Origin of the sequence: Streptomyces sp. NPDC053474 (genome assembly GCF_044544845.1) — a bacterium.
GTDB lineage: Bacteria > Actinomycetota > Actinomycetes > Streptomycetales > Streptomycetaceae > Streptomyces.
This window is the reverse complement of the sequence record NZ_JBITXV010000013.1, coordinates 57,672-169,517: the sequence shown is the minus strand read 5'-3', so window position 1 is coordinate 169,517 and position 111,846 is coordinate 57,672. Positions and strand designations below refer to the sequence as shown.

General features: G+C 73.7%; 99 protein-coding genes and 2 pseudogenes (2 of these 101 running past the window's edge). 48 read left to right on the top strand and 53 right to left on the bottom strand.

Annotated features, from left to right (window positions below; translation table 11 throughout):
• On the bottom strand, positions 1-12,047 hold the 5' portion of the coding sequence (locus tag ACIG3E_RS29245; protein WP_399622441.1) for an SDR family NAD(P)-dependent oxidoreductase. Its footprint begins 1,984 nt before the window's first position; only the first 12,047 of its 14,031 coding nucleotides appear in the window; its start codon is at positions 12,045-12,047; its stop codon lies beyond the left edge, outside the window.
• A gap of 457 nt (positions 12,048-12,504) precedes the next feature.
• Here ACIG3E_RS29245 and ACIG3E_RS29240 point away from each other — a divergent pair, with 457 nt between their 5' ends.
• Both ACIG3E_RS29240 and ACIG3E_RS29235 read left to right on the top strand, forming a co-directional pair.
• Positions 12,505-13,260, top strand: coding sequence for a thioesterase II family protein (locus tag ACIG3E_RS29240; RefSeq protein WP_399622566.1), 756 nt, complete (start codon positions 12,505-12,507; stop codon positions 13,258-13,260).
• 112 nt (positions 13,261-13,372) lie between these two features.
• Entirely contained in the window at positions 13,373-14,755 is a 1,383-nt protein-coding gene (locus tag ACIG3E_RS29235; protein ID WP_399622440.1) for an amidase, read from the top strand.
• Positions 14,756-14,766: 11 nt separating this feature from the next.
• Here ACIG3E_RS29235 and ACIG3E_RS29230 read toward each other — a convergent pair whose 3' ends face one another.
• The 8 genes from ACIG3E_RS29230 to ACIG3E_RS29195 form a co-directional block, all read right to left on the bottom strand.
• Positions 14,767-16,011, bottom strand: coding sequence for a glycosyltransferase (locus ACIG3E_RS29230; RefSeq protein WP_399622564.1), 1,245 nt, complete (start codon positions 16,009-16,011; stop codon positions 14,767-14,769).
• A gap of 141 nt (positions 16,012-16,152) precedes the next feature.
• The gene (locus tag ACIG3E_RS29225; RefSeq protein ID WP_399622439.1) at positions 16,153-17,121 is read right to left on the bottom strand and encodes a glycoside hydrolase family 19 protein; all 969 of its coding nucleotides are present in this window, start codon (positions 17,119-17,121) and stop codon (positions 16,153-16,155) included.
• Between the two features lie 108 nt (positions 17,122-17,229).
• Positions 17,230-17,883 carry an isochorismatase family protein gene (locus ACIG3E_RS29220; RefSeq protein ID WP_399622437.1) on the bottom strand — a complete coding sequence of 218 codons (654 nt, stop codon included), beginning with the start codon at positions 17,881-17,883 and terminating at the stop codon, positions 17,230-17,232.
• Between the two features lie 65 nt (positions 17,884-17,948).
• Positions 17,949-19,607, bottom strand: coding sequence for a (2,3-dihydroxybenzoyl)adenylate synthase (locus tag ACIG3E_RS29215; protein WP_399622436.1), 1,659 nt, complete (start codon positions 19,605-19,607; stop codon positions 17,949-17,951).
• On the bottom strand, positions 19,604-20,806 hold the full coding sequence (gene dhbC, locus ACIG3E_RS29210; protein ID WP_399622562.1) for an isochorismate synthase DhbC: 1,203 nt from the start codon (positions 20,804-20,806) through the stop codon (positions 19,604-19,606). Before dhbC ends, ACIG3E_RS29215 begins: the two co-directional genes overlap by 4 nt.
• 162 nt (positions 20,807-20,968) lie before the next feature.
• Complete coding sequence (locus ACIG3E_RS29205) at positions 20,969-21,790, bottom strand: 2,3-dihydro-2,3-dihydroxybenzoate dehydrogenase (RefSeq protein WP_399622434.1); 822 nt, start codon at positions 21,788-21,790, stop codon at positions 20,969-20,971.
• Positions 21,791-21,983: 193 nt separating this feature from the next.
• Positions 21,984-23,234: a hypothetical protein gene (locus ACIG3E_RS29200; RefSeq protein ID WP_399622432.1), complete on the bottom strand. Its 1,251-nt coding sequence runs from the start codon at positions 23,232-23,234 to the stop codon at positions 21,984-21,986.
• A 230-nt stretch (positions 23,235-23,464) separates the two neighbouring features.
• Positions 23,465-24,361 (bottom strand): NAD(P)H-binding protein, encoded by an 897-nt coding sequence (locus ACIG3E_RS29195; RefSeq protein WP_399622430.1) that lies wholly within the window; start codon positions 24,359-24,361, stop codon positions 23,465-23,467.
• Between the two features lie 69 nt (positions 24,362-24,430).
• Between ACIG3E_RS29195 and ACIG3E_RS29190 the strand changes: the two genes are divergently transcribed.
• The 3 genes from ACIG3E_RS29190 to ACIG3E_RS29180 are packed head-to-tail and all read left to right on the top strand — an operon-like array spanning position 24,431 to position 29,516.
• On the top strand, positions 24,431-25,408 hold the full coding sequence (locus tag ACIG3E_RS29190; RefSeq protein ID WP_399622428.1) for a LysR family transcriptional regulator: 978 nt from the start codon (positions 24,431-24,433) through the stop codon (positions 25,406-25,408).
• Positions 25,405-26,280, top strand: a complete 876-nt coding sequence (locus ACIG3E_RS29185) for a fructosamine kinase family protein (protein WP_399622426.1) — start codon at positions 25,405-25,407, stop codon at positions 26,278-26,280. The genes ACIG3E_RS29190 and ACIG3E_RS29185 overlap by 4 nt, the downstream gene beginning before the upstream one ends.
• Before the next feature lie 44 nt (positions 26,281-26,324).
• On the top strand, positions 26,325-29,516 hold the full coding sequence (locus ACIG3E_RS29180; protein ID WP_399622425.1) for a BTAD domain-containing putative transcriptional regulator: 3,192 nt from the start codon (positions 26,325-26,327) through the stop codon (positions 29,514-29,516).
• Here the strand turns inward: ACIG3E_RS29180 and ACIG3E_RS29175 are convergent.
• From ACIG3E_RS29175 to bla, 4 genes are all read right to left on the bottom strand, one after another.
• A complete protein-coding gene (locus ACIG3E_RS29175; protein ID WP_399622423.1) occupies positions 29,500-30,261 on the bottom strand; it encodes an ABC transporter permease in 762 nt (253 codons plus the stop codon). The genes ACIG3E_RS29180 and ACIG3E_RS29175 overlap by 17 nt on opposite strands.
• Positions 30,258-31,196, bottom strand: coding sequence for an ATP-binding cassette domain-containing protein (locus tag ACIG3E_RS29170; RefSeq protein ID WP_399622421.1), 939 nt, complete (start codon positions 31,194-31,196; stop codon positions 30,258-30,260). The genes ACIG3E_RS29175 and ACIG3E_RS29170 overlap by 4 nt, the downstream gene beginning before the upstream one ends.
• Positions 31,197-31,312: 116 nt before the next feature.
• The gene (locus tag ACIG3E_RS29165; protein WP_399622420.1) at positions 31,313-32,959 is read right to left on the bottom strand and encodes a penicillin-binding transpeptidase domain-containing protein; all 1,647 of its coding nucleotides are present in this window, start codon (positions 32,957-32,959) and stop codon (positions 31,313-31,315) included.
• A gap of 20 nt (positions 32,960-32,979) precedes the next feature.
• Positions 32,980-33,942, bottom strand: a complete 963-nt coding sequence (gene bla / locus ACIG3E_RS29160; RefSeq protein ID WP_399622419.1) for a class A beta-lactamase — start codon at positions 33,940-33,942, stop codon at positions 32,980-32,982.
• 164 nt (positions 33,943-34,106) lie between these two features.
• Here bla and ACIG3E_RS29155 point away from each other — a divergent pair, with 164 nt between their 5' ends.
• The 4 genes from ACIG3E_RS29155 to ACIG3E_RS29140 all read left to right on the top strand — a co-directional run bounded on the left by ACIG3E_RS29155 (position 34,107) and on the right by ACIG3E_RS29140 (position 39,607).
• The gene (locus tag ACIG3E_RS29155; RefSeq protein WP_399622417.1) at positions 34,107-35,093 is read left to right on the top strand and encodes a LysR family transcriptional regulator; all 987 of its coding nucleotides are present in this window, start codon (positions 34,107-34,109) and stop codon (positions 35,091-35,093) included.
• Complete coding sequence (locus ACIG3E_RS29150) at positions 35,090-35,992, top strand: serine hydrolase (protein WP_399622415.1); 903 nt, start codon at positions 35,090-35,092, stop codon at positions 35,990-35,992. Before ACIG3E_RS29155 ends, ACIG3E_RS29150 begins: the two co-directional genes overlap by 4 nt.
• A gap of 292 nt (positions 35,993-36,284) precedes the next feature.
• The gene (locus ACIG3E_RS29145) at positions 36,285-38,585 is read left to right on the top strand and encodes a LuxR C-terminal-related transcriptional regulator (protein WP_399622413.1); all 2,301 of its coding nucleotides are present in this window, start codon (positions 36,285-36,287) and stop codon (positions 38,583-38,585) included.
• Positions 38,586-39,079: 494 nt separating this feature from the next.
• On the top strand, positions 39,080-39,607 hold the full coding sequence (locus ACIG3E_RS29140) for a DUF1062 domain-containing protein (RefSeq protein ID WP_399622560.1): 528 nt from the start codon (positions 39,080-39,082) through the stop codon (positions 39,605-39,607).
• 82 nt (positions 39,608-39,689) lie between these two features.
• Here the strand turns inward: ACIG3E_RS29140 and ACIG3E_RS29135 are convergent, their stop codons facing one another.
• Together ACIG3E_RS29135 and ACIG3E_RS29130 are read right to left on the bottom strand one after the other, a co-directional pair.
• Positions 39,690-40,421 (bottom strand): SDR family NAD(P)-dependent oxidoreductase, encoded by a 732-nt coding sequence (locus tag ACIG3E_RS29135; protein WP_399622412.1) that lies wholly within the window; start codon positions 40,419-40,421, stop codon positions 39,690-39,692.
• Between the two features lie 127 nt (positions 40,422-40,548).
• Positions 40,549-41,325: an oxidoreductase gene (locus ACIG3E_RS29130; protein ID WP_399622410.1), complete on the bottom strand. Its 777-nt coding sequence runs from the start codon at positions 41,323-41,325 to the stop codon at positions 40,549-40,551.
• A gap of 357 nt (positions 41,326-41,682) precedes the next feature.
• Here ACIG3E_RS29130 and ACIG3E_RS29125 point away from each other — a divergent pair, with 357 nt between their 5' ends.
• Entirely contained in the window at positions 41,683-42,348 is a 666-nt protein-coding gene (locus ACIG3E_RS29125; RefSeq protein ID WP_399622408.1) for a TetR/AcrR family transcriptional regulator, read from the top strand.
• A gap of 7 nt (positions 42,349-42,355) precedes the next feature.
• On the opposite strand, the gene ACIG3E_RS29120 is transcribed toward ACIG3E_RS29125, so the two are convergent.
• From ACIG3E_RS29120 to ACIG3E_RS29100, 5 genes are all read right to left on the bottom strand, one after another.
• Positions 42,356-43,240 carry an aminoglycoside phosphotransferase family protein gene (locus ACIG3E_RS29120; RefSeq protein ID WP_399622406.1) on the bottom strand — a complete coding sequence of 295 codons (885 nt, stop codon included), beginning with the start codon at positions 43,238-43,240 and terminating at the stop codon, positions 42,356-42,358.
• 116 nt (positions 43,241-43,356) lie between these two features.
• Positions 43,357-44,502, bottom strand: a complete 1,146-nt coding sequence (locus ACIG3E_RS29115; protein WP_399622404.1) for an RNA polymerase sigma factor — start codon at positions 44,500-44,502, stop codon at positions 43,357-43,359.
• A complete protein-coding gene (locus ACIG3E_RS29110; protein WP_399622403.1) occupies positions 44,499-44,906 on the bottom strand; it encodes a YciI family protein in 408 nt (135 codons plus the stop codon). Before ACIG3E_RS29110 ends, ACIG3E_RS29115 begins: the two co-directional genes overlap by 4 nt.
• Positions 44,907-45,028: 122 nt before the next feature.
• Positions 45,029-45,874, bottom strand: coding sequence for an alpha/beta fold hydrolase (locus ACIG3E_RS29105; protein WP_399622401.1), 846 nt, complete (start codon positions 45,872-45,874; stop codon positions 45,029-45,031).
• Positions 45,871-46,467 carry a TetR/AcrR family transcriptional regulator gene (locus tag ACIG3E_RS29100; protein WP_399622399.1) on the bottom strand — a complete coding sequence of 199 codons (597 nt, stop codon included), beginning with the start codon at positions 46,465-46,467 and terminating at the stop codon, positions 45,871-45,873. Before ACIG3E_RS29100 ends, ACIG3E_RS29105 begins: the two co-directional genes overlap by 4 nt.
• Positions 46,468-46,824: 357 nt before the next feature.
• Here ACIG3E_RS29100 and ACIG3E_RS29095 point away from each other — a divergent pair, with 357 nt between their 5' ends.
• Entirely contained in the window at positions 46,825-48,867 is a 2,043-nt protein-coding gene (locus tag ACIG3E_RS29095) for an alkyl/aryl-sulfatase (protein ID WP_399622397.1), read from the top strand.
• Here the strand turns inward: ACIG3E_RS29095 and ACIG3E_RS29090 are convergent.
• Together ACIG3E_RS29090 and ACIG3E_RS29085 are read right to left on the bottom strand one after the other, a co-directional pair.
• The gene (locus ACIG3E_RS29090; protein ID WP_399622396.1) at positions 48,825-49,652 is read right to left on the bottom strand and encodes a hypothetical protein; all 828 of its coding nucleotides are present in this window, start codon (positions 49,650-49,652) and stop codon (positions 48,825-48,827) included. The two genes, ACIG3E_RS29095 and ACIG3E_RS29090, sit on opposite strands and share 43 nt — an antisense overlap.
• Positions 49,653-49,674: 22 nt before the next feature.
• Positions 49,675-50,505, bottom strand: coding sequence for a hypothetical protein (locus tag ACIG3E_RS29085; protein WP_399622394.1), 831 nt, complete (start codon positions 50,503-50,505; stop codon positions 49,675-49,677).
• Between the two features lie 192 nt (positions 50,506-50,697).
• Between ACIG3E_RS29085 and ACIG3E_RS29080 the strand changes: the two genes are divergently transcribed.
• Positions 50,698-51,723, top strand: coding sequence for a zinc-dependent alcohol dehydrogenase family protein (locus tag ACIG3E_RS29080; RefSeq protein WP_399622393.1), 1,026 nt, complete (start codon positions 50,698-50,700; stop codon positions 51,721-51,723).
• A gap of 44 nt (positions 51,724-51,767) precedes the next feature.
• Here the strand turns inward: ACIG3E_RS29080 and ACIG3E_RS29075 are convergent, their stop codons facing one another.
• On the bottom strand, positions 51,768-52,649 hold the full coding sequence (locus ACIG3E_RS29075) for a helix-turn-helix domain-containing protein (protein WP_399622392.1): 882 nt from the start codon (positions 52,647-52,649) through the stop codon (positions 51,768-51,770).
• Between the two features lie 158 nt (positions 52,650-52,807).
• Here ACIG3E_RS29075 and ACIG3E_RS29070 point away from each other — a divergent pair, with 158 nt between their 5' ends.
• Together ACIG3E_RS29070 and ACIG3E_RS29065 are read left to right on the top strand one after the other, a co-directional pair.
• Positions 52,808-54,037 carry a hypothetical protein gene (locus ACIG3E_RS29070; RefSeq protein ID WP_399622390.1) on the top strand — a complete coding sequence of 410 codons (1,230 nt, stop codon included), beginning with the start codon at positions 52,808-52,810 and terminating at the stop codon, positions 54,035-54,037.
• Between the two features lie 133 nt (positions 54,038-54,170).
• Positions 54,171-54,449, top strand: a pseudogene (locus ACIG3E_RS29065) (hypothetical protein); the annotation flags it as partial.
• 288 nt (positions 54,450-54,737) lie between these two features.
• On the opposite strand, the gene ACIG3E_RS29060 reads toward ACIG3E_RS29065, so the two are convergent.
• Positions 54,738-55,133: a GNAT family N-acetyltransferase gene (locus ACIG3E_RS29060; protein ID WP_399622389.1), complete on the bottom strand. Its 396-nt coding sequence runs from the start codon at positions 55,131-55,133 to the stop codon at positions 54,738-54,740.
• Between the two features lie 99 nt (positions 55,134-55,232).
• Here ACIG3E_RS29060 and ACIG3E_RS29055 point away from each other — a divergent pair, with 99 nt between their 5' ends.
• The gene (locus tag ACIG3E_RS29055; RefSeq protein WP_399622387.1) at positions 55,233-56,165 is read left to right on the top strand and encodes a GNAT family N-acetyltransferase; all 933 of its coding nucleotides are present in this window, start codon (positions 55,233-55,235) and stop codon (positions 56,163-56,165) included.
• Here ACIG3E_RS29055 and ACIG3E_RS29050 read toward each other — a convergent pair.
• The 5 genes from ACIG3E_RS29050 to ACIG3E_RS29030 form a co-directional block, all read right to left on the bottom strand.
• Complete coding sequence (locus ACIG3E_RS29050; protein ID WP_399622385.1) at positions 56,158-56,913, bottom strand: helix-turn-helix domain-containing protein; 756 nt, start codon at positions 56,911-56,913, stop codon at positions 56,158-56,160. The genes ACIG3E_RS29055 and ACIG3E_RS29050 overlap by 8 nt on opposite strands.
• 32 nt (positions 56,914-56,945) lie before the next feature.
• Positions 56,946-57,164 carry a hypothetical protein gene (locus tag ACIG3E_RS29045; protein WP_399622384.1) on the bottom strand — a complete coding sequence of 73 codons (219 nt, stop codon included), beginning with the start codon at positions 57,162-57,164 and terminating at the stop codon, positions 56,946-56,948.
• Between the two features lie 324 nt (positions 57,165-57,488).
• Positions 57,489-58,256, bottom strand: a complete 768-nt coding sequence (locus tag ACIG3E_RS29040; protein WP_399622382.1) for a sigma-70 family RNA polymerase sigma factor — start codon at positions 58,254-58,256, stop codon at positions 57,489-57,491.
• A complete protein-coding gene (locus ACIG3E_RS29035; protein WP_399622380.1) occupies positions 58,253-58,813 on the bottom strand; it encodes an RNA polymerase sigma factor in 561 nt (186 codons plus the stop codon). The genes ACIG3E_RS29040 and ACIG3E_RS29035 overlap by 4 nt, the downstream gene beginning before the upstream one ends.
• Positions 58,814-59,032, bottom strand: coding sequence for a hypothetical protein (locus ACIG3E_RS29030; protein ID WP_399622378.1), 219 nt, complete (start codon positions 59,030-59,032; stop codon positions 58,814-58,816).
• Positions 59,033-59,234: 202 nt separating this feature from the next.
• On the opposite strand from ACIG3E_RS29030, the gene ACIG3E_RS29025 reads away from it, so the two are divergent.
• The 3 genes from ACIG3E_RS29025 to ACIG3E_RS29015 all read left to right on the top strand — a co-directional run bounded on the left by ACIG3E_RS29025 (position 59,235) and on the right by ACIG3E_RS29015 (position 61,663).
• Positions 59,235-59,849 carry a dihydrofolate reductase family protein gene (locus tag ACIG3E_RS29025; protein WP_399622376.1) on the top strand — a complete coding sequence of 205 codons (615 nt, stop codon included), beginning with the start codon at positions 59,235-59,237 and terminating at the stop codon, positions 59,847-59,849.
• Positions 59,850-59,948: 99 nt separating this feature from the next.
• Positions 59,949-60,185: a hypothetical protein gene (locus ACIG3E_RS29020; RefSeq protein WP_366795019.1), complete on the top strand. Its 237-nt coding sequence runs from the start codon at positions 59,949-59,951 to the stop codon at positions 60,183-60,185.
• A 209-nt stretch (positions 60,186-60,394) separates the two neighbouring features.
• Complete coding sequence (locus ACIG3E_RS29015) at positions 60,395-61,663, top strand: serine hydrolase domain-containing protein (RefSeq protein WP_399622374.1); 1,269 nt, start codon at positions 60,395-60,397, stop codon at positions 61,661-61,663.
• Positions 61,664-61,722: 59 nt separating this feature from the next.
• On the opposite strand, the gene ACIG3E_RS29010 is transcribed toward ACIG3E_RS29015, so the two are convergent.
• From ACIG3E_RS29010 to cseB, 4 genes are all read right to left on the bottom strand, one after another.
• Positions 61,723-64,272: an ABC transporter permease gene (locus ACIG3E_RS29010; protein ID WP_399622373.1), complete on the bottom strand. Its 2,550-nt coding sequence runs from the start codon at positions 64,270-64,272 to the stop codon at positions 61,723-61,725.
• Between the two features lie 73 nt (positions 64,273-64,345).
• On the bottom strand, positions 64,346-65,137 hold the full coding sequence (locus ACIG3E_RS29005) for an ABC transporter ATP-binding protein (protein ID WP_399622370.1): 792 nt from the start codon (positions 65,135-65,137) through the stop codon (positions 64,346-64,348).
• A gap of 130 nt (positions 65,138-65,267) precedes the next feature.
• On the bottom strand, positions 65,268-66,539 hold the full coding sequence (locus ACIG3E_RS29000) for an ATP-binding protein (protein WP_399622369.1): 1,272 nt from the start codon (positions 66,537-66,539) through the stop codon (positions 65,268-65,270).
• Between the two features lie 4 nt (positions 66,540-66,543).
• A complete protein-coding gene (cseB, locus tag ACIG3E_RS28995; RefSeq protein WP_399622368.1) occupies positions 66,544-67,251 on the bottom strand; it encodes a two-component system response regulator CseB in 708 nt (235 codons plus the stop codon).
• A 286-nt stretch (positions 67,252-67,537) separates the two neighbouring features.
• Between cseB and ACIG3E_RS28990 the strand changes: the two genes are divergently transcribed.
• From ACIG3E_RS28990 to ACIG3E_RS28980, 3 genes are all read left to right on the top strand, one after another.
• A complete protein-coding gene (locus tag ACIG3E_RS28990) occupies positions 67,538-68,452 on the top strand; it encodes a sigma-70 family RNA polymerase sigma factor (protein ID WP_399622366.1) in 915 nt (304 codons plus the stop codon).
• 114 nt (positions 68,453-68,566) lie between these two features.
• A complete protein-coding gene (locus ACIG3E_RS28985; RefSeq protein ID WP_399622364.1) occupies positions 68,567-69,040 on the top strand; it encodes a carboxymuconolactone decarboxylase family protein in 474 nt (157 codons plus the stop codon).
• A 181-nt stretch (positions 69,041-69,221) separates the two neighbouring features.
• The gene (locus ACIG3E_RS28980) at positions 69,222-69,629 is read left to right on the top strand and encodes a RidA family protein (RefSeq protein ID WP_399622363.1); all 408 of its coding nucleotides are present in this window, start codon (positions 69,222-69,224) and stop codon (positions 69,627-69,629) included.
• Between the two features lie 56 nt (positions 69,630-69,685).
• On the opposite strand, the gene ACIG3E_RS28975 is transcribed toward ACIG3E_RS28980, so the two are convergent.
• Positions 69,686-69,949 (bottom strand): hypothetical protein, encoded by a 264-nt coding sequence (locus ACIG3E_RS28975; RefSeq protein WP_399622361.1) that lies wholly within the window; start codon positions 69,947-69,949, stop codon positions 69,686-69,688.
• 72 nt (positions 69,950-70,021) lie between these two features.
• Positions 70,022-70,204 (bottom strand): hypothetical protein, encoded by a 183-nt coding sequence (locus ACIG3E_RS28970; protein WP_399622360.1) that lies wholly within the window; start codon positions 70,202-70,204, stop codon positions 70,022-70,024.
• Positions 70,205-70,648: 444 nt separating this feature from the next.
• Here ACIG3E_RS28970 and ACIG3E_RS28965 point away from each other — a divergent pair, with 444 nt between their 5' ends.
• The gene (locus ACIG3E_RS28965) at positions 70,649-70,924 is read left to right on the top strand and encodes a hypothetical protein (protein WP_399622359.1); all 276 of its coding nucleotides are present in this window, start codon (positions 70,649-70,651) and stop codon (positions 70,922-70,924) included.
• Between the two features lie 16 nt (positions 70,925-70,940).
• Here the strand turns inward: ACIG3E_RS28965 and ACIG3E_RS28960 are convergent, their stop codons facing one another.
• The 6 genes from ACIG3E_RS28960 to ACIG3E_RS28935 form a co-directional block, all read right to left on the bottom strand.
• Positions 70,941-72,164 carry a winged helix DNA-binding domain-containing protein gene (locus ACIG3E_RS28960; protein ID WP_399622358.1) on the bottom strand — a complete coding sequence of 408 codons (1,224 nt, stop codon included), beginning with the start codon at positions 72,162-72,164 and terminating at the stop codon, positions 70,941-70,943.
• A 27-nt stretch (positions 72,165-72,191) separates the two neighbouring features.
• Entirely contained in the window at positions 72,192-72,356 is a 165-nt protein-coding gene (locus ACIG3E_RS28955; protein WP_399622357.1) for a VOC family protein, read from the bottom strand.
• Between the two features lie 35 nt (positions 72,357-72,391).
• A complete protein-coding gene (locus ACIG3E_RS28950; RefSeq protein ID WP_399622355.1) occupies positions 72,392-73,111 on the bottom strand; it encodes an NADPH-dependent F420 reductase in 720 nt (239 codons plus the stop codon).
• 272 nt (positions 73,112-73,383) lie between these two features.
• Complete coding sequence (locus ACIG3E_RS28945; RefSeq protein ID WP_399622354.1) at positions 73,384-78,912, bottom strand: sacsin N-terminal ATP-binding-like domain-containing protein; 5,529 nt, start codon at positions 78,910-78,912, stop codon at positions 73,384-73,386.
• A gap of 103 nt (positions 78,913-79,015) precedes the next feature.
• Positions 79,016-79,528, bottom strand: a complete 513-nt coding sequence (locus ACIG3E_RS28940; RefSeq protein ID WP_399622558.1) for a DUF1707 domain-containing protein — start codon at positions 79,526-79,528, stop codon at positions 79,016-79,018.
• 178 nt (positions 79,529-79,706) lie between these two features.
• The gene (locus ACIG3E_RS28935) at positions 79,707-80,108 is read right to left on the bottom strand and encodes a MarR family transcriptional regulator (RefSeq protein WP_399622556.1); all 402 of its coding nucleotides are present in this window, start codon (positions 80,106-80,108) and stop codon (positions 79,707-79,709) included.
• 232 nt (positions 80,109-80,340) lie between these two features.
• Between ACIG3E_RS28935 and ACIG3E_RS28930 the strand changes: the two genes are divergently transcribed.
• From ACIG3E_RS28930 to ACIG3E_RS28905, 6 genes are all read left to right on the top strand, one after another.
• Positions 80,341-80,724 (top strand): hypothetical protein, encoded by a 384-nt coding sequence (locus ACIG3E_RS28930; RefSeq protein ID WP_399622353.1) that lies wholly within the window; start codon positions 80,341-80,343, stop codon positions 80,722-80,724.
• Positions 80,725-80,797: 73 nt separating this feature from the next.
• A complete protein-coding gene (locus tag ACIG3E_RS28925; protein ID WP_399622351.1) occupies positions 80,798-81,634 on the top strand; it encodes an alpha/beta fold hydrolase in 837 nt (278 codons plus the stop codon).
• Between the two features lie 47 nt (positions 81,635-81,681).
• Positions 81,682-82,152, top strand: coding sequence for a GNAT family N-acetyltransferase (locus tag ACIG3E_RS28920; protein WP_399622349.1), 471 nt, complete (start codon positions 81,682-81,684; stop codon positions 82,150-82,152).
• A gap of 106 nt (positions 82,153-82,258) precedes the next feature.
• Positions 82,259-82,945: a GAF and ANTAR domain-containing protein gene (locus ACIG3E_RS28915; protein ID WP_399622348.1), complete on the top strand. Its 687-nt coding sequence runs from the start codon at positions 82,259-82,261 to the stop codon at positions 82,943-82,945.
• A 483-nt stretch (positions 82,946-83,428) separates the two neighbouring features.
• The gene (locus tag ACIG3E_RS28910) at positions 83,429-83,959 is read left to right on the top strand and encodes a MarR family winged helix-turn-helix transcriptional regulator (protein ID WP_399622346.1); all 531 of its coding nucleotides are present in this window, start codon (positions 83,429-83,431) and stop codon (positions 83,957-83,959) included.
• Entirely contained in the window at positions 83,956-84,414 is a 459-nt protein-coding gene (locus ACIG3E_RS28905; protein ID WP_399622344.1) for a MarR family transcriptional regulator, read from the top strand. The genes ACIG3E_RS28910 and ACIG3E_RS28905 overlap by 4 nt, the downstream gene beginning before the upstream one ends.
• A 73-nt stretch (positions 84,415-84,487) precedes the next feature.
• On the opposite strand, the gene ACIG3E_RS28900 is transcribed toward ACIG3E_RS28905, so the two are convergent.
• A complete protein-coding gene (locus tag ACIG3E_RS28900) occupies positions 84,488-84,910 on the bottom strand; it encodes a DUF6299 family protein (RefSeq protein ID WP_399622342.1) in 423 nt (140 codons plus the stop codon).
• Positions 84,911-85,202: 292 nt separating this feature from the next.
• Between ACIG3E_RS28900 and ACIG3E_RS28895 the strand changes: the two genes are divergently transcribed.
• The 4 genes from ACIG3E_RS28895 (at position 85,203) to ACIG3E_RS28880 (ending at position 88,205) form a co-directional block, all read left to right on the top strand.
• On the top strand, positions 85,203-85,856 hold the full coding sequence (locus ACIG3E_RS28895; RefSeq protein WP_399622555.1) for a DNA alkylation repair protein: 654 nt from the start codon (positions 85,203-85,205) through the stop codon (positions 85,854-85,856).
• A 130-nt stretch (positions 85,857-85,986) separates the two neighbouring features.
• Positions 85,987-86,310: a hypothetical protein gene (locus tag ACIG3E_RS28890; RefSeq protein ID WP_399622340.1), complete on the top strand. Its 324-nt coding sequence runs from the start codon at positions 85,987-85,989 to the stop codon at positions 86,308-86,310.
• Positions 86,311-86,567: 257 nt separating this feature from the next.
• Positions 86,568-86,867 carry a hypothetical protein gene (locus ACIG3E_RS28885; RefSeq protein ID WP_399622338.1) on the top strand — a complete coding sequence of 100 codons (300 nt, stop codon included), beginning with the start codon at positions 86,568-86,570 and terminating at the stop codon, positions 86,865-86,867.
• 639 nt (positions 86,868-87,506) lie between these two features.
• Positions 87,507-88,205 (top strand): LuxR C-terminal-related transcriptional regulator, encoded by a 699-nt coding sequence (locus ACIG3E_RS28880; protein WP_399622336.1) that lies wholly within the window; start codon positions 87,507-87,509, stop codon positions 88,203-88,205.
• Here the strand turns inward: ACIG3E_RS28880 and ACIG3E_RS28875 are convergent.
• Positions 88,172-88,840 carry a TetR/AcrR family transcriptional regulator gene (locus tag ACIG3E_RS28875; protein WP_399622335.1) on the bottom strand — a complete coding sequence of 223 codons (669 nt, stop codon included), beginning with the start codon at positions 88,838-88,840 and terminating at the stop codon, positions 88,172-88,174. The two genes, ACIG3E_RS28880 and ACIG3E_RS28875, sit on opposite strands and share 34 nt — an antisense overlap.
• A 24-nt stretch (positions 88,841-88,864) precedes the next feature.
• On the opposite strand from ACIG3E_RS28875, the gene ACIG3E_RS28870 reads away from it, so the two are divergent.
• The 7 genes from ACIG3E_RS28870 to ACIG3E_RS28840 all read left to right on the top strand — a co-directional run bounded on the left by ACIG3E_RS28870 (position 88,865) and on the right by ACIG3E_RS28840 (position 94,887).
• The gene (locus tag ACIG3E_RS28870; RefSeq protein WP_399622333.1) at positions 88,865-89,278 is read left to right on the top strand and encodes a PaaI family thioesterase; all 414 of its coding nucleotides are present in this window, start codon (positions 88,865-88,867) and stop codon (positions 89,276-89,278) included.
• A 179-nt stretch (positions 89,279-89,457) separates the two neighbouring features.
• The gene (locus ACIG3E_RS28865; protein WP_399622331.1) at positions 89,458-90,195 is read left to right on the top strand and encodes a Phenylacetic acid catabolic protein; all 738 of its coding nucleotides are present in this window, start codon (positions 89,458-89,460) and stop codon (positions 90,193-90,195) included.
• Between the two features lie 75 nt (positions 90,196-90,270).
• Positions 90,271-91,065, top strand: a complete 795-nt coding sequence (locus ACIG3E_RS28860; RefSeq protein ID WP_399622329.1) for a hypothetical protein — start codon at positions 90,271-90,273, stop codon at positions 91,063-91,065.
• An 83-nt stretch (positions 91,066-91,148) separates the two neighbouring features.
• Positions 91,149-92,225, top strand: a complete 1,077-nt coding sequence (locus tag ACIG3E_RS28855; RefSeq protein ID WP_399622327.1) for a Leu/Phe/Val dehydrogenase — start codon at positions 91,149-91,151, stop codon at positions 92,223-92,225.
• A gap of 76 nt (positions 92,226-92,301) precedes the next feature.
• On the top strand, positions 92,302-92,907 hold the full coding sequence (locus ACIG3E_RS28850) for a nitroreductase (RefSeq protein WP_399622326.1): 606 nt from the start codon (positions 92,302-92,304) through the stop codon (positions 92,905-92,907).
• Positions 92,908-92,985: 78 nt separating this feature from the next.
• Complete coding sequence (locus ACIG3E_RS28845; protein ID WP_399622325.1) at positions 92,986-93,552, top strand: DUF4291 domain-containing protein; 567 nt, start codon at positions 92,986-92,988, stop codon at positions 93,550-93,552.
• Positions 93,553-93,642: 90 nt separating this feature from the next.
• Complete coding sequence (locus tag ACIG3E_RS28840; protein WP_399622323.1) at positions 93,643-94,887, top strand: styrene monooxygenase/indole monooxygenase family protein; 1,245 nt, start codon at positions 93,643-93,645, stop codon at positions 94,885-94,887.
• Here ACIG3E_RS28840 and ACIG3E_RS28835 read toward each other — a convergent pair.
• The gene (locus ACIG3E_RS28835) at positions 94,863-95,771 is read right to left on the bottom strand and encodes a helix-turn-helix transcriptional regulator (protein WP_399622322.1); all 909 of its coding nucleotides are present in this window, start codon (positions 95,769-95,771) and stop codon (positions 94,863-94,865) included. The genes ACIG3E_RS28840 and ACIG3E_RS28835 overlap by 25 nt on opposite strands.
• A gap of 98 nt (positions 95,772-95,869) precedes the next feature.
• On the opposite strand from ACIG3E_RS28835, the gene ACIG3E_RS28830 reads away from it, so the two are divergent.
• Together ACIG3E_RS28830 and ACIG3E_RS28825 are read left to right on the top strand one after the other, a co-directional pair.
• Entirely contained in the window at positions 95,870-96,670 is an 801-nt protein-coding gene (locus tag ACIG3E_RS28830; RefSeq protein WP_399622320.1) for an NAD(P)H-dependent oxidoreductase, read from the top strand.
• Between the two features lie 169 nt (positions 96,671-96,839).
• A complete protein-coding gene (locus ACIG3E_RS28825) occupies positions 96,840-98,012 on the top strand; it encodes a serine hydrolase domain-containing protein (RefSeq protein ID WP_399622318.1) in 1,173 nt (390 codons plus the stop codon).
• A gap of 151 nt (positions 98,013-98,163) precedes the next feature.
• Here ACIG3E_RS28825 and ACIG3E_RS28820 read toward each other — a convergent pair whose 3' ends face one another.
• The 3 genes from ACIG3E_RS28820 to ACIG3E_RS28810 all read right to left on the bottom strand — a co-directional run bounded on the left by ACIG3E_RS28820 (position 98,164) and on the right by ACIG3E_RS28810 (position 101,440).
• Positions 98,164-99,087, bottom strand: a complete 924-nt coding sequence (locus ACIG3E_RS28820; RefSeq protein WP_399622316.1) for an endo-beta-N-acetylglucosaminidase H — start codon at positions 99,085-99,087, stop codon at positions 98,164-98,166.
• A gap of 243 nt (positions 99,088-99,330) precedes the next feature.
• Positions 99,331-100,509, bottom strand: a complete 1,179-nt coding sequence (locus ACIG3E_RS28815; protein WP_399622315.1) for an acyl-CoA dehydrogenase family protein — start codon at positions 100,507-100,509, stop codon at positions 99,331-99,333.
• A 169-nt stretch (positions 100,510-100,678) separates the two neighbouring features.
• Complete coding sequence (locus ACIG3E_RS28810) at positions 100,679-101,440, bottom strand: MerR family transcriptional regulator (RefSeq protein ID WP_399622314.1); 762 nt, start codon at positions 101,438-101,440, stop codon at positions 100,679-100,681.
• A 183-nt stretch (positions 101,441-101,623) separates the two neighbouring features.
• Here ACIG3E_RS28810 and ACIG3E_RS28805 point away from each other — a divergent pair, with 183 nt between their 5' ends.
• Both ACIG3E_RS28805 and ACIG3E_RS28800 read left to right on the top strand, forming a co-directional pair.
• On the top strand, positions 101,624-102,427 hold the full coding sequence (locus ACIG3E_RS28805) for an SDR family oxidoreductase (RefSeq protein ID WP_399622312.1): 804 nt from the start codon (positions 101,624-101,626) through the stop codon (positions 102,425-102,427).
• Between the two features lie 294 nt (positions 102,428-102,721).
• Positions 102,722-103,456 (top strand): dienelactone hydrolase family protein, encoded by a 735-nt coding sequence (locus ACIG3E_RS28800; RefSeq protein WP_399622310.1) that lies wholly within the window; start codon positions 102,722-102,724, stop codon positions 103,454-103,456.
• A gap of 17 nt (positions 103,457-103,473) precedes the next feature.
• On the opposite strand, the gene ACIG3E_RS28795 is transcribed toward ACIG3E_RS28800, so the two are convergent.
• Both ACIG3E_RS28795 and ACIG3E_RS28790 read right to left on the bottom strand, forming a co-directional pair.
• Positions 103,474-104,025: a type 1 glutamine amidotransferase domain-containing protein gene (locus ACIG3E_RS28795; protein ID WP_399622308.1), complete on the bottom strand. Its 552-nt coding sequence runs from the start codon at positions 104,023-104,025 to the stop codon at positions 103,474-103,476.
• Positions 104,026-104,131: 106 nt separating this feature from the next.
• Positions 104,132-104,692 carry a Dps family protein gene (locus ACIG3E_RS28790; protein ID WP_399622306.1) on the bottom strand — a complete coding sequence of 187 codons (561 nt, stop codon included), beginning with the start codon at positions 104,690-104,692 and terminating at the stop codon, positions 104,132-104,134.
• Between the two features lie 248 nt (positions 104,693-104,940).
• Between ACIG3E_RS28790 and ACIG3E_RS28785 the strand changes: the two genes are divergently transcribed.
• From ACIG3E_RS28785 to ACIG3E_RS28775, 3 genes and pseudogenes are all read left to right on the top strand, one after another.
• Entirely contained in the window at positions 104,941-105,279 is a 339-nt protein-coding gene (locus ACIG3E_RS28785; protein WP_399622305.1) for a DUF5133 domain-containing protein, read from the top strand.
• A 207-nt stretch (positions 105,280-105,486) separates the two neighbouring features.
• On the top strand, positions 105,487-105,657 hold the full coding sequence (locus tag ACIG3E_RS28780; RefSeq protein WP_138957917.1) for a hydrophobic protein: 171 nt from the start codon (positions 105,487-105,489) through the stop codon (positions 105,655-105,657).
• Between the two features lie 298 nt (positions 105,658-105,955).
• Positions 105,956-106,414: pseudogene (locus ACIG3E_RS28775) on the top strand (SRPBCC family protein); the annotation flags it as partial.
• Between the two features lie 249 nt (positions 106,415-106,663).
• Here ACIG3E_RS28775 and ACIG3E_RS28770 read toward each other — a convergent pair.
• Both ACIG3E_RS28770 and ACIG3E_RS28765 read right to left on the bottom strand, forming a co-directional pair.
• The gene (locus ACIG3E_RS28770; RefSeq protein WP_399622304.1) at positions 106,664-107,284 is read right to left on the bottom strand and encodes a hypothetical protein; all 621 of its coding nucleotides are present in this window, start codon (positions 107,282-107,284) and stop codon (positions 106,664-106,666) included.
• A gap of 165 nt (positions 107,285-107,449) precedes the next feature.
• Positions 107,450-107,839 carry a VOC family protein gene (locus tag ACIG3E_RS28765; protein ID WP_399622303.1) on the bottom strand — a complete coding sequence of 130 codons (390 nt, stop codon included), beginning with the start codon at positions 107,837-107,839 and terminating at the stop codon, positions 107,450-107,452.
• A 218-nt stretch (positions 107,840-108,057) separates the two neighbouring features.
• Here ACIG3E_RS28765 and ACIG3E_RS28760 point away from each other — a divergent pair, with 218 nt between their 5' ends.
• On the top strand, positions 108,058-108,954 hold the full coding sequence (locus tag ACIG3E_RS28760; protein ID WP_399622301.1) for a LysR family transcriptional regulator: 897 nt from the start codon (positions 108,058-108,060) through the stop codon (positions 108,952-108,954).
• Positions 108,955-108,974: 20 nt separating this feature from the next.
• Here ACIG3E_RS28760 and ACIG3E_RS28755 read toward each other — a convergent pair whose 3' ends face one another.
• The gene (locus tag ACIG3E_RS28755; RefSeq protein ID WP_399622300.1) at positions 108,975-109,577 is read right to left on the bottom strand and encodes a TetR/AcrR family transcriptional regulator; all 603 of its coding nucleotides are present in this window, start codon (positions 109,575-109,577) and stop codon (positions 108,975-108,977) included.
• 127 nt (positions 109,578-109,704) lie between these two features.
• Between ACIG3E_RS28755 and ACIG3E_RS28750 the strand changes: the two genes are divergently transcribed.
• Entirely contained in the window at positions 109,705-111,174 is a 1,470-nt protein-coding gene (locus ACIG3E_RS28750) for an amidase (RefSeq protein ID WP_399622299.1), read from the top strand.
• Here ACIG3E_RS28750 and ACIG3E_RS28745 read toward each other — a convergent pair.
• Positions 111,155-111,846, bottom strand: partial view of an MBL fold metallo-hydrolase gene (locus ACIG3E_RS28745; RefSeq protein ID WP_399622298.1) — the 3' portion only. The gene runs 178 nt beyond the window's last position; 692 of the gene's 870 nt are visible here — the last part of the coding sequence; its start codon lies off the right edge, out of view; it ends in the stop codon at positions 111,155-111,157. The two genes, ACIG3E_RS28750 and ACIG3E_RS28745, sit on opposite strands and share 20 nt — an antisense overlap.

Sequence of the window (111,846 nt, the reverse complement as noted above, 5' to 3'; positions counted from 1 at the left end):
GTCCTCCGCCGTCCGCCGTCCTGGTCCCCGGAGAGGCCCGCGGGCGTGTATCCGGCGTCCTCGACGGCCTCCCAGCACACTTCGAGGAACAGCCGCTCCTGCGGGTCGAGCCGGGCCGCCTCGGCGTCGGATATCTGGAAGAACTCCGCGTCGAAGCAGTCGGGGTCGTCCAGGAAGCCGCCCAGGTGGGACACCGGCCGCCCCGAGGGGGTGCGCTCGCCGTCGAAGGTGTCGCGCGGCCAGCGGTCCTCGGGCACCTCGCCGACGCAGTCGCGCCCGGCCTTGAGGTTCTCCCAGAACTCGGCGATGCCGCGCGCCTTCGGGTACCGGCCGCCGATGCCGACGATGGCGATGTCCCGCGTCCCGCTGCGGTCGGGCACGGCGGGGACCGGGGCGGGGGCGGCGGAAGGCATGGCCGCCACGGGCCCGACCGGCTGGTGGTGGCGCGCGAGATACCCGGCCAGGGCCGTCACCGTGGCGTGCTCGAACAGCAGCGTCGGCGCGAGCCGCGTGCCGAGCCGCTCCCCGAGCTCCGCCGCGACCCGCAGCAGCGTCGCGGAGTCCAGGCCCAGCGCGTAGTAGCTCGCGCCCGTGTCGATCCGGTCCGCGGGCACGCCGAGCCGATCGGCGACGACCGACCGTACGAGGGTCTGCATGGCGTCGGCCGCCGGTGCGCCCACGGGCACGGCCGTGACCGTGGGCTCGGCTGCCGCGACGGCCACCGGCGCCGCTTCCCGCGCGGGGTCGATGTGTCCCGCGTCGCGCACGGCCTTCGTGGTCAGGCCCGTCAGCTCGGCCAGCTTGCGCCCGTGGTCGTCGAAGAACTCCATCCCGAAGGTGAGGAGTTCGTCCCCGCGTGTGATCGTGTCCCGCCGCACGCGGGTGTGGCAGGCGCGGCCCAGCGGGCCCGTGGCCCGGAACGAGGCGTAGTGCAGGGGCAGGAAGAGCCGCGGCTCGCCGCCCAGGGCGACGGCGCTGGCCGCCACCGCGCTCCCGTCAATAAGTACCGGCTGGAACGAACGTTCTATCCAGTCGTGAAGTAGGAAGTCCTCGTCGACCGCCACGCTCACCCAGATGCCGTCGGGCGTGGTGCGCACGGAGCCGACGGCCTTCATCGCGCCCGAGTGGACGAGTTCCTGGGACCGGAAGCTCCGGTAGATCTCGCTGAGGTCGCGCGCGTCCTCGCCGGGGGCGCGCAGCGCGTCGAGGACGTCGGCGGGAACCTCCGCGTCGAAGGCGGTGGGGACGTCCGTCAGGTGGACATCGGCGGTCACGTACGGGGCCGGGGCCTCGCCCTCGCGCCGTGCGGCGTCGGTGACGGTGATCCGCCAGGCGTCGGCGGCCGTGGCGCGGGCCTCCACGCGCAGGTCCACGGCGGCGCCCTCGTCCACGGCGAGCGGCCGGTAGATCGACAGGTCGCGCAGGACGAGCCGGGCGGGCGACGCGTCGGGCGCCAGGTCCGCGCAGCAGCCGTACAGGAGGTCGATCCAGGCGAGGCCGGGCAGCAACCGCCGTCCGTAGACGCGGTGTCCGTCGACGACGGCGTCACGGGCGTCGACGCGCCGCGTCCACACCCGCGCGTCGGTGACGGATGCGCCGGTGCGGACGTCGCGGCGGTCGAGTTCCGGGAGCGCCAGGGGGCGCCGTCGCTCCTCACCGGGGCGCGGGGCTGCCGGGCGGCCCAGGATGACGTGCCCGTTCGTGCCGCCGTCGGCGAAGCTGCTGACCGCCGCGTACGCCAGGTCCACCGGCTCGGCGCGCCGGGGCAGGCGGAGCACGTCGGGGTCGATCGTGAAGTGCTCCATGGGCTGCTCGCCCGACAGGAACGGCACCGTCCGCTGGTGGTGCACCATCAGCGCCACCTTGATGAACGCGGCGATGCCCTCGGCGCACAGCGGGTGCCCGATGTTGGGCTTCATCGACCCGACGTGCAGCGGCGCGGTGCGCTCCGCGCCGTACACCTCGTGGATGGCCTTGAGCTCCAGGAGGTCGGTGAGTTCGGAACCGGAGCCGTTGACGTCGAGGTGGCCCACCTGGTGCGGGGGGCAGCCCGCCTGGCGCAGGGCTTCGCGCATCACCTGCTTCTGGGCGGTGAGGTTGGGCGTGGCGGGCCCGGCGGTGCGGCCGTCGTTGTTGACGGCGAGGCCCTCGACGACGGCGTACACGGTGTCGCCGTCGCGCTCGGCGGCGGCCAGCGGCTTGAGCAGGACGACGCCCGCGCCCTCGCCGAGGACGACGCCGCCCGCACGGCGGTCGAAGATGTGGAACGCGCCGTCCTCGCGCAGCAGTCCGCGGCGCCGGAACAGCTCGTGCGCCTCGGGGTCGGCGAGCAGGCTGACGCCCGCGACCAGGGCCAGGTCGACGGAGCCCGCGGCCAGCGCGTCGGTGGCGACCTTCATCGCGGTCAGGGCGGACGAGCAGGCGGTGTCCATCACCATGGCCGGGCCGTGCCAGTCGAAGAACTGGGAGACGTTGGCCGCCAGGTAGTTCTGGCCCACCGTCATGATGGGGTTGCGGGCGCCGTCCACCAGCGTGCCGTCGGGGCGCTGTCCGCTGCGGGCGCCCACGTACACGCCGGTGCGCGAGCCCTCCAGGTCGGCCGCCCGGTAACCGGCGTGGTGCACGGCCTTGAGGCTCTCCTCCAGAAGGACGAGCGCCTGCGGGTCCATGGCGCGGACGTCCTCGTCGTGCAGCATGAAGTGCCCGGCGTCGAAGCCGTAGACGTCGTCGATGAGCCCGGCGCGGAAGCCGGTCGGCAGCCCCCAGCGCTCGGCGGGCACCTCGCGCACGGCGCGGCGGCCCTCGGACAGCAGCTCCCAGTAGGCGTCGAGACCGGGTGCGCCGGGCAGTCGGCAGGCCATGCCGACCACGGCGACCCTGCGGTCACCGGCACGAGCGGTGTCCTCATCCGTGTCCTCATCCGTGGCGCGCGCCTCGGCAGGGGCGGGCACGGCGGCGGACGGCGTCGGCTCCGGCTCGGCGCCGAACCGCGCGGCGACCTCCGTCGGATAGGTGTCGAGCAGCCAGGTCACGAGCTCGCTCAGGGTCGGGTACTCCAGGAGGACCGACGGGTCGAGCGGCACGTCCAGGCGCTGGCGGATCCGCTGGAGGATCTGCGCGAGCAGGATCGAGTCGGCGCCGTAGTCGGCGTACGAGGTGTCCGGGTCCAACTGGCCGGACTTGAGGCCGAGTTCCCCGCTGAAGGTGTCGCTGAGGAAGGCGGTGAGCCGCGCCCCGAGGGACTCACCCGCGGCGGGGTCCTGCCGAACCTCGACGGTACGGGCGCGGGGCGCTGGGGCGGCCGGGGCCGTCGGGCGCGCGTCCAGCAGGGCGGCCGCGTCGAAGCGGGCGGCGTCGACCCGGACCGGCATGACCACGGGGCCGCGCGGCGCGGTGAGGATCTCGTCGAGGAAGGCGAGGCCCTCGGCGTTGGTGATGCTGAGCAGGCCCGTGTCGGTGTACGCCTTGTTGGTGACCTCGCCGAAGCCGGTCTCCCGCCAGCTCGGCCACTGCACGCTGGTGACGGGCAGGTCGTGGGCGCGTGCGTGGGCGAGGTAGTCCATGAAGGCGTTGCCCATGGCGTAGTCGCTCTGCCCGGCGCCGAGGGTCGGCAGGGCGGCCGAGACCGAGGAGAAGAGGACGGCGAAGCGCAGGGCGCGCGGGTCGAGGGCCGCGAGCAGGTTCACGGTGCCGTCGATCTTGGGTGAGACGACGCGGGCGACGTCGGCCACGGGTTTGCGGACGAACGCCGGGTTACTCGTGTCCACGAGCCCCGCCGCGTGCAGCACGCCCGCGATCGGCCCGAGCGTGGACCCGATGGTGGCGACGGCTGCCGCGACCGCGTCCGCGTCGTCCAGCGGCAGCGCGAGCACCCGCACCTCGACGCCCTGGGCCTCCAGGGCGGCGACGGCGTCGGTCTTCGCCCGGACAGCGGGCGGGCAGGCCTCCGGGTCCGTCCACAGGTGGCGCGGCGGCAGGGCCTCACGGCCCGTCAGGACGAGCCGTCGTACGCCGTGGCGGGCGACGAAGTGCCGCGCGCACAGCAGCCCGATGCCCCGGGTGCCGCCGGTCACGAGCAGGACCTCGTCGGGAGCGAAGGCGGGCGGGGTGCGCCGGGCCCCGGCGGGTGTCGGGGACGCGGCGAGCACGGGCGCGAGCCGGGTGCCGTCGCGGTGGCAGACCTCGGGCGCGCGCCCGTCGTCGAGGAGCTCCCGGTGGACGACGGCCGCGAGGGCGGCGGCGTCGCGCACGGCGGGGTCGAGGTCCACGTGGCGGGAGGTGAGGCTTCGGTACTCGCTCTGGAGCAGCCGGTAGAGCGCGGCGCGGGCGGCGCCCGCGAGCGGGACGCGGCGCGAGGCGCCGGGCGCGGCCGGATGGACGCTCTCCAGGCCCTGGGTCACGAACAGCAGCCGGATGTCGCGCGACGCCTTCGCGTCGAGGACGCGCCGCAGCAGCGTGAGCGTACGCCCGGAGGGGCTGTCCTTGGTGATGCGATCGATGTCGTCGCCAGTCCCGGTCAGGTCGATGAGGGCGGCGCACGCGGCGGCTCGCCGGTCGACGAGGCCGTCCGCGTCAGGAGCCGTCACGTCCACCAGCACGGCGCCGTCGAGCAGTTCGGCGATCCGCTCGGCGAGGTGCCGGGTGGCGGGGTCGTGCAGGACGAGGGCGCCGGACGGACCGGGGAGACCGGGTGTGGACGGGGCGGGGCGCCACCGCTTGGTGAGGAAGAGCCGCGTACCGGACGACTCGTCGGAAGGGGTGGGGGCGGCGGGCGGCTCCCCGGCAGTCGCGGGAGAGGCGGGCGCGGCCTGCGGTACCCAGTGCCGGTCGCGGGCGAACGGGTACGTGGGCGCGCTGATGCGCCGCGGTGTGACGGCCGCGGCGGCGTGCAGGGCCTGCCAGTCGGGCGCGGCGCCGCGGGCCCACAGCTCCAGGAGTTCGGCCGCCTTGCCGCGCCGCGCCAGGGAGGCGACGGTCTCGGCGAGTTCCTCGGTGGGGACGATGGCCAGGGCCTTCCGGTCGCGCTTGGCGTTGCCGCGGCAGACGCCGTCGACGGCGGTGTCACCGGCCAGGTGGCGCTCCAGCTTCTCGGCGAGCGCGGCGAAGGAGTCGGCGACGACGCCGAGGCGCTCGTCCATGGCTTCGCGTCCGGTCTGGAGGGTGTACGCGAGGTCCGCGGGGGTCACGTCGGCGAGGTGGGCGGTGTCCTTCGCGAAGCGCAGCACCCGCTCGGCGTAGGCGCGCAGCCGGTCCTCGTCCTTCGCCGAGAGCGGGAAGAGCTGCGGGCCGTGCGCGGCGGGGGCGGGGCGGCGGTCGGTGTGCTCGGCCACGATGAGATGCGCGTTCGCGCCCCCGGCGCCGAAGGAGGAGACACCGGCGATCCGCGGCTGCGGGCGCCCGTCGACGACGGGGCGTTCCCAGTCGCGCAGCTCCTGATTGACGACGAACGGCGTACGGGAGAAGTCGATGTGGGGGTTGAGCGTGGCGGAGTGCAGCGACGGGGCGATCTGGCCGTGCTGGAGCTGGAGCAGGACCTTGGTGAGCCCGGCGATGCCCGCGGCGCTCTCGCAGTGGCCGATGTTGGACTTCGCCGAGCCGAGGTAGCAGGGGCCCGCGGCGCCCGCGCCGTCCGGGGACGCGGCGGTGAATGCCTGGCTGAGGCCGGTGATCTCGATGGGGTCGCCGAGCTTGGTGCCGGTGCCGTGCGCCTCGACGTAGCTGATGGCCCTCGGGTCGATGCCGGACTCGCTCAACGCGTCCTGGATCGCGGCCTGTTGGGCGCGCGGGTTGGGCACGGTGTAGCCGTTGGTGCGCCCGCCGTGGGACACGCCGCTGCCCTTGATGACGCCGTAGACGTGGTCGCCGTCGCGCTCGGCGTCGCGCAGGGGCTTGAGCAGGACGACGCCGACGCCCTCGCCGGGTATGTAGCCGTCGCCGCCGACGCCGAAGCTCTCGCAGTGGCCCTGGCTGGAGATGAACTGGCCGGTGCTCAGGCCGAGGTACTTGTTCGGGTGCACGGTCACGTTGACGCCGCCCGCGAAGGCGAGCCCGGTGCGGCCCCGGCGCAGATCGCGGCAGGCCAGCTCGACGGCGGTGAGCGAGCTCGAGCACATGGTGTCGACGGTCATGCTGGGGCCGTGCACGTTCAGCACGAAGGAGACGCGGTTCGCGACGCTGGCGTAGCTGCTGCCGAGGGCGTGGGGGTTGCCGCGGCCCGCGCCGCCGTCCGGGAACAGCAGCTGGTACTGCCCCCACATCACGCCCGCGTACACGCCGACCCGTCCGGCGGCGCCGTCACCGGTGGCGCGGCCGAGGCGCTCGCGGGTGTAGCCCGCGTCCTCCATCGCCGTCCAGGCGTGTTCGAGGAACAGCCGCTCCTGCGGGTCCAGATAGTCGGCCTCGTGGGGCGCGATGTTGAAGAACAGCGGGTCGAAGCGGTCCACCTCGCCGATGAAGCCGCCCCACTTGCTGTAGTGGCGGCCGGGCACGGTGCGGTCCTGCTCGTAGTACTCGCGCCAGTCCCAGCGGTCCTCGGGGACCTCGACGACGCAGTCCCGTCCGGCGCGCAGGTTCTCCCAGAACTCGCGTACGTCCCGCGCTTCGGGATAGCGGCCCGACAGGCCGATGACGGCGATGTCCAGGGCGGAGTCCTCCCCGGCGGGGGCGGCGTGGCGCGCCTCGGGCGTGGGGGCTTCTTGGGTGACCGTCGCGCGCGCCACGGTGTCGGGCCGCCGCTCCGCCCGCTCGGGGGCGTCCGCGAACATCGCCTCCAGGACGGGCCGGTGCGCGCCGAGGAAGTAGCCGCCGAGCTCGGCGAGCGTGTGGTACTCGAACAGCAGCGTCTTGGGCAGTGAGCCGAACGTCGTCTCCAGGCCCGCCGTCAGCTCGGTCGCCAGGATCGAGTCCATGCCGTACGAGCCCAGGGGCTCGGCGTCGTCGAGCTCGTCCGGCGGCAGCTGGGTGAGGCGGCAGAGCTCCGCCCTGAGGAACTCCACCGTGCGGGCGCGCAGGGCCCGTTCGTCGGGTGCGGAGGCGGGGGCGGACCGCCCTGCGTCAGGGGCGGCCTCGGGGGCGGGCGCCGCGTCCAGGAGGGCCCGCTCGCCCGCCGCGCGGTCTCCGGCCCAGACGACGACGTGGGGCTCGGCGCTGTCCAGGGCGCGGTGGAAGGCGTCGATCCCGGCGTCCGTGGCCAGCGGCAGGAAGCCGCCGCGCAGCCACAGGGCCCGGCGCGTGTCCTCGTCCGCGCCCATGCCTCCGCCGTGCCACAGCGGCCAGGCGACGGACAGGGTGCGGCCCTTGCGCTCGCCGGTGGCGACGCGAGTGCCGCGGTGGTGGGCGAACGCGTCGAGGAAGGCGTTGGCCACGGCGTAGTCGCCCTGGCCCACGTTGCCGGTGGCGCCCATGACTGAGGAGAACAGCGCGAAGAAGTCCAGGTCGAGGCCCTTGGTGGCCTCGTCGACGGCGCGGCATCCGGCGAGCTTGGGGGCGAGCACGCGGCGGAACTCCGCGTCGGTCTTGCGCTGGAGGAAGGCGTCGTGCAGGACTCCGGCGGCGTGCAGGACGCCGTGCAGCGCCTTGTGGCGCCGCGTCAGCTTGCGGACGAGGCGCTCGGTGGCGCGCCCGTCGGTGACGTCGAGGACGTGGTACTCGGGGCAGGCGCCCTCGGTGCGCAGCGCCGCGAGCTCCGCCTCGACCGCGGGGCCCAGCGGGGACCTGCCGGTCAGGCACAGGACGGCTCCTGGGGCGCGGCGGGCGATGTCCCTGGCGAAGATCCGGCCGAGGCCGCCCGCGCCGCCGGTGATGAGGTACACGCCGCCGGGCCGCCACTGCACGGGCGGCGCCCCGGTCGTGGCCGTCTCGTCCAGGGGCTCCCAGGCGAGCACCTCGCGGGTGCCGTCGCCGCGGTGGATCCGCTGGTCGCCGGGGTGGCGGCTCTCCGTCTCCAGGGTCTCGGCGAGGTCTGCCGCCGTCGCGTCGGCGGGCACGGCGAGGACTTGGCCGAGGAGGGCGGGGTGCTCCAGGCGGGCCGTGCGCAGGAGGCCGGACAGGGCCTGGTGAAGCGCCTGTTCGCCCTCGGCGTGGGTCAGGACCTGGAGGAGCACGGAGCCCGTCGGCTTGCCGATGAGCAGGCCTCGTATCGCACGGAGCAATTCGACGGCGTGCTCGGCGACGGAGTCCGCCACCGGGCGGTCGGCGGCCCGCTCGGGCGGCTCCAGAAACGTCACTTCGGGGGCGAGCGCGCGCAGTTCGCCGAGCTGGGCGTCGAAGCCGCAGGCGAGCACGAGCCGCGCCGTGTAGGCGGGGGCTTCGGGGCGGTCGGGGGTGTCGGCCGCGCGCCACACCGGGCGGAACAGCGTCACGTCGTGCGTGGCCCCCGGCTCGGCGGCGGGCTCCGTGGTCTGGCGCATGGAGTAGCCGCGCAGCCGCGCGAAGATCCTTCCGTGGGTGTCGCAGAGGTCGAGGTCCCAGCGCCGCACCTGGCGCGAGGCGGTGGGCACCGCGCGGACCCAGGCGTAGGCGGTGCGCGGCGTCGGCCCGTGGACGTCGATCCGGTCGAGGGCGAAGGGCAGCGCGAGGCCGCTCCGTTCGGCCGCGTGGGCGTCCGGCGCGAAGGCCGCCTGGAGCGCGCCGTCGAGCAGGCTGGGGTGGAGTACGTAGGCGTCGAGGGTGCTCGCCACCTCGTCGGGCACGGTGAGCGCGGCGAGGACCTCGCCGTCGCCGAGGCGCAGCTCGCGCACGGCCCGGTGCGCGGGGCCGTAGTCGAGGCCCGTGGCGCGCAGCGTGGCGTAGAAGTCGTCGACGTCGAGCGTGGCGGCGTCGGTGCGCGACGTCAGCGCGTCGAGGTCGAGGGGCTCGGGCGGGGCCGTCCGTACCCGCGAGGCCACTCCACGCGCGTGGACGACGTCGGCGGCGCGGATCTCGAAGGCGACCGGGGCGCTCTCGGGGGTCGAACCCCCGCCGGTGGTCGGGCTGTTGGCGCCCGCCGTCACCACCGTGTGGACCGTCCGCGTCCCGTCGCGTACGGCGAGGGGGCGCGACCACACCACGTTCTCCAGGCGGAGCACCTCGGCCGGGCCCAAGTCCCCGCTGTCGGCGGCGGGCAGCGTGCGGCTCGCGGCCTCGCGCCCCATCTCCAGGGAGGCGACGCCGGGCAGCACGGGATCGCCCGCGACCCGGTGGTCGCGCAGGAAGAAGTCCTCGGCGGTGAAGGCGGAGGCGAAGGAGGCGAGGGCGTCGGTGTCCTGGAGCGCGTGCTGGAGCAGGGGGTGCCGGGGCGCGGCCGGGGCGGTGGACCGGTCCGCGGTGGAGGGCGCCGGTGACGCGGGGCGGTCCGCCGCGGCGCGCGGCCGGTCGGCGGCGGGCTCGTCGGCGGGCTCGTCGCCGAGCCAGTAGTGGTCGCGGTCGAAGGCGTGCGTGGGCAGCGGGACGCGGCGCGGCCGGGCCCGGCCCGCGTGGCACGCCTCCCAGTCGACGCGGGCGCCGCGCACCCACGCGGCCAGGATGTCCTCGGCCGCCGCGCCGGGGGCGGCGGTGGGCACGGCGTCCCGCTCGGCGCGGCCGCGCAGCACGGCGGGCGAGGCGTCGGCGCCCGCCACGAAGTCTTCGAGGAGCGCGCCGAGGGAGGCGACGCTCGTCACCGCGAGGCCGAGGCGCTCGGGCAGCTCCGCGCGGCCCACCTGCGTGGTGTACGCGATGTCCGTCAGGTCGGCGTCGGCCGGGCGCTCCCGCCGCAGGTGGTCGAGCAGACGCCGGGCCTGGCGCAGCAGTTGGGGCGTGCTGCGGGCGGACAGGACGACCATCGCGGGCTCTGGGGCGCCGCCCTGGCCGTCGGTCGCGTGCGGCGCGGCCCCGGCGCGCGGGAACTCCTCGACGACGACGTGGGCGTTGCTGCCGCCCGAGCCGAAGCTGCTGATCCCGGCGCGGCGGACGGGGCGCCCGTCGAGGTCCCAGTCGGAGAGACGGGTCACGACGGAGAACGGCGAGGCGTCGAGGTCGATGTGCGGGTTGGGGCGCTCGTAGTGCAGCGTGGCGGGCAGCTGCCGGTGCTGGAGGGCGAGGACCGTCTTGAGCAGTCCGGTGATGCCCGCGGCGGCTTCCAGGTGGCCCAGGTTGGTCTTCACCGAGCCGAGCGCGCAGGGCGCGTCGCTCCCGGCGAACGCCTTGGTGAGCCCCTGGACTTCGATGGGGTCGCCGAGGGCGGTGCCGGTGCCGTGCGCCTCCACATAGCCGATGTCGCGCGCGGCGAGGCCCGCGTCGGCGAGGGCGGCTTCGACGAGGCTCGCCTGGAGGGCGGCGCTGGGCACGGTCAGGCCGCCCGCCTGGCCGCCGTGGTTGGTGGCGCTGCCCTTGATGACGGCGTGCACCGGGTCGCCGTCGGCGAGCGCGGCGGCGAGCGGCTTCAGGAGCAGGGCGACGCCGCCCTCGGAGCGCACATAGCCGTTGGCGGACGCGTCGAAGGTCTTGCACTGTCCGTCGGGCGACAGCATGCCCGCCTGGTGGTAGGCGACGCTGTTGGCCGGGTGGGCCAGTACGTTGACGCCGGCGACCAGGGCGGTGTCGCACTCCCCCGCGCGCAGCGCGCGCAGGGCCGTGTGCACGGCGACGAGGGAGCTGGAGCAGGCCGTGTCGAGCTGGACGCTGGGGCCGCGCAGGTCGAAGAAGTACGAGACGCGGTTGGCGATGACGGCCATGGAGGTCGCAAGTCCGCTGTGGGCGCGCACGGGCAGGCCGCGGGTGTCCATGACGCGCTGGTAGTCCGAGCCGCTGGCGCCGACGAAGACGCCCGTCCGGGTGCCCGCGACGCCGCTCGGCGCGTATCCGGCGTCCTCCAGGCAGGCCCAGGCCAGCTCCAGCGTCCAGCGCTGCTGCGGGTCCATGTGCCGTGCCTCGTACGGGGTGACGCGGAACAGGGCCGCCTCGAAGGCCCCGGCGTCGGTGACGAAGCCGCCCCGGTCGATGCCGGGGTGGGTGTCGGGCCCGGTGCCGTCGGGCCACTGCCAGCGCCCTTCGGGCAGGGTGCCGATCGCGCTGGTGCCGGAGGCGAGCAGCTCCCACAGTCCGGCGCGGTCCTCGATGCCGCCGGGCAGCCTGCACGCGGTTCCGATGATCGCGACGTCACGGGAGGCGGCCGCGGGCGGTGTGGCCGCGGGGGACGGTGAGGCGTCCGGTGTGTGGCCTGTTTCTCCCTCCCTGAGATCTTCCAGATAGGAAATGATCAAGGCGCCGGTGTTGTGCTCGAAGAAGAAGAGGGGGGCGAGCGAAATTCCGTATCGGGACTCGATCTTTTCCTGAAGATCCAGAAGCCCCGCCGAGTCGAATCCCAGCTCGAAGAGAGGGCTTTCTAGCGGATGCTCGATTCCCTCGTAGTCAACGCCGAGTATAACGTCGAAGAACTCCCGTATTTCTACGGCGAGTTGCCCGCCCGGCGGAATGGGGGCCGCCGTGGACTTCTCTCCTTCGCTTTGGAGAATTCGCACTCGTTCCTGACGGACCGACAGGTCGTAGACGACGAGTACGCCGTTTCCCTCGTTGACCAGATCCCCCGGCCGATATCCCGGGACGAGCGCGCGGATCTCGGCGCCGTGCAGCTGGTGCATGCGCAGGACGGTGTCGAGGCAGCGGCCCTGCGCGTTCGTCGCGCGGAGGTACGCGGCGAGGTCCGGCTCCGGGTGCCTGCCGAAGTCCCGGCAGCGGGTGACACCGACCGCCGTCCGGATGGACTCCTCCTCTTCGGCGCAGGTCAGCAGGTGTTCCAGGAGCATGTCGCCGAAACGGAAGCTGTGCTTCGAAGGGTCGACGTTCAGCGAGAGGACCTGGGCGACCGGGCCCTCGGGCCGGTGCAGACGGTCGGCGGTGTCGAAGGTCGCCGCGAACACGTCGTCCGGACTGCCGATGCGCTGAGAGTAGATGACCGCGTGCACCGCGCCGTCGGACTCGACGACGAACTGACCGACGGGATGGGAGAAAAGGCGTCGGCGGATGACTTCTTCAGAGACCCGCAGCGGCTCGGCCCAGCACAGCTCCTCAAGTTCGAGAAGTCGGGGCATGTCGGAGAGGCGAGCATGACGAATGACATCGTTGCGCTGCTGAACCATGTGTACGTACGCCCCGTCCCCCGTGCCCGGCGTTTCCTAATCGTCGAGCAGTCGTCCTACTCGCCTACTCACTGACGACTGTCACGCAACACTGCGTCACGAATGGGCCGACCGTCAAGCACCAATTTCCTGGCCCGTACCCGCCGTCGCGAGTTCCGTCTGTCCGGAATTCATGGTGGACCGAGGATCGAGGGGGTACGAGCTGCGGGGACGGAGTCACGGGCCGGTCATCGCAGTGGCTCGAAATATACCTCAGTGCACCCGGACCCCCTCCGGTGTCACGTCGGGGGCGCGGGGAGCTTAAGGTAGCCCTCGCCCGCGCACCACTCCCGCGCGAGCACCACCAGCGGGACCGGGTACCACCCGGCTGACCTGCACCACCGGCACGAAGCGGAGAAGAGGCACCGTGGTGGCATCGACCGGCAGCGCCTGGGTCCGGCGGTTCCATCCGGCCCCGGAGGCGGGCGCCCGCCTCGTCTGCTTCCCGCACGCGGGCGGCTCGGCGACGTACTACTTCCCGCTCTCCGCCGCGCTCAGCGGGGCGGCGGACGTGCTGGCCGTGCAGTATCCCGGTCGGCAGGACCGCCTCAAGGAACCGTGCATCACGGACATATCAACCCTGGCTGACCGTCTGGCCGATGAGCTCGGGCCCTGGGCGGACCGGCCGCTGACGTTCTTCGGGCACAGCATGGGCGCCACGCTCGCCTTCGAGGTGGCCCGGCGCCTGGAAGAAAGCGGTGTCATCCTGCGCGGCCTCTTCGCGTCCGGGCGCCGGGCGCCGTCGCGCCACCGCGATGAGCGGGTGCACCTGCGCGACGACCAGGGGCTCGTCGAGGAGCTGCGACGGCTGAGCGGCACCGACGCGGAGCTGCTCGCCGACGAGGCGGTCCTGCGGATGGTCCTGCCCGCCATGCGCGGCGACTACCGCGCCATCGAGACCTACCGCTACCGGCCGGGGCCGCCCCTGAACTGCCCGGTCGTCGCGCTGACCGGCGACAGCGACCCGCTGGTCGACGTCGCCGAGGCCAGGGCCTGGGCCCAGCACACCGTGGCGCCGTTCCGGCTGCGCGTCCTCCCCGGCGGGCACTTCTTCCTGGGCGAGCACACCGAGGCCGTCGCCCGCGAGCTCACCGACCACCTCGCGGCCCCGGCCCCGGGCCGCTGAGGCTTCCGCGTACGCGAGCGCAGTACGCGAGCGCACACGACACAGACGACCAAGCGGGCAGAGCAAGGAGCTGGGAGCGCTGGAGCTCGACGAGTACGCGTCCTTCGACGCGGTGGGCCTCCGTGAGCTGATCCGGACGCGCGAGGTGAGCGCGGCCGAGGTCGAGGCCTGCGCGCGGCGCGCCCTGGAACAGGCCGACGGCGAGCTCAACGCGCTGACGCAGCCGCTGTTCGACCCGTCCCTCGCCCATGAGCCCGAAGGCCCCTTCGGCGGGGTGCCGTTCGTCATCAAGGACAGCGGGCCCTTCGCGCAGGGCGTGCCGTTCACCATCGGCAGCCGCTCCATCCAGGGCGCGTACGCCGTGGTCGACCACGATCTGATGGCCCGGTTCCGCGCCGCGGGCCTGGTGGCGCTCGGGCAGAGCACCGCGCCCGAGTTCGGCCTGAGCTTCGCCACCGAGTCGGTGCGCTACGGCCCGACGCGCAACCCCTGGAACCCCCGGCGCGGCGTGGGCGGTTCGAGCGGCGGGGCGGCCGCCCTGGTCGCGGCGGGCGCCGTGCCGTTGGCGCACGCGAACGACGCGGGCGGGTCCATTCGCGTCCCGGCCTCCTCGTGCGGCCTCGTCGGGCTCAAGCCCGGCCTGGGGCGCACGCCGTGCGGGCCGACCAGCGGTGAGATCGCCTTCGGGCAGCTGGTGGAGTTCGCGGTCACGCGCACCGTGCGGGACACCGCCCATCTCCTCGACGCCGTCTGCGCGCCCGCCGTCGGCGACAAGTACCAGGCGCCGCCGCCGACGCGGCCGTACGCCGAGGCGATCCGCACCGACCCGGGGCGCCTGCGGATCGCCCTGACCACCGTGCCGTGGACGGGCGGCACCGTCGATCCCCAGGTCGCCGACGCGGCGGTCACCGCGGGCCAGGTCCTGGAGTGGATCGGCCACGTGGTGACCGAGGCCGGTCCCGACGTCGACGGCGGCACCGTCGTCGAGGCGGCGATGCTGACGGTGGTCACCACAGGCGGCGCGGTGCTGCGCGGCGCGCCGCGCAGGCCCGACCCGGCGAAGCTGGAGGCGGTGTCGCGGCGCGTGCTCGCCGAGACCGAGGACTTCACGCTGCTCGACGTGATGGCCGCGACCGAGGCGCAGAACCAGGTGACGCGCTCGATCGGCCGCTTCTTCCAGGAGCACGACCTGCTCCTGACACCCACCCTCGGTCGGCTGCCCGCGCCGCACGGGACCCTCGACTACGACCACGAGGGGCACTCGGCGCGCTCGTGGCTGCACCGCCTGTTCACGTACGGGCCGTTCACCGCCACGTTCAACGTGTCGGGCAACCCGGCGATCAGCCTTCCGCTCGGCCAGAGCCGCGAGGGCCTGCCCATCGGCGTGCAGCTGGTGGCCGCGCACGGCCGCGAGGACCTGCTGCTCCAGGTGGCGGCGCAGCTGGAGCAGGCCGTTCCGTGGCGGGAGCGCACCCCGCAGTTCTCGGTCGGCTGAGCGGGCGGGCGCTACGACAGGCACGCGCCGCTCTCGACGCGCCGCAACAGGGCCTGTACGGGAGCGACGGCGTCCTCGGTGGCGAGGTGGTCCGCCACCAGCTGGGCACGCTCCCGGTGGCGGGGGTCGCCCGTCGCCCGGATGAGGGCGTGGGTGAGGCGCTCGCTGCTCAGTCGGCGCAGGGGCAGCGGGTACGGGGCCGCGCCCAGGGCGGTGAGGCGGTCGGCCCAGAACATCTCGTCGAACTGGATGGGGACGGGCACGGCCGGGACGCCCGCGCGCAGGCCCGCGGCGGTGGTGCCCGCGCCGCAGTGGTGCACGACGGCGGCGGTGCGCGGGAAGAGCAGACGGTGCGGGACGTCGTCGATGGTGAGCATGTCGTCACCGTCGGCGGACAGGCCCGCCCAGCCGCGCTGGATCACGCCGCGCAGGCCCGCCGCGCGCAGGGCGCCGACGACCTGGCCGCAGAGGCGGGCGGGGTCGGGGACGGTGGCGCTGCCGAGCCCGACGTAGACCGGGGCGGCGCCCGCGGCCAGGAAGTCCTCCACCTCGGCGGGCAGTCGGTCCTGGAGGTCGTGCGGCCACCAGTAGCCGACGACGTCCAGGCCGGGGCGCCAGTCCGCGGGCCGGGGCACGACCCGGGGGCTGAAGCCGTACAGGACCGGCCAGCCCCGCTGTTCGCGGGCGCGGCGTGCGGCCGCGACGCCGAGCGGCGCAAGCCCCAGCCGACGACGTGCCTCGCGGGCGGCCTGGGTGAAGATCTGCTCGATGAGGGCGGTGACCGCGTGCCCGGCCACGCGGTTGCCCACCGGGCCGAGCGAGCGCATGGTGGCCAGCGGGGGCGCGAACGCGCGGGTGGCGTGCATGGGCTGGAGGTTGACGCCGACGCTCGGCAGCTTCAGGCCCTCGGCGACGGCGCAGCCGAGGGGGGCCACCACACCGCCCAGGACCAGGACGTCGCTGGCCTGCGCCACCTCGATGAGGCTGTCGGTGAACTGGCCCACGACGGCCCTGCCCATCGCCATGGCCCGCAGCAGCTTGCCCGCGCCGGTGCCGCTGCGGTGCAGGCCCTGGCCGCGCTCGGAGTGCAGCTCCGCCCGCGGGTCGACGGGCAGCGGGTGGAAGCGGACGCCGGAGCCCCGCACCAGGGGCTCGAACAGGGCGTGCGTCACCAAGGTCACGTCGTGTCCGGCCCGGACGAGTCCGGCGCCGAGTCCGGTGAACGGGGCGACGTCGCCCCGTGAGCCCGCTGTCATCATCGCAACTCGCACGGCGGACAGTATGGGTGCACGGCGGCCCGTTCCCCAGGCGAACGCGCGCAGAACGACGGAAAGACGCGGGCGCGCGCCCGAGCCGCCGCGCCCCCTGGAGGCGAGGCCCGGCGGCTCGGCTGGATGTCAGCAGCTCAGCTTGTCCCCGGGGGTGGTGCCGAGGATCTGGACGAACTCCTTGTAGCGGTTGACGCGGCTCTGCACCTGGGCGGGGTTGCCGCCGTTGCACTCCAGGGTGCCGTTGATGCTGCGGATCGACTCGCCGAAGCCGTGGCCGTCGACGATCGCCTGGTGGCCCGTCACGGTGCCCGGGCCCTTCTGGGTGTTCCAGTACCACAGGCCGGTCTGCCAGGCGACGGCCGGATCGCGCTCGACGAGCCACGGGTTGTGCAGCAGGTCGATGCCGAGCGCGTCGCCCGCGGCCTTGTAGTTGAAGTTCCAGCTGAGCTGGATGGGGCCGCGGCCGTAGTAGGCGTCGTTGCCCGCGGGGCAGCCGTAGGGCTGGCTCTTGTCGCAGTAGTGCGGGTAGTTGGCCTGGTTCTGCTCGACGACGTGGACGAGCCCGCCGGTCTCGTGGCTGACGTTGGCGAGGAAGGCCGCGGCCTCGCGCTTGCGCACGGTGTCGCTGCCGGTCTTGGTGAACTCGGGGTAGGCCTTCAGCGCGTCGACCAGGCCCTGGTAGGTGTAGAAGGGCTTCCGGTTCGGGAACATCCGGTCGAACTGGGCCTGGCTCACGACGAAGCCGCTCGGGTCGGGGTTCCCGCCTCCGGTGCCGCACTCCCCCTTGTCCACCCAGACTCCCCACTCTCCGGTGGTGCCGGGGGTCTCGCCCTTGGTCCACCACTTGGCCTGCCAGTTGCGCTGCCCGTGCGACACGGTGGAGCCGTTCGTATAGACGGCGCCGGAGTCCCAGGCGCCCGCGCAGGCGGGTGCCGCCGCCGGGGCGGCGGCCGCCGACGACGCGGGCATCAGGGTGGCCAGGAGGGCCGCGACGCCGGTGGCGGCCGACGCCGCGAGCAACGGCCGCAGCCGCCGGGCGCGTTCGCGGGCCCGGGCGGCGACGCCTCTGTTCGGCTTGCGCTCGTTCAATCTCATCACTCCTCGATGCGGCAGCGAGCCACGCTGGGGGGGTCGAGACGGACTGGGGCGCAGTCAACCCGGCTTGGTCTATACCAGTCAAGGTGCAGACCAGTGGGAATTCTTTTAACTCCCCTTGGGGAAGCCTTGGTTCGCGGCCAGGACCTCGTCGGTGGTGGTGACCACGGCGCAGCGGCCCGCGGCCCAGCGCAGGGCCATCGCGTGGTCGTCGGCGGAGAAGTCGGCCACGGCGTCGGCCACCACGAAGGCCTGGATGTCGCGCATCCAGGCGTCGCACGCTGTCATCAGGACGCCGATGTGGGCGTAGACGCCGACGATCACCAACTGGTCGCGGCCCTGGGCACGGAGGTCGTCGGCCAGGGACGTACGGACGAACCCGCTGTACTTCCACTTCGTGAGGACTTGGTCGCCGGGGCCCGGGGCGACGGGCCCGGCGATGGCGGCGGCCCACGGGTCGTCGGGCAGGCCCGGGCCCCAGAAGTCCTGCTGGAGGCCGCGTTCGGCGGGGGTCTGGCCGCCGGGCTGCGCGGTGTAGACGACGGGCACGCCGAGCGCGGCCGCGCGCTCCTTCAAGGCGCCCACGTTGCGCAGCAGTTCGGGGACCGGTGCGGCCTCGGTGTCGTACGCGGACAGGAAGTAGTTCTGCAGGTCGTGCACGAGGAGCACGGCGCGGGCCGGGTCGACCGTCCAGTCGACGCGGTTGGCGGGCAGGTCCGCCGCGGTGGGCAGGGGATAGGGGGTGATGCGGGGCAGGGCCATGGTGCGGTGCGTTCCGTCCGGGTGGGGTGCGAATCGGTGGGTCGGGTACGAAGGGGCGGGCCCCGTCAGGGCGCGGCGGGCCGTTCGGCGGCGGCCGCCCTGAGGTCCTTCTTGGAGATCTTGCCGACGCCGGTGTGCGGGAAGGCGGTCACGAACTCGACGCGGTCGGGGACCTTGTACGCGGCGAGGCCCCGCTCGCGCACGAAGCGCTTCACGGCGACGGGCTTGAGCGGCTCGGCTCCGGGGCGCAGGATCACATAGGCGCAGGTGCGCTCGCCGAGGTAGGGGTCGGGTTCGCCGACGACGTTGGCGTCGTGGACGGCGGGGTGGGCCAGGAGGTGGTTCTCGACCTCCTCGGCCGCGATCTTCTCACCGCCGCGGTTGATCTGGTCCTTGGCGCGGCCCTCGACGACGAGGTGGCCGGTGTCGGTGAGGCGGACGATGTCCCCGGTGCGGTAGAAGCCGTCGGCGGTGAAGGAGCGGGCGTTGTGCTCGGGGGCGTTCCAGTAGCCGCGGATGGTGTACGGGCCGCGGGTCAGGAGGTGTCCGGTGGAGCCGGGCGGCAGGTCGTTGTCCTCGTCGTCGACGACGCGTATCTCGTCGTCCGGGGAGATCGGCCTGCCCTGGGTGGTGACGATCACCTCCTCGGGGTCGTCGAGGCGGGTGTAGTTGACCAGGCCCTCGGCCATGCCGAAGACCTGTTGGAGCGTGCAGCCGAGAGCCGGGCGGACGCGCCGGGCGGCTTCCTCGCTGAACTTGGCGCCGCCCACGAGGAGGACGTCGAGGCTGCTCAGGTCGTGGGCGGTGGTGGCGGCCGCCTGGGTCCACAGCAGGGCGAGCGGCGGCACGAGTCCGGTGAGGGTGACGCCTTCGGCCGCGACGAGCGCGAAGGCGGTCTCGGGGTCGGGGCGCGGGCTGAGGACGACACGGGCTCCGGCGTACAGCGCGCCGAGCGTTCCGGGCGAGGACAGCGGGAAGTTGTGGGCGGCGGGGAGCACGCACAGATAGACGCTGTGCTCGTCGACGCCGCACAGGTCGTTGGAGCCGCGCAGGGAGTAGAGGTAGTCGTCGTGGGTGCGCGGGATCAGCTTGGGCACGCCGGTGCTGCCGCCGGACAGCTGGAGGAAGGCCAGGTCCCGCGGCGCGGGCCCGGTGAGGTCCACGGGGCCGCCGGTGTCGGCGCGTACGTCGTCCAGGGCGGTGAACTCCCCCGGCTCGCCCTGGGCGACCCACACGTGCCGCAGCGTCGGCACCTCGGCGCGGACGGTCGCGGCGAGCGCGCGGTAGTCGTAGCCCCCGTGTTCGGCGGCGATGACGTAGGCGGCGGCCTCGGTGAAGCGGCAGAAGTAGGCGATCTCCGTCTCGCGGTGCGCGGGCAGCGCGAACACCGGAAGGGCGCCGATCCGGAAGAGGGCGAAGACCACCTCGAAGAACTCGGCGATGTTGGGGAGCTGGACGACGACGCGGTCGCCGGGCGCGATGCCGCGGGCGAGCATTCCGGCGGCGAGCCGGTCGGCGCGCGCGTCGAGCTCGCCGTACGTCCAGCGGCGGTCGGTGGCGGGGTCGACGATCGCGGTCCGGTCCGGGTGGGCCGCGGCGCGCTCGCGCAGCATGCCGCCGAAGGTCTCGCCGCGCCACCAGCCCGCCGCGCGGTAGCGGGCGGCGAACTCCTCGGGCCAGGTGGGCGCCAGGGACCGGGCGGTCAGGGGCGTCTCGGTGCTCACAGCTCGGCCCCCACGGCGGCGAGGAACGTACGGAACTTCGCGGCGGTCTCCGCGGTCTCGGCCTCCGGCTCGGACGCGGCGACGACGCCCGCGCCCGCGTACAGGCGCAGGGAGGTGCGCTCGGCCTCCGCGCAGCGGATGGTGACGACCCACTCGCCGTCGCCCGAGGCGTCGCCCCAGCCGACCATGCCGGTGAAGAACCCGCGGTCGAAGGGCTCGCTGTCGCGGATGACCTCGCGGGCGGTGGCGGTCGGCGTGCCGCACACGGCCGGGGTGGGGTGCAGGGCGCAGGCGAGGTGGAGCGCGGAGGTCTCCGGCCTGGCGAGGGTGGCGGTGACGGTGGTCGACAGGTGCCACATGGCGGCGGTGCGGATCAGGGTGGGCGCGGCCGGGACCGTCAGGTCCGCGCAGTACGGGGCGAGCGCCTGGTGGACGGCGTCGACGACGACGGCGTGCTCGTGCAGGTCCTTCGCGGACCGCAGCAGGGCCGCCGCGCGGCGCACGTCCTCCGCCAGGTCGGCGCTGCGCGGTACGGACCCGGCGAGCGGGTTGGCGACGACCTGGCGGCCGCGCCGGGACACCAGGAGTTCGGGGCTGGCGCCGATGAGGGTGCGCTCGGGCCCGGTGGGCAGGGCGAAGGCGTAGCCGCTGGGGTCGCGGCGGGCCAGGCGCTGGAGCATCGCGGCGACGTCGACCGGCTCCGCGCTGTCGAGGGCGTCGAGTTCGAGGGTGCGGGCGAGCACGACCTTGCTGAACTCGCCGCGCCACATGCGGTCGACGGCGGCGGCGACGGCCTTGCCGTAGTGCTCGGGCGCGGGCACCTGCCGGATGCGCCAGTCGGCGGCGGCCGGGGCCTGGGCGGGCAGGGCGATGAGCGGGTCGGCGGCCAGCGGCGGCGCGCTGTGCAGGACGGCGGGCACGGCGAGCGCGGCCGGGGCGTCCTGGTCGAAGGGCACGGCGCCGATGACGACCGGGGCGTCGACGCCCGCCTCCCGGGCGGCGGCCAGGGTGTGCGCGACGCGCGCGGCCAACGGTCTTGTGTCGTGCGGCACTTCGCTGTGGACGCCCTGTCCGAGCAGGGTGCGGGTGGGGGTGCCGAGGAAGCGGGCGCCCGGCGCGTAGGCGGCGAGGAGCGCGGTGGCGGCCCCCACGGCGGGGTGGTCCGGGTCGGCCTCCACCGCCCGGCGGGCCTGGTCCAGTGCCCCGGTGGGGGTGATCGGGGCCGGGGCATGGGGGGCGACATCGGGTGCCGTCGACACGAGGGTCTCCGTTTCTCTCACGGTCCGTGGGTGTGCGGGCGTACGGACGCGATGGGTGTGCGGGTGCGGGTGCGGCGCGGGGGTGGTGCGGGCGGTGGGGCGTCAGCGGAGGGTGGCGCCGCCGTCGACGTAGAGCTCCTGCATCGTGATGTGGCGGGCCCGGTCGGAGGCGAGGAAGACGACGGCGTCCGCGATGTCCCGGGGCTCGGCGATGCGGCCGAGCGGGATGCCGGTGCGGTAGGTGGCGGGGTCGCCGTCGATGACCCGTCGGGGGGCGCTCTCGTCGGTCCACAGGGCGCGTTGCATGGCGGTGTCGGTCGAGCCGGGGGCGACGACGTTGCACCGCACGCCGCTGCGGGCGAGCTCCAGGCCGAGGCACTTGGTGTACATGGCGGCCGCGGCCTTGGACGCCGCGTAGGCGGCCATGCCGGTGCGGGGCACCCCGGCGGCGTTGGAGCCGACGGTGACGACGCTGCCCCGGCCGCGCGCGGCCATGCGGGGCGTGACGGCGCGTGCGGTGTGCAGGACGCCGCTGGTGTTCACGGCGAAGGTGTCCGCCCAGTCGGCGTCGGTGAGTTCGGCGGCGGGCCCGGGGCGGAGGATTCCGGCCACGTTCACGAGGATGTCGACCGGGCCGTGCGCGCGCTCGGTGTCGGCGGCCACGGCCTCGACGGACGCGGCGTCGGTGACGTCCATGACCTGGGCGGTGATGGCGCCCGCGCCCCCGTCCCGCCGGGCCGGGTCGGCGGCCCAGGCGGCGGCGAGTTCCTTGAGGCCGTCGGCGTCGCGGTCGGTGGCCACCACGTGGGCGCCCTCGGCAGCCAGCGCCTCGGCGACCGCCGCGCCGATGCCCTGTCCCGCCCCGGTGACCAGGGCGGTTCTGTCGGCGAGCGCGGCGCGGGCGCCGGGTATGTGGTCAGGCATGGGCGACTCCCCCCGTATCGGTTAGGTAAGGCTAACCTAATACAGTCGCAATGATCATCCAAGGCCCACACCTTCGGGGAACTTCTTTGGTAGGGCTGACCTCACTCACGACGGGCGCCACGCGAGGGCCTCCCCCTGGCTACCGCCGAAGGGCCCCTGCTCCGGGGGAAGTTCAGCGACGCGGCGCCCCCGCTCACACGCTGGCCAGCCTGGGGTAGCGGCACGTGAACGCCTCGGGTCCCGGCTCCGCGCCGCCTGCCTCGACGAGCAGGGCCAGATGGCCGCGGGCGGCGTGCGGGGCGAAGTCCGGGCCCGCGTCGCGGTAGGCGGCCCAGGCGGCGGCGAACTCCTCGGCCGTGCCGATGACAATGTCCGCCAGATACGCCTCGCCGCCCTCCGGCGACAGCGGCTCGGCGCCGAGGCGGGCGACCGTCATCGCCCTCGTCCGCTCCAGGAGCGGGGCGAAGAAGTCGACGTACTCCTTGGCGCGGTGGGCGTCCGGAGCGACGACGTGGACACCGCCGCCCCGGTAGACCCCGGGCCCGGCGCCCCGTGAACCGAGCGCGTACAGATGGCTCACCAGGAACAGCGCGGTCAGCTTGGCCCGGCCGCGCAGCCCGCGCACCGGCCTCTCGTCGCCCTCGCACAGGGCCAACGCGGCCGCGACGACGGCGTCCTCGGGCGGCCGGGACAGGCTGATCAGACCGTAGGCGAGGGCGAAGGAACTGCGGCGCACGTCCGCGGAGAAGTCGTCGGCCGTGAGCGCCTGGGCGGACCGGGAGAAGCGGAGGGCGGTGAGCCGCGCCGGGCCGAGCGCCACCCGGCGCCCGCCGAGCAGCGTGAGCAGCGCGTCGAGCGGGAACGGCCGACCCACGTCGAGCAGCGTCGTCACGGCGACCAGGACCTCCCCCGACTCCCGCGCCGCGGCGGCGACGTCGGCGCCGATCGGGACGTCGTGCCAGGCGTGGGCGACGCCGCCGTCGCGCCGCACGTCGACGGAGATCCGGTCCCCGTCGATCGCGGCGGACAGGGCCGGGACCGCGGGCGGCCTCCTCGACGGGAAGTCCAGGGCGAGGCCCAGCGACACGAAGGGGTCCAGCGTGGCCACGCGCCAGCCGCCGTCCCGCGTCCGGCGCAGCAGCGCGCACTCGTACGACGGGTTCACCAGGAAGGTCGGCACACCGCCCGGGGGCAGCAGGGTGCAGCTCGCCCGCCAGGACAGGAGCGGCCGCTCGGCGGGCGTGCCGAACGGCCGGTCCTGCCAGGCGGGGCGGCGGCAGCGCGGATGGTGCAGCGCGGCGGCGGCGACCGCGTCCTGTGCCGCCACCTCGAGGGCGGCCGCCGTCCACCGCCCGAGCGGGCGGCCGCAGCTCTGGCAGTCGACCGGCCACAGCTGCGCCTTGAGCTCGGCGATGACGGCCGGGCCGAGGCTGCCCTTCGTCACCGCGTCGGTCCGTAACCGGGAAACCGCCATCGCTCCGCCCGCCCATCTCGACGTCGTCGGTCGGCGCACGCGGGCGACGGAGCCGTGCGGCGGACGCCTGTCCCCCTCCGGCGGGCGTCCGCCATCGGGCTTTCGTTCCTCGTCCGGGTACGCCGTGGCAGTGTCCTGCGCGGGATTCGGGAGGGGTCCCGTACGCGGCGGCGCGCGCGGGCCCCGTCGGCGGGCGGGCCTCAGACGGCCATCGCCGGGCGCAGCACCAGCTCGCACCAGGCGCGGAAGGTCGTCGGGCTCGCGGTCGCCGGAGTCCGGGGCACGCCGTCGTCGAGGCCCTCCTCCTTGGCGCGCTTCATCTCGATCAGGCCCTGGACGAACGCGTCGCCGAGGCCGTGGCCCGTGAGTTCGGCGGCGAGGCCGTCGTACGACCGGTGTTCATAGCGGACCGGTCGGCCGAGGGTCTCGGACATGACGCGGGCCATGTCGTTCGGCGAGAGGTCCTCCGGGCCGAGGACCGGCACCTCTCCGGTGCCCGACCAGGACCGGTCGAGCAGCAGGCGGGCGGCGGCCGCCGCGATGTCCCGCGTGCTGGCCGAGGGGGCTTTGCGGTCGGCGGCGGAGGTGTCGCTGAACACCCCCTTGTCCCGCAGGGAGCCCACCTCGCCCAGGAGGTTCTCCATGAACGACGGGCAGGCGAGCGCCCGGTAGGCCACGCCCGTGCTCGCGATGAGGTCGTCCATGGCCAGCGACGCCGTGACCAGTCCGGCGCGCCCGGCCAGGGGCGTGCCCCTGCCGAGCGCCGAGACGCCGACCACGTGCCGCACGCCGTGGGCCGTGAACGCCCGCGCGGCGGCACGGGTGAACCCGGTGAACGCGGACTCCAGGGTCGGCGTCGCGGGGTTCGGCGGGACGATCCACAGCACCGCGTCCGCACCGGTGAAGGCCCGGTCGACGACCTCGGGGTCGCGGTGCGAGCCGGGCACGACGTCGACGCGTGCGCGCAGCGGCCCGGAGAGCTTGGCGGGGTCCCGTACGACGACGCGGAGTTCCTCGCCGTGCGCCGGAGCCTCGTCGAGGAGGGTGTGCAGGACCTGGTTGCCGATGTCCCCCGTCGGGGCGGTGATGACGATCATGCGTCGAGTCTGGGGCGCGGCCCAACACGCCGTCCAATACCTTCTGTTGACGATTGATACGCTCAGGGTATGGATCTTGACTTGCGCAAGCTCCGCTACTTCGTCGCCGTGGCGGACCACCGGCACTTCGGCCGGGCCGCCGAGCGGCTCCACATCGCCCAGCCCGTCCTCAGCCGCCAGATCCGGGCCTTCGAGCGGGAGTTGGGCTGCGCGCTCTTCGTCCGTACGACGCGCAGCGTGGAGCTGACCGCCGCGGGTCGGCAGCTCCACGAGGAGGCGCGCGGGCTCACCGCGTCCGTCGAGGCGGCGCTGCGGCGGGTGCGGGACGCCGACCGAGGGGCCCAGCGGCTTGTCATCGCCTTCTCGCCCGGACTGCACGTGTCCGAGGCGATCGTCGCGTTCACGGCGCGCCGTGCGGAGCTGGAGGTCGGCCTCGTCCCGTCGCGCTGGTGGGAGGGCGACGCCCCGCTGCGGGACGGCCGGGCCCACGTGGGCTTTCTGCGCGGGCCGTTCGACACGGCGGGGCTGCGCGTCGTCCCCATCGGACGCGAGCCCCGGGTCGCCTGCGTGCCCGTCACGCACCGCCTCGCCCGGCGCGCGGAGCTGCTCTCCGCGGACCTCGAAGGTGAGCCGGTCCTGGACGCGCGGCGGCGGCTCACGTCCTCGGTCGAGGAGAAGTTGGAGCTCATCGCCGCCGGGCACGGCGTGGCGCTCGTACCGCTGAGCGTCGCGCGGTCCTACCCCCGGCCGGACCTCGTCCACGTGCCCGTGACGGACGCCCCGCCGGTCGAGACGTGCCTCGCCGTGCCGGAGGGCGGCTGCGAGGGGCCGGTGGCCGACTTCGTGGAGGTCGCCACCACGGTGCTGCGGCAGCGCGCGGCGCCCCCCACCCCGACGGCGCCGACCCGGTCGACGCGGTCCCCATCGACGCCGAACCAGCCGACGCAGAACCGGTCGACGCGGTCCCCATCGACGCCGAACCAGCCGACGCAGAACGGGTCGACGCGGCCCCGGCGGCCCGCGCCCGAGCACCCTGGAGCCCCATGAGCACCCGCCCTGACTCCGGCCACGGCCCCGGCGCCGTGGCGGCCCGGCTCACCGGACACGCGGCGACCGCCGAGCGGCCGCTGTCGGCCGTGCTCACCGAAGTCGTCCTCGACAGCGGGCGGGTGGTCGTGGTCAAGCACGACGACGCGCCCGGTGCGATGCGGGCCGAGGCGGCGGGCCTGCGCTGGCTCGCCGCCACCGGGACCGTGCGCGTGCCGACCGTGCACGGCCACGACGGTGGGTGGCTGGTGATCGACCGCGTGCCGCCCGGCCGGGCGAGCGCCGACGCGGCGGCGCGCTTCGGCGGGGAACTGGCCGCCCTGCACGCCACCGGCGCGCCCGCCTTCGGCTCCCCGCCGCCCACGGGGCCCGAGGAGGCGTACATCGGGCTCGCGCCCATGCGCAACGTGCCCGGCACCGACTGGCCGAGCTGGTACGCCGCGCACCGGGTGCTGCCCTATCTGCGCCGCGCCGTGGACGACGGCACGCTGCGGCCCGCCGAAGCCGCCGTGGTCGAGCGCGCCTGCGCGCGCGTCCCGGAGCTGGCCGGGCCCGCCGAACCGCCCGCCCGGCTGCACGGCGACCTGTGGAACGGCAACGTCCTGTGGGGCGCCGACGGACACGTCTGGCTGATCGACCCGGCCGCCCACGGCGGACACCGCGAGACCGACCTCGCGATGCTGCGCCTCTTCGGCTGCCCGCACCTGGAGCGGATCCTCGACGGCTACCAGCAGGTGGCGCCCCTCGCCGACGGCTGGCGGGACCGCGTCGGCCTGCACCAGCTCTTCCCGCTGCTCGTGCACGCCGTGCTCTTCGGCCGCGGCTACGCGGAGCAGGCCGTGGCCGCCGCACGGGCGGCCCTGGCGCGCTGACGGGGCCACGCGTCGCCCAGCCGCGTGCATGGCAAAATCAGCGGGTGCAGATCAGGATGCTGGGTCCACTGGAGGTTCGCACGGACGACGGCGTCTTGGCCGACGTGCCGGGCGCGCGGTTGCGCGGGCTGCTGGTCGCCCTCGCGCTCAAGCCGGACCAGGTGGTCCCGAAGGCGTCGCTCGTCGACTGGATCTGGGGGGAGCGCCCGCCCGCCGACGCGACGAACGCCCTGCAACGCCTGGTCTCCCGGCTGCGCAAGCTGCTGCCGGACGGGGTGGTCGAGGGACAGCCCGACGGCTATCGGCTGCGCGTGGAGCCCGACGCCGTCGACGCCGTGCGGTTCGAACGCCTCGTCGGCGCGGGGCAGTCCCGCGCCGAGGACGCCTCCCGGCGGGCGCGGCTGCTGCGCGAGGCCCTCGGCCTGTGGCGCGGTGCGGCCCTGCAGGACATCGGCCTCCAGGACAGCGAGGCGTGCGACGCCGCGGCCGTCCGGCTCGAAGCGCTGCGCCTGAGCGCCACCGAGGAGCGCGTCGACGCGGAGATCGCCCTCGGGCACGGCGCGGAGCTGGTCACGGAGCTGACCGACCTGGTCGCCGCGCACCCGGTGCGCGAACGGCTCGTCGCCGCCCTGATGCGCGCCCTCGTCGCGGCCGGTCGCGACAGCGAGGCGCTCCAGGCGTACCAGCACGCGCGGGAGGCCCTCGCCGACGCGCTCGGCGTCGACCCCTCGCCGGACCTCGCCGCGCTGCACGTCGCGCTGTTGCGGGGCGAGCTCGGGCGCGACGAACGGAAGCGGGAGCGGGCCGAAGCGGGCCGCAGGACCAATCTGCGCGCCGAGCTGACCACGTTCGTCGGCAAGGACGCCGACGTCAGCGCGGTCCGCGAACTCGTCGCCGAGCACCGGCTGACCACCCTGATCGGGCCGGGCGGCGCGGGCAAGACCCGCCTCGCCGCGGAGACCGCGCGCACCCTGCTCGGCGACGTACCGGACGGGGCCTGGCTGGTGGAGCTCGCCGCGATCGGCGCGGACGGCGACGTGGCGCAGGCGACGCTCGCCGCGCTCGACCTGCGGGACACCCTGCTCGGCGAGGCACCGAGCGCGGAGCCGACGGACCGGCTCATCGCCGCGATCCGCGAGCGCGACGCGCTCCTCGTCCTGGACAACTGCGAGCACGTCATCGAGTCCGCGGCGGTCTTCGCCCACCGGCTGCTCGGCGAGTGCAGGCGGCTGCGGATCCTCGCGACGAGCCGGGAGCCGCTCGGCATCACCGGGGAGGCGCTGTGGCCGGTCGAACCCCTTGCCCTGCCGGAGCCGGACGCCGACCCGGGCGCGATCGCGTCCTCGCCCGCCGTCCAACTGCTGCGGGACCGGGCCACAGCCGTGCGCCGGGACCTCGCGGCCGACGCCGCCACGCTGGCGACCATGGTGCGCGTGTGCCGGGCCCTCGACGGGATGCCGCTGGCGATCGAACTGGCGGCGGCCCGCCTGCGCACCATGTCCGTCGAGCAGCTCGCGCACCGGCTCGACGACCGGTTCCGCCTGCTGACCAGCGGCAGCCGCACCGCCCTTCCGCGGCACAAGACGCTGCGCGCGGTGGTCGACTGGAGCTGGGAGCTGCTCACCGAGGCCGAGCGGACGGTCCTGCGCAGGCTGTCGGTGTTCGCGGGCGGGGCGAGCCTGGAGGCGGCCGAACGGGTCTGCGCGGGCCACCCCGCCGACGGTGTCGGCTCCGTCGAGCCGGAGCAGGTCCTGGAGCTGCTCACCTCGCTGACCGAGAAGTCGCTGCTGCGCGCCGTGGGCGAGGGCGCGCCCCGCTACCGCATGCTCGGCACGATCAAGGAGTACGCCGGACTCCGGCTCGCGGAGGCCGGGGAGGCGGAGTCGGCGCGGCGCGCGCACCTGGCCTACTGCACCGAACTCGCCGAGACCGCGGAGCCGCACCTGCGCCGCGCCGAGCAGTTGGAGTGGCTCGCCGTGCTGCGGGCCGAGCACGACGACATCAGTGCGGCGATGCGCGGCGCGCTCGCGGCGGGCGAGGCCCAGGCGGCGATGCGGCTCGCGGCGGGCGCGGGCTGGTACTGGTGGCTCAGCGGGCACAAGACCGAGGGCTTGGAGCTGATCACCGCGGCCACCGGGACGCCCGGCGAGGTCACCGACGCGTACCGGGCCACGGTGTACGCCCTGGGTTCGATGTTCGTGACCTCCGGCCTCGGCGACGAGCACCTGGCCGCGGAGTGGATCCACCAGGCGTACCGGTTCAGCCAGAGCGCCCCGGCCGGTGGGCACCGCCACCCGGCGATCGGGCTCGTCGCCCCGATGGAGCGCCTGGTGCGGGCGCCCGACGCGTTCCTGCCCGCGTGGGAGGCGCTGCTCGCCGACGAGGACCCCTGGGTGCGCGCCCTCGCCCGGCTCCACCTGGGCAAGTTCCGGGTCGTGTTCGGCCACAAGGGGCAGGAGGCGGACGCGTATCTGGAGCGGGCGCTCGGCGAGTTCCGGGCGCTCGGCGAGCGGTTCGGGATCTCCTTCGCCCTGAGCGAGCTCGCCGAACGGATGGCCGTGCGCGGCGAGTTCGCCACCGCGTGCGCGTACTACGAGGAGGCGATCGAGGTCGTCACCGAGGTCGGCGCAGGGGAGGACGTCATCCGGCTGCGGTCGCGCCAGGCCCAGCTGTACTGGCTGCTCGGCGACAAGGCCGCGGGCGCGGCCGCCCTCGCCGAGGCGCAGCGGTGCGCGGAGGGCGTCACCTGGCCGGGCGCGCTCGCCCTGCTGGCCCTGGCGAAGGCGGAGCTCGCCCGGTGGGAGGGCCGTGCCGAGGAGGCCCGGCAGCACCTCGCCACCGTGACGGCCCTGCTCGGCCGGGAGGCGGAACAGGCGAGCATCCGCGCGGTGACGCACGACCTGCTCGCCTATCTGACCGACGACCTCGACGAGGCGAGGGCACACCGCGCGGCGGCCTGCGCGGCGGCGTCCGAGTCGGGGCACGCGCCGCTGATCGCGCAGGTGCTCGTCGGGGTCGCGGACCTGGCACTGCGTCATGACGCGTACGAACAGGCGGTGCGCCTGCTCGCGGCGAGCGCGGACGTGCGGGGCCTGCCGGACCGCTCCCACCCCGACGTCGTACGGATCGAGCGGACGGCGCGGAGCCGCCTCGGCGACGCGCGGTTCGCCGAGGCGGCCCAGGAGGCGGCGGGGACCGGCTGGTCCCGCCTTGTGGAGGTCACGCTCGCTTCTTGAACGTGGCGAGGGCCCACGCGTACCCGACGAGGGCGAGGCCGAGGCACCAGGCGACGGCCGCGAGCGCGTCGCCGGTCGACGGGTCGCCCGCGAGGAGCCCGCGCAGGGTCTCGATGATCGGGGTGAAGGGCTGGTACTCGGCGAACTGCCGCACGCCCGCCCCCATCGTGTCCGCGGGGACGAACGCGCTGCTCAGGAACGGCAGCATGATCAGCGGCACGGTGGCGAGGCCCGCCGACTCCGTGCTCTTGGCGGCCAGGCCCAGGGCGACGGTCAGCCAGCTGGCCCCGAAGGTCAGCAGGACGACGAGGCCGAGCACGCCGAGCCAGTCGACGGCGCTCGCGGCCGGGTCGAACCCCATGGCGAAGGCCACGCCGACGATGGCCGCGTTGGCCACCAGGCAGCGCACGGTGGTGACGACGACCTGGCCGGTGAGGACGGCGCCGCGGGAGACGTCCATGGCCTTGAAGCGGTTGATGATGCCCTTCGCCATGTCGTCGTGCACGGCGGCCGCGGTGGAGCCGAGGCCGTAGCTGACGGCCATCACGAGCATGCCCGGCGTCGCGTAGTCGATGTAGTCCTCACCGACCGCGAACGCGCCGCCGAACACCTTGACGAACAACAGCATGATCACGATGGGGAACAGCACCGCGTTGAAGAGCACGAGCGGGTTGCGCAGGGTGTGCTTCAGATTGCGGCGCAGCATGATCGTCGAATCGGTCAGGGCCGTCGAGACAGTACTCACTGGGCGGTCGCCTCCGTGCTCGGGCGCCCGGTCAGGGCGAGGAAGACATCGTCGAGGTCCGGCGTGTGCACGGAGAACTCCTGGGCGTTGAGCATGTGCTGGTCGAGCCGGTCGAGCAGGGCCCGCAGCGACTTCGACTCGCCGTCGCTCGGCACCCGCAGGATCAGCTCCTGCTCGTCCCGCGCGGCCCCGGCCAGGACGCGCGCCGCCGCGTCGAGCCCGGACCGGTCGGCGAAGCGGAGCCGGACGTGGGTGCCGGGGACCTGGCGCTTGAGCTCCTCGGGGGTGCCCTGGGCGACCAGGCGGCCCTGGTCGAGCACGGCGATCCGGTCGGCGAGCTGATCGGCCTCCTCCAGGTACTGGGTGGTGAGGAAGAGGGTGGTGCCCTCGGCCACCAGCTCGCGGACGATCCCCCACATCGTGCGCCTGCTGCGCGGGTCGAGACCCGTCGTGGGCTCGTCGAGGAAGATGATCCGCGGGCTGCCGACCAGCGTCATCGCCAGGTCCAGCTTCCTGCGCATGCCGCCGGAGTAGGTCGCGGCCAGCTTGTCCGCCGACTCCACCAGGTCGAACCGGTCGAGCAGCTCCCCGACCACCCGGCGGCCGGAGCGCACGCGCTTCAGGTCAGCCATCATCCGCAGGTTCTCGCGGCCGGTGAGCAGCTCGTCGACGGCGGCGAACTGTCCGGTGACCCCGATGGCCGCGCGCACCTCCTTGGTCGCGGTCGCCACGTCGTGCCCGGCGACGCGGACCGTTCCCGCGTCGGGCTCGGCCAGCGTCGCCAGGACGTTCACCGTCGTGGTCTTGCCCGCCCCGTTCGGGCCGAGCATGGAGAAGACCGATCCCGCGGCGACGTCGAAGTCGATGCCGTCGAGCACGACCTTGTCGCCGTATGTCTTGCGCAGCCCCGAGACTGCGATTGCCGAACTCTTCATGCCCCTACCGTCGCGGCCGGGCCTGACACGCCCCTGTCACTGCCCTGACACGACGGCTGACACGGCTGTCACGCGGGGGCGGCGGCGACTGTCACGAGGGGGCGGGGTCGACGGCTTCACGAGGGGTCGGAGTCGACGGCCGCCAGCACCTCCTTGACGACGGGTCCGGCGGAGGCCCCGCCCGTGCGGCCCTTCTCGACGACGGCGGCGAGGGCGACGTTGCCGCGGTGGGCGACCATCCAGCCGTTGTTCGGGGTGCCCTCGGCGACCTCGGCGGTGCCGGTCTTGGCGCCGACCGCGCCGGGCAGCGCGGCCAGGCCGCGGGCGGTGCCGTCGGTGACGGTCGTCCGCATCAGGGACCGCAGCGCGCCGACCACCTCCCGCGGCAGGGCCTTCGTCCTGGTCGTGTCCTTCTGCCCCGGGGTGAGGGTGGGCTGGCGGAAGGTGCCCGAGGCGGCGGTGGCCGTCACCGACGCCATCACCAGCGGGTTGGCCAGGACGCGGCCCTGCCCGATCATGGCCGCGGCCTTCTCCGTCTCGTCCCGGGGCGCGGGCACGGCCCCGTCGAAGGACGGCACGCCCGTGCGCCAGCGCTGCCCGATGCCGAAGTACCGCCGCGCGACCTCGCCCAGGCCGTCGTCGGCGAGCTTGCCGCGCAGGCCGATGAAGGCGGTGTTGCAGGACTCGGCGAAGTCCTCGCGGAAGGTGGCGCCGCGGTGCTCGGACTTCTCCACGTTGTGGAACCGCTTGCCGACGGTGAGGTAGCGCGGGCAGTCCACGGTGTCACCGGGTGCGACGGCGCCCTTGAGGAGCAGCGCGCTGGTGGTGACGACCTTGAAGGTGGAGCCGGGGGCGTAGGTGCCGGACAGCGCGCGGTTGAAGCCGGTGGCCGGGGAGTTGGCCACGGCGAGGACCTCGCCGTTGTCGACGCGCAGGGCGACGAGGGCGGCGTCCTTGCCCTTGGCCCCGGCCGCGAGGGCCCGTTCGGCGGCGGACTGCCAGGCGGGGTCGATGGTCGTGGCGACCGGCTCCTTGGGGGTTCGGGCGCGCCGCGCGCCGAAGGTGGCCTCCGTGCCGGTGACGGCGCCACTGGCGCGGTCGACGCGCCGGATCGCACCGCGGGGCCCGGCTCCGGCGGCGCCGGACAGCTGGGCGAGGACGGGCGCCAGGGACGGGTGGGTGTCGCCGGAGAGCGCGGCCCCTCTCCGGTCGTTCACCCTGGCGGCGCCGGTGTCCTCGCGCTCCAGGCGGAACTTCTCCGTGTCGCTCAGCTTCGGGTGCACGACGGACAGCTTCCAGTCCACGGCCCAGGTGCCGTCGTCCTTCTCGCGCAGCGGCAGGCGGGAGCGGTAGGTCCAGGTGCCGAGGCCGGTGACGGGCATCGTGGCGGTGAAGGACACGGTCACGGCGCCGTCCTCGTCGGCGGTGGCCTCGCCCGCCCGCAGCACGGGCTTGGCGATGTCGAGGCCGGTGGTGAAGTTGCGCAGCACGCGCTCCGCCTGTTCGGGGCTCGACGTCAGCCGGGCCGCCCGCGCCAGGCGGCCCGCCGACCAGTCGGCGAGGAACGCCCGTGCCTGCGCGGCGGCCTCGGGAGCGGCCTGCGGCGCCTTCGGCTTCTTCGCCGCGAAGGGTCCGAGGTCGGTCGCGTACGCCGTCCCGGCGGCGAGGGCGACGGCCACGCCCGCCGCGACGGCCGCGCGGGTCTTGCGGGCCTCGCGGGCAGGGGCTTCGCGGCCGTAGGTGGTGCCTTCGGTGTCGTTCATCAAGGGCTCCCTGGTGGCGGCTACGCCATCGAGTCGGCGACCACGGACGCCGCCTGCGCGATCAGCTTGTCGTCGGGGGTGGCGTCCTTGTCGCCGCGGTGCGACAGGATCGCCACGACGAGGGGAGCGGCGCCGGGGCGCCACACGACGGCGATGTCGTTGCGGGCGCCGTAGTAGCTGCCGGTTCCCGTCTTGTCGCCGACCACCCAGTTCTTGGGGACCCCGGCCTTGATGACGTGGTCGCCGGTGGTGTTGGTCTTCAGCCAGGTGGCGAGCTGGGCGCGCTCGGGCCCGGCGAGGACGTCGCCGAGTACGTACGCGCGCAGGTCCTTCGCCAGGGCGCGGGCCGTGCTCGTGTCCCGCTTCTCGCCCGGCACCCACCGGCTCAAGAAGGGCTCGACGCGCTCCATCCGGGTCACGTCGTCGCCGATCCGCTCCAGCGCGGCGTCGAGGCCCTTGGGGCCGCCGAGCTTGTCGAACAGCAGGTTGGCCGCGGTGTTGTCGCTGTAGCGGACGGCCGCGTCGCACAGGGCGCGCAGGGTCATGCCGGTGTCGACGTGCTTCTCGGTGATGGGCGAGTAGGTGACCAGGTCGTCCTTGGAGTACTTCACCACCTGGTCCATCCTGTCCGGCGCGTACGTGCGCAGCGTCTCCCCGGCGGCCAGGGCCTTGAAGGTGGAGTTGTACGCGAAGCGGCGTCCGTCGTGGTACACCACCTCGCGGCCGGTGCCGGTGTCGACGGCGTACACGCCGAGCCGTGCGTCGAACTCGCGCTCCAGCTTCTTGAACGCGCGGGTGTACGACGCGGCGTCCGCCTTCGGCGCGGGCCTCTCGGTGCTCCGCGCGGGCTGCTCGCTCCGGTCCGCGGTCGGCCGCTCGGCCGCCGAGGCCGGGGAGTCGCCCTGGCCGCAGGCCACGAGCGGGACGAGAACGAGGGTGGCGACGGCGCCGAGGGCGGCGCGCCGGACGCGGGAGTGCTGCATGGTCAACCTCCGAGGAGCCCCGTTCGCGGGGCACGGGGAACGGAGCGGCACGGCCCCGTTCCGGCATGTGGTGATCAGTGCCGGGACCACCCTGGCCCGGGGGTTCCCATGCGGTCCAATACGCTTGTGCGCGGTTTCATGCCGATCTGGCATAGGGTGCGGGCGTGGATCTCGTAGGAGCGTGCCGGGCGTTCGTCAGCGTCAGTGAGCGCGGCAGTTTCACCGTGGGAGCGGCGGCGGCCCGCATGTCCCAGCCGGTGGCCAGCCGCCGCGTCGCCGCGCTCGAGGAGCGCTTCGGCGAGCCGCTGTTCGAGCGGACCTCGCGGCGGGCCGTCCTCACGCCCTTCGGCCGGGACCTGCTGCCGACGGCGAGGCAGCTCGTGCAGGCCGCGGACGTGCTGCTCGACGAGGCGGAGGCCGCGCGGCGCAAACCGTGGCGGCTCGCGGTGCCCGGCATCTGCCCCACCGTCGCCCTGGCCCGGCTCGTCGCCGAGGCACGCGCGCACGAGGTGACGCTCGACCTGCGCGTGGCCCCGCCGGCGCAGCGCCGGGAGCTGCTCCACGCCCAGCAGGTGCGGGCCGCGCTGCTCGCGGTGCCCGCCGACGAGGCCACGTGGTCCGTGCCGCTCGGCGTCGCCACCGCCGACGACCCCGGCGTGCGGCGCGTCTATCTGGAGACGCTGCGGCTCGGCCGCGGCGCGAGCGGCCCGGTCCGCCGCGTGTGGATCCAGCCCGAGGACGACGTGCCGCACATCCGCGACCCGCTCACCCGGCTGCGCGACTCGCTCGGCCTGCGCCCCGCGCAGCTCGCCGCCGCGGCGGACCTGACGGGCGCCGCCGCCGAGGCCCTGGGCGGCCGCGACCTGCTGCTCTGCTCCCCCGCGCAGGCCGCCGAACTCGGCCTGGTCTGGCGGCCGATCGGCGAGCTCGCGCTCAGCCGGGGGTTCACGCTCGCCGCCGCGGCGGAGGGCAACCCGCACCACCTCCAGGCCCGCCTGGGCGAAGCCATCACGCGCTGCCTCGGCGCCGCCATCCAGGCGGTCCCCGCGGAACCCCGGACGGCAGCCGCCGAGCTCCAGCCGACCGCACCACTGCCCCGGACGATCACTGCGGGCACCCGGCCGCTCCCCCCGGAAGGGAAGACCACGTGAACCCCGAGGCGCTCCTGCGCGAGCTGCGCCAAGAGCTGAGCGACGGCGGCCTGCACGGCTGCTTCCTCGTACGGGACCTGCACACCGGTGCCGAGCTCGGCCTCGAACCCGACACCCAGCTCCCCGCCGCCTCCCTGGTCAAGATCCCGCTCGCCCTCGCGACGGCGGAGCGCATCCGGCGCGGCGAGCTCGACGGGGCGACGGCGCTCGACGTGCGGCCCGGCCGGATCACCACGCCCGGCCCGACCGGCGTGAGCCGCTTCCGTCACCCCGCCCGCATCGCGATCGACGACCTGCTGTACCTGAGCACGTCCGTGAGCGACGGGGCGGCCGCCGACGCGCTGTTCGACCTCACCCCGCCCGCCCGGGTCGCCGCCGTCCTCGACGACCTCGGCCTGCGCGGGTTCGCCGTCCGGCACGACACGCGCGAGCTGTCCGACACCCCCACGGAGCGCTTCGCCGCCGCGCAGGCCCACCTCGCCCACGCCCTGGCCATTGACGCGGGCACCAGCGGCCGCGGGCACCGGCTGCCGCAGCTCGACACCACCCGCGCCAACACCGGCAGCGCCCGCGCCTACGTCGACCTGCTCCAGGCCCTGTGGACGCCGTCGGCGATCCACCCCGAGGTGGCCGGGCGCGTGCGCGAGCTCATGGGCAACAACCTGATCCGGCACCGGCTCACCCCCGACTTCAGCTCCGACGCGACGACCTGGTCGTCGAAGACCGGCACCCTCCTCAACCTCCGCCACGAGGTCGGCGTGGTCGAGCACGCCGACGGCCAGACCTTCGCCGTCGCCGCCCTCACCGAGTCCCTGGTCCCGGCCTCCGCCCAGCCCGGCGCCGACGCCCTGATGGCACAGGTCGCCCGCGCCCTGCGGGACCACCTGCGCCAGCTCTAGCCGCGTACGGCAGCGCGACGCCGGTTCAGCCGACCCCGTACGTCCGGGCGAGCGCGCCCACCGTCACCGCCATCGCCTCGCGCAGCGTGTTGGGGCGGCCACCAGGTACCGACCGCGCGCTGAGGGGCGCCCGAACCGGGATCCCTCGAACTGGCGGCCCTCGAACTCAACTCGATCACCCCTGACGCGCCGCTTTGCCCTGCGGACCACGTCACAGGGGTGGGACCGTGGGAGGCGGGTGGCAGGCCGTTCCGGAGGCCTGTCGCCACCTCGACGGGAAGGTCGGCCGCGGATGGGATTCGGCTTCACGCAGCGACGCGGCGGGCAACTGCCCGTGGAGCGGACGGGTTTCGTCGGGCGGTCCGACGACCTCGCCCGGGTCCAGGAGGCGTTCGCGCGGGCTCCGCTGGTCACTCTGGTGGGCCCCGGCGGCGTCGGCAAGAGCCGCACGGCGCTGCGCGTGGCCGCCGAGGTCATGGAGGACTTCCCCGACGGGGTGTGGCTCGCGGAGCTGTCCGGGCTGCGCGACCCCGAGCTCGTGCCCGCGACCCTGGCCGCCGTGCTCGACCTGCCCGAACAGCCGGGGATGGAGCCGCTGGACGCGGTGGTGGCGCATCTGCGGGCGCGCCGTCTGCTGCTCGTCCTCGACACCTGCGAGCACCTCGTCGACGCGTGCGCGCTGCTCTGCGAGGTCCTGCTGCGGGAGGCCGCGGGCGTGGCGGTCCTCGCCACCAGCAGGCAGCCGCTGGACGTGCCCGGCGAGCGGTGTCTGCCGCTCGCGCCGCTCCCGGCCGACGACGCCCTGGAGCTGTTCGCGCAGCGCGCGGCCGCCGTCGTACCGGACTTCACCGTCCACGACAGCAACCGCGCACAGGTGGGGGCCCTCGTCGAGCGCCTCGACGGCATTCCCCTCGCCCTCGAACTGGCCGCCGTACGGCTGCGGGCCGTGCCGCTCGCCCAGCTCGTCGCGCGCCTCGACCAGCGCTTCGGCGTGCTCACCGGCGGGCGCCGCACGGAACTGGCCCGGCATCAGACGCTGCGTACGGCGATCGACTGGTCGTACGAGCTGTGCGCGCCCGCGGAGCGGCTGCTGTGGGCGCGCCTCTCGGTGTTCGCGGGCCCCTTCGAGCTGGCGACGGCGGAGCGGGTGTGCGCGGGCGGCGGCCTGGCGGCCCGGGACGTCCTGGAGGCGCTCGTCGGGCTCGTCGACAAGTCGGTGGTGCAGCACCTGGGCGGGAGCACCGGCCGCTACCGCCTCCTCGACACCATCCGCGCGTACGGCGGGGAACGGCTCGACGGCCCCGACGGCACGGGGCGGGCGGACGACGCGGTGAGCGTGCGGGAGCGGCACTTCGCGCACTACCAGGAGCTGGGGCAGCGGCTGTGGGACGAACTCCTTACCCCGGCGCAGGCCGCTCTGTACCGGGAGGCGCGGGAGGCGGTCGCCGATCTGCGGGCGGCCCTGGGGTACGCGTTCACCACCCCGGGGCGCGCCCCGCAAGGGCTGTGGCTCGCGGCGCAGTTGGCGCCGTTCTGGCGTGCGGCGGGCACGCTCTCGGAGGGGCGGTACTGGATCGACAAGGGGCTCGATCTGGTGCCGGAGGAGCGTGCGGAGCGGGCCTGGGGCCTCTTCCTCTGCGGGGTGCTCGCCGTGTGGAGCGGCGACCTCGCGGCGGCGCCCGGCCTCTTCGAGGAGGCGCGTGCGGTGGCGGTGCGCTGCGGCGAGCCGCGCGTGGTGCTGTTCACCGAGCCGTATCTGGGGGCCATGCGCGCGCTGTGCGGCGAGGTCGACGAGGGCCTGGCCGAGCTGGAGCGGGGGCGGCTGCGGATCGTGGAGGCCGGGGACCTGCTCGGCATCGGCGTGGTCCACTACGAGGGCGCCCTCCTCCGGGCCGTCCTCGGCGACGTCGACGGCGCCCTGGAGCTGTGCGCGACCGGGCTCGCCCACCTGGAGCACACCGGCGACCGGCAGCTGCACGCCTCGACGCTGATGGTGCAGGGCATCGTCCTGTGGCTCGCCGGGCGGCACGACGAGAGCGCCCCGCCGCTGCGCCGGGCCCTCGACGCCGTGAGCGAGGTCGGGGACGTGCTGGTCGCCGCGCTGTGCTGTCTGGGGCTCGCCGGGCACTCCGCCCAGCAGGAACGGTACGCCCGCGCCGCCTGGCTGCTCGGGTACGCGGAGAGCGCGCGGCGCCTGACCGGGGATCCGGTGGCCATGCTGCCCTCGCTCCTGGACGAGCAGGAGGCGGTGCAGCGGGCCGTGCGCGGCGCCCTGGGCGAAGCGGCGTTCGCGCGCTGGCACGGGCTCGGTGCGCGGCTCACGGGCACGGACGTCCTCGCGGCGGTGCGGGCCGACCTCGACGTGCCCGCGTCGGCACGGCCCCTGCCCGACGCCCGCCGGGGCGGCGCCGCCGACGCCCTCACCCCCCGCGAGCGCGAGGTCGCCGCGCTCGTCGCCCGGGGCCTGTCCAACCGGGAGATCGCCGAACGCCTCGTCATCTCCAAGCGCACCGCCGACACCCACGTCGAGCGCATCCTCGCCAAGCTGGACGTCACCTCGCGCGCCGACGTACCGGCGGCGCTGGAGGACTGACCGCAGACAGCTGGAGAACCGACCGCAGACATACGTACGTATGCGGCCGTGCCCACCGCATCCGGCGAGGCGGCGGGGCCACCGCCCTCGCGCGCCGCGTACGTATACCGATCGTGGCAGGTCACGGATGCCGGGACGGCCCGGGGTCCGGGAGAGTGGGCAGAGCCAGCCGGGACGCGGTGCCGGGCGCCGGCAGCGTCGGACGCACGCCTGCCAGGCACGGGCGCCCCGCACCGCCTCCCCCTCCGCCGGGCTCGCCGCCCGGCCGGACTCCTCCCGCCGGTGAGACGCTCGAAAAACCGGTGGAGCGGCGCCGCCGTCCTGCCCTACCGTGCTGGCGAACCGAGTCGTCTGGGCAAGGACGTGCCGTTGTACACCGTGTGAGACCCGCCGAGAGCTGATCTGTCGCGCGTCGCGCCTGCGTGCCGCGCTCCTTTTTGCTGCGGACTTCTCACTGAAACCGGTGTCCTTCTGTGCTCCATAGCTGGGTGGTCATGCCCACCTGCCTGCCGACCGTCCTCCGCCGTTGCCCCGCGTGCGCGTCCGGCCGCTTCCGGGCGAACGGCAAGTTCCGCGTCAACGCCCACCACAAGCTCCTCGACGCCTGGCTCCTCGTGCTCTGCACCGCTTGCGGGGACACGGCGAAACTCACCGTCCTGGAGCGGACGAACGTGCGCTCCCTCCACCCCGGCCTACTCGACCGGATGCACGACAACGACCCTTCCCTGGCGGCCGAATTGCTCCAGGACCCGGCCCTGCGGCGCCGCAACCGCGTCGCCCTCGACTGGGACGGGGCCTGGCGCCTCGACACCGGCGGACCGGACCACCTCGACCACGAGGTGCTGGACGTCTCGGTCCGCTTCGCGGCCCGGATCCCCGTCCGCCCGGCACGCCTGATCGCCGAGGGCTGCGGCCTCCCCCGGGCCGAGGTCGAACGGCTCATCGCGGAGGGGAAGCTGGTCTCGGCGGTCCGGCTGAGCGGCAGACACTCCAGCGACTTCACCTTCACGCTGAAGCGCTGAGCCCTCCCCCGCGCCAGGGCCTGTCCGGCACCACGGACAGGCCCTGGTGGTCGCGGAGCCTCTGTCACACGCCGCCCCCGGGTCAGAAGACGGCACCTCCGGCGTCGACGTGGAGCGTGGTGCCGGTGATGTAGCTCGCCCGGGGCGAGGCGAGGAAGCGGATCGCCTCGGCGATCTCCTGGGACCCGGCGGTGCGCTGGAGCCCCAGCTCCTTGGCCACGCCCTCGTTGCCCTCCTCGCCCCATGCGGCGACGACGCCTTCGGTGCGGGTCGGGCCCGGGGCGACGCTGTTGACCCGTACGCCGCCCTCGGCGAACTCCGCCGCCCAGGTGCGCGTCAGCGAGTCGAGCGCGGCCTTGGACGCGCTGTAGACCGAGGCACCGGGGAAGGCCTTGTGCGCCGCGAGCGAGGTGACGTTGACGATGCTGCCCCCGCCCCTTCGGAGCATGTGCGGCACGAGCGTGGCGACCAGGAAGTAGGCACCGCGCACGTTGGTGTCGAAGGTCCGCTCGTAGTCCGCCACGCCCTGCTCGACGGTGGGCGAGGTGGGGACGGCGCCCGCGTTGTTGACGAGGATGTCCACGGGGCCGCTCTGGCGGGCCAGTTCGGCCACCGCGTCCAGGTCGGCCACGTCGGCAGGGACGAACCGGACCGCCCCGTCCTCCCGCGCGGTGTGCGCCGCGTTCTCGCCGCGCTGGGCGTCGCGGCCGGTGATGACCACGTCGGCGCCCGCGCGGGCCAGCGACCGGGCCGCCGCGAGGCCGATACCGGACGTGCCGCCGGTGACCAGCGCGGCCTTGCCTTTCAATTCCATGACGTGCGTCCTCTCGGAATACGTAAATCGGAATGCGTAAAGGGGAAAGCGACTCATGCGCGGTGGCCGTCGCGGGGAATGCGGCCACGTCTCCTCTTCGTGCCGACTGTGCGGAATGCTCGCGACGTCAGCCCCTGGGGAATTCGCCGCCGTCCACGACGAGGCTGCCGCCGGTGATCCAGCTCGCCCGGGCGGAGAGCAGGAACAGCACCGCGTCGGCGATGTCGTCGGGCGCGCCGTCCCGCCCCAGCGGCGGGGTGGTGACGTCCTGGCCCGGCCCCTCGGTCAGGCGCGCCCACTGCTCCCGGGTCCGCTCGCCGCCGGGGGTGGCTGTCCGGCCGGGCATCACCGCGTTCACGCGGACGCCGAACGGGGCCAACTCCTGGGCCAGTCCCCTGCTGTAGTTCTCCAGCGCGGCCTTCGCCGCCGTGTAGTGCAGGAACGGCGGTGCCACGGTGGGAACCGCGGCCGAGGAGACGTGCACGATCGCCCCGGAGCGCCGCTCCCGCATCTCCGGTGCCAGCAGCGCGTCCAGGCGTACCGAGGCGAGGAAGTTCAGGTCGAGGGCGTCCTGCCACTCCTCGTCGGGGATGGCGAGGGCGCCCTGGTGCGGCCCCGCCCCGCCCACGTTGTGGACCAGCAGGTCCACCCCGCCGAGCACCTCCCGGGCGGCCGCGGCGAGCGCCTCGGCACCGGCCCGCGTCCGTACGTCGGCCGCCACGAACGCGGCTCCCTCGGGCAGCGCGTCCGCCGTCGACCTGGCCGTCGTGAGCACCTGGGCGCCCGCGTCCAGGAGCTGCCGCACCACGGCCGCCCCGATGCCGCGGGATCCCCCCGTCACCAGGGCCCGCTTTCCCGCGAGTTCACGCGTTGCCGCGCCTGTCGTGTTTTCCATGGTGGTCATGTGCGACCGGTCCTCTCCCTGCAATGGTCCCTGCAATGGCGACTTGCCATGCTCGACGGAAGAAGGAATGCCGTTCGCGGAACGCGACCCTGCGGTGAATTCGCGGTAGCGGGCGCCTCGTCGAGCGGTTTCACCGTACGTACGGAAAGGAGGACGGAGCAAAGACGAAATGTCAACAGGCCCTATAGGCAAGCCCTATGGCATCCCCGCCCGGCGCAGCACACCGCCGGTTCGCGGACGTGGCGCACCACGCCGACCAGTGCGACCACGACCGGGAAGCCCGAGGTCGACAGTTTGCGTGATAGCTTCTAACTAAATCGCGAAGATGTAGTCGTAGGGTGCGGAGGGTGGCAGGCCATGGCGAAGGCGGAGCCTCAAGCAGGGGCGAAGACCCCCAGGGAGCGCTACCGCGCCCAGGTGCGCGCGGAGGTCAAGGAGCACGCCTGGGAGCAGATCGCCACGGCGGGGGCCTCCGCGCTCTCCCTCAACGCGATCGCCAAGCGGATGGGCATGAGCGGGCCCGCCCTCTACCGCTACTTCGCCAGCCGCGACGAGCTCATCACGGAGCTCATCCGGGACGCGTACCGGAGCCTCGCCGACACCGTGCGCGCGGCCGCCGCCGACGGTGCCGACCTCGCCGGACTCGCGCACGCCCTGCGCGCGTGGGCCCTGGCGGACCCGCAGCGCTACTTCCTCGTCTACGGCACGCCCGTGCCCGGCTACCACGCGCCGCAGGACATCACCGGCATCGCCTCCGAGATCATGGCGACCCTGCTCGACGCGGGCGCGGCACGCGCCCCGGACGGCTCCGCGACGCCGTTCCGCACCCACCTGGAGGACCACCGGGCCTGGGCAGGGGACCACCCCGCCCCGCCCGCCGTCCTGCACCGCGCCCTCTCCTTCTGGTCCCGGCTGCACGGCGTCCTGTCGCTCGAACTCGCCGGGCACTTCACCGGCATGGGCTTCGACCCCGCCCTGTTCTTCGCGGCCGAGCTGGACGACCTGCTGGCGGAGGGGACCTGACCCGGCGTCAGGCGGTGCGTGCCGCGTCCGTGAGGACCTCGGCGATGACGTGGCGTGCCACCGTCGCCATGCGCTGGTTCCTGTCCCGGTAGTAGCTCAGTTCCCGCAGGGCGATCGACAGGGCCCAGCCGCGGCCCCGCGCCCAGGCGGCGGCGTCCGGCGGCAGCGCGGCCCGGAAGGCGTCGCGCACGTCGGCGGGCAGCACGTACCACGCCACGATGAGGTCGACGGCGGGATCGCCGAGGCCCAGGCACTCGAAGTCGATGACGGCGCTCAGTCGCCCCCGGTGGAGCAGCAGGTTCCCCGGTTGCAGATCCGCGTGGATCCACACCGGCTCTCCGGACCACTCGGGGGCGCGCAGGGCCGTCTCCCACGCGGCGGCTGCCGCAGCCGTGTCGATGACGCCGCGCAGGTCCGCGAGCGCGCCGCGGGTCTCCGCGTCCCGGTCCTTCAGGGGCCCGCCGCGGTACGAGGGCGGCCCGCCCGCGGGGTCGACGCCCCGCAGCGCCAGGACGAACTCCGCCAGGGCGGTGGCGAGCGCGCCCGGTTCGGCGATCCGGCCGACGACCGGGTTCTCGCCCTCGATCCAGCGGTAGACCGCCCACCGCCAGGGGTACCCCTCGCCCGGTGCCCCCTCCCCCAGCCGCACGGGCACCGGCACGGGGAGCGACGGGGCGAGCCTCGGCAGCCACACGTCCTCCTTGGCGACCTCGTCGGCGGACCCCGACTCGCGCGGCAGCCGCACCACCAGGTCCTCGCCGAGCCGGTACATGACGTTCGACGTACCGGCCGAGTCCACCGCCTCGACGGGAAGGCCCGCCCACCGCGGGAACTGCGCGGCGATCAGCCGTCGTACGAGATCCGCGTCGACGCGCGGGGTGCCAGAGCTCATGGGTGCCCTTCCGAGGCGGGTTCCTCCACGCGCGCGGGGGTGTGCGGACGCGCAGGACATCCGAACGTTCCAGGGCCCGGCGCGTCAACCGAAATTCGCGCGGGGGGCGTGCGGTGTCAGCCGCGAAGGCGCGTGTTGAGCCGGGCGGCCTGGCGCGTGAGGTGGTCGCGCTCGGGGAGGGTGGGGGCCGAGCGGGCGGCTTCGACGTAGAGCCGTGCCGCGCTCGCCAGGTCGCCGTCGCGCTCGTGCAGGTACGCCGCGACGGCGGTGTGCCGGGGCAGGGCGGGGTCGAGCTCCGCCAGGGCGGCGAGGCCCGCCCGCGGGCCGTCGGCCTCGCCCACCGCGACGGCCCGGTTGAGGCGGACCACGGGGCTGTCGGTGAGGCGTACCAGTTCGTCGTACCACTCGACGATCTGCACCCAGTCGGTCTCCTCGGCGGCCGGGGCGTCGGCGTGGAGCGCGGCGATGGCCGCCTGGGCCTGGAACTCGCCCAGGCGGTCGCGGGCGAGGGCGGCCTGGAGGATGGCGATGCCCTCGGCGATCAGCGTGGTGTCCCACCGGCCGCGGTCCTGCTCGGCGAGCGGTACGAGGCTGCCGTCGGGGCCGGTCCGCGCCGGGCGCCGGGCGTGGTGGAGCAGCATGAGCGCCAGCAGGCCCGCGGCCTCCTCGTGGCGGGTCATGGCCGCCAGTTGGCGCGTGAGGCGGATCGCCTCGGCGGAGAGGTCGACGTCGCCGGAGTAGCCCTCGTTGAAGACGAGGTAGAGCACGCGCAGGACCGTGGCGAGGTCGCCGGGCCTGTCGAAACGGACTCCGGAGACGGTCCGTTTGGCCCTGCTAACGCGCTGGGCCATAGTCGCCTCGGGCACCAGGTACGCCTGGGCGATCTGCCGGGTGGTCAGGCCGCCGACCGCGCGCAAGGTGAGCGCGACGGCCGAGGCCGGGGTCAGGGACGGGTGCGCGCACAGGAAGTACAGCTGGAGCGTGTCGTCCACCGCCCCGCCCTGGCCGGGCGCGGGCTCGGCCTCGGCGCGCTCCTCGCGCCGCCGCCGCGCGGTGTCGGCGCGGGCGGCGTCGAGGAACTTGCGCCAGGCCACCGTGACCAGCCAGCCCTTGGGGTCTCGCGGCTCCGCGCCCGGCCACCCCCGCACGGCCTCGACCAAGGCTTCCTGTACGGCGTCCTCGGCCGCCGCGAAGTCGGCTCCGCGGCGGACGAGCACACCGATCACCTCGGGCACGAGGTCCCGCAGCAGGGACTCGTTCACTCGGTGGCCGTGGGCCGCACGCCGTAGAACGGGCGTACCTCGAGCCACTCGTGGATCGGCTTGCCGCCCGCGCCCGGGGCCGCGGACAGCTCGGCGGCCAACTCCAGCGCGCGGTCGTAGGTCTCGACGTCGATCACCATCCACCCGGCGATCAGGTCCTTGGTCTCGGCGAACGGGCCGTCGGTGACCGGCGGGCGGCCCTCGCCGTCGTAGCGGACGAAGGTGCCCTGCGGGGAGAGCGCCTGGCTGTCGACGAACTCGCCGGTCTTCTCCAGGCGAGCGGCGAAGTCGTTCATGTACTGGATGTGGGCCGTGACCTCCTCCGGCTTCCACTGGTCCATCGGTACGTCGTTGACCGACGCCGGGGCGCCCCGGTAGTGCTTCAGCAGCAGGTACTTGGCCATCGTGATCTCCTGGGTGAGGTACGGCCCATTGTGGCCGTGTTCCGCTCCTGGGACGGAGCCGCTCGCGGGTTCTCGACATCCTTCCGTGGAATTCTTCCGACGGATTTAGCGGCCTGACCGGACTAGGGGCGGAACGCCTCGTGGAGGAGGGTGCCGAACGCGCGGGGGTGCGTGGTCAGGCCCGTGTGCCCGCCGGGGAAGCGCAGCAGGTCGGTGCCCAGGCGCTCGGCCAGGTGGGCGGTCGCGCGGTGGGGCAGCTCGCCGGGCGAGTCCTGGCCGCCCGCGAGCACGAGGCGGTCCGCCAGCGCGCGCAGCCGGTCCACGTCCGGGGTGTGGGACATGAACGACGGCACGATGCGCGTGACGAAGTACGGCAGGTCGGCCATCGTCCGCTCGGCTCGCGCCGCCGCCTGGGGCGGCAGTGCGGGCGGCGCCTGGGGCGCGGCCTTCGGCGCGCCGGTGGCGTCCTTCGTGAGCCCGGCGGCGAACACGGTCATGGCCGCCATCAGCCCCTCGGCGTGGAAGGTCTCCTGTACGCGGGCGATGAGCGCGCGGTGCTCGGCCGCGTCGGGCAGGAGCTCCACCAGCGGCGGCTCGTGCGCCACGAGGCGTGTGACGCGCTCGGGGTGGGTGCTGAGCAGGTGCAGGGCCGCGATCGCGCCCGAGCTGGCGCCGAAGACCCGGGCGGGCTCGGCGGGCGAAAGGCGGGCGAGGAGCCGGTAGGCGTCGTCGGCGTGCTCGGCCACGTGCTGCTCGGCGCCGGGGTCGTCCAGCGGGCTGCGGGACATGCCGCGCGGGTCGTAGGTGGCGACGGTGTAGGTGGTGGCCAGGTCGTCCGCGACGCCGTCGAAGGCGGCAGCGCCGCCCGTCCCGCCGGGTATGAGCAGCAGGAGCGGGCCGTGGCCGCGCACTTCGTAGTGCAGGGTCGCGCCGCGCACGCGCAGGCTGCCGGTGGTCGGTCCGGTCATCGGGGGTCGTCTCCTTCTCGGGACGGGGGCCAGTGCTCCAGGAGGGTGTGCAGGGCGTCGAGGGCGCGCTCCCAGGTCCGCTGCGGCGACCGCTCGTGCGCGAAACCGCCCGCGGCCTCCAGGGCGACGAAGCCGTGGAAGGTGCTGCGCAGCACCCGGACCGCGTCGGTCAGATCGGGCTCGGCGAGGCCGTAGCCGCGCAGCATGCCGTACGTCAGCTCGACGGCGCGGCGTGGCCCCGCGGCCCGGGCGGCCAGTTCGGGGTCGATGGGAATCGGGGTCTGCGTCGCCGTGTAGCGGCCGGGGTGCGCGTGGGCGTACTCCCGCCAGGCGTTGGCGAACGCGATCAGCGCGTCCTTGCCGGAGCGCCCGGCGGTCGCCTCCGCGATGCGGAGGGTCTTCTCGTCCGCCGCGAGGAGCGCGATGCGGCCGCGCAGGTCCTCCAGGCTGCGGACGTGCGAGTACAGGCTCGCGTCCTTCACCCCGAGGCGCCGCGCGACCTGCGACATCGTCACGCGGTCGAGGCCGACCTCGTCCGCGAGCTCCGCGCCCGCCCTCGTCACCGACTCCGCCGTGAGCCCGGCCCGCACCATGCGTCCTCCCGCTTTCCTAGGGGTCCTAGTTTTAACCTAGGGATCCTAGGGTGGCAAACGGGAAGCCTTCCCTTTCCGGCCCGCCTCGCACCGGCCCGCCGTGGACACGCGACCACCGGGGAGACCGCGCCCGCGCCTTGCGCCCGGCGGAACCCGGGGCGCGGCCGCACGCCCCGCCCGGCCGGGCCCGCGGGGCGCCTTCCAGCCAGAGTCACCGCCGCCCGCTCACACTCAGCGATCAACCCCTTGCTCACCGTTCAGGGATCTGACTAGCGTCCTTCGCCTACGGGGCGCGCCCCGCGCCGACGTCCCGTACGCGCGCCCCGCCCTCACCCCCAACCCCGAGGAGGCAGCCGCATGCCCCAGCCCGTCGAGGTGTCCTCGTCCGTCGCGGAAGCGAACCGCGCGCAGCGCGTCCGGCAGGACGCGGACGACTTCGAGGACGCCACGCGCGGCCATCTGGCGCTCCCGCCCCTCCCCGCCGTCCCGGCCCGCGCCCCCGGCGGCGCGCCGGTGTGGGACTTCGCGGGATCCGCGTTCCTGCACCGCGGCGACACACCGCCGCCCTCGGTCAACGCGCACCTGTGGCGCCGGAGCCAACTCGCCGCCATCGCCGGCCTCTTCCTGGTGGCGCGCACGCCCGAGCACGCCCTCTACCAGGTGCGCGGCTACGACCTCTCGAACATGACGATCGTCGAGAGCGACACGGGCGTCGTCGTGCTCGACCCCCTGGCCAGCTACGAGACCGCGCAGCACGCCCTCAAGCTCTACCGCGACACCACGGGAAGCCGAAAGCCCGTCATCGGGGTCCTCTACACCCACAGCGACGTCGACCACTTCGGCGGCGTACGCGGCCTCTTCGACGAGTGCGGCGGCGAGGTGCCCGACATCCCGGTCATCGCCCCCGACGGCTTCCTGGAGCACGTGGCCGGGGAGCAGCTGGGCGCGGGCCCGGCCGTGGCGCGCCGCGCCGCGTACACGTACGCCGCCGGGCTCGACAAGAACCCGTACGCGCAGGCCGGTTCGGGCCTCGGCCTGACCGTCTCCACCGGTGAGGTGACGCTGATCCCGCCCACCGTCAGCGTGGGAGACGCCGACCACGGGCCCGTGCCGCGCGACCAGTGGTCGGCCGAGGACGTCGTCCCCTGGCGGCCGGGCCTGTGCCGGCAGGTCGTGGGCGGCGTCCGGATCGTCATCCAGCGCGGCCCGCGCGCCACGGACCCGGCGGCCATGAACCTCTACTTCCCGCAGCTCAAGGCCCTGTGCGTGGCGGACAGCGCGGCGCACGCACGGACCGCCGGGCGGGTGCGCGACGCCCACACCTGGTCGCGCCGCCTCACCGAGGCCGTGCAGTGCTTCGCCGGGCACGCGGAGGTCGCCTTCGCCGCGCACCACTGGCCGGTGTGGGGCCAAGAGAGGGTCACCGAGCTCCTGAGCGTCCAGCGCGACGTGTACGCGTACGTGAACGACCAGACCCTGCGGCTGATCAACGGGGGCAGGAACGGCCCGGAGATCGCCGAGGAGCTGAGGCTGCCCGCCGCCCTCGCGGACCACTGGTACACGCGCGGCCGCCACGGCCCGGTCGGCCAGGACGCGAAGGCCGTCCATCAGCACTACCTGGGCTGGTTCGACGGCAACCCGGCGCACCTGTGGACGTATCCGCAGGCCGAGGCGGGCCGTCGGTACGTGGAGGTGATCGGCGGGCCCGACGCCGTGGTCAGCGCGGCACGCAAGGCCTATCAGCAGGGCGACCCGCGCTGGGCCGCCGAGCTGCTCAACCACGTCATCTTCGGCTGCCCCGAGCGGAGCGGCCCGGCCAGGCGGCTCCAGACCAAGGCCCTCAGCCAGCTGGGCTACGGCGCGCAGAGCGGCACGTGGCGCAACCTCTGCCTCAGCGGCGCCCGCGAACTCGCCGTCGGCGTGCGGCAGTTCGCCCGGCAGGCCACCGGCGACCTCGTCGCGGGCCTCAGCGTCGAGCAGTACTTCGCCGCGGTGGCCCGCCGCCTCGACGGCCCCCGGGCCGCCGACGAACAGCGCTCCCCCCTCGTCCTGCGGTGGCGCGTCACCGGCGCCCTGGAGCAGGAGTGCACCACCACACTGCGCCACGGCGTACTGGTCCACGTGCCGGGCAGGGACCGCATCGCGGGCACCCCGCAGGCGACGATCACGCTCTCCCGGGCCGTCCTCGACAGCCTGTGCCTCGACGGACCGGACTTCCGGCGCAACTTCACCGCGGCGGTCGAGCGGGGCGAGATCGCGCTCGGCTCGGCTGATCAGCTGCCGTACGCCGAGGCGGTGCTGGCGTATGTCACGGCCCCGGACCCGGGGTTCCCGCTCGCGGCCCCGGCCGTGCCGCGTCAGGCCCCGGTGCCCCCGAGGGCGGGCAGGAACTGGTCGTAGAAGTCCGTCTTGAGCCGCAGGGAGCGCTCCTCCATCTCCTGGAAGCCGTCGGACGAGGGCTCGCGGGCGAGCAGTTCGCTCAGGCGGCGGCCGAGGCGGTCGGCGTGGGTGGTGGAGAGCAGGGAGACCCGGGCCAGCGGGTTGGCCTTCGCGTCGTGCGAGTGGTGCGGGTAGTAGAAGCGCGAGCGGTTCTCGCCGCCCCGGGTGAGCAGGGGGCCCATGCGTTCCCACAGGCGTCCGTACTCGACGGACACCAGGATCTCGCCCCAGAAGCGCAGGAGCGTCAGCATCCGCACGTCGGCGTCCGGCTCGGCGCCCGCCTCGGCGATCATCTCCAGGGAGTCGAGGATGACCTTCCGGGTGGTCGCCGAGGGCTTCGAGGTGACGATTCTCCGCTGGGGGATGCCCAGTTGGCGCAGGTCCTCGGTCATGTCCTCGCGGTGCGAGCGGGTGTGGCCGTGGCTGTCGGGGTACTCCTCGCGCAGGATGACCCGGGCGATCCGCAGGCTCGCCTCGTCGCTGAGGAGGTCGATGGCCAGGTCGTAGCACGGGGTGAACGCGAGGGACACGAACCGGCGTTGCAGCAGGACCTCGGCGAAGGAGTCGTCCGGCAGGAGCGCGATGTTCGCGAGCACCGGGTGCTGGTCGAACCGCTCGACCAGGGCGTCCTCGAAGGCGTCGAGGCGGTCGAGTCCGCCCGCGGCGCCCGGCGCGCCGAGCACGCCGGTCACGGCCGCCGCCCCGGCACGTCCCGCACGTCGGTTCGATCCGTTCTGCTGCTGCATGGCCGCGCTCTCTCTTCCGGGGTCACAGGTTGATCCTTCCGACGGATCCGCGCCAGTCGCTCATGTCCACGGCACAGCCGATGCTCCAGAGCGTGTCCACCTCCCGCTGCACCTCCCTGCCCATCACGGTGGCGCAGCCCTCGATCTCCATCTGGGTGGAGCGGATCGCGAGCCGTCCGTGCAGGAACGAGCTCACCAGGTAGTGCTCGTCGGCTTTGTAGACGGCGACGGACGGCAACGAGTTGTACACGCGCACCTCGAGGCGGGCGCGGGCCTCGTCCCCCGCGTCGTGGACCAGTGAGGCGAGGGTGGACAGGCACTGCTCGATGTTGGCCCTGACGTCGCCGTCGCGGGCGGGGTCCCGCACCGTGCGCAGGGCCTCGCTGCGCAGTCCGGCCACGGGCGACGACGGGTGCAGGAGCAGGACGCGCACCCGCACCTGGCGCTCCACGATGGCCTTGCGCAGACCGCGGTCGAACTCGTCGAGGTTCGGTATCCACGTCTGCAGGATGGCCACCTCGCGCGTCGCGCCGTCCACGAGCGTGGCGAACCTGTCGTCGGGGAACCGCTCGTGCACCCGCACCACACCGGCGTAGTGCCGCTGCCTCAACTCCCGCGCGAGGGTGTCGATGTCGAGCTTGGACACCTGCGCGTGCACGTCGTCGAGGACCTTGAGCCGGTCGAACTCCAGGAGCAGGAAGAGCGTGACGGTGCTCAGGATGAGCAGGGTGACCTTGGGCAGGGTGCTGCCCGGCGCCAACTCGTCCAGCCAGCCCAGCAGATCGGCGAGCACCACCACGATGCCCGCCCCGGCCATCACGGCCAACGCGATCCGCTCGGCCCGATAGCGCATGCCGCCCCGCATCCCCCGCTCCCACCTGCCGATCGGCGCCGTCGGCGACGATGCTAGCCGGGGCGCGGGGCCCGCGGAGGGCGTTCAGGTAGTACGACGACCATCGAAGTTTGACAGTCATCGTACTTTCGGCTTGGGTGATCCACGGTGCCGCACGGCGCGGCGCCTCAACCGGGGGAAGGACGGCGCGTGATGGCCAGGACGGTGCGGTTCCACGAGTACGGCGGGGCTGATGTGCTGCGGATCGAGGACGTGGAGGTCGGTGCGCCCGGCGCCGGTGAGGTGCTGATCCGCGTGGACGCGATCGGGCTCAACCGCGCCGAGGTGCTGTTCCGCGGCGGCCACTACATCGAGACGGTCCGTCAGTTCCCCGCGCGGCTCGGCGCGGAGGCGGCGGGCGTGGTCGAGGCCGTCGGCCCCGGGGTGACGGGCTTTCGGACCGGCGACGCGGTCAGCGTGGTGCCCGCCTTCTCGATGAACGACTACGCCGTCTACGCCGAGCGCGCGCTCGTCCCGGCCGCCGCGCTGCTTCATCGCCCCGAGGGCCTCGACGCGGTCGCGGGCGCGGCGGTGTGGATGCCCTATCTGACGGCGTACGGAGCCCTGGTGGACGTCGGCGGGATGCGCGCCGGGGACACCGTCGTGCTGACCGCGGCCTCCAGCAGCGTGGGCCTCGCCGCGATCCAGATCGCCCGCCGGGTGGGGGCCGTTCCCATCGCCACCACCCGCACCGGCGCCAAGAAGGAGGCACTCCTCAAGGCGGGGGCCGCAGCTGTCGTCGTCACCGAGGAGGAGGACGTCGTCGAGCGGGTGCGCGCGCTCAACGACGGACGGGGCGCCGAGTTCGTCTTCGACGCCATCGCCGGTCCGGGGGTGGTGGACCTGGCGAAGGTCGTCGCGCCCGGCGGCACGCTCTTCCTGTACGGGGCGCTGAGCGGCGAGGCCACCCCCTACCCCGGCTTCGACCTCGGCATGCCCGCGCTGAACATCCGCACCTACACCCTGCACGAGCTGACCACCGTGCCCGAACGGCTCCGCCGCGCCGAGGCGTTCGTCGCCTCCGGCCTCAGCACCGGCGCCTTCACGCCCGTCGTGGACCGCACCTTCCCGCTGGCGGAGGTCGCCGACGCGCACCGCTACATGGAGGCGGGCCGCCAGGTGGGCAAGATCGTCATGACGGTGGACGGGCATGAGGGCGACGGGGGCGTAGCCGCCTAGCCGCCCCGGACGGAGCCATCGGGCCGGGCCGAGGCCGGGGGCACTCAGCGGTGAGGAGCCGGGGGCGCTCCGCTCTCCGGGGCCGTCCGGAAGTCCCCGGGCGTCCACCCCGTCGTCCGGTGGAAGAACTTCCCGAAGTTCGCCGCCTCGTCGAAGCCCAGGCGCCGTCCGATCGCGGCGGCGCTCAGATCGGTGTGGACCAGGAGCCGCTTGGCCTCCAGGGCCACCCGCGCGTCGATGACGGCCTTCGCGGGGCGCCCGGTCGCGGCGAGGCAGGCCCGCGTGAGCGTCTTGGGCGTGGTGGCGAGCCGGACGGCGTACGCCGCCACGGAGCGCTCGGCGGCGAAGCCCTCCTCCACGGCCGCACGGAAGCGGCCGAAGAGCTCGCCCGGGCCGACCGGGACGGGCTCGCCCTCCGGCTCCGGCAGCAGCGCGATCCGCAGGAGCAGCGCCCCCAGGGTGTGGCGCAGCAGATCGGTGCCGAGGTCGCGCGGCCCCCTCTCGTACGTGTCGTGGGCGGTGGCCAGCAGGTCGGTGAGGCGCGTGAGGTCCCTGAGGTCCGTGCCCCGCGTGCGCCAGTGCGCGGGGGCGAAGGGGTCGTCGAGGAGCGGGCCGATCCGCAGGGGCGGCGGGAAGTCGGGCGTGAACAGCACGAGGCGGGCGCGCAGCCCCGGCTCACGGGCGTGGGCGTGGACCTGGCCGGGCCTGATCCACAGCAGGGTGCCGGGGCGGCAGTCGTGGCCGACGAAATCGACCATGTGGGTGCCGTGTCCCCGCGTGACCAGGACGAGCAGGTGGAAGTCCAGGCGCTGCGGCCCGGCCCCACCCTGCTCCGGCAGGTGTGCGCGCTCCTCGGCGAGGGTCCGTACGTCGATGCCGAGGGCTGGGCAGTGCGGGTTGCGGTAGCTGATGTCGCTGATCGGCACCGCAGGCGGTTGTCCGTTTTTGACCATGATTGCTCTCGAACATACCTCGTGTGACGGGTGGGGCGCGGGGAGTGTGGAGGGGTGCCGGAAAGCCCTCCCCGCCGCAGCCGGGAGGACGGCCGCACGCCTTCCCCCTGGTATCGCCCACGGAGGCCGCGATGACCCTGACCTCGCTCTCCCCTTCCGCCCCGCCCCGGGCGCCCGCCGTGCGCGGCCGCCTCCTGCTGGTGGCGCTCGGCGCGGCCCCGGCCGTCGCGCTGCGCCTCGGCGGGGCCGCGCCCGGCCCCGTCGTGGGCATGCTGGTCTTCGGCCTCGGCGTGCTCGCCGCCGCCGTGCTCCTGATGTGGGCCGCGGAGACCGCGCGCGCCGACATCTCCGGCGCGCTCGCCCTGGCGCTGCTCGCCTTCATCGCCGTCCTGCCGGAGTACGCCGTGGACCTGTACTTCGCCTACACCGGTGGCCGTGACCCCGCCAACGCGGCGTACGCGGCGGCGAACATGACCGGCGCCAACCGGCTCCTGATCGGCGTGGGCTGGCCCCTCGTCGCCCTCGCGGGCTATCTGGCCGCCCGCAGGAGCGGGGCCCGCCCGGCCGTCGCGAGCACCACGCTGGGGGCGCACCGGCGCGTGGACATCGGCTTCCTCGCCGTGGCCGCGGTGTTCGCCTTCGTGCTGCCCCTGACCCGGCAGATCGCCTGGTACGTGCCGCTGCTCATCATCCCCTGGTACGGCTTCTACCTGTGGCGCGTCGCCCGCTCGGGCCCCGGTGACGACGAGGAGTTCACGGGCGTGCCCGCGCGCCTCGCCCGGCTCCCCCGGCGTCGGCGCAGGCTGACGACCACGGCGCTGTTCGTCGCGGCGGCCGCGGTGATCTTCGCCGCCGCCGAGCCCTTCGCCACCTCGCTGATCTCGGCGGGCGGTTCTCTGGGCGTCGACCGGTTCCTGCTGGTGCAGTGGGTCGCGCCGCTCGCCACCGAGGCGCCCGAACTGATCGTCGCGGTCGTCTTCGCCTGGCGGCTGCGGGCGGACGACGGGCTCGGAGCGCTGCTCTCCAGCAAGGTCAACCAGTGGACGCTCCTTGTCGGGCTACTGCCCGTGGCGTATCTCGTCGGAGGCGGCGGCTTCGGGATGCCGCTCGTGGGGCGCCAGGTGGACGAGGTCGCGCTGACGGCCGCGCAGACGGTGCTCGCCGTCGTCATCCTGCTGGACCTGCGCTTCCGCCTCTGGGAGGCGGCCACGCTCTTCGGCCTCTTCGCCGCGCAGTTCCTGCTCCCCGCGGAGAGCGCCCGCCTCGTTTTGACCTACGTCTACCTGGGCCTGGCCGCCGTCCTCCTCGTGCCACGGCTGCGGCACGCGGGGCCGTCGCTGCGGGCGATCGGCGGCCGGTGAGCGACCACCGCCGCGGCACCAGGCGCCAGCCGCTGTCATACGCGCGGGCCCGGTCGGTCTCTTCCTGGCCTGCGACCTGGGCCTCGGGCTGCTCCGTGCTGGTGCTCGAACGGGAGCAGGAACCCGGCTCGCCGTGGCGTGGGCCACTTCGCCGGAATCGTGCTCGTTCCGGCCGGGGTCGACCTCGCCGCCCTGCCGTTCCGGCTCCCCGGGCCCGCGGCGGACGGCCTGTTCACGAACCTCGAAGCGGTCGAGACGGTGCTTGCCGAGCGGGCGGACAGGCTCGGCGTGGAGATCAGGCGGGGCGTCACGGTCGAGGACGTCGTCCAGGACGACGAGAGCGTGGCCGCGCACCGCCTGGAAGCTCGCGGCGACCGTGCGCGGCCGCGCGCCGGACGGGCTCCTCGACACCTACACCCGCGAACGGCATCCGGTCGGCGCCCGGGTGCTCGACTGGACGCGCGCCCTGGCGGCGGTGATGAGGCCGGAGCCGCACGGCTTGGCGCTCCGGGAGGTGATGCGCGACCTGCTCGCGACCCGGGACGGCACGACCCTGGTGTACGCGAGCCCAACTGCCGTGCGCCACCTGGATGTTCGCCGGGCTCTTCGCGACGAGCGAGCCGCGAAGAGCGAGCCGGAGCACCGGGCCGAGGACGGCGGGCGCCCGGCCCCGGCCGGTCACGGCGCGCCCGCCGGTCCTTCAGAGGGCGATGAGCCCCGCGGGCGTGGGCCGGAACCCGCAGGCCTCGAAGTAGAACGGCCCCAGCTCGTCGTCGAAGTCGACGTGCAGCCACTCGCATCGGGCCGCCCGGGCGTGCCGGGCGGCCTCGGCGACGAGCCCGGCGCCGACCCCGGAGCGCCGGCGCCCCGTGGCGACGACCGTGTCCAGGACGAAGGCGTGCACACCGCCGTCCCACGCCACGTTCACGAAGCCCACCAGGTCGCCGCCGTCGCGCGCGCAGACCCAGCCGAGGCTGTGGCGGCGCACCTGGCCGAGCCAGTCGAGGTCCAGGACCGGGTGGCCGAAGCCCTCCGCGTGCAGCGCGTTGACGGCCGCGTTGTCGAAGTCGCCCCGCCACTCGTACGTGATCGTCATGGCGCCGAGACTCTCATGCGCCGCCGGCGCGGCCCCGCCGAGCCCCCGAACCTCACCGTTCCCCCACCGCGACACGACTCCCCTGACTAGAGTCAGAGAATGGCTGACGACGCACAGATCGCCCGAGTACGCCGCTTCAACCGCACCGTCACCGAGCGCGTGGGCGTGCTCCACGACCACTACCTGGGCCTCGACCGGCCCATCGGAGAGGCCCGGCTGCTGTGGGAGATCGGTGAGGGCGACGACGGGCAGGACGTGCGGCGGCTGCGGGAGCGGCTCGGGCTCGACTCCGGGTACCTGAGCCGACTGCTCCGCGCCCTCGCGGCCGACGGGCTCGTGGCCGTACGGCCGAACCCGCGCGACCGGCGGGTCCGCACCGTCCGGCTCACCGCCGCGGGCCGCGCGGAGCGCGCCCTGCTCGACCGGCACAGCGACACCCTGGCCGGGGCTCTCCTCGAACCGCTCAACTCCGCGCAGCGCGGCAGGCTCGTCGCCGCGATGGCCGAGGTGGAGCGGCTGCTCACCGCCGCGACGGTCACCCTCGACGCCGTCGACCCCGGCCACCCGGACGCCCGCTCCTGTCTGACGTCGTACTTCGCCGAGATGCAGGAGAGCTTCGAGACGGGCTTCGACCCGGCGCTCAGCCTGCTGCCCGACGCGGGGGAACTCCGGCCGCCCCACGGCGTGTTCCTCGTCGCGCGGCTGCACGGCGAACCCGTGGGCTGCGCCGGTCTGAAGCTGCCCGCCGACGCGCCCGCTGAGATCAAACGCATGTGGGTGGCGCCCCAGGTGCGCGGCCTCGGACTCGCCCGCCGGTTCCTGGCCGAGCTGGAGGACCGGGCCGCGCGGCACGGCCACGTCCGGCTGCGCCTGGACACCAACAAGGCCCTGACGACGGCGATCGGCCTGTACCGCGCCTACGGCTTCGATGAGGTGGCCGCCTTCAACGACGAGCCGTACGCCCACCACTGGTTCGAGAAGCGGATCACCGGGCCCGCCCCGGAGGAGGCTCCCGGGCGGCGGCTCACGTAGGCCCGGCGCACGGGCGCGGCGACGGCCGGGCCGCCGCGGGCACCGGCGCGGGCCGGAACAGCGGCATGGCCAGGGCCACCGGAGGGAACGCACTCGGCGCCCCCGCGGCCCGTCGCGGCGCCCCGGCGGGCCGGGCCCGGTCGTGCGGGCCCGGGCGGCCGCGGGGGTGGGTCTGGAGGGCGCGGTCGGCCGCGTGCAGCACCTCGCAGTGGCGCTTGACGCGCTTCCAGGCCAGGACCCACTGTTCCCACGCGCTGCCCGTCACGTCGCACACGTGCAGGAACGCGTAGAGCTGTGGCAGGTCGAACATGGACGTGCCCGCCAGCATGCGCCGCACCGTGCTGTGCGGCAGTTCGCCGTGGTCCCCCGCGCGGTGCTCCATCTCCTCCATGGGCATCGCCCCGGCCTTGTAGTAGAGCTGCTGCAGGGCGTGGATCAGCTCGCCCTTGTCGTACACGCGGTCAGGACGCGGCACGCGCGCGCCCGGGTTCCGGTGCCGGTGCTCGGTGTAGCGGGCCGCGCGCCACAGCCTCCGGGCGTGGGTGACCGAGGCCCCGCAGGCCCGCGCGTACGCCTCCACCACCGGGAGGCGGGGGATCCGCGTCCCACTGGTGGCCCGCGAGAACGTGGTGTCGCAGAAGGCGTGCGCGGAGCGGCCCGCCAGCTCCCGGTGGGTGAGGCCCGCGGCGCGCCGCTGGGCACGCAGCCACTCCGCCAGCTCCTCCAGGCGCGCGTTGGCGGTGGCCACCGGCCGCTCCGGGCGCCCCACGGCCGCCCCGGTCACCGCTCGACCGGCGCGAGCGGGGCGCGCCGGGCCAGCTGGGCGGCGACCAGGCCCGCGGCCGTCAGCGCTTCGGCGATCACGACGACGGGCAGTCCGGCGAGGGCGAGCGCGGCCCCGAGGACGAGCACCACGACGACGATGACGGTCTGCTCGCCGGTGGGCCGGGCCGGGGGCGTGGGGACGACGCACGGCAGGCGTCGACGCGACTTGTCCATGAACTACCTCTGGATCTCGGAGTGCTGATGTTCCCGGGCCCCGCGCCACCAAGGGCGCGGGGCCAACTGCGCAACGGGCGTACGCCCGTTGCGCAGCATGGTGGCACCGGATCCGGGCCCTCGCCGGAGTTGATGCATGCCCGCCCCGCCTGCGCGCCGCCGCCCCCTCGCCCGGCGGCCACCGACGCGTCTGTGGGGCCTCGGACGACCTGCGCGGATGCCGTGCGCCGGAACGCCGGTGGCGGAATTGATGCATCGAGGAGTACCTCGGCCTCCGCCGCCCCGATCGCACCGCCCCGCCCCATCCCCTGGCACCTCCCCCGCTCACACCTGACCGTCGGACCTGATCCGCTGCCACAGCGCCGCCAGCGAGTCCTCGGTGTCCGTCTCGGTCACCGTCAGGGACAGGGCCCGCTCGGTCTCGTGGAGCATGTCCCGCACCGGGTCGCCGCCCGCGTCGCCCGGAGCCGCGAGCGCCGCCCGCAGACGGGTGAGGGCCTTGGCGCGGAGGCGGCTGACGGCCTGCGCCGTGAGGCCGAGCACGTCCGCGATCTCGGCCCGCGTCAGGCCCTCGTAGAAGGACAGCGTGACGACGGTCTTCTCGCGCTCGGGCAGCGCGTTGACGGCGTGGGCGAGCAGCCGCAGCAGCTCGCGGTCCTCGGCGGCCGCGGCGGGGTCTTCGGCCACGGCGCCCAGCAGGTCGTGCTCCTCGACGCCGGAGTCCAGCAGCTCCTCCAGCGACGCGTCGCCCATGGGCGACCGGCCGGGTAGCTTCCGCAGCTCGTTGAACATCGCCCCGCGGATGTGGATGACCGCGTACGTCTCGAACCTGACCATCCGGTCGAGGGTGAACCTCTCGATCGCGACGATGAGTCTGAGCATCCCCGCGGAGACGAGGTCCGCCCGTTCCCCAGGGGCAGGCGCGCCGACGCTCACGCGGCCCGCGAGGTAGTGCACCAACGGCGCGTAGTGCTGGACCAGTTGGTCGCGCCATCGCACCTCGCCCGTCGCCCAGAACGCGCGCCACAGCTCGTCCGGTGTCGAAGGCTCGACCGACTGCCCGGCGGGACTCAGGTCCTGACGGTGCGTCACCGCTCTCCACCTCGCTCCCCGTCCAGCAGGCCCATGCTCCGCAGCTCCCGCGACAACGGCGCCAGCGTGCGCCGCGCCTGGCTCAGGAGGGCGCGCACGGTCGACTTCTCGATGCCCATCGTCCGAGCGATCTCGGCCGTGGTCAGGCCCGCGAGATGGCGCAGCGCCACGGCCTCGCGCTGCCGCAGGGGCAGTCGCGCGATCGCCCGGCACACCTTGAGGTAGCCCTCCTTCACATCCATGAGCGCGGCCGGCTCGGGGGCGCGAGCAGGACGGTCGACGTCGTCGAGAGGGATGCTGCCCGAGTGGCGGCGGGACAGGTCGATCGCCTCGCGAACCACCGTGGTGGTGAGCCAGGCGTCCCACCTGCGCACCGGCTCCGCGTCCGGGTCGTTCATGCGGCGCCAGCACTGGTAGAAGGCTTCCTGGACGGCGTCGTGCGCCAGCGCGGGCATGCCCCCGCACACCAGGGCCGCCTTGCCGAGCAGCCTCGGCCGGAGGTCCCTGTACAGGGCGTCGAACGCGGCGCCGACGGGCTGCCCTGGCTGTCCGGGCATTCACCGCTGCTCCTCGTCGCGGACCTTGACGGCCCAGGAGACGCCATCCTGTTCGGTCACCTCGGCGGAGCCGCCGCCGCGTGACAGACCGTGCAGCATGGCCGTCATCGTGTCACGCCGCACCCGCTCGCGGACCCGGTACGCGTGGGCCCGCGCCACGATCCCGACCGCGGCGCTCGCGCCGACTCCCAGGCACACCCACCCCCACACTGTGAGCACGGTGGTGTTCTCCTCTCCGCTCTTCCCGACCCGCCGGGAGACCCCGACACTGCGTAGAGCGGAGCGGCCTCGAAAGCGCTTAGGACGGGCCGCGGAACCACCCGTAGGGGCGGCGTGTGGAAAGCCCGTGCGAGTCCGGCGATGAGTTTCGGGGGCGAGGCGGGTCCAGAGAAGTACGGGCCGTTGCAGAGAGGAATCCATCATGTCGAGCGCGCAGACGCCGCGAAGTGCCGAGACCCCAGGCACGTCATCGCCGAGGGGCACGGAGCGGCAGACCGCCGCGGGGAAGGTGCTCTGGCACTTCACGATGTCCCTCGACGGGTTCGTGGCGGGGCCCGACCACACCGTGGGCTGGATGGAGGGGACCTCGTTCCGCCCTGACCTCGTCGACGAGTACGCGGGGACGACGGGCGCCGTCCTGGGTGGCAGGGACGGCTGGGACGCCTTTCCCGACACCAGTGGCATCTACGGCGGCCGGTGGCGAGGGCCGGTGTTCGTCCTCACGAACCATCCGGAGGACGCGAAGCCCGCCGACGGCGTCACGTTCCTGTGCTGCGACGTCGCCGAAGCGGTCCGCATCGGCCTCGAAGCCGCCGGGGGCAGGAACCTGGAGGTCCTCTCCGCCTCGATCGGCCGCCAGCTGCTCCAGCGCGGCCTGATCGACGAGATCGCCCTGCACGTCGCGCCGGTCCTGCTCGGCGACGGCATCCGGCTGTTCGACAACCCCGGCGGCGCCCCCGTACGCCTCGAACGGCTCGACGGCGACGACCCCTCGGCCGCGGTGGACGTGCGCTACCGCCCGGTCACGGCCGACTGAACTCCCCGCACGAGGTCGTGTACACCAGGGCTCCCCGGGTACCCGACGGTCTCCCGGCTGCGAGGACAGCCCCCGTACACGACACGAGGGAGGACCGGCATGACCAGCGGCACCGAGACCGGTGACGTCACCGGCACGCGGGACAAGGACTACAACCTGGTCTGGTACGTCGAGGCGTGCCTGAGCAACGCCCTGCGGCTAGAGGCGTACGTCCAGGACGCGGAGCGCGCCAAGGACACCGAGGTCGCGGAGTTGTTCCGCAAGGCGCAGGCCGACAGCCGCAAGGGCGCCGAGCTCGGCAAGAAGCTGCTGCGCTCGCGCCTGCAAGAAGGCTGACGGGCACGCGAGAAGGCCTCCTCACCGTCGCGGTGAGGAAGCCTTCCCACGGCCGGAGGGCCACACCCGGCTGAACGCCGCACCAACGGACCCGGCCTCACGACGCGTCAGAAACGTCCCGCTCCTTCCGCCCTATACGATCTCGATCACATGTGGGCTCCTGCGGGCCCCGACCACTTCGAGACGCAGGCGAGCTGGGGGGAATTCCCATGGTGAGAAGCGGGTTCGTACGGACGGCCACGGTGGCCGTGACCGGTGTGATGCTGGCGGCGGTGGGCACGGCCCAGGCGTCGGCCACCGACCGGGCCGCGGAGCCGGTGCCGGACGCGGCGGGGGTCCAGACCGCGCTTGAGCGCACCGTCGCGGCGGGCGCGCCCGGCGCCTTCGCGGTGATCCGGGACCACGACACCCCGGGCGTCGACCGGACCGTCGCCGTCGGCAAGGCGAAGCTCGACGGCACGCCCATGAACGGCGAGTGGCGCTTCCGGGTGGGCAGCAACACCAAGATGTTCACCGCCGCCCTCGTGCTCCGCCTGGCCGACCAGGGCCGCATCGACCTGGACAAGCCGGTGCGCGCGTACCTCCCGACCGGCACCCTGCCCGCGGACTGGAACATGACCGTCCGCCAGGTGATGCAGCACCGCTCCGGCATCTACGACCACACCAACGACCTCCTCGAACAGCCGGGCGAGGAGACCACCGACGCGTTCGAGAAGCGCATCCGCAACACCGTGTACAAGCCCGCCGACCTCGTGGCGCACTCGGTCAAGCACGGCCCGCAGAGCGCGCCGGGCACGAAGTACGCGTACTCGAACACCAACTACGTCGTGCTGGGCATGGCGATCGAGCACCTCACCGGCGACACGTACGCGAACGTGCTGCGCAAGGAGATCATCAAGCCGCTGGGCCTGAAGAAGACCTCCTACGTCGTCCCGAAGAAGACCATCTCCGGGGCGCACGTCACCGGCTACCTGACGAACGACGACCGCTCCAAGCCGCTGCTCGACTCCACGAAGCAGAACGGCTCCTGGGTCGGCAGCGCGGGCGCCGTCATCTCCTCGGCCGCCGACATGGACCGCTTCCTGACCGCGCTCCTCTCCGGCGACTCCGGCGAGCTGATCTCCGACAAGTCGCGGAGCGCGATGACGACCGTGCTGCCCACGCCGACGGCGAAGGTCAGCTACGGCCTCGGCCTGCGCGAGATCGCCCTGTCCTGCGGCAAGGTCTACGGCCACGGCGGCATCGTCCAGGGCTACCAGACGCAGTCCTTCTCCACGCGCAAGGGCGACCGCACGGTCGTGGTCTTCGCCAACGCGTCCAACAACAGCGCGGTGACGCAGGGCCTGACGAACACCCTCGAACCGGCCTTCTGCGGCACCAAGCCGTCCCCGGCCGCCAAGAGTTCCCAGCGCGCCCCGCGCTCGGCGGACGTGAACACCACCCCGCGGGTGCCGGCCGTCGAGGACAGCCGCATCTGACGCCGCACCGGGTAAGCGGCCCGCGGGCGGGGCGCCCCCGCCCGCGGGCCGAGCGGACGTCATGCCTCCGCCACGGCCTCCAGCGGGCTGAGGGCGGCCGCCCTGCGGGCCGGGACGGCGGCCGCGAGCGCTCCGGCCGCCAGGGACAGCGCGCAGGTGAGGAGCAGCGTCCCCCAGGGCAGCCGCAGGGCGTAGCTCTCCAGCGCGCCGTTGGCCAGTGAGCCGACCGCCCAGGCGCCGAACAGGCCGCCCGCGAGGCCCAGCGCGGTGCCGAACGCGGCGACGGTGACCGCCTCGACGCGGATCATCCGCCGGACCTCCGCGCGGTCCATGCCGAGGGCGCGCAGCGCGCCGATCTCGCGGGTGCGTTCGGTGACCGACATGGCCAGGGTGTTCACGATGCCGAGCGCGCCGATGACGACGCCGATGGCCAGCATCCCGTACAGCACGTTCAGCAGGTCGGCCAGGGGGCCCGCGGCCTCGCGGATGAGTTCCTTCCGGTTGTCCACGGTCAGCAGCGGGCTGTTGCCCACGGCGGTGCGCAGCCGCTCCTCCACGGTCTTCGAGACGGCGTCGCCGTCGGTGCGGACGAGGACGCGCTGGACGGAGCCGGGGACGAGGCTGTGCCGGGCCACCTCCGTGCGGACGCCGAGCGCGTCGCGGGCGACGGGGTTGTCCTGGTAGACGCCCACGACGGTGTACCGCTCGGCCCGGCGGCTCTGCCCCAGGCGGAGGTCGACGCCGCTGCCCGCGCTCACTCCCAGTTCCCGGGCGAGGGTGCGGGAGAGCGCGATCCGGCCCGGCCCGAGGTCCTTGCCGGAGCCGCTGACGTAGGTGAGCTTCAGGACGTCGGCCACGGTGTGCGGGTCGACGCCGGAGATCTCCCGGACACCGCCGCCGACGAAGACGGTGGAGTCCGACACGGCCGACGCGGTCCGCACCCCGGGGGACGCGGCCACGCGCCGTACGGCGGCCGGGTCGACGGCGGCCGTGGCGGTGCGGGAGCCGATCACGTAGTCGGCGCCGAGCCCGGCCGCGGCCTGGCGGTCGAGGGCGTGCCCGGTGGAGTGGGCGATGACGGCGAGCCCGGCGACCAGCGCGGTGCTGACCATGAGCGTCGCGGCGGTGGCCGCGGTGCGCCGGGGGTCGCGCAGGGCGTTCTCCCGGGCGAGCCGTCCAGGGACGCCGAAGCGGTCGGTGAGCCGTCCGGTCAGCCGGATCACGGGGGCGGCCAGCAGCGGTGCGAGCACGGTCAGGCCGACGACGAGCAGGGCGCAGCCGGTCAGCGCGCTCCGCAGATTGTCCTCCGAGGCGTCCTTCGCCCCGGAGAGGGACACGAGCCAGCCGACGCCGAGGGCGAGGAGCGCGAGGCCCGCCGCGCCGCGGGCCCTGGAATGGGCGGCGGAGGGCGGCTGTTCGGCCGTGCGCAGGGCCTCGACGGGGGCGATCCGCGCCGCCCTGCGGGACGGCAGCCACGCGGCGAGCACGGTGACGCCGACGCCCACGCAGAGCGCCGCGACGACGGAGGCCGGGCCGATCACCAGCGGGCCGTGCGGCAGCCGGTCCCCGCCGGTGCTCAGCACGTCGGGCAGGACCGAGGCGACGCCGAGGCCGAGGACGAAGCCCGCCGTGGACGCGACGAGGCCGACCGCGAGGGCCTCCAGGAGGACGGTGCGGGCGACTTGGCGGCGGGAGGCGCCGATCGCCCGCAGCAGCGCGATCTCCCGGGTGCGCCGCGTCACGAGCATGGTGAAGGTGTTGACGACGAGGAACGAGCCGACGCACAGCGAGACCCCGGCGAACACCAGCGGCAGCTTCGCGTACCCCCGGGTCAGGGTGTCGACGAGGACGGCCTGCTGTGCGGCCTGGGCGGTGCCGGTGGTGGCCTCGGCGCGGTCGGCGGGGAGGACGCCGGTGACGCGCCGGGCGAGGTCGGGCGCCGTGGTGCCGGGCGCCGCCGACAGGTCGATGCCGGTGTAGTGGCCGGGGGACGCGAACAGCCTCTGGGCGGTGGCCTTGTCGAACAGGGCGAGGGTGCCGCCCGCGGTGACCCGGGGGTCCTGGGTGGTGACGATGCCGACGAGCCGCTTGGTCATGACCGGGCCGTCGGTGGCGAGGGTGACCATGTCGCCGACGCGGAGGTGTCCGGCGGCGGCGGTGCCCCGGTCGACGGCGAGTTCGCCGCTGTGCCGCGGGGCGCGGCCCTCGGCCAGGGGATGGCGGTCGTCCTCGCCGTCCGCGCCGGGCACGTAGGCGGCGGCCAGGTTCGCCCACGCCTTCCCGGCCCGCAGTGGGGTGCCGTCCGCCGCGTTCAGGGTGGCCGAGCCGTCGGCCGCCGGGCGCACCGCCGCGACACCGGGTACGCCCGCCAGCTTGCCGACCAGGGCGTCGTCGAGCGCGCCCGCGGCCCCGGGCGGGGAGGCCTTCGGGGTCACGGTGACCGCGATGCCAGCGAAGCTCTTCGACGCGGCGGCGCGGTGGGCGGCGGTGGTGGAGTCGGCGAAGACGAGGGCGCCGCTGACGAAGGCGACGCTCAGGCAGACCGCGAGGACGGTCATGAGCTGCCGGGCCTTGTGCGCGAGGACGCCGCGCAGGGCTGTTCTCAACATGGGTGACTTCCGGGGGGCTTGGGCTCGGTGGCCGCGAGCGGGTGGGGCGGGTTCGGTCCGGGGCCGGGCCGGTTCAGCCGGTGCGTGCGCCCGACGTCCGCGGGTGCGCCGCGGTGGTGCGCGGCATCAGCTCCAGGACGCGCTCCGGGGTCGGGTGGGTCATCTCGTCGACCAGGCGGCCGTCGGCGAGGAACACCACGCGGTCGGCGAAGCCCGCGGCGACGGGGTCGTGGGTGACCATGACCACGGTCTGGCCGAGCTCGCGCACCGAGTCGCGCAGGAAGCCAAGGACCTCGCCGCCCGTGCGGGAGTCGAGGTTGCCGGTGGGCTCGTCGCCGAAGACGACCGCGGGCCGCGAGACCAGGGCGCGGGCGACCGCGACGCGCTGCCGCTGCCCGCCGGAGAGGTGCGCGGGCCGGTGGTCGAGGCGCTGTGAGAGGCCGACCATGGAGACGACCCGGTCCAGCCACCGCGGGTCGGGGCGGCGTCCGGCGAGGCTCAGGGGCAGCGTGATGTTCTCCAGGGCGGTCAGCGTCGGCAGCAGGTTGAACGCCTGGAAGACGAAGCCGATCCGGTCGCGGCGCAGCCGGGTGAGGCGACGGTCGTCGAGCGTGCCCAGGTCGGTGGTGCCGACGCGCACGGAGCCGGAGGTGGGGGTGTCGAGCCCGGCGGCGCAGTGCAGCAGGGTGGACTTGCCGCAGCCGGAGGGGCCCATGATCGCGGTGAACTCGCCCTCACGGAAGGCGATGCTGACCCGGTCGAGGGCCAAGACCCGGGTGTCGCCGCTGCCGTAGGCCTTCGACAGGTCGGTGGTGGCGGCCGCGATTCCCGGCGTCGGGTGCGGGGCAGGGGCGTCGGCGGTCAACGGGGCTCCTCTTCGGGTGCGGGCGGGTGCACTTCGAAGGGTGTCCGGGGAACGTATCGGGGCCTGGACCACCGTGTATCGGCGCCCGCGCCGGTGTGCGGCAGTTCTGTAGGGCGGGCCGCGGCGGTGGTCAGCCGGGCAGGCGCAGCGTCGCCACGGCGCCGCCGTCCGGGGCGTTGTCCAGAAGGAGTTCGGCGCCGAGCAGCCGGGCCTGTCCCAGGGCGATGGTCAGGCCGAGGCCGTGGCCTGAGCCGCGCTCGGCCGCGCCCGTGTGGAAGCGGCGCGGGCCGTGGCGCAGCAGGTCCGCCGGGAAGCCGGGGCCGTGGTCGCGCACGACGACCGTGGGGCCCTCTACGGTGACCCGCACCGGAGCGGCCCCGTGCCGGTGGGCGTTGCTGACGAGGTTGCTGACGATGCGCTCCAGGCGGCGCGGGTCGGTCTCCACGGTCGGGTCCCCCGCCGCGCCCCGTGCGTCTGGGGGACCGGCGCCGAGGACCTCGGTGGCGTAGCCGGTGCGTGTCACGGCCTCGGAGACGACGGCGCCGAGCGGCACCCGGGCGCGGACGGCCTGTTCGGCCCCGGCGTCGAGGCGGGAGACCTCCAGGAGGTCCTCGACCAGGCCGCGCAGGTCGCGCACCCGGGCGCGGAGCAGGTCCTCCGTCTCGCCGGGCGGCAGCAGGTCGGCGGCGGCCAGGAGGCCGCCGACGGGGGTGCGCAGCTCGTGGGCCACGTCCGCGGTGAACCGGCGCTCGGTGCGCAGCCGTTCGCCGAGGGAGTCGGCCATGCGGTCGACGGTGGCGGCGATCTCGGCCACCTCGTCGCGGCCCTTGGTGGGCCCGGTGCGCGCGTCGAGGTCCCCGGCGGAGATGCGGCCCGCGGTGTCGGAGACCCGCCGCAGCCGCCGGGCGAGCAGCCCGGCGCCGTGGACGGCCAGGGGCGCGGCCGCGGCGAGCGCGATCAGCGAGGCGACCGCCATGGTGGCGTCGAGGCGGCGCAGGGTGTGCAGCTCCGGGCTCATGTTGACCCGCACGGCGAGCACGGGGCTGCCCGGGCCGCCGGTGCGCTGGGCGGCCCAGACGCTCGGCCCCAGGTTGCCCTCGACGCTCCCGTCGTGGGCCGCGTGCCGGTCGCCGTCGGCGGGGTGGCGGAGCGCCGCTGGCAGGGCGGCCGGGTCGAGTTCGGCGCCGTCCGCCAGGGTGCCGGTGCGGCGGTGGACGTCCATGGCCGAGTAGAGCGTGTTGAGGGCTCGCGCCCGGGCCCGGTCGCGGATGTCGGCTTCCGTCCACACGTGGACGAGTACACCCACCACGGCCACCACCAGGAAGGCGGTGGCCGCGGCGAGCGCGGCGATCTTCCAGCGCAGCGAGGTGCGGCCCCGCCGGGGCCGGGGGTGCGGACGCACGGGCTCAGGGCCGGAGCTTGTAGCCGAAGCCGCGGACCGTCTCGATGCGGTCCCGGCCCAGCTTCCTGCGCAGCCGCTGCACGCACAGGTCCACGACCCGGCTGTCGCCGTCCCAGCCGTACTCCCACACGTCGCGCAGCAGGGTGTGCCGCTCCAGTACGACGCCGGGGCGCGCGGCGAACTCCAGGAGCAGCTTCAGTTCGGTCGGGGTCAGCGCCACCGGGCTTCCGTCGAGCGTCACCTCCATGCCCGCGGTGTCGATGGTCAGGTCGCCGAACACCAGCGTGCGCCCTTCTTGCGTGGCGCTCCCGGGGGCCGGGTGGGGCGCGTAGGTCGCCCGCCGCAACAGGGAGCGGATGCGGGCCACGAGGACGTAGGTGTCCACGGGCTTGACCACGTAGTCGTCGGCCCCGGCCTCCAGACCGGCGACGACGTCGAGGCCGTCGCCGCGGGCGGACATCATCAGGACGGGCACGAGGCTGGTCTCGCGGACCCTGCGACACAGGCCGATCCCGTCGAGACCGGGGAGCAGCACGTCCAGGATCAGCAGGTCGAAGCTCTCGTCGCGGAAGAGTTCGAGGCCCGTGAGGCCGTCGGGCGCGGCCTTCACCGCGTATCCGTAGCGCTCCAGGGCGACGGTGAAGGAGCGGCGCATCAGGTCGTCGTCCTCCACCAGCAGTACGCGTACGGCGGGCGGCGCGGACGAGGACACGGGCGGGTGGCTCCTGTTCGTGGGCGGGGAGGCGACGGCGGTCCCGGCGGCGGCTGCCCGGCCGGTGACCCGAAAGGAACGATACGGCAGACACCGGACACGGCGGCCGCATCGCGGCAGGGGCCCGGATCCGATGGGCGATCAAGCGCTTCCTGATACGTGGCCGATACACGACAGGCCCTCGGGCCTGCCCGCGTGATCACCGTAGGATCGCGGTGAGCGGACCGCCCCGGTACCGGCAGGGGCGCGTCCGAGGGGTACGGCGGTCGACACCTGCGGAGGCACGATGGACGAGCGCCGGGCGCTCCCCCACGACGCGCTGGCGGAGGCGGCGGACGCGTTCCAGCGGCTGCGGCCCCGGCTCTTCGGCATCGCCTACCGCATTCTGGGCAGCGTGAGCGAGGCCGAGGACGTGGTCCAGGACGCGTGGGTGCGCTGGCAGGGCACCGACCGGGACGCGGTCGTCGCGCCGGGGGCGTTCCTCGCGAAGGTCACCACGCACCTGGCGATCAACGTGGCGCAGTCGGCGCGGGTGCGCCGCGAGGCGTATGTGGGGCCGTGGCTGCCGGAGCCCGTGGACACCAGCGTGGACCCGCAGGTCGGCGCGGAGCGCGGCGAGGCCGTCGAGCTGGCCGTGCTGCTGGTCCTGCAGAAGCTGAACCCGGTGGAGCGGGCGGCCTACGTGCTGCGGGAGGCGTTCGGCTACGCGTACGACGAGATCGCGGGCATGCTGGGGCTCAGCCAGGCCAATGCGCGGCAGGTCGTGAGCCGGGCCCGCAAGCGCCTGGCGGCCGAGCGCCGCGAGCCCGTCGACGCCGCCCAGCACCGGCGGCTCCTCGAAGCCTTCGTCGCCGCCGCGCGCGACGGGGACGTCGCCGCTCTGGAGGACGTCCTGTCGGCCGACGTCGTCTCCTACGCGGACGGCAACGGCATGCGGGGCGTGGCACGCCTTGAGGTCGTGGGTGCCGGGCGCGTGGCGCGGATCAGCGCCTTCGCGAAGAAGTTCTTCCCCGGGGCCGAGTACGCCCTGGTCGAGGCCAACGGCCGCCCCAGCCTGCTCCTCGTCCAGGACGCCGTCGCCATCGCCCTGGTGAGCGTCACGGTGGGGCCCGCCGGGATCGACGGGCTCTACTGGATCCTGGCGCCCGAGAAGCTGCGGGCGTACGAGCGGTCGGTCCGCGCGCGCACCGGCCGCTCGTAGCCCCCCCCGGGCAGGGCGAGGGGTGAGACGGCCGTCACACGTACGGATGTCACAGACCGGCCCGGCCGTCTCGTCCAAGGGTGTGTCAGCGCAACGACGACCCTGGAGCACACGATGACCGCTCGACTGAACTTCTTCACCAACGCCGTCGCCACCGGGTTCGCCCGGCACCTCGTCGCGGCGGACAGGGCGCTTGCGGATGCGGGCCTGCCCGCCGCCACCCTGGAGCTGGTGAAGCTGCGCGCCAGCCAGATCAACGGCTGCGGCTTCTGCGTCGACATGCACGCCAAGGACGCCGCGCACGCCGGGGAGAGCGCGACGCGCCTGAACCTGGTCGCGGTCTGGCGCGAGGCCACCGTGTTCACCGAGGCCGAGCGGGCCGCCCTGGAGCTCGCGGAGCAGGGCACCCGGATCGCCGACGCGGCGGGCGGGGTCACCGACGAGGCCTGGGCGAACGCCGCCAAGCACTACGACGAGGACCAGCTCGCGGCCCTGGTGTGCGCCATCGCACTGATCAACGCCTTCAACCGGGGGAACGTCATGGTCCAGCAGCCCGCCGGTGGCTACGAGCCCGGTCAGCTGCACTGACAGGAGTGACGCGCGGTCAACTCGCGGGCCTGAGCGCCGTCCCCGGCGAGGAGTCCGAACTGCTGGGTCACCTTGAGGTGCCCCAGGCACCGAAAAGTGCGTCCTTCCACGTCAGCGGCTGTTCTCCTACGGTTCCCGAGTAACCACTGGAGAGCAATCGCGTCTTGGTTTCGGAGGCATCATGGCCATCACCCTCGTCAACCCCGCCGGGCTGCCGGAGGTCGACGCCTACCGGCAGGTGTCGGTCGCGTCGGGGTCGAAGCTGGTCTTCGTCGCCGGGCAGGTCGCCTGGGACGCCGCGGGCGTGACGGTCGGCGAGGGTGACCTCGCGGCCCAGGTCGAGCAGTGCTACCTCAACGTCGGCACCGCCCTCGCCGCGGTCGGCGCCACCTTCGACGACGTGGCGAAGCTGACCGTCCACGTCGTCGACTGGGCGCCGGACAAGATGCCCCTCCTCCTAGAGGGAATCGCCCGCGCCGCCGCGAAGCTGGGGGTGACACCGGTGGCGCCGGGCACGCTCCTCGGCGTCGCGGCCCTCGACGCGCCCGACCACCTGGTCGAGGTCGAGGCCACGGCCGTCATCGACTGAACAGGCGCCGTCCGGGCCGCCGTGGCCCCGCCCCCGTGACGGGGCCACGGCCCGCGCTAGTCGTTGCTGACAAGAACGTTGAGCCGGTAGTTCAGAGGATCCGGCCACTCGATGTTGACCCAGATGACGTACTGGCCGTCCCTCGGCGCCACGTTGTGCACCGTCATGCGCGCGCTGCCGACGAAGGAGTCGCCGTTGGCGTCGACTTCGGTGATGGAGGCGACGATGGTGCTCCCTTTGAAGGCGACGGGCGAGTTGATGGGCTGCACGAAGCTGCCGCGTCCGTTGCCGTTGAAGACCCGTCGGATAACCGTGCTCATATCCCCTCTTTCCGCTGCTCGTGCCCTATCCGCTCCTGTGGTCCCGCCGCTCCCCGCGTCCGCGCGCCGAGGTCACACCGCCTCGTCCTCGGCGGCTTCGAGCACCGCGGGGGCCACCGCGCTCTCCGCTGTGTCCGCCGCCTGGTCCGCGCCCTCGGACAGGGCGCTGGGCGGGGCCACGCCCGGACCCGCGGGTTCGTCCTGGCCCGCTCCGGCCACTTGCGGCGCGGGCTCCCCTACGTGGCTGCCGCTCACACCGCTCCCCTTTCTGTAGTTCTGCGGATCCCTGCGTTCTCCGCGGTTGCGCGGAACGTCCGTGGGACCCCTTCGCGTCCGGCGCCGGGCCCCCGGGGCGCGGGGCACCCGGCCCGAGGACGCGAAGGGGCGTAAGGAGTTGCTGGCGAGTCGCAACTGTCCCCCCGGCGCGGGGACGTGTCCATCACCCACAAGGAGCACAAGGGGGTACGGGCCAACGAGTCTCGGACAAAGGATCCATGACGAACCGTCAGAGCCCTGGCCGAATCGCGGTCCCGGCGCTCCGCCACCCCACCGGGCCCGCGCCGCAGTGCGCCCCCTACGCCCCGCTCGCCCTCTTCACACCCCACGGCTCTCGTGTCACTGAAGGAACCCTCGGGTACGCCATGTAGCGATCAATAGCGCTGAGTGACCAACTCGCGCTGTCAACCGAGAGGAAAACTGATGCTCAAGCGCCTCGCTGCCGTCGTCGGCGGTCTCGCCCTTGCCCTCGGCGGCGCCGTCGCCGTCGCACCGGCCGTCAACGCCACGCCGCAGGGCTGCTTCTACCAGGTCCTGGAGCAGCACCCCGACGTGGACGAGGACGTGGTGGCGCACGCCTGCCTCACCGCGGCCGACGGCAGCTCCGAGACCATCCGGGCCTGCTACCACGAGCTGCGGCGGGAGTACGTCCCGGCCCAACTGGCCCTGGACGCCTGCCGAAGCTCGTCGCAGGAGTAGCGGCGAGCCTGCCGGGTTACGGGCCGCTCTCCCGCAACCCGGCAGGACCGGACGCGGAGCCCCCGCCGCTGAGGCGGCGTTCGAGGGGGGTGCGGTAGCTGGGGGTGACGCGGGTGCCGTCGAGGAAGGCGGTCAGGCGGCCGATGGCGTCCTCCACGGCCGTGCGGGCCTCGCGGCCCGGGTCGGTGAGGAGGTGGTGGCGCACGTGCCCGTCGGACCCTTGGGCCCAGGCTCCGATGACGCGGCCGCCCCACCAGACCGTGGGGCCGATGTTGCCGTTGCGGTCGAAGAGTTCGGACGTGTACGCCGGGTCGAGGTACCAGTCGCGGTGGCGCCAGCCCATCGCGGTGAGGTCGAGGCCGGGCAGCAGCGCGGCTTCCGGCGCGGCGGCCGGGATCGGGTCGACGTCGTCCGGCAGGACGTGGCCCGTGCCCTCGGCGAGCTCGACGGCCTGCGCGGCGGTGGCCGCGAGCGCGGCGCGCGTGGCGGTGAGCGTCCAGCCCGTCCACCACTTCAGGTCGTCGACGGTGACGGGCCCGAAGGCCGCCAGATAGCGGCGGGCCAGCTCGGCCCGCGCCTCGGCGGCGGGCAGCGGCGGCTGCGGCCGGGCCAGCGCCCAGCGGAACTGCCCGGACGTCCACGAGCCCACCGGCCGGGCGCGCCGCACGCGTCCCTCGGCGGCCAGCAGGCCGAGCACCGGCGAGGCGGCCCGCTGCCGCGACGCGTAGGACTTCCCGGGGTTGACGACGAACTGTTCGCGCAAGTCCGGCACGTCGGCGGCCAGTTCGGCTGCGGTGGCCTCGCCGCGCGCCGCGAGGGCGTCGAGGAGGGCTCGCTCCACGGCGGCGCGGCGCCGCTCGTCCCAGCCCAGGGCCTCGCGCAGCTTCGCCGTGGCGTCGGCGCGGTGCGGGTCGTTGCTCTTGGCGGTCGCGTGCCAGACGGTCGGGACGAGCGCGGCCGGGACCACGAACAGGGTGCGGCGCATGCACCGTACGCGCGCCAGTTCCGGCTCGGCGTGGGGGCCCGTGTCGTAGAGCGCGGCGTCGATGGCGGCGACGCTGGGCGTCCGCATCCGGGCGGCCGCCGCGAGGAAGACCGTCGCCGGGTCGGTGGCGTGCAGCCCGGTCAGGGCGTACGCGACCTCTTGGGCCGAGGTGACCCTGGTGGCGGCGGTGAGGAGATGCCGCCGGGCCAGGCGGGCGCGGCGGTCGGCGGCAGTGACGCCGGGCAGGGCAGTCATGCGGGTTCCTGGGGCTGATGGAGGGGGTCAGCGGGCGCCGTGGACGCAGAACCGCTGGCCCGACGGGTCGAGGAGGACGGTCCCGTACGCGCCGCCGGGCTGGAACGCGGGCTTAGTCACGCCGAGTTCGAGGAGGCGCTCCTCCGCCGCGCGCGTCGTCGAAGGCGAAGCCCAGATGGAAGCGTTCGCCATGGCGTGTCCTCGCGGTCGCGTGGGCTGCGGGCCGCTCAGCGCACGACCTTGATGCCGAAGTGGCCGCCGAACCGCTGGCCGAGGCCGAAGCCGATGGCGGAGTGCATGTGGGCGTACATCTCCATGCCGCGCGAGCAGACGAGCGGGCCGAGGTCGAGGATGTCGGTCCAGCCGTAGGACGTGAGCAGGTCGGTGACGGTCCGCTTGGCGTCGTCGTGGTCGGAGGCGACGAACATGGTGTGGTCGCCGTCGCCGACCGCCTTCGGGTTGACGACGGTGGACTGCTCCTGCGTGACGAAGCTCTTGACGACCTTCACGTCCGGCAGGGCGCGCTGGATCCGCTCGCCGAGGCTGTCGGTGTCGCAGGGGTCGAGCTTCGGCATGACGCCCCACGGCGTGGGCCAGGGGTGCTCCGAGGTGTGCTGGTACACGAACGGCACGGCGTAGTCGATGAGGGTCTTGCCGCTCAGGCTGCCCGCGATGCCCGTCAGGGCGGCGACGGCGTTGTGCCCGTCGATGCCGTTGATGACCACCTCGTCGGCGGCCTCGGCGGCATCGCCGAAGGTCAGCAGGGTGACACCGGGGTGGTCGGCGAGCCACTGGCCGTAGGGCGCGTTGCCCATCATGTCGGGTTCGGTGCGGGCCAGGGTGGCCTCCGGGTCGCGGGTGCCGACGAACACCTCGTGGCCGAGCTCGACGAGCTTGGCAGTGTGCTCACGGGCACCGCCACCGGTACCGAGAACTGCGATCTTCACGACGGAGCCTTTCGGTGCGGACAGGACCCTGAACGCGAGCCCTCACACTTGAGTAGTACATACGTACTGTACAACGATCCCATCAAGGTCACAATACGGACATCAGGCCCACCTCGCCCGCCATTGAGCTGCCGGTCAGCGCACGACATTCCATCGGGGAGCCCACGATTCGCCGACTGGCTTACCTCACTCATTTATCAGTACGTATGTACTAGATGATGGAGGCATCCGTTCGGGCGGGCGGTGGGCGGCGGGATGGAGAGCGGTTCCGGTCACCACCGGTAGGAGAAGCGCAGGGCGCCGCCCTCCTCGCGGTAGCGGCCGCGGCCGCGCCTGCCGAAGGGGTTCGGGAGCATGCGGACGCGCACCCGCCCCGGCTCCCGGACCGAGGTGACCACCAGGAGCCGCCAGCGGTCGGTGGCCGCGTGCCGCTGGGCCGCGCGGACCTCGCTCTCGCCGAGTTCCAGCTGGCCGCCGTCGCCCTGGGTCGCCTTCACCTCGAACATCAACGGCCGGGGCCCTGAGCCCACCGCGAAGTCGTAGCCGAGGCCGTCGTCGCCCGCCGGGCCGGGGAAGAGCCGCCTGCGGTTCGTGGACACCCAGCTCGTCTCGTCGGCGGCATCCGGGTAGCCCCGGCACAGCCAGTGGTAGGCGTACCACTCCCCCATGTATCCGATGGCGTCGCGCTGGGCCGGGGAGAGCCCGGCGTCCGCGCCGCCGCCCCGGCCGCCGGGCCCGCGTCGGCCGCCGCCGGACGGGCGGCGGGCGGGCGGCAGCTCCTGGGGCCGGGTGAAGGCGACGCGGCCGCCGCCGAGGGCGGGGATGGCGTCCCGGTCCAGGGCGCCCTGGAGCGCGGCGGTCAGGTCGGTGAGGTCGTCCGCGCGCAGGTCGATGTCCTTGCCGCCGACGGAGAGGGTGCGTCGGCTGCGCTCCCGTGCGCGGCGCTCGTGCTCCGCCGCGTTCCGCACCCGGTCCAGGGCGGTCGGGGTGAGCCCGTGGGCGCCGAGGTCGACGGTCGCGGGCATGCCGTCCGGCCAGTGGCCGAGCGCGGCGAGCCAGCCGACGACGTCGTCCGGTTCGAGGAGCCGGAAGTCCAGGGCTCCGGCCGCGTCGAGGCGGTCGGTGACGGCCTCGGCCGGGTTCGCCCCGGCCAGGGGTGCGGGCAGCGGGTGCCGGGCCGCCCGCACCAGGGCCACGAGGTCCGCGACGGCCTCGGCGACCGCACGGCGGTTGCCGCTGCGGACCTGGTCGACCGGGGGCAGGTGGGCGCCCTCGCGGGGCGCGGGCGCGCCCAGGCGCAGCGTGAGCTGGGCCTCGACGTGGGCCGCGATCAGCGGGGTGTCGGCGGTGTCCACGGTGTACTCCCACGACTCCGGGGCCGTGATCCAGTCCAGGGTGCGCAGCACCGGCCAGTCGGGCAGCGGCTCGCGCGCGTCGAAGGCGCCCTGCGCGGCCCGGCGCAACCGGTTCACGAGCGCCTTGCGGTGCAGGTCCAGATGCCCGCGCACCGCCTCTTCGTGGGCCTCGGCGTGGCTGATGCGGCCGAGGCGCGGCAGGGCTCCCAGGGTCTCGTTGAACGCGGCGAAGTCGATGTCGAGGAGCAGCCGCAGCTCGTCGAGGTCACGGGCCGTGCGGGCCAGGCGGATGAACTCCTCGGGCGGCAGCGGCAGTTCGTCGGCACAGCCGTCGAGGGCGCTCTGGAACTCCCTGGTGTCGCGGGGCGGCGGCACGGTCAGGGCCTCGGCCGCGGCGGAGCCGAGGAGGTGGACGAGGAAGGGGAAGCAGCGCTCCAGGACCCCGCCGATCGCCCCGTCGATGCGGCGGCCCGTCTCCTCGACCTGGGAGCGCGTGACGCCGAGGGCGTCGGCGAGTTCGTCCGGCGCGGGCGTGCGTGGATCGGCGTGGCAGGAGGCGAGGTGGAGGGCGGCGAGGCGCAGCCGGATGCCGAAGTCGCGGTGCCCGAGCAGATCGGCGAGGGCGGGGGCGAGCCGGGCCGTCTCCGCCCAGCCGGGGTCGGCGTCCCGGGTGAGCAGCAGCGGGTGCTTGGGGTCGGGCAGGGGCAGGACCCCGCCGAGCCGGTCCGGCATGGTGACCGGCCTGCCGTCGAGCCGGATCTCCCAGGTGCGGTAGCGGTGCAGGCGGATCCGGCGGACCGCGGCGGTCAGCTCGGCGAGTTCGGCGTCGCTCGGCCGGGGCCCGTCCGCCACGTGGTCGGCGAGCACGCCCGCCGCGAGGGTGAGCCAGGGCAGCTCCTCGACGAGGGGCTCGCCGAGGGCGGCCGCGTTCACGACCTCGCCGTCCACGGTCACGGAGAACGCGGCGTCGTCGACGTGCCGGACCGCGTCCGGGCGGCCGAGGCGCGCGGCGGCCTCGGCGGCGACGCCGGGCACGACGAGCAGCGGCCGCCCCATCTCCCGTACGAGCCGCGCGGTGAGGCTCTCGCGCTCCCCGCTGACGTACAGCACGGAGTGCGGGCTGCCGGGGCCGGAGACCGGGCCGCCGTGGTCGCAGGGCGCATCGCCGGACGCGGCAGGCGCCTCCCCGGCCGTGGAGGACGCGGTGGCCGGGCCGCCGAGTTCGGAGAGTCGTACCGCGATCAGCCGCTCCCCGGCCTCGGCGAGGACGCACGCGTCGTCCGGCAGGGCGGCGGACGTCTGCTTGACGAGGTGCTTCCAGGCGCGTTCGTTGGCGCGCTGCGCGGCGGGCCGGTCCTCGCCGCCGACCTCGCCGTCGGCGACGAGCCGCCCGAGCGCGGCGACGAGCCGGGCGCTGTCACGGGGGTCGTCCCACGTCGGAAGTCCCAGGGAGCGCAGCCGCACGCCCGTCTGCTGCGGCTCGATGAGGGGGCGTACGCGACGGTCGACGCCCGGCGCGTACAAGGGCTCCTCGTCGAGCCCGGGCGGGCAGTACCAGGCGTCGGCGGGGCGGACGAATCGCACGGTCCTGCCGCGTCCGCGCACCGGGAGCCACGGCTGCTCCCTGAGGAAGGCGGCCAGCGGGGTCCGCACCCGCTCCCGGTCGTCCCTGCGGCTGCCCGCGCTGGACCACGTGCTGGTGAAGTACCGGTCCGGCCACTCGGCGAGGCCGTGCAGGACGAGTCGCGCGTACGCGAGGCGGGCGCTCTCGCCGAGCCGTCCGACGACGTCCTGCCCCGGGAGCCAGAAGGCGGGGCTGCCTTCGTAGGGCGTCTGCGGGTACCAGGCGCTGGAGGAGGCCCTGCCGATGTGCGGCTCCCACTGCGCGGCCACCCCCGGGGGCACGTTGGCCAGGCGCACCAGGCGGGCGGCGACCAGGTCCTGGCCGTACTCGCGGCGCACGGCGTTGGCGGCGTACACCGGGCAGAGGCCGTCGCTCACGCCCGCTTCGAGGAGGAACTCCCGCCACTCCTGGGCGGTTTCGCCGCGCCTGAGGAACGCCTCCGGCGGGGCGGTCAGGCGCCTGGCGATCCGTTTGAGGCTCGGGGACGCCTCCTGGCCCGCTTCGACCACGACGACGAGGTCGTCCCCGCAGGTGCCGTCCCAGCCCCGGCCGAAGACCGCTTGGGCGGCCCTGATCGGCGTCCCGTCGGCGGCGGGGACGTAGAGGCCCAGGCCGCCGACGGCCATCCCGCTCGTCGTACGGCGAGAGCGCCACAGCCGGAACACGAAGCGGAGTGCCTGGTCGCGCAGCTTGCGGTCCTTGCTCTCCGCGAGGGCCCCGCGCACGTGTTCCAGCAGGCTTCTCACGTCGAAGGGGCGTACCAGACCGGCGTGTTCGAGGAAGAAGCGGGCGGGCTGGCGGCGGGCGCGCCGCGTCGTGCCAGTCCAGGTCAGGCCGGGGTGGAGGGAGAAGAGCCGCTTGCCGAGCACGGCGGGGACCGCGAGGGCGTCCGCCTCGCCGCCGAGGTCGCCGCGCACCGGCTGGAAGAAGGCCTCGCGGCGGGCCCGGCGCCCGCCGCGGCCCGCGGGCCGCACCTCGCCGCCCGCGTGCCGCAGTGTCCCGTCGTCGGCCAGGAGGATCCGCCGTCCGCGCAGGACGGTGCCGTCGTCCTGGAAGAGGGCCGCCATGTCGTCGTACACGTCGTCCCACGTTTCGACGGCGTCGCCGGGTCCGGGCAGCGGGAGCGTGGCGATCATGCGCTCCACGTGCTCGGCGAGGGCCTCGGGCGCGGGTTCCCAGGGGCAGCCGAGGGCCTTGCACACGGAGGCGAGGCGCTTGAGCCGCTCGCCGCCGACGTCCGGGTCCGCGACCACGGCACCGGCGTCGTGGGCGCGCCGCGCGGTGAGGACGGCCAGGTCGTGGTCGGGCCACAGGGCGGCCTGCCGGGGCGCGGCCCAGGCGGTGTGCGGGGGCGCGCCCTCGGCGGTGAGTACGGGGACGAGCGGTACGTCGGCCAGTTCGCGGCCGTGCACGTGCCGGGCCGCCGTGACCAGGAGAGTGGCCTTGCGCCTGCCGGTCTCCCAGCTCACCAGGTCCACGGCGAGGCGGCGCAGGCGCGGGTCCGGTGCCGCGCGCAGGCGCTCGGCGGCCGCGAGGCAGGTCTCGGCGAGCGCGTCGAACAGCATGGCGTTCAGGGGGTGTTCGGCGTCGAGGCCCGTCCGGTCCATCTTGGTGAAGAACGGCGCGTTGACGTGGGCGGCGAGGGGCGCGGTCGCGCTGTCGCCCAGCGGCAGGAACGTGTACGTCTGGCCGCGGCGCGCCTTGCCCGCGGCGAGCGGCACCGCGACCTCGATGACGGCGGGTTCGCTCCACTCCAGCCAGGCCTCGTCGAGGAGGCCGAGGCCGGTCGCCTCGGCGACGGTGCGCCGCAGCCGCTCGGGCGAGACCTGGCCGCGGGCGACGAGGAAGTCCCCGGTCCCTTCGAGGGTGACGTGGGCGAGGGTGACTTCGGTGCGGGGCTCGGCGGGGCGGGGCTCGGCGGGGTGAGCTTCGGCGGGGTGGGGCGGGAGCGCTTCGGGCGCGGCGCGCCGGAGGGGCTCCCCTGACCGGAGGGGCTTCCCTGGCCGGAGGGGCTCCCCTGAGGGGAGGGCGAACGGCTGCTCCGCACGGGCGAGTTCATGGACCTGCCGCACCTCACCGCCGCCCCGCCACTCCAGCGTCAGCCCGGCGAGCCGGTCGAGGAAGAGCATGACCGGCGCCTTGGCCTCGGCCAGCTCCCGCAGGCGCAGCCGCACCTCGTCGAGGGCGGCCTCGCCGCGCAGCGGCAGGCGCACCACGGTGACGTGCCCGAGGGTGGCGAGCTCGGCGCAGACCCCGGGCACCTCCGCGACCGGGAACGGCACCTGGAACGGCGGCAGTTCACCGTGCGCCCGTCGCGCCGTCCGCTCGTCCTGGAGCAGCTCCACCAGGTCGTCCCGGCGCGCGAAGCGGAAGCAGTAGCCGTCCAGCGGGCCGGGCTCCCGCCCCGCCGACGCGGCGCTGTAGATCTCCGGGGCCTCGGTGATCTGGAGGATGCTGCGGAACCCCACCCCCTTGTTGCCGATGCCCTCCCCGATCGGCTTGTCGCTGCGGGCGAACTTGCACACGGCCTCGACTCGGGACCAGGTGAACGGAGTGCCTCCGTTGGCGACGTAGAGCGTGCCCGCCTCTCCTTCGTCCTCGTCGAGCAGGACGTGCACCCGGCCGTCGCCGCGGTCCTTGGGGTGCGCGTCGTGGGCGTTCTGCAGCAGCTCCAGGAGGAACCGCCCCGCGTAGTCCCTGGCGTTGCTCAGCGAGGCGGCACGCAGCTGGAGGCCGGGCTGCCAGGTCGGAGCCAACTGCCACTCGTGCAGCACCTTCAGCGCGTAGTCCCGCAGCCGGGCCCCATACGCATGGTCCGTCATGGTCCCCCTAGGGCCCGTCCGCATGCTCGCCGCAACGGTAGCGAGGTGACGGCGGGGAGGTGACCGAGATCCGCCCAACGCATGCACGCGCCCGGGCGACTTCTCAGCGCCAGGCGTGACGGACCCTCAGCCGCCCGAAGCCCATGGCTCCGCTGATCCGGATCGTCGGTCCGCCGGGGGCGGTGCGCCGCGGGGCCTTGTAGCGAGGCTCCTTCCACCCGGCCTGCAGCGCGCCGATGTCGACGATCGCGTCGCGCGGCACCGTGATCTTGGCCCTGCCCGTGCCGATGGCCAGCTCGATGTCCACCACCGGATGCTCGATCACCGCCCGGGACAGATCCAGGTGCACCTTGCCGAACGGCGACGCGACCTTGAGAGTCCTCGGTACCCGCCACGCGCCCCGGCGCTTGATCCGCCCGCTGCCGGCGGCGATCGTGGACGCGGCCTCCGCCTTCGGCTCCGGAAGCGAGGCCAGCGCCGCCGCCAGGCCCTCCCGCGTCCTGGCGGTGAGCGCCCGCTGGAGGCGGTCGTCCATCTCCTCGTGCGCGATGTATCCACCGGCGTACGCGTCCTGGAGGCGCGCCGCCGCGGCCTCGCGGTCGTCATCGCCGATCAGGGTCGACGGGCCCGTGGGCGGGCCTGCGGATGAGTCTGTCGGCGCGTCTACCGAGGTCTCTTTCGGCAGGTCGGCCGACGGGTCGTTCGGGGGCGAAGTCACCGTCTCACCTTAGTGCCAAGCCAGTTGACGTCACCGCCGCGCCCAACAGGACGACTCACGGCCTACGGCTCACGGCTCACGGCTCACGGCTCACGGCCGCCTCGTACGCCAGGAGCGTATCGACGAACATCCGCCGCTGATCCGGCGTCAGCGGAGCCAGCGCCGTGCGCCACGCGGCGGCTCCGGGGGCGAGCCACGCGGCGATCGCCTCCTGGTGCTCGGGCGCGATGGCGATGATCCGGCGGCGCCGGTCGGCCTCGTCCTCGCGGCGTTCCAGGATGCCCTTCCGGCTGAGGTCACCGACCAGCAGGCTCGCCGTGGTCGGGGCGATCTCCAGCCGCGAGGCCAACGCATTGACGGTCAGCGGCCCGTCGAAGAGGAGGTAGGAGAGCAGCGAGAGATGACGCGGCGCGAGGGCGAAGGACCGCAGCGCCTCCGGTACGGGGATCTTCTTGGCCCGGCCCACCATCCGGGGCATGAGCAGCAACAGGGACCGTACGGCGTCATCGACTCCCCCCGGCGCCACCTCCGGCCCCGGCTCACCGCCCGCCTCACTCGCGCCCCGCTCGCCGCCGCCACGCGTCTTGGACGCCTTGGACACCTCGGACGCCGCCATCCCACACTCCACCATTTACCTTTGATGACAAAGCTGTTTTACTAACAGAGCCAACCCCACTCCATCGTACGCACAGCATGAACGGAGCCTCCCCATGCCTCACTTCAGCGTGCACATCCGCGAGGAAGCCCTCGACGGCACGGTCGAACCGAAGCTCATCAGCGCCCTGACCGACGCGGTCGGTGAGGTCTACGGCGCCGACTTCCGCCGCCTGGTCGGCGTCGACCTGATCGGCATCCCCCAGGGCCGCCGCGGCATCGGCGGCGTCCCGACCGACCAGGACGCGCCGCTCGTCACCCTCAGCATGCGCGAGGCCGCGTACCACGTCCCGGAGATACCGGACGCCCCCGCACGCCTGGTCACCGCCATCACCGACGCGATGGCCGACGTCCTGGGCGAGGACATCCGGCGCCAGACCATCGTGACCATCGCCGGGGTCCCGGAGGGCCGCACCGGGGTGGCCGGGGCGATCGCCTGACCCGAGGCAGGGGCCCGGGCCCGAGCATCCAATCCACTTGCCCGCCCCGCCCGCCCCTGACAAGGTCGCGCCCATGCCTACGTTCTCCTCGTACGACGGAACCAAGATCGCTTACCACGTGTCCGGTGCCGGGTCGCCGCTGGTCTGCCTGCCCGGTGGCATGCGGGACTCCGTCTACCTCGGCGATCTCGGTGGGCTCTCCGCGCACCGGGAGCTGGTCACGCTCGACCTGCGCGGCACCGGCAGGTCCGAGGTCCCGGCGGACCTCGGCAGCTGCCGCAGCGACCGGCTCGTCGCGGACGTCGAGGCGCTGCGCGAGCACCTCGGCCTGGAGACCATGGACCTGCTCGCGCACTGCGCGGGCGCGAACGTGGCGATTCAGTACGCGAGCGAGCACCCGGACCGCGTCGGCACGCTCACCCTGATCACGCCGAGCGTCCTGGCCGTCGGCATCGAGATCAGCGCGGACGTGCGCCGCAGGACCGCGCGGCTGCGCGCCGACGAGCCCTGGTTCCCGGAGGCGTACGCGGCCCTGGAGGCGATCACGGCGGGGCGGGCGACGGGCGGCTCCTGGGAGGCCATCGCCCCCTTCCTGCACGGCCGGTGGGACGAGGCCGCGCAGGCCCTCCAGGCCGCCGACGCCGAGCAGAAGAACAGCGAGGTCGTCCGGGCCTTCAGCGCGGAGGGCGCCTTCCGTCCGGCCGAGACCCGCGTGGCGCTCGCCCGGTTCACCGCGCCGGTCCTGCTGCTCGCCGGGGAGGTGGACCTCAACTCCCCGCCCCCGGCCATGACCGAGCTCGCCGCGCTGTTCCCGCGCGCCGAGCTGGTGACGCAGCCGGGCGCGGGGCACCACCCGTGGCTCGACGACGCGCAGCGCTTCGTGGACACCGTAACGGCGTTCCTGGACTGACAAGACACCCCTTGCCGTAAGAACTCACCACGCCATAGGGTCATTACATGTCGCGTATACGCCAGGCAGTGGGGGACGACGTCCCGGAGCTCGTGCGCCTGCGGGCGCTGCTGTTCGAGACCCTCGGCGGTGAGTTCTTCAACCCCACGGCAGAGGACGAGGAGTGGCGACACCACCTCGCCACGGTCCTCAAGGAACAGGTGGGTTCGGACGCCGTACGCATCCTGGTCGTGGAGGGCGACGACGGGCTCGCCGCCTGCGGCATCGGCACCATCGAGCAGCGGCTGCCGGGCCCGCACCTGCGCAACGGACGGATCGGCTTCGTCCTCGGCGTGGTCACCGACCCCGCCCACCGGCGGCGCGGCCACAGCCGCGCGATCATGCGGGGGCTGCTCGACTGGTTCCGCGAGCAGGGAGCCGCCCGCGTCGACCTGCACGCCTCCCCCGACGGCGAGCCCCTCTACCGCGACCTCGGGTTCACCGACCACCCGGACCCCGCCCTGTACTGGCGGCCGTGACGCGTCCCTGGGACAGCGGCCGACACCGCGCGCCCCGCACACTTGTGGCGGCGCGGAAAGCTGGGTAATCGATTCATCCGGGACGTAGCCGAGACGCGGAGGCGGCATGGACTGGGCCCGGTTCGCACAGCAGATGGCGGCGCTGGCGCGGGATCTCCTGGCGCGGACATCGGTCGACGACACCCTGCGGCGCATCACCGCGTCGGCCACCGAGCTGGTGGAGGGCTGCGACGCGGCGGGCATCCTCGTCCTGCACGGCAAGGACGTGGAGACGCTCGCCCCCACCCACCAACTGGTCGTGGACAGCGACCGGCTCCAAGGGCAGGTGGGGGAAGGACCCTGCTTCGACGCCGCCCGCAGCTCCCTCGGCGCCCGGGTCTTCCGCATCGCGGACTTCAGCCAGGAACAGCCGCGCTGGCCCGCCTACGCCCCGCGGGCCCACCGGCTCGGCGTGGGCAGCATGATGGGCTTCCTGCTGTTCACCGAGGACGCGGACCTCGGCGCGCTGAACCTCTACTCCCACGAGCCCGGCGCCTTCAGCGAAGCCAGCGAGCTGGCCGGCTGGCTCCTCGCCTCCCACGCGGCGGTGGCCTTCTCCAGCGCCCGCACCCACGCCCAGATGCAGCAGGCCGTCGCCACCCGCCACGTCATCGGCGAGGCCATGGGCATCCTCATGGGAAGCCACCGCCTCACCGAGGAGCAGGCCTTCGACGTGCTGCGCCGCTACTCCCAGGAGAACAACGTCAAGCTCCGCGAGGTCGCCCGGCTCGTCTGCGAAGGGGGCGGCCCGTGACCCTCCGCGAACGGCTCCGCGGCGACGGCGCATGACGGTTCCGGTACCGGGTACCCGCAGCGGGCGGTGGCCTCCGGGTACCGAGCCCATCAGGGAATCCACGCCCCCTGGGTACCCGTCGAGGAGTGCGTCCGCAGGCCGAGTGCGCCTGCGGACGCACGCGGCCGCCACCACCCCCGGTGGCGGCCGCCGCCCCGTCGGCATCGCCTCCGTCCGGGACGCCCCCGGGCAACAGCCTGCGAAGGCCACGAAGGATCCGTGGCCTCGGACGCACACCGCGCCATACCTCCGGTCTACTCCCCCGCGCTCGGCTCCGACAGGGGCCAACCGGCCTCCGGTACGACACGAGGGCCCGGGGGCGGCGCACCGGCGCTCGGGCCGCGGCTCACCCGGCTCGACACCGTCCCGGGCCGAGGCCACAGCCGTGGCGGAACGCCCAGTAAATAGTAGCCATGGACATAGTAGCCATGTACTCTATCGGGCATGAGCAAGGGTTCACCGTGCCCCACACCCGGCTTCCTGGTATGGCGGCTCGCCAACAAATGGCGCGTCGCGGTCGATCGCGCGGTGGCCCCGCTGGGCCTCACCCACGCGCAGTACTCCTTGGTGGCGTCGCTGTACGGCATGCAGCGCGACGGTGAGCGGCCCAGTCAGCGGCGGCTCGCCGACCACACCGGCCTGGAGGCGCTGTACGTCTCGAAGCTGGCGCGCGCCCTGGAGTCGGCCGGGCTCGTCGAGCGCGCCCGCGACCCCCGCGACCCGCGCGCCGTCCAGCTCGCCCTCACCAAGGAGGGCCAGGCCGTCACCCGGCAGGCCATCGCGGTGGTCCAGGAGTTGCTCGGGCAGCTCCTCGAACCGCTCGGCGGCCTCGACGCCCCGCGCACGCGGGAGTTCACCGACGAGCTCAGAACCCTGCTCGACGCACCTCTCACCCCGGCCGCGCCGCACCCTCCGACCGCGCCGACCACTTCCGTCGTACCGAACGACGAGATCACTCAGGGGAGAACGCCATGACCACCACCGCATCCGCCGCCACCGCGCCCCTCGCCGACGCCCGCGCCCTCGGTCTGGCGCACTACGCCGCGCGCGGCGTCCTGGAGCGCGTCCTGGCCCGGCACGGCGTCACGTTCCAGCAGCAGATCACCCTGCGCGCCGCCGTCACGGCCGCTGCCCCGCGGACGCCGGAGGACCTCGTCGCACAGGTCAGGGACACCCTCAAGGCCGATCCGGCCGACATCCGCGCCACGCTCGACGAGCTGGTGGCCAAGGGGCTGCTCGTCGCGGACGGCGCGCACCTCCTTCCCACGGACGCGGGGCGCGAGCTGCTCGCCACCGCGGCAGCGGAGGCCGCCCCCTTCACCGCCCGCGTCTGGGGCGGCATACCCACCGAGGACCTGGCCGTCGCCGGGCGCGTCCTCGCCCTGGTCGCCGAGCGCGCCAACGCGGAGCTGGCGGCGCTCGACGCCTGACGTCATGGCGGTGGCCCGGCCCCGGGAGAGGGGCCGGGCCACCGCCATGACGCCGGTTGCCGTACGTCTCCGGCTAGCTCAGCTCGACCTGGGCCTCCTCGTGGGCGAGCGGCTGCGGCATCGGCAGGCCGCTCTTCGTGGACAGCTTCATCAGGTGGGCCCGCACGGTGGCCTCACCCCGCTCGTAGTGGGAACCGGTGCCCTTGCTGCTGTTGGTCCACTCGCGGACCTGGCCGTCGCAGACGGCGGCGGTGCCGCCGATGCCGGTGGACTCGTCGCCCTGGACGAGGGTGCTGCTGACGAACACCGGGCCCGGGGAGCCGTCGGGCAGGCAGCGGTACGTGCCGGAGAGCGTGATGGTGCCGTCGGCGGCGACCGTGCCGGTGCCGTTGACGGTCAGGTCGTCGAACCTGCCCGCGTGGGCGGGCGTGGCGGCGGCGAGGCCCGCGATGAGCAGGGTGTTCGCGGCGGCACCGAGGGCGAGGCGGACGCGCATGACTGGCCTTTCGGGAGGTGTGGGGGGCGGTATTGCCGCCGCCAGGCATACCGGAGGGCACCGTGTGTCTCTCGTAACCTCACTCGTTCGGGGACGAGTTGCGGGCCCGGGGGACGCATCCGCAGGCCCAGCCGCTCCCTCGCGCGGCACGGCAGGACGCCCGCCTCGCCACCCGTGGCGGATCCCCGCAGGGCCGCTCGCCGCCTTCCGGCCTAGGCTGAAAGCCGTACCTGAGGGACAGGAGACCGAGGTGGCCGAGACGACGCCGACCGGGACGACGGTCGCCGAGGTGATGGCCGAGCTGGCCGCGCTGGAGGACCCGAAGACGCGCGCGGTGAACGAGAAGCACGGCGACGACCACGGGGTGAACCTCGGCAAGCTGCGCGCGCTCGCGAAGCGCCTGAAGACCCAGCAGGAACTCGCGACCGGGCTCTGGGCCACGGACGACACCGCGGCGCGGCTGCTCGCGCTCCTGATCTGCCGCCCGAAGGCCTTCAGCCGCGACGAGCTGGACGCCATGGTGCGCGCGGCGCGCACACCCAAGGTCCACGACTGGCTCGTGAACTACGTGGTGAAGAAGAATCCGCACGCCGAGGAGCTGCGCCTTGCCTGGTCCGCCGACGCCGACCCCGTGGTCGCGAGCGCGGGCTGGGCGCTCACCACCGAACGCGTGGCGAAGAAGCCCGCGGGCCTCGACCTCGCCGGGCTCCTCGACGTCATCGAGGCGGAGATGAAGGACGCCCCCGACCGCCTGCAGTGGGCGATGAACCACTGCCTGGCCCAGATCGGCATCGAGCACCCCGCCCACCGCGCCCGCGCCATCGCCATCGGCGAGCGCCTGGGAGTGCTCAAGGACTACCCGACGTCCCCGGGCTGCACGTCTCCGTTCGCACCCGTCTGGATCACCGAGATGGTACGCCGACGCCAGGACGAGCCGACGGCTTGACGGGCGGCGCCCCCACGCGGCGGACCGAGCACGGGCCCCTCGGCGTCGCAGCTACGCACCGGTTCGGCTCCTTGGTTTCCGGCCGCGCACGTCGGACGTCGACCTCCCGCCGGTCCTGGCGTCAGGTGTCGTGGAGATCGGCGACGACCTATGGACGTACGGCCACCCCGTCGGAAGCTTCCACGCGAGGCAGTCCACGACCCTGCGCTACCAGGGCACGGATCTGCGCAGCGAGGAGCCCGACGCGCCGTGGCTGCCTCGCGCGGAGGGGCTGGTGGGCGCGGGGTGCAGCGGCAGTGCGGTGATCAATGTCCGGACCGGGGCCGTGTGCGGCATGGTCAGCACCTCCGACCCCTCCGGAAGCGTTCATCTCGCGCCCGTGGAGCAGATCCTGCGCACTGCCCCGCGGGCACGCAACGGGCCGCCCTGGGCGGCGAGTGGCCGCACGCGTTGACCGAAAGCCAGCTCGCAGGGCTCCCCCGTCCCTTTCGATCGTGTACGTCCGCCGCTACGCCGATGAGGCATCGCGCGACGAGGAGCCGGAGGCGAGTGCGGACGGGGCGGACCGGCGGTCGGCCGACAGCGGACGGGAGGGCGAGGCACAGGGACACGGCGGCACGAGTGAGCCGTCCGGCGGACGGCGCCCGCGTCAGCAGGACGGCGAGCGGATCCTGGCTGAGGCGCTGTTCGAGCTCGACGAGGACGTGTGCGGTGACGGAGTTGGCCGACCGATGGGACGAGGAGGACTCCCGGCCCGGGGTGGTTCCGGTCCGGATGGACGCCAAGGGCTTCGAGGCCGACGTGCAGCCGCTCGCCGCGATCGCCGCCGCGGACAGCGTCACCGCCCCGTCGGCGGCGTCTTCAGGGACTCGGGCAGGTCGCGCGCAGGACCCGGCCGTCACCGGCGGAGCCGTCGGCGTCGCCGGGCCACAGGAGATGGGCGCCCAGCCCCTTCCGCACCGCCCCAGCACGCCAACGCGCGCCCGCGCCGACGAGCGGACTCCACGGTAGGCGCCTGCGGGACGGGCGTGCGGCGCTTCCCCGGAATCCCGGCGGAAGGGGTGAACGGCCGCTGCCTCGAAGCGAGATCGTCCGTAACGCGCTCTCTCTTCCTTGTACCGCACACGGGGCGGGAATGACCGATTCGAGCTGGGCACCTCCCGCAATCGCCAAATCCGGAATATCTCCTTCTTATCTCCCCATGGAGGTGACCGTGTTGTACGCTCGCCGTGAGCCTGACGTCCGGCCGAGGGGTGGCATCTTGGGTGTGACGGAGGCGCTCACGCGCATGGCTGATTTTCCCCGTCGGCCCTAGCGCAGTCGGGGGTGGCCCGCATGGCCGGATACCGGCACGAAAACTCAGACGAATGAGGGGTGCGCGTCGGACAACCCGCACGCGAACCTCCACTGTGGCGCTTCGCACTCGCTCCGCACCGGTTCAGCGTTGATCGACCCGATGCCGTGAAGAACTGCGCTATGCCGACGGTTCCTGGAAATGGCTCACATTGCCGCCTTTCCCGCCCAGAGCGACGGCAATGGCGACGCATGGAAAGGTCGGCACCATCTGACCTTATTCGATCTTGTGGCCGCTCTGACGCCCGGCCTCCACAGAGGCCCTGGACGGCCATACGGGGGAAAAGGAAGCCGCACATGGCTCAGATACGACTGCTGATCGCCGATGACCGCATCGTGACCCGATCCGGTCTCGTGGCGATGAGCAGGGAAGCTCCCGGACTCGATGTGGTCGGCGTGGCCCAGGACATGCCCGGCGTCGTCACCGCCGTCGACTGTCTGGACCCCGACATCGTCCTCCTCAATCTCCGCAAACTCTCGGGGGACGGCCTGCGCCGTCTCGCCCAACTCATCGGCGCGCACGTCTCGATCATCGTGCTCTGGTGTCATGACTCCGCCGTCACCGTCCAGGACGCGTTACGGGCCAAGGTCGCCGGATTCATGGCCCTGGAGATCCTGCAGGAGGAATTCGCCAGCGTGATCGCCCTGGTCGACCGCGGCTGTGCCGCCTATCTCTTTCCGCGCGAACGCATCCGCGATATCAGCGACGCCGGTTCTACGCCGGTGCCCTCCGGGGCTATGTCGACGCTCACCTCACGGGAGAGCGACGTACTGCACCTTCTCGCGGGCGGCATGACGAACAAACAGATCGGTTCCGCCCTGCATATCGCGGAGAACACGGTGAAGAAACACGTGCATCGCGCGATGGGAAAGTTATCTGCTTCTAGTCGCGTGGAAGCCGCGCTCCTCGTATCCCGGCTCGGCCCGCTGGATGAGACGGCCCGCGGCCGCGCCGCCGCGGGTCAGCAGAGAAGCGATTTGAGCAGCACCTCATAGGTCCGTCCGGCGCTGACGACCGTCGCGGGGCCCGTCATCGCGACCTCGTGGCCGAGGGACGTCAGGGCGCCCAGCAGTACGAGCGCGAGCTGGCGGGACCCGTCGGCGCCCGCCTCCGCGCCGCCGGGGCCGCCACGCTCGAGGCGGGCCCGCTCCACCAGGCGGATCGTCGACGACAGCCACCACTGCTCGTCGATCCGGCGCCACCGCTCGTAGCCGAGGACCGCGGGCGCGTCGAGCAGGAGCAGTCGGGCGACCGCGGGGTCGGCGCAGAAGCCGAGGAACTCCAGGCCGGAGCGCAGGAGAAGCGGGACGGGCGCCCCCTCGACGGCCCGCCCCGCCCCACGGCCTCCGACGGCCCGGCCCGCCCCACGGGCCGCCCCCGCACCGACCTCCTCCCCAGACCGGATCCGCGCGGCGAGCTCCCGGTGGATGTCGTGCACGGCATCCACCAGCAGCGCCTCCTTGCCCGGCCAGTGGTGGTACAGCGCCCCGGTCGTGAGCCCGGCGCTCCGCGCGATCTCCGCGATGGTCGTGGCGGAGTACCCGCGCTCACCGAACAACTGACGTGCCGTGGCGACGAGTTGGGCCCTGGTGGCCTCGGTGCGCTCTGCGTTGGATCTGCGCGGCGACATACCGAACGATGCTATGTTCCTTCGATGATGGATGTCGACGCGGCCCAAGCTGTCCTCGATAACAGCCCCTTCGGCCCCTGGTGGGGATTCAGGGTGGAGGCCGTCACCAAGGGGCACGCCAAGGTCTCGCTCCCCCAGCGCCCCGAACTCTTCCGCCCCGGCGGCGTCCTGCAGGGCGGATGCGCCATGACGCTCGCCGACGTGACCTGCTGGATCGCGATCATGTCGCTGTTCGGCGAGGACGACCCATCCGTCACCCAGCAGATGACGACGAGCTTCCTCGGCCCGGCCCGCACCGACCTGATCTGCGAGTCCACCATCGTCAGGCCCGGCCGCCTGATCGTCTACGGCACGGCCGAGACGACCGACACGGCGGGCAAGCTCGTCTCCCACCACACCCTCACCTACATCCGGCCACCGCGGCGCGAGGGCGCCTGAGGCCCGGCACTCCCCCGACCCGCCGGGCCCGAGCCGGGCCCCGGAATGCGCCCGGAGTACCACCAAAGAGCCACCGGAATACCCCCATCGTGCCCCAGCGATATGGCCCCAACGTGGCCTGTCGACCTCGCGAGTCGGCCGGATAGTCTCCATTTCTCGGCTACCCGGAGGAGATTCGTATGGGAGACGTCTTTTCGGAGACTGTAAACCTGGAGAGTGTCGGTGAACTCCCCGAGGAATACCACGAGGTACTGACACACCAGATGCTCGCCAATGGCGAGGGCGAGCTGAGTGCAGGCGACACCTACGTCGATTCGTTCTATCCCCTCGCGCCCAATGCCGACGAGCGCTATGTGTGCCTCAAGTTCGGCATGGAAGAGGTGGACCATTTCCGCCGCTTCGCCAAGCTGCTCACGCCGCTCGGCATCGACACCTCGCACATGGTGAACCAGGCCGTGGCCGACCGGCGCTATTTCCCGGCCGAGAGCATGACCACCCAGGTCACCGTCTGGGAGGAGCGCGCCGCGTTCAGCTTCCTCTGCGAGCTCGAAGGCCACTTCCAGATCAAGGAAATGACCACGAGCACCTACGGGCCGCTGCGCGTCGAGGCCGACGCGATCCTCAAGGAGGAGGCCCGGCACTTCGGCTACGGCAAGCGCCTGATGCAGGAGGCCTACGACACGGGCGGCCAGGCCCGTGACCGGGCACAGAAGGCGCTGGACAAGTTCTACCCGATGGCGCTCGACATGTTCGGGCGGCCCGACTCCCGGCGCGGCCGCCTCGCCGTCAAGTGGGGTCTGCGCCAGCACGACAACGGCGAGCTGCGCGAGCTCTACAAGGCCGCGATCGCCCAGCACATCGAGAAGATCGGCTTCTCCGTGCCCAAGATCGACCCCTCCCAACTGCTGTACGCCTGAGCGGCGTCGGCCCGCCCTCCCCGGCGCATCCGCGCTTCCCCGCGGGCCCCATCCACCTCACCGGAGTAGGAATCGATGACGACGACCGACACGCTGATCGACCGGATCAAGACGCACCGCGTCTTCGACCACCCCCTCTACGACCACTGGGCCGCGCGGCCCCCGACAGCCGAGGTCTCGGGCGCCCTCTTCCACCAGGTGCAGTCGTTCTGCGCCTCCACCCGCCCCGGCGGCGACTTCCCCACCGCGCTGCGGGGCATCGGCTGGGACGAGCAGGCCGTCCTCATCGAGGAGATCGTCGACAGCGAGTCCGGCCACGGCCCCGAACTCGCGACGATGGCGGGCCACATCGTCAACCGCACCGGCGCCCCCGTCTTCGACGACGTGTACGACACCGAGCGGGTCGAGGCCTGGCTCAAGGAGTCGTCGGACCGGCTGCTCGCCGGGCTGCCCGGGTACGACCGCGAGACTGGTCTGACGGCTCAGGCCACGGCCGCCATCGAGGTGTTCAAGCGCCGCTTCTCCTCCGACGCCGACACCACCGTCCGCAACCTGGGCACGGCCCTCGCGCTTGAGATCATCTCCAACCAGTCCCTGATCCCCGGCGAGAAGCGCGCCCTCATCGACTCCGGTCACTACAAGACCGACCTCGAAGAGCCGGAAATGCACTACATGGCGGAGCACTGGGGCGACGCGGGTGCCGAGCAGCAGCACGAGGCGAATGTGATCCAGGCCGTGTCGTCCGTCATGGACGCGTCGAACAGCGACCAGATCGCCCAGGGCGTGGAGGACTTCCTGGAATCGCTCTGCGCGCTGTGGGACGTCCTGGACGCGGCACTGCTCTCGTCAGGACTTCAGCCGACCGAATAGTTCACTGCCGGACGGGCCGGCGGTTCACGCCTGACGGCGGGGCCGCCGGTCCGGCCGTACCGGACGGAATTCTGGGGTGGGTCATGAGTGTTTTCGACGAAATCGACGGCCACGAGCAAGTTCTTTTCAGTACCGGCCCCGGAGGGCTCCGGTGCGTCATCGCCATTCATTCGACGCTGCTCGGCCCCGCGCTCGGCGGCGTCCGCTTTCTTCCCTACCGTGACGAAGACCAGGCGATCAGCGACGCGTTGCGGCTTTCCCGGGCCATGACGTACAAGGCGGCGTGCGCGGGACTCGACATCGGGGGCGGAAAGGCCGTCATCTTCGGCGGCTCCGGTGTGGAGAAGTCCGAGCCGCTGCTCCGCGCCTTCGGGCAGGCCGTCGAGAGTCTTTCCGGCCGATTCATCGCCGCCTGCGACATGGGCATCACCACCGCCGACCTCCGGGTCATGCGCAAGGAGTCCCAGTGGATCCGCGGCCTCGACGCCGAGGAGGGCGGCTCCGGTGAGTCGGGGGCGATGACCGCGTACGGAGTGAGCCTCGGCATCCGCGCGTGTCTGCGGCACCTCGACGGCGACGAGAGCCTGGAGGGCCGACACGTCGCCATCGACGGCGTCGGCAAGGTGGGCGCCCGGCTCGCGACGCTCCTCTCGGAAGGGGGCGCGCGGCTCACGGTGGCCGACATCGACCAGGAGAAGGCCGAGCAGGTGGCCCGGGCGTGCGGGGCAGAGGTCGTCAGCCGGGAGAAGCTCTACCTGCTCGACGTGGACGTCCTCAGCCCGAACGCCATCGGCAACGTCATCGACGCCGACCTCGTGGACCGGCTCCGCTGCCGGGTCGTCGCGGGCGGGGCCAACAACCAGCTCACCGCGCCGACGGTCGCGGACAGGCTCGCGGCACGCGGCATCCTCTACGCGCCGGACTTCGTCATCAACGCGCTCGGCCTGATCCAGGTGGTCGACGAACTGCACCCCGCGGGCCACGACATGGACCGGGTCAGGCAGCGCGCCGAGCTCATCCCGGAACGGCTCGGCGAGATCTTCAACCGGTCGCGGCACCTGCGGATCAGCACCGCCGCCGCGGCGATCAGCATGGCCAGGGACCGGCTCGCGGCGGTGCGGACGGTGCGGTCGTTCTGGCTGCCGCCGCGCTGCGCCTGAGCCGCTTCCCGCCCGGTACGGACCGAGGTCCCGCCCCGACGAAAGGACGCCCGACCACCATGAGGAGCGACCGCTGATGGAGTTGGAAGCCGCGATACGCACGCGCCGCAGCCAGCACCGGCTGATCGACCCCGCCCCGAGCGACGAGGAGTTCGTCGATCTGCTCGGCTGGGCCGCGACCGCGCCGGATCACGGCCACCTCCGCCCCTGGCGGTGGATCCTCGTGCGCGGCGAGAGCCGGGCGGCGCTCGGCGCGGCCTTCGCGTCCGGTGCCGCCGACGCGGAGGCCGTCCAGCGCGAGGCGCGCAAGCCGCTGCGCGCCCCGCTCCTCGCCACCCTGGTCCTCGTCCCGCAGCGCAACCACCGCGTACCGGACTGGGAGCAGCTCGCCGCGAGCAGCGCCATGGTCAACTCGCTGATGCTCCTGCTCCACGACCGCGGCTACGGCAGCATGTGGCGCACCGGCCCCTCGGTCGACTCCACCGGCCCCCGCCTGCTCCTCGACCTGGCCTCGCACGAACGCATCATCGGCTGGCTCTACGTGGGCACCCCTGACCCCACCCGCCGCTCCGTGCCCCGCACTCCGGTACCGGTCGGGCACCGGGTCTCCCTGTTCACTCCGCCCCGGCCCGCGTCGGCGGGGGCCCGCCTCGCGGAGGGGATCACCAGCCCCGTCCCGTAGCCGGGGGCCGCTCATCCGGCCCCCGCCCGGGGGAAATTGAGTCGCCGCGCCGCCGGAGCGGATGGCAGGGTGCGGCACATGTCATCCCTTTACCAGATTCGTGCCGACTACGACGCACGCACGATCGTGCTCTATCAGGCGTACTCGCCCGCGATCGCCGACCCGGCGCTGCGGGCGGGCCGCTTCGTCGCGCCGTTCTCGTTCCACCGGATGACGTGGATCAAGCCCTCGTTCCTGTGGTTGATGCACCGCAGCAACTGGGGCCGCAAGTCCGGTCAGGAGCGCGTCCTGGCCGTACGCGTGAGCCGCGAGGGCTGGGAGGAGGCGCTGTCCCAGGCCGTCCTGACGACCTCGGATCCGGCGGCCGTGGCGCGGGCGACCGTGCACGTCCAGTGGGACCCGGAGCGCTCGCCGCGCGGGGCGGCGCTGAACCACTACAGCATCCAGGTCGGCATCGGCCGCCACCTGATCCGCACGTTCACCGACGACTGGATCGTCGGCCTCACCGACCTCACCCCCCAGGTCCGCAAGGCCGCCGCCCTCATCCAGAACGGCCACGCCGCCAAGGCCCAACGCCTGTTCCCCACGGAGCGCGTCTACCCACTCCCCCGCACCCTGGAAGACCGCCTCTGCCCGCGCAAGTGAGCGCCCTCGTCGCACCTGGCTTTCGCGGTCTCTCCCGCGGGTACGACTGAGCCGTGTCGGGCCGATCGGGCCCGGGGGCAGGAGGAACAGGTGCGCAGGATCGCGATCGTGGGGGCGGGGCAAGCCGGGCTCCAGCTCGGCCTCGGGCTCCTCGGGGCGGGGTACGACGTCACGCTCGTCGCCGAGCGGCGGCCGGACGAGGTGCGCGGCGGGCGGGTCACCTCGACGCAGCTCATGTTCGGGCCCACGCTGGCGATCGAGCGGGCGGCGGGCCTCGCGTTCTGGGACGACACCGCGCCGGTGATGCCGGGCTTCGAGCTGAGCAACTGGGACCCGGAAGGCGAGCCGGACGCTCCGGTGCGGCGGTTCAGCGCGGCCTTCGACGACGAGGTGCGCTCCGTGGACCAGCGGGTGAAGCTCGCGGCCTGGCTCGAGCTGTTCGAGGAGCGCGGCGGGCGCGTCGAGTACCGCGCGGTCGGCCCCGCCGAGGTGGCCGCGCTCGCCGCGGCGCACGAACTGACCGTGCTCGCCACCGGCCGCGGCGACCTGTCGGCGCTCTTCGGCCGCGACGACGCCCGGTCCGCCTTCGACCGCCCGCAGCGCTCCCTCGCCTGCTTCTACGTGCACGGCGGCGCCCACGAGGACACCGACCCGGCGGCCGCGTACGTACGCAACACGGGTGTGCCGCCGACCGGCGACGTGATCGTGCTGCGGGCGCTCACGGTCGGCGGGCCCTGCGACATCCTGCTCTTCGAGGGGCGGTGGGGCGGGGCCTACGACTGCTGGAGCGACCGGCCCGAGCCCGCCGAAGGGCTGCGGCGGGCGCTCGGCCTGCTGCGGACGTACGCGCCCTGGGAGTACGAGCGCTTCCGTGCGGCGGAGCTCACCGACCCGGGTGCCGCCCTGTACGGCGCGGTCACCCCGGTGGTCCGCCACCCGGTGGCGCGCCTCGGCGGTGACCTGCGCGTCCTCGGCATGGCGGACGTCATCGCCGTGCACGACCCCATCACCGGGCAGGGCTCCAACAACGCGGCGCGGGCGGCGTCCCACTACCTCGCGGCCGTCGTGGAGCGGGGCGGGCGGCCGTTCGACGAGGACTGGATGCGCGAGACGTTCGCCGCGTACTGGGAGACCGCCCGGCACACGCACGCCTTCACCGACATGATGCTGCGCGATCCGCAGCCCGAGCACGTGCGCCGGGCCGTCGGGGCCGCCTTCGACCACGCGGAGACCGCCCACCGCTTCGCCAACGGCTACGCCGATCCGCTCACTTACCGCGACTGGCTGCTTGACCCGGCCGGCGCGGAGGCCTATCTAGCCCGGCTCGACACATAGTCACCGAGGCGGGCCAGGCCAGCCGCGGCCTCGCGGTCATCGCCCGCGCTGAACACGTGCACCACCATGCCCGTGACCTCGGGAGCTGCCTGGACGTGCAGCGGCTCGAAGTCCAGCGTGAGCAGCCCGGCCACCGGGTGCCGAAGGCGCTTGCGGCCCGCCTCGCACATGACGACCTCGCCGCTGTCCCAGATGCGCGCGAAGTCGGCGCTGCGGTCGGTCAGTTCGGCGATGAGGGCGGCGAGTTCCGCGTCGTCGGGGTAGCGCCCCGCGGCGACGCGCAGCTGGCCCACGGCTTCCGCGGCCCGTGGCTCCCAGTCGGGGAAGACGTCCCGGGACGCGGGGTCGAAGAAGAGGAACCGCGCGTTGTTGGGGTCGCGGCGGCCCGGCTCGGCGAGGCCACCGAGGAGTTCGGCGCCGAGGGCGTTCCACGCGACCACGTCCAGGCGGGGGTTGGTCGCGAAGGTGGGGAAGTGCGCGAGCGAGTCCAGCATGCCGCGCAGCAGGGGACTGGCCCGGATGTCGGGCGCGGGGCCGCGCCGCGCGTCGGCCAGGGTGATGAGGTGGGTGCGCTCGGCCGCGTCGAGCCCGAGGGCGCGGGCGAGCGCGTCGAGCACCTCGGGGGACGGCTGGGTGGCCCGGCCCTGTTCCAGGCGGACGTAGTAGTCCACACTGATGCCCGCGAGCTGGGCCAGTTCCTCGCGGCGCAGGCCCTGCACGCGGCGGCGCCGCCCGCCGGTGAGCCCGACGTGCTCCGGCGCGACGCGCCCCCGCCGCGCGCGCAGGAAGCCGCCGAGGGCCCGCCCGGGGTCGCCGCTGCGCTCCGCCGGGCCGCCCCCGGTGCCGGTGCCGTGCACGCGCTCGATGTGGTTCACGCCGTTCATGCGCTCCAGTATGCGTGGCCCTGCCAGTACCAGGATCGGCGATCCACTGGTTGAACAGGGTGCTGGCTGCCCGCGCCGGTCCGTACGACCGTAGAGGCATGAACACGATCACCCCGCAGCAGCCCAAGAAGATCCTCGTCGTCAGCGCCCACCCGGACGCCCGGTCCCTCAATGCCTCGCTCTCGTCCTTCGCGGTCGAGCACCTGCGTGCCGCGGGCCACGAGGTGCGGGTGTCCGACCTGTACGCGATGAAGTGGAAGGCGACCGTCGACGCCGACGACTTCCCGGAGCACGGCCCGGACGAGCGCCTCCACGTCATGGACGCCTCCGAGCGCGCCACGCTCGCGGGCCGCCTGTCCGCGGACGTCGCGGCGGAGCAGGAGAAGCTGCTGTGGTCGGACGCGGTGATCCTGCAGTTCCCGGTGTGGTGGTTCTCGGCGCCCGCGATCCTCAAGGGCTGGATCGACCGGGTGTTCACCGCCGGGTTCGCCTACGGCCCCAAGGTGGCGCCGCCCTACAGCGAGGGCCCGCTCGCGGGTCGGCGCGCCCTGCTGTCGGTGACGGCCGGGGCCAGGGAGACCTCGTTCTCCGACCGGGGCATCCACGGCCGTCTCGACGACGTCCTGCACCCGTTGCAGCACGGCCTGTTCTGGTTCACCGGGGCCCAGCCGCTCGACCCGTTCGCGGTGTACGGCTCGAACGCCATGACCGAGGAGCAGTTCGCCGCGGCGCGGGAGGCCTACGGACGGCGCCTCGACGGGCTGTTCACGGACGAGCCGGTCCCGTTCCGCACCCTGGTCGGCGGCGACTACGACCACGACATGCGGCTCCTGGACGGTGTCGAGGCGCCGGGGACGAGCGGGCTCGACCTGCATGTCCGCCCGCGCGTCGGCCAGTAGCCCGAAGGACCGCACACCGGACTGTTCACCAGAACCCTCTCAACCCCTCCGGCCCTGTCTGCGGTCTCGGTACACAAGCGGCCCTCGCGCACCTCGGGGAGTGACACCTCCGAGGCGCCTTTCGGGCCGCAGGAGTACAGACGTGCGCAGACGACGTGAGGAGAACGCAATGGCGTTACGCAAGAGCACGAAGGCAGGCGTGGTGGGCGTCGTGGCGGCCGCGCTTGCGGCCACCGCCTTCGTGGCACCCGCCCAGGCGAGACCCGACGGGCCGGGTCCGGCGGCCGGGCACGAGGCCACGCGGCGCGCGATGGACGCGGCCGTGCGCGCGGGCATCCCCGGCGTCACGGCCCAGGCCCGCGACGGCCGTGGCGTCTGGAAGGCGGCGTCGGGCGTGGGCGATCTGACGTCGGGCAAGCCGCGCGGCAAGAACGACAAGTTCCGCGCGGGCAGCATCACCAAGGCGTTCGTGGCGACGGTCCTGCTCCAGCTGGAGTCCGAGGGGAAGCTCAGCCTCGACGACACCGTCGAGCGCCACCTGCCGGGCCTCGTACGCGGCAACGGCAACGACGGCCGCAAGATCACCCTCCGGCAGCTGCTCAACCACACCAGCGGCCTGTACGACTATCTGGACGACCCCGAGTACCGCAGGACGTACCTGCAGGGCGACGGCTACCTCACCCACCGGTACGACACCCTGCCGCCCAAGAAGCACGTGCGCGTCGCGCTCTCCCACAAGCCCCTGTTCAAGCCCGGCGCCAAGCACTCGTACTCCAACACCAACTACATCCTGGCCGGGCTGATCATCGAGAGGACCACCGGCAGGACGTACGAGAGGGAGGTCCGCGACCGCATCATCGAGCCGCTGGGCCTGAAGCACACCTCCAACCCCGGCAACAGCATCCACCTGCCCCGGCCCAGCAGCCGCGGCTACTCCAAGCTGTTCCCGGCGGCGCCCGACCGGATCGACGACATCACCGAGATGAACGGCTCGCAGGGCTGGGCCGACGGCGACATCATCTCCACCGCGGGCGACCTGAACCGGTTCTACCGCGCCCTGCTGCGCGGCAAGCTCCTGCCGCCGAAGCAGCTGAAGGAGATGAAGACCACCGTCGCCACCCCGGGAGCGTCGTACACGAGGTACGGCCTCGGCATCGCCCGTCTCAAGACGAGCTGCGGTACGACGCTCTGGGGCCACGGCGGCGGCATGATCGGCTGGCTCTCCATGGTCGTCTCCACGGCGGACGGCAGCCATCAGCTCGCCTACAACTTCAACGCGGACTGGGACGCGTCACAGATGGCGAAGATCGTCGACGCCGAGTTCTGCGGCACGTCACGCTGAGGATCCCGGGGCCGGACCGCGATGGAGCGTCCGGCCCCGGGCGCACGGCGCGCCTCCGACATCGTTGTCAAAGGCGCGGCGCGCACGGTCCGCGGCCTACGGGATGGGGCACGCCCCGAGGGAGCACCGCAGGCCGGGGCGGGCGGTCGCCCTACGGCGTGTAGACGGCGTCACTGCCGTACAGCTCCCTGGTGAACGCGGAGACCTCGGCACTGCGGTCGGTGCCGTTGAGGTTGTACGTCAGATAGACGCCGTACCCCTCACTGACGGTACGGCGGGCGAGCGCGGCGGACGTGCTCTGTGAGGTCCGGCCGATCTCGACGGCGGCGGGCGAAAGCTTCGCCTTGGGCAGGGCGATGCCGGGGACCTGCCAGGATCCGTAGTACGGGTTCCAGGCGTAGTCGAACTTGGACGTGATGTCGACGCCGCCGTAGGACAGGCGCGAGGCGGCCGGGCCGATGTTGTAGAGACTGATGATCTTGTTCGGCATGTTCGCGCGCAGCGCCGTCACCAGGTGCACGAACGAACTGGCGTTGGGCTGGCCGGTTCCGTTGTTCCCGTACTCGGCGTACTCGTCGTCGAAGTCGATGCCGTCCAGGCCGTACTTGGTGACGGTGTCCGACAGCTGCTTCGCGAACGCCGAAGCCGCCTGCCGGGACGGGAAGTTGGCGAAGCCCGCGCCCTGGTGGTTGCCCAGCACCGAGAGGACGACCTTGATGCCCTTCTGCTGCAACGGCCGTATCTGCGTGGCGGCGTTGTCGAGGACGCGCTGCACGTTCTCGTTGAAGTGCAGGTACGCCGCCTTCTTGCTCGTGTCGTAGTTGATGTTCGCCGCGAAGATCACGGCGACGTCGAAGACGTTGGCGCCGCCCTTGGCGAGGGTGTACTTGCCGACGTTCAGCATGCTGTTGTCGTTCACCTCGACGTACGCCACCGAGGTCGGCCCCTGTTTCGCCGGAGCCGGAGCGGGGGCCGCCGCCGCGCCGGTCGAGGTGGTCGCACCGAAGGCGAGGGCCGCGACTGCCGAGAGCGCGAGCGCGGCCACCCGCACTCTGCTCCGTACCAGAGTGAACATCGTTGATCGGTCTCCCATCGCATGGGTCGGCGCCCGACCTGTTCGAAAGCGCCGAGTGAGCGCTCCGAGTTTTCCGCGCTGGTGACCGAATCCCAAGATTCGCACGCAATCTCTTCACGACTCCCACGCATCTCACGCCACGGAGCGACACACCTGCGCCAGGGGCCCCGCGCCCTCGGGACGGCCGGGAGCGCCGGGTACCGGCGGGAGCCTGAGTGGCCCCGGCCCACGACAGCCCCGGGGTCAGGTCAGGTCGAGGAAGCTCCACCGGGCGTCCGGCTGGGCGCCGCTCAGCCACTTGCCGCAGTTCTGGAGCACGACCGGGCTCGACGTGATGTGCTGCGTGCCCGTCCCGAGGTCGCGCAGGAAGCGGTCGACGGGGCCGCGGCGGATGGCCGCCGAGCCCGCCCAGCGGTGCACGGTGCGGCCCACCTCGTACGCGGTCGAGGTCGTGTGGTTCAGGGCGAGGCGGATCAGGGTGTCCTGCTCCGTGGTCGGCAACCCTCCCTGGTCCAGGGTCTCTTCGACGCCCCGCCAGACGTCGTACACCCAGGCCCGGGCCGCCCGGAGCCCGGCCTCCGCCGTCGCGTACTCGGCGTGGAACTGGGAGGTGTCGACCGCGGCGCCCCGCGAACCGGTCCGCGCCGCGGCGACCCGCTTCAGCTCGTCCAGGAGCCGCCGCCCGACGCCGAGGGCCCAGCCCGTGTGCCCGATCGCCGCCATGTTGACCAGGCCGAGGCGGTAGAGGGCACCGCCGTTCACCGGGGTGTCCGTGGTGGCGACGTAGGTGTACTCGTGCGGTACGTACACGTCGTCGCAGTGGTAGTCGACGCTGTAGGTCGCGCGCAGCCCGAGCACGTCCCAGTTGCCGTCGAGGGTCACCTGCGCCTTCGGCATCGCGAGGACCCGCAGCTCGCCGGTGCCCTCGACCAGGATCGCGCTGTGGATGTGCGTGGCGTGCGCCATCCCGGAGGCGAACTGCCACTGGCCGCTGACCCGGTAGCCGCCCTCCACGGGGACGGCCCGGCCGGGGCGGGTGCCGTGCCCGGAGAGCAGCGCGTACTTGCCGCGGGGCACGTCGGGGAACAGCTCGGCCGCCGCGTCCGCGGCGAGGTACGCCGCGGTGGTCCCGGTCATCATCTGCAGCGCGAACATGGTCCACCCGGCCGCGGCGTCGTGGTAACTCGCCCGCTCCGCCACCTCGATCAGCTGCCGCGGCGCGAACTCGTATCCGCCGAGGCTCAGCGGGAGCTCGGCCCGTACGATCCCGGTGTCAAGCAGCGCCCGCGCCGTGTCCTCCGGCAGCCTCCCCAACTCCTCGGCGGCATGGGCCCGTTCGTCGAGCATCCCGCCGAGCGCGTCGATCCGCTCCAGCACCTCCGCCAGTTCCGCGCTGACATGCAGCTGCCCCTCGCCCGCCATGACACCCCTCTCCTCGTGGCCCGCGTCCCGATCGTCCCACGGGCGTCTCCCGCACCGCCCGGCGACCCGGTCCCGACATCTCCAACCAGCCTGATGTGTCCGGCCGTTGAAGCGGCGGGGGTCGGACCGAAGGGCCGCCGCACCCCCGTCGCGGCGGCCCCGTCCCGCCTCAGCGCAAGCGTGTCGCGGCGTACGCGTCGATGGCGGCCCGCTGGTATGCGGCAAGGCCCGGCGCGATCGCCTCGTACCACGCGTGCCAGTGCTCGTTCTCCACGCAGGTACGTCCGATCGCTCGGTACTCCTCAGCAGTGGCTGCCCGGATCCGGGCCAGCGTCCGGTACTGGGTGTCGATCTCGGCCTGCACCGCTTCGGCGTCGGCGGGCAGGCCGACGGAGAGCAGCTCGGCGAGGTGGATCATCTGCGCCGTCCGCTCGCGCTCGTCGGCCTCGCGCTCGGCCTCGCTCAGCGCCGAGTTGTGCCGTTCGACGGCCCCGGCCAGCTCCGGTGAACCGTGGAGGGCCTTCATGCACTGGGCGGACCGGATGCCCTCGAACAGGTTCTCCGGACGGGTGATGCTGATCATGTCTGTGCCGTCCTTCCTGGACTGCTCCAGTTCGGTGATCGTGTGGGCGACGGTGCGAGCCAGGGCATTCAGGCGGTCGCGTTCGGCGAGCAGCCGACGGTGGTGGCACCGCAGGGCCTCCACCTCGTCGACCCGCGCGGCCAGGATCCGGCCGATCTCGGGCAGTCCCACGCCCAGCGCCCGCAGCACGAGGACCTGCTGCAGCCGCAGCAGGTGACGCTCCTCGTAGTAGCGGTGGCCGTTGGACCCGGTCCAGGCCGGTGGCAGCAGTCCGATCTCGTCGTAGTGCCGCAGGGTCCGGGCCGTCACACCCGACATCCGGGCGACCTCCGCGATCGACCAGGCCATCGCCGCCTCCCTCACACGTGCTTCACCGGGCCGGAATCTCCGGCCCTGCTCAGGACGGTAGAGGCTGCCGCTACGGCAGCTTCAAGCCCACGGCTCGCGTCCGCGACGTACGCGAAGTTCCCCACCACGGCGCCGTAGGAAACCGATTGACGCCGTGTCGCCGTTCGTGAACCATTACGGACCGTGGCGACACACATCGATCAGGACCTGTCGGCCCACGGACCAGGCTCTTCGGCCGACCGCCCGCTCGCCCTGATCACCGGGGTGGGCCGCACCGTCGGGATCGGCGCGGGCATCGCCCGTCGGCTGGCCGCGTCGGGCTGGGACATCGCCTTCACCTACTGGGCCCCTTACGACGACCGCATGAGTTGGGGCAGGGAGTCCGGCGCGACCGAAGTGATCAGCCGGTCGCTGGCCGAACACGGGGCGTCCACCACCGCGATCGAGGCGGATCTCGCCGACCCGGATGCCCCGGCGCGCGTCTTCGACGAGGTCGAGCGGCAACTGGGCAGCGTCACCGCGCTGGTGCTGAGTCACTGCGAGTCCGTCGACTCCGGGCTGCTCGACACCACCGTCGAGAGCTTCGACCGGCACTTCGCCGTCAACGCGCGGGCGACCTGGCTGCTCATCCGCGAGTTCGGCCGCCGGTTCACCGCGGAACGGGGGACCGGCCGGATCGTCAGCCTCACCAGTGATCACACCGTCGGCAACCTTCCCTACGGGGCCAGCAAGGGAGCCATGGACCGCATCACCCTGGCCGCCGCCCACGAACTCGCCCACCTCGGCGTGACCGCCAACGCGATCAATCCCGGGCCGATCGACACCGGGTGGATGCCCGAGGAGGTCCGGGAGGAGTGCGTTCGCAGCACCCCGCTCGGCCGCCTGGGCACTCCGCGGGACACCGCACACCTCGTGGACTTCCTGTGCTCCAGGGAGGGCCAGTGGGTCAACGGTCAGTTGCTGATGAGCAACGGCGGCATCGCGTAGGGGCTGGCACCGGTCGTGGACGGCGTCTTCGGACCCACGGCCGGGCCGCGGCGTCGTCGGTGACGTCCGCCCGGGTCACCCCTGGCATCGGCCCTGTTCAGTGGGTTACGTTAGGCCGCGATGACTACCGGGACGGCTCCGCGCCACACACGGATTGGTGACCCGGCGCTCCTCTGAGCGCCGTGCGGGCCGCTGGCGGCCCACTGTGGGAACGAGGGTCCGGCGCCGTCGCGCGGGCTCCGCCTCCTGTCGTGTTGATCTCAGCTCGACACGTCAACCACGACAGGAGACCTCATGCCCACCCAGACGCTGCACATACCCACCGCCGACGGCCGAGCCGACGCCTTCGCCGCCTTCCCCGACGGCGGTGGGCGACACCCCGGGGTGCTGATGTACCCGGACGGCTTCGGCATCCGGCCCGTGCTGCGGGAGATGGCCTGCGAGCTGGCCGGACACGGGTACTACGTACTCGTCCCCAACTTCCTCTACCGGCACGGCCCCACGCCGGTGATCGAACTGCCCGCGTACATCGGAGAGGCGGCCCGGCCCGCGGTCTTCGCCCAGCTGATGCCCTTGATCGAGGCGCACACCGGCGAACGTACCGTGCGTGACGCCGACGCGTACCTCAGGTTCCTCACCACCCGGCCCGAGGTCGTGGCCGGGCCGGTCGCGGTGACCGGCTACTGCATCGGCGGTCTGCTGGCGCTGCGCACCGCCGTGGCCCATCCCGGCCAGGTGGCCGCCGTCGCCGGATTCCACTGCCCCGCGGGCGCCGACGGGACCGACGGCTTCGCCGCGCTGACCGCGCGGGTGCACCTCGGCCACGCCGAAGGCGACATGACGCCCGAGGCCCTCGGCGAGCTCAACCAGGCCCTGGACACCGCGGGGGTCGACCACACCTCCGAGATCTACCCCGGCACCGTCCACGGCTTCACGATGTCCGACACCGACGCCTTCGACCCCGCCGCACTACGCCGTCACTGGGACCGCCTGCTCCCGCTCCTCGACCGCACCCTGACCACCGGCTGAGGCTCCGGGGACGGCGCTCACCCCGCCGCGCCGTCGGTCTTGCCCAGGGCGTCGGTCAGGGCCCGGCAGAAGGCCGGGAGGTCGTCCGGCTTGCGGCTGGTGACCAGGACGTTGGCGCCCGAGGTGCACACCTGCACCTCCTGGTCGACCCACGTGCCGCCCGCGTTGCGGATGTCGGTGCGCAGGCTGGGCCAGGAGGTGAGGGTGCGGCCGCGCACCACGTCGGCCTCGATCAGGGTCCACGGGGCGTGGCAGATCGCCGCGACCGGCTTCCCCGCGGTGAAGAAGTCCTTCACGAACGCCACCGCCTTGTCGTCCAGGCGCAGGGCGTCGGGGTTGGCGACGCCGCCGGGCAGGACCAGGGCCTCGAAGCCGGCGGCGGACGCCTCGGCCACGACCTGGTCGACCGGGAAGGAGTCGGCCTTGTCCAGGTGGTCGAACCCCTGGACGCGGCCCGGCTCGGTCGACAGCAGGACGGGCTCGGCCCCGACGGCCTCGACGGCCCGCCACGGCTCGGTCAGTTCGATCTGCTCCACGCCTTCGGGCGCGGTGAGAAAGGCGACACGCATGGCGGCTCCTCTCGTGGTGGTACCGGTTGTCGTGGTGGTACTGGTTCTTGTGCGTGGTACTGGTTCTTGTGCGTGGTACTAGTTCTCGTACGTGGTACTGATGGGGTCAGCTGTTCCCGGCCGCTTCCGCGGCCTCGCGCTCGGTGGCCTTGCCGCCGGTGGCGAGGGTGCCCTGGGCGCTCTCCAGGTGGGCCCGGACGAACCACTGGAACTGGTCCAGGTCCCGCACCTGTTCGATCAGGATGTCCTCGGTGGCCGGATCGAGCTTGCCCACCTCGTCGATGGCGGCGCGATAGGCCTCGATCACGCCGGTGTACACGAGGTCGAGCGCACCCAGATGGGCGATGGCGTCCGCCCGGCCGATGCTGTAGTCGTCCCAGGTGCGCTCGGCCACCAGGGCGCCGGGGGTGCCGTGCGGCACGCCACCGAGGGCGGAGATCCGCTCGGCGACGTCGTCGGCCATGGCACGGACGCGGTCGACCTGCGGGTCCAGCATCTCGTGCACGGCGATGAAGTGCGGGCCGACGACGTTCCAGTGCACGTGCTTGAGCGTGAGGTGCAGATCGTTCAGCGCGTGCAGACGGAGGGCGAGCGCCGCGATGAGCTTGCCGCCGTCCTCGACGCTGATGCCGGGGACGGTGTAGCGCGGAGTGGTCGTACGAGCCATGGTGCGCTCCTCACTGGGGTCGGGCACCGACGCCTCCGGCGCGGGCCGTGGCATCGATACCGGAACTAGGGGTACTGGGGACGAGCGGGTCGTCGTCCCCCTCTGGCACGCCTTCCCCCAGCCAGTGACACATAACGTGTGGAATAGCTCAAAGGCCATATAACGCGATGCCAGCGGGGCAGGCGCAGGACGTAGGGGAAGAAGGGGTGGACACCGTGTTGTTGCCGGATCCCAAGACACTGAGAGTCATGCTCGCCCGTTACGCCGACCTGCGCATCGCGGCGCCGCCCACCGAGGCGACCCGGCGTGCCCTGGAGGACGTGAGCTACACGCTGTGCGTGCTGACCGGGGTGAGCCGGGTCGACGACGCGCTCAGCGTCGCTGACGCCCTGCTCGCGGAGGCCGGGGGTGCCCGGTGCGCCGCCGAGCCGCCGGGGGCGCCGGGGGTGCCCGGTGCGCGGCCGAGCCGCCGGGCGGAGGAGTTCCCGCTCCCCCGGCCCGCCGCCGCTCCCGAGTCGCTTCCGCCCGAGGGGCCCGCCGCCGACTCGGCGGACGACAGCCCGGGCGACGTGTCGCTGGCCGTCTGATCCGTCCGGGCCGCGGGAGGCGGGCGCGCGGCGTCCCACCGGAGCCGCGCGCCTCCGGGCCTCAGCGGCGGGGACGGGGCCTCACCGGGCTTCCTCGCCGTAAACACGGGAAACACGTGCGCCGTGGCGGGCACATCGAAAATGGCCCGGGCAGGCCTGTGTCACGCCGGGGATCGAGGGAACTCGCCGTACTGGAGGTGACGGACCATGGTGCCTTTGTTGCTTGTTCTTCTTATCGCCGTCGTGCTGTTCGGTGCGGGATTCGCCGTGAAATTCCTCTGGCTGCTCGCCGCCCTCGTGCTGCTGGCGTGGGTGCTCGGTTTCATCGTCCGCCCCGCGGGCACGGGTGGACGCAGGAGCCGCTGGTATCGCTGGTGACAGCGGTCGGTGTCACGGGCCCGGTCGCCTCGCGACGGGGCGTCCGGGCCGCCGCGACGGCCTCTGCGCGCCGTCCGTCGGAGACGCGCCGTGGGCCAATGTCCCTTTCCACGCCCGTAGATGACACCGCGTATGACAGCGCGTATGGCATCGCATATGACATACGACCGATGACTCAAGGTCATTGAATTGTCCAGCGCCCGACGAAGACCGGCCGAACCGAATCCGGGCCGAAGTCGAGCTGAAGTCGCCGGAAAGTTCCGTGGATTCACCGAGGAGATTCACAGAGGAGGACAGTGTGAGCACGATCAAGGAAACAGTGGACGTACAAGTCCCGCTCAGCAGGGCGTACGACCAGTGGACGCAGTTCGAGGAGTTCCCGAAGTTCATGGAAGGCGTCGACGAGGTCCGGCAGATCGACGACGTACACAACCACTGGACCACGAGCATCGGCGGCGTACGGCGCGAGTTCGACACGGAGATCGTCGACCAGATGCCGGACGACCGGATCACCTGGCGGACCATCGGTGGTGACACCCAGCAGCAGGGGTCCGTGCGCTTCCGTCAGCTCGACGCGACGCGTACCCGCGTGGAGCTGGTCATGGACGTCGAGCCCACTGGTGTCGCGGAGAAGGGCGCGGACGCGCTGGGCATGATCGAGCGACGGGTGAAGGGCGATCTGCACCGGTTCAAGGACCACGTCGAGCGCTCCGGGGAGAGCGGCGCCTGGCGCGGGCGCATCCGCCCGGGCGACCCCGGCCCCACCGCCGGTCCCGGTCCCGTCCCTGGTCCCGGCCCCGGCGCCGGACCCGGCCCCCTCCCTGGCACCGGCCCCAGCCCCGGCCCCGGCATGCCTCTGTGATCCGACACGGCCCGAGCCGTCGTGTCCAACGGACCCCCGCGAGAACGGGCAGGCACCGCCGCGCGTGGCGGTGCCTGCCCGGGTCCGTTCGGTCACTCGGCGGCCCCCACCGGCAGTCGCCGAGGGGGGCCGCGGGGGTCGGGGTCAGTAGAGCTTGTTCACGGCCTTCTTGGCGGTGGTCTTGAAGCCGCTGACCGGCGCGTGCGACAGGTCGCCGAGCTGGCCCCAGCGGACGAGCGTCACCGTGCGCCCGTCACGGCCCACCGCGAAGAGGTTGGCGTCCGAGGCCCCCGAGTTCCACGCGGTGTGCAGGCCGTAGACGTAGGCGCCCTCCTCGACGTCCAGCTTGCCGTAGTACTTCTGCTTCGCCTTGACGTCCGGGTGCTCCCGCTCCAGGCGCGCGGCGCAGTCGTCGAGCTTCTCGCGCAGGAGCCCGGCGAACGCCTTGGCCCGCTGGGTGCTCCGCTCCACCACGGTCACCTGGACGGCGTTGGTGTCGAGGTCGGTCCAGAAGGTGCGGTGCACCGACGTCGACGGCAGCGCCTCGCCCGCGCACACCGGCAGGGCGTCGGGCTGGCCCGCGGTCACCCGCCCTGCGTGCCACGCCGACGAGGGGTGCGGCGGCAGTTCACCGGCGCTGAGGAAGCGCGGCTCCCCGCCGCCGGACGGCGCCGCGGCGGCGGGTGCCGCCACGGCCGCGGCCGTGGCGGCCACGCACAGGCCGACCGTCGTCGCGGCCAGGGCACCTCGGTTACGCATGCTCATTCGTCTCCCCCAACTCCCGCTGTTTCCATGCCGATCGGCACTTCCACCCCGTTCGACCCACCAGGGCCGCGGGACGTTGCACGGCTGATCGTCACAGCCTCGTCGCGTATGTCACCGGACGGAAACAGGAGTTCGGGCGCACCGGAGGCCGGGTCCGCGGGGTGCTCAGGCGTCCTGCTCGTACCAGCGCAGCTCCACGGTGTTGCCGTCGGGGTCCTTCACGTACAGGGAGAGGCCGGTGCCCCGGGCGCCGAAGCGCTTGCCGGGGCCGTCCACCACGGTGAAGACGCCGGAGTCGATGACCTCCTGCCAGTCGAGCGGCTCGACCGCCAGGCAGATGTGGTCGACGTTGGACCCGCGCGACTCCCCGTCGGGTCCCTTGAAGAGGTCGATGATGGTCGTGGGGCTCACCCGCACGGAGGGGAAGGAGACCTTGCCGGCGCGCCACTCCTCCACGCGCACCGGTTCGAGCCCCAGCGGGCCGGTGTAGAAGGCCAGCGAACGCTCGATGTCGGCGACGTTCAGGACGATGTGGTCGAGGGCGATCACGCGCATGGTGGTCTCCGCTGGATCGGGGCGCCGGGGCGCCGGTGGTGGTACGACGGGACCGGTGCGCCCGGCCCCGCGGGATCTGGCCGGGAACCGGGCGGTGGCTCGTCGGTGGTCCGTCACCGATCGCCGTGCCCCGCCGCTGACTTCATGATCACCCAGTGGATATCCATTAGTCCAACACATGCTTGTCATTGATATCCATCGTGATTCACGCTGGATCCATGGACCTCCAGCAGATGCGCTACGTCCTCGCGGTGGCGGAGACCGCCAGCTTCACGCGCGCCGCCGAGCGGTGCCACGTCGTCCAGTCCGCGCTCAGCCACCAGGTGGCCCGCCTTGAGAAGGAACTGGGTGCCCGGCTCTTCGAACGGACCAGCCGCCGGGTGCGGCTCACGGCCGCCGGGGAGGCGTTCCTGCCCGCGGCGCGCCAGGCCTTGGAGGCGGCCGAGCGGGCCCGCGCGGAGGTGGCGGCGGCCAGCGGCGAGGTGCGGGGCAGGCTGACGGTCGGGGCGATCCCCACGGTGACGGCGGTGGACCTCCCGGCGACGCTGCGGGACTACCGTCGGCGCTATCCCCAGGTGCGCATCAGCCTGCGCGCCGGGTCCAGCGAGCAGCTCGTCGAGCGGGTGCGCGACGGCCAGTTGGACGCGGCGTTCCTCGGCGTGCCGCCCGACTTCCGGCCGCGGGGCGTCCACGACCGGGAGCTCGCGCACGGGCGGCACGTCGCCGTGGCCGCCCCCGACCATCCGCTCGCCGCGCACCGCGAGGTGGACCTGCGCCGACTCGCCGACGAGGCCTTCGTCGACTTCGCCGAGGGCAGCGCCGCCCGCGCCCAGTCGGACCGGGCCTTCGCGGCGGCCGGGCTGCGGCGCGAGGTGGCCTTCGAGGTGTCCGGCGTCGAGCTGATGGCCCCCATGGTCCGACAGGGCCTCGGCGTCGCCCTGCTGCCCGGGGCGTTCGCGGCCGGACTCCACGGTCTGCGGACCGTGTTGGTCACCGACGGCCCGGTGCGGGTGGAGCGCCTCATCTGGAGCCGCTCCACCCCGACGCCTGCCGCGTCCGCGTTCCTCGCCCTGCTGGGCATCGGTGACGGGGAGGCCGCACCGCCGCCCCGCTGAAGCGGTCCGCGCCCGGTCCGTCAGCGCGGCACACCCAGGCCGTCCACGATTCTCTCGACGATCCTCATCAGCCGGTCCCCCGCCTGGCCGACGCTGCCGTTCTGCGTGCTGACCTGTGCGCCTTCGAGGACGAAGGTGATCTCGGCCGCGGCCTGTTCGGGGTCGGGCAGACCGGCCCGCGCGCACATGCCGACCAGCCTGCGCAGCTGGTGGGCCTTGTGCTGCTCGATCACGCGCCGTGCGGGATGGGAGCGGTCGGGCAGCTCGGCGAGGGAGTTGATGAACGGGCAGCCCCGGTGCGAGAGGGTGGGCAGGCCGTCGGCGATGAAGCGGGCCAGGCCCAGGATCTGCTCCCCCGGCCGGTCCGGGTGTTCGGCCTCGACGCGGTCGAAGGCCGCCCGGTAGTCGGCGGCGAGGATCCGCAGCCACTCCGCGACCAGCGCGTCCTTGGTGTCGAAGTGCCGGTAGATCGCCATCTTGGTGGTCCCGGCCCGCTCGGCGATCGCCTGGACGCCCACCCGCAGAATCCCCTCGCTCTGGAAGAGCTCCTCCGCCGCGTCGAGGATGCGCTCGCGCGGCGGCAGTTTCGCCACTCTGCCCGGCCTGCTGGCGGTCGATGCCATGACTTCTCCGTGACGTCCGAACGGTTGGGGGGGTCCCACGTCCTGTTACGGTACCTCTCAGTTCCAGGCGATACCGCTCGGTATCGTTCGGGACTCAACGGTACTGTTCGTTCTGCTGGGAGTGACAGTGAGAGTCAGCGAGTACGTGAACTTCGACGCGGTCGGGCTCGCGGAGCTGGTGGCCGCGGGCGAGGTGACCCCCGCCGAACTGGAGGCGGCCGCACGCGAGGCCGCGGGAGCGGTCAACCCGCGGATCAACGCCATCGTGGAGACCTGGCCGACCGACGACAGGCCCCGCCCCGGCAGCGCGCCGCTGGCCGGGGTCCCCTTCCTGATCAAGGACATCGGCGTCGCCATGGCGGGGAGGCGGATGGAGCTGGGCAGCCGACTCGCCGCGGGCAACGTGTCCGGGGCCGACTCGGCGCTGATGCGGCGCTTCCGCCGCGCCGGGCTCGTGACGTTCGGGCGCAGCACGACGCCGGAGCTGGCCCACAGCATGGTGACGGAACCGGTGCTGTACGGCGCGACCCGCAACCCGTGGGATCCGCGGCGGAGCGCGGGCGGCTCCAGCGGGGGCGCGGGCGCGGCCGTCGCCGCCGGGGTGGTGCCGATGGCGCACGCCACCGACGCCGGAGGATCGCTGCGCGTACCGGCCGCGTACAACGGCCTGTTCGGCCTCAAGCCCACCCGTGGCCGGGTCTCCATGGGGCCGGACATCGACGAGATGGTCAACGGCCTGGTGGTGCACGGCAGCGTCAGCCGCACCGTGCGCGACAGCGCGGCCCTGCTCGACCTGATCCGCGGCCCGGAGCCGGGCGACCCCTACTTCGCGCAGGAGCCGTCCCGGCCGTACGCGGAGGAGGTCACCCGGCCCCCGGGCACCCTGCGGATCGGCGTCCTCACGCACGCGTGGTGCGGCCGCCGCACCACGGCGCCGGTGGCCGCCGCCCTCTCCCGCACCGTCCTGCTGCTGGAGTCGCTCGGGCACGAGGTGGCGGAGGCCGAGGTCGGCCTCGGGGTCGGCCAGGAGGAGTTCCTCCTGGCCAACGCCCGTCTGATCACGGCGAACCTGGCGGCGCTGGTCGACGGGCTCGCCGCCGCCCTCGGCAGACCCGTCGACTCCTCGACCCTCGAACCGGTGACCCTCGCCGGTTACCACTACGGGCAGCGCGTCACCGGCACCCAGTTCGCCACCGCTTTCGAGGTGCGCAACCGGGTCGCCCGCGGCCTGGCACGGTCCTTCGACGCGTACGACGTGCTGCTCACGCCGACCCTGCCGGAGCTTCCGATGCGGCTGGGGACCTTCGCCGAGGGCGCGCAGGAGCTCGACGGCCTCGGCTGGATCGAACGCCTCAACGAGCGCTCGCCGTTCACCCTGCCGTTCAACGTGGCGGGCACGCCCGCCATGTCCGTACCGGTGACGGCCGACCCCGGGACGGGGCTGCCGATCGGCATGCAGTTCGCCGCCGGGTTCGGGCGTGAGGACCTCCTCTTCCGCCTGGCGGGACAGCTCGAACAGGCCAGTCCGTGGGCGGGCCGGACCCCAGCGGTGTGGGCCGGGGACCCAGGCCGCCCGCTCACCAGCGGACGGCCGTGAAGTCGATGGGCTGCGGGCGCAACTGGCGTACGCGTTCGGTCAGGAGGCCGAGGCGGCGGGACATCTCGTCGGCGGGGAGGCGGCGGCGGTCCCCGTGCCCCGGCAGCACCCACTCGAACCGCAGGCGCCCGGCGGTCCGCCCCAGGGAGGCGGCCAACTCCTCGATGGAGTACCAGGTCACGCTCTCCGCGACCTCCAGGTCACCCGTGCCGCGCGACCAGTAGAAGCTGTCGCCACTGAAGCAGTACCGGTCGTCGGCGAGGTAGAGCACGCTGCCCCGGGTGTGGCCGGGCAGCGGGTGGACGGTGACGCCCGCGCCGATCTCCACGGGTTCGAGGCCGCGGATGACCTGGTCCGCGTCCGGGGCCGCGTCGAGGTCGCCCTCGTGGATCCACAGCCGGGCCCCGAAGTGGTCGGCGTAGCGGCGGCCGTGCGCGGCGTGGTCGCGGTGGGTGAGCAGCACGTCGGTGACGGGCCCCCAGGCCGTGTAACGGGCGGCCAGGTCGCGGCTCCAGCGGGGCGTGTCGATCATCATGGCGGTGCCGGACGGCCGCCGGAGCAGATAGGAGTTGGCCCCGGCGGTCCGGGTCGCGTTGTGGCCGCAGATCAGGACGCCGTCGTCGAGCGCCATCGGGAAGGGGTCGAGCGCCCGGTCCGGCTGACCGGACGCCG

Bases quoted from the DNA above. Each gene is read 5' to 3' on its own strand.
- ACIG3E_RS29230 (WP_399622564.1), bottom strand. From the start codon at position 16,011: ATGACAGCGGGCTCACGGGGCGACGTCGCCCCGTTCACCGGACTCGGC.
- ACIG3E_RS29225 (WP_399622439.1), bottom strand. From the start codon at position 17,121: ATGAGATTGAACGAGCGCAAGCCGAACAGAGGCGTCGCCGCCCGGGCC.
- ACIG3E_RS29220 (WP_399622437.1), bottom strand. From the start codon at position 17,883: ATGGCCCTGCCCCGCATCACCCCCTATCCCCTGCCCACCGCGGCGGAC.
- ACIG3E_RS29205 (WP_399622434.1), bottom strand. From the start codon at position 21,790: ATGCCTGACCACATACCCGGCGCCCGCGCCGCGCTCGCCGACAGAACC.
- ACIG3E_RS29195 (WP_399622430.1), bottom strand. From the start codon at position 24,361: ATGATCGTCATCACCGCCCCGACGGGGGACATCGGCAACCAGGTCCTG.
- ACIG3E_RS29190 (WP_399622428.1), top strand. From the start codon at position 24,431: ATGGATCTTGACTTGCGCAAGCTCCGCTACTTCGTCGCCGTGGCGGAC.
- ACIG3E_RS29185 (WP_399622426.1), top strand. From the start codon at position 25,405: ATGAGCACCCGCCCTGACTCCGGCCACGGCCCCGGCGCCGTGGCGGCC.
- ACIG3E_RS29170 (WP_399622421.1), bottom strand. From the start codon at position 31,196: ATGAAGAGTTCGGCAATCGCAGTCTCGGGGCTGCGCAAGACATACGGC.
- ACIG3E_RS29165 (WP_399622420.1), bottom strand. From the start codon at position 32,959: ATGAACGACACCGAAGGCACCACCTACGGCCGCGAAGCCCCTGCCCGC.
- bla (WP_399622419.1), bottom strand. From the start codon at position 33,942: ATGCAGCACTCCCGCGTCCGGCGCGCCGCCCTCGGCGCCGTCGCCACC.
- ACIG3E_RS29145 (WP_399622413.1), top strand. From the start codon at position 36,285: ATGGGATTCGGCTTCACGCAGCGACGCGGCGGGCAACTGCCCGTGGAG.
- ACIG3E_RS29140 (WP_399622560.1), top strand. From the start codon at position 39,080: ATGCCCACCTGCCTGCCGACCGTCCTCCGCCGTTGCCCCGCGTGCGCG.
- ACIG3E_RS29135 (WP_399622412.1), bottom strand. From the start codon at position 40,421: ATGGAATTGAAAGGCAAGGCCGCGCTGGTCACCGGCGGCACGTCCGGT.
- ACIG3E_RS29130 (WP_399622410.1), bottom strand. From the start codon at position 41,325: ATGACCACCATGGAAAACACGACAGGCGCGGCAACGCGTGAACTCGCG.
- ACIG3E_RS29125 (WP_399622408.1), top strand. From the start codon at position 41,683: ATGGCGAAGGCGGAGCCTCAAGCAGGGGCGAAGACCCCCAGGGAGCGC.
- ACIG3E_RS29120 (WP_399622406.1), bottom strand. From the start codon at position 43,240: ATGAGCTCTGGCACCCCGCGCGTCGACGCGGATCTCGTACGACGGCTG.
- ACIG3E_RS29110 (WP_399622403.1), bottom strand. From the start codon at position 44,906: ATGGCCAAGTACCTGCTGCTGAAGCACTACCGGGGCGCCCCGGCGTCG.
- ACIG3E_RS29105 (WP_399622401.1), bottom strand. From the start codon at position 45,874: ATGACCGGACCGACCACCGGCAGCCTGCGCGTGCGCGGCGCGACCCTG.
- ACIG3E_RS29100 (WP_399622399.1), bottom strand. From the start codon at position 46,467: ATGGTGCGGGCCGGGCTCACGGCGGAGTCGGTGACGAGGGCGGGCGCG.
- ACIG3E_RS29095 (WP_399622397.1), top strand. From the start codon at position 46,825: ATGCCCCAGCCCGTCGAGGTGTCCTCGTCCGTCGCGGAAGCGAACCGC.
- ACIG3E_RS29090 (WP_399622396.1), bottom strand. From the start codon at position 49,652: ATGCAGCAGCAGAACGGATCGAACCGACGTGCGGGACGTGCCGGGGCG.
- ACIG3E_RS29085 (WP_399622394.1), bottom strand. From the start codon at position 50,505: ATGCGCTATCGGGCCGAGCGGATCGCGTTGGCCGTGATGGCCGGGGCG.
- ACIG3E_RS29080 (WP_399622393.1), top strand. From the start codon at position 50,698: ATGGCCAGGACGGTGCGGTTCCACGAGTACGGCGGGGCTGATGTGCTG.
- ACIG3E_RS29070 (WP_399622390.1), top strand. From the start codon at position 52,808: ATGACCCTGACCTCGCTCTCCCCTTCCGCCCCGCCCCGGGCGCCCGCC.
- ACIG3E_RS29060 (WP_399622389.1), bottom strand. From the start codon at position 55,133: ATGACGATCACGTACGAGTGGCGGGGCGACTTCGACAACGCGGCCGTC.
- ACIG3E_RS29055 (WP_399622387.1), top strand. From the start codon at position 55,233: ATGGCTGACGACGCACAGATCGCCCGAGTACGCCGCTTCAACCGCACC.
- ACIG3E_RS29045 (WP_399622384.1), bottom strand. From the start codon at position 57,164: ATGGACAAGTCGCGTCGACGCCTGCCGTGCGTCGTCCCCACGCCCCCG.
- ACIG3E_RS29035 (WP_399622380.1), bottom strand. From the start codon at position 58,813: ATGCCCGGACAGCCAGGGCAGCCCGTCGGCGCCGCGTTCGACGCCCTG.
- ACIG3E_RS29025 (WP_399622376.1), top strand. From the start codon at position 59,235: ATGTCGAGCGCGCAGACGCCGCGAAGTGCCGAGACCCCAGGCACGTCA.
- ACIG3E_RS29020 (WP_366795019.1), top strand. From the start codon at position 59,949: ATGACCAGCGGCACCGAGACCGGTGACGTCACCGGCACGCGGGACAAG.
- ACIG3E_RS29015 (WP_399622374.1), top strand. From the start codon at position 60,395: ATGGTGAGAAGCGGGTTCGTACGGACGGCCACGGTGGCCGTGACCGGT.
- ACIG3E_RS29010 (WP_399622373.1), bottom strand. From the start codon at position 64,272: ATGTTGAGAACAGCCCTGCGCGGCGTCCTCGCGCACAAGGCCCGGCAG.
- ACIG3E_RS28990 (WP_399622366.1), top strand. From the start codon at position 67,538: ATGGACGAGCGCCGGGCGCTCCCCCACGACGCGCTGGCGGAGGCGGCG.
- ACIG3E_RS28985 (WP_399622364.1), top strand. From the start codon at position 68,567: ATGACCGCTCGACTGAACTTCTTCACCAACGCCGTCGCCACCGGGTTC.
- ACIG3E_RS28980 (WP_399622363.1), top strand. From the start codon at position 69,222: ATGGCCATCACCCTCGTCAACCCCGCCGGGCTGCCGGAGGTCGACGCC.
- ACIG3E_RS28975 (WP_399622361.1), bottom strand. From the start codon at position 69,949: ATGAGCACGGTTATCCGACGGGTCTTCAACGGCAACGGACGCGGCAGC.
- ACIG3E_RS28965 (WP_399622359.1), top strand. From the start codon at position 70,649: ATGCTCAAGCGCCTCGCTGCCGTCGTCGGCGGTCTCGCCCTTGCCCTC.
- ACIG3E_RS28960 (WP_399622358.1), bottom strand. From the start codon at position 72,164: ATGACTGCCCTGCCCGGCGTCACTGCCGCCGACCGCCGCGCCCGCCTG.
- ACIG3E_RS28955 (WP_399622357.1), bottom strand. From the start codon at position 72,356: ATGGCGAACGCTTCCATCTGGGCTTCGCCTTCGACGACGCGCGCGGCG.
- ACIG3E_RS28945 (WP_399622354.1), bottom strand. From the start codon at position 78,912: ATGACGGACCATGCGTATGGGGCCCGGCTGCGGGACTACGCGCTGAAG.
- ACIG3E_RS28935 (WP_399622556.1), bottom strand. From the start codon at position 80,108: ATGCCCCGGATGGTGGGCCGGGCCAAGAAGATCCCCGTACCGGAGGCG.
- ACIG3E_RS28930 (WP_399622353.1), top strand. From the start codon at position 80,341: ATGCCTCACTTCAGCGTGCACATCCGCGAGGAAGCCCTCGACGGCACG.
- ACIG3E_RS28925 (WP_399622351.1), top strand. From the start codon at position 80,798: ATGCCTACGTTCTCCTCGTACGACGGAACCAAGATCGCTTACCACGTG.
- ACIG3E_RS28920 (WP_399622349.1), top strand. From the start codon at position 81,682: ATGTCGCGTATACGCCAGGCAGTGGGGGACGACGTCCCGGAGCTCGTG.
- ACIG3E_RS28915 (WP_399622348.1), top strand. From the start codon at position 82,259: ATGGACTGGGCCCGGTTCGCACAGCAGATGGCGGCGCTGGCGCGGGAT.
- ACIG3E_RS28910 (WP_399622346.1), top strand. From the start codon at position 83,429: ATGAGCAAGGGTTCACCGTGCCCCACACCCGGCTTCCTGGTATGGCGG.
- ACIG3E_RS28905 (WP_399622344.1), top strand. From the start codon at position 83,956: ATGACCACCACCGCATCCGCCGCCACCGCGCCCCTCGCCGACGCCCGC.
- ACIG3E_RS28900 (WP_399622342.1), bottom strand. From the start codon at position 84,910: ATGCGCGTCCGCCTCGCCCTCGGTGCCGCCGCGAACACCCTGCTCATC.
- ACIG3E_RS28895 (WP_399622555.1), top strand. From the start codon at position 85,203: ATGGCCGAGCTGGCCGCGCTGGAGGACCCGAAGACGCGCGCGGTGAAC.
- ACIG3E_RS28880 (WP_399622336.1), top strand. From the start codon at position 87,507: ATGGCTCAGATACGACTGCTGATCGCCGATGACCGCATCGTGACCCGA.
- ACIG3E_RS28875 (WP_399622335.1), bottom strand. From the start codon at position 88,840: ATGTCGCCGCGCAGATCCAACGCAGAGCGCACCGAGGCCACCAGGGCC.
- ACIG3E_RS28870 (WP_399622333.1), top strand. From the start codon at position 88,865: ATGATGGATGTCGACGCGGCCCAAGCTGTCCTCGATAACAGCCCCTTC.
- ACIG3E_RS28865 (WP_399622331.1), top strand. From the start codon at position 89,458: ATGGGAGACGTCTTTTCGGAGACTGTAAACCTGGAGAGTGTCGGTGAA.
- ACIG3E_RS28860 (WP_399622329.1), top strand. From the start codon at position 90,271: ATGACGACGACCGACACGCTGATCGACCGGATCAAGACGCACCGCGTC.
- ACIG3E_RS28855 (WP_399622327.1), top strand. From the start codon at position 91,149: ATGAGTGTTTTCGACGAAATCGACGGCCACGAGCAAGTTCTTTTCAGT.
- ACIG3E_RS28850 (WP_399622326.1), top strand. From the start codon at position 92,302: ATGGAGTTGGAAGCCGCGATACGCACGCGCCGCAGCCAGCACCGGCTG.
- ACIG3E_RS28845 (WP_399622325.1), top strand. From the start codon at position 92,986: ATGTCATCCCTTTACCAGATTCGTGCCGACTACGACGCACGCACGATC.
- ACIG3E_RS28835 (WP_399622322.1), bottom strand. From the start codon at position 95,771: ATGAACGGCGTGAACCACATCGAGCGCGTGCACGGCACCGGCACCGGG.
- ACIG3E_RS28830 (WP_399622320.1), top strand. From the start codon at position 95,870: ATGAACACGATCACCCCGCAGCAGCCCAAGAAGATCCTCGTCGTCAGC.
- ACIG3E_RS28825 (WP_399622318.1), top strand. From the start codon at position 96,840: ATGGCGTTACGCAAGAGCACGAAGGCAGGCGTGGTGGGCGTCGTGGCG.
- ACIG3E_RS28820 (WP_399622316.1), bottom strand. From the start codon at position 99,087: ATGTTCACTCTGGTACGGAGCAGAGTGCGGGTGGCCGCGCTCGCGCTC.
- ACIG3E_RS28815 (WP_399622315.1), bottom strand. From the start codon at position 100,509: ATGGCGGGCGAGGGGCAGCTGCATGTCAGCGCGGAACTGGCGGAGGTG.
- ACIG3E_RS28810 (WP_399622314.1), bottom strand. From the start codon at position 101,440: ATGGCCTGGTCGATCGCGGAGGTCGCCCGGATGTCGGGTGTGACGGCC.
- ACIG3E_RS28800 (WP_399622310.1), top strand. From the start codon at position 102,722: ATGCCCACCCAGACGCTGCACATACCCACCGCCGACGGCCGAGCCGAC.
- ACIG3E_RS28795 (WP_399622308.1), bottom strand. From the start codon at position 104,025: ATGCGTGTCGCCTTTCTCACCGCGCCCGAAGGCGTGGAGCAGATCGAA.
- ACIG3E_RS28790 (WP_399622306.1), bottom strand. From the start codon at position 104,692: ATGGCTCGTACGACCACTCCGCGCTACACCGTCCCCGGCATCAGCGTC.
- ACIG3E_RS28785 (WP_399622305.1), top strand. From the start codon at position 104,941: ATGCTCGCCCGTTACGCCGACCTGCGCATCGCGGCGCCGCCCACCGAG.
- ACIG3E_RS28780 (WP_138957917.1), top strand. From the start codon at position 105,487: ATGGTGCCTTTGTTGCTTGTTCTTCTTATCGCCGTCGTGCTGTTCGGT.
- ACIG3E_RS28770 (WP_399622304.1), bottom strand. From the start codon at position 107,284: ATGAGCATGCGTAACCGAGGTGCCCTGGCCGCGACGACGGTCGGCCTG.
- ACIG3E_RS28765 (WP_399622303.1), bottom strand. From the start codon at position 107,839: ATGCGCGTGATCGCCCTCGACCACATCGTCCTGAACGTCGCCGACATC.
- ACIG3E_RS28760 (WP_399622301.1), top strand. From the start codon at position 108,058: ATGGACCTCCAGCAGATGCGCTACGTCCTCGCGGTGGCGGAGACCGCC.
- ACIG3E_RS28755 (WP_399622300.1), bottom strand. From the start codon at position 109,577: ATGGCATCGACCGCCAGCAGGCCGGGCAGAGTGGCGAAACTGCCGCCG.